This is a genomic window from Pseudoxanthomonas suwonensis J47 (assembly GCF_000513955.1).
GTDB classification, from domain to species: domain Bacteria; phylum Pseudomonadota; class Gammaproteobacteria; order Xanthomonadales; family Xanthomonadaceae; genus Pseudoxanthomonas; species Pseudoxanthomonas suwonensis_C.
In genome coordinates this window covers 1-114120 of sequence record NZ_AZUZ01000012.1, presented here as the reverse complement: position 1 = coordinate 114120, position 114120 = coordinate 1, and the positions used below count along the sequence as shown (strand labels likewise).

The 114120-nt window shown below is 71.5% G+C and carries 95 protein-coding genes, 4 pseudogenes and 1 other annotated feature (1 of these 100 only partly in view); of the genes and pseudogenes, 40 read left to right on the top strand and 59 right to left on the bottom strand.

The features are described from left to right. Together M503_RS0104925 and M503_RS0104920 are read right to left on the bottom strand one after the other, a co-directional pair. Positions 1–2150, bottom strand: partial view of a RelA/SpoT family protein gene (locus M503_RS0104925; protein ID WP_028919162.1) — the 5' portion only. Its footprint begins 22 nt before the window's first position; the window shows 2150 of its 2172 coding nt (coding positions 1–2150); the start codon lies at positions 2148–2150; its stop codon lies beyond the left edge, outside the window. 91 nt (positions 2151–2241) lie between these two features. After that, positions 2242–4407 carry a bifunctional (p)ppGpp synthetase/guanosine-3',5'-bis(diphosphate) 3'-pyrophosphohydrolase gene (locus tag M503_RS0104920; RefSeq protein WP_028919163.1) on the bottom strand — a complete coding sequence of 722 codons (2166 nt, stop codon included), beginning with the start codon at positions 4405–4407 and terminating at the stop codon, positions 2242–2244. 75 nt (positions 4408–4482) lie between these two features. Here M503_RS0104920 and M503_RS0104915 point away from each other — a divergent pair, with 75 nt between their 5' ends. After that, the gene (locus M503_RS0104915) at positions 4483–5070 is read left to right on the top strand and encodes a hypothetical protein (protein WP_428992214.1); all 588 of its coding nucleotides are present in this window, start codon (positions 4483–4485) and stop codon (positions 5068–5070) included. 43 nt (positions 5071–5113) lie between these two features. On the opposite strand, the gene hrpA is transcribed toward M503_RS0104915, so the two are convergent. Further along, positions 5114–9355 (bottom strand): ATP-dependent RNA helicase HrpA, encoded by a 4242-nt coding sequence (hrpA, locus tag M503_RS0104910; protein ID WP_028919165.1) that lies wholly within the window; start codon positions 9353–9355, stop codon positions 5114–5116. A gap of 98 nt (positions 9356–9453) precedes the next feature. Here hrpA and M503_RS0104905 point away from each other — a divergent pair, with 98 nt between their 5' ends. Next, on the top strand, positions 9454–10011 hold the full coding sequence (locus tag M503_RS0104905; protein ID WP_028919166.1) for a Dps family protein: 558 nt from the start codon (positions 9454–9456) through the stop codon (positions 10009–10011). A 402-nt stretch (positions 10012–10413) separates the two neighbouring features. On the opposite strand, the gene clpB is transcribed toward M503_RS0104905, so the two are convergent. Continuing rightward, positions 10414–12999, bottom strand: a complete 2586-nt coding sequence (gene clpB / locus M503_RS0104900) for an ATP-dependent chaperone ClpB (RefSeq protein WP_028919167.1) — start codon at positions 12997–12999, stop codon at positions 10414–10416. A gap of 136 nt (positions 13000–13135) precedes the next feature. Between clpB and M503_RS0104895 the strand changes: the two genes are divergently transcribed. Beyond that, complete coding sequence (locus M503_RS0104895) at positions 13136–13444, top strand: GIY-YIG nuclease family protein (RefSeq protein ID WP_028919168.1); 309 nt, start codon at positions 13136–13138, stop codon at positions 13442–13444. On the opposite strand, the gene M503_RS0104890 is transcribed toward M503_RS0104895, so the two are convergent. From M503_RS0104890 to M503_RS0104870, 5 genes and pseudogenes are all read right to left on the bottom strand, one after another. After that, on the bottom strand, positions 13417–13986 hold the full coding sequence (locus M503_RS0104890; protein WP_051414255.1) for a DUF4166 domain-containing protein: 570 nt from the start codon (positions 13984–13986) through the stop codon (positions 13417–13419). The two genes, M503_RS0104895 and M503_RS0104890, sit on opposite strands and share 28 nt — an antisense overlap. A gap of 60 nt (positions 13987–14046) precedes the next feature. Beyond that, positions 14047–14868, bottom strand: coding sequence for a DUF3014 domain-containing protein (locus M503_RS0104885; protein ID WP_028919170.1), 822 nt, complete (start codon positions 14866–14868; stop codon positions 14047–14049). A gap of 71 nt (positions 14869–14939) precedes the next feature. After that, positions 14940–16576, bottom strand: a pseudogene (locus M503_RS15690) (hypothetical protein). A 128-nt stretch (positions 16577–16704) separates the two neighbouring features. Continuing rightward, positions 16705–18969, bottom strand: coding sequence for a TonB-dependent receptor (locus M503_RS0104875; protein WP_028919172.1), 2265 nt, complete (start codon positions 18967–18969; stop codon positions 16705–16707). Between the two features lie 66 nt (positions 18970–19035). Beyond that, positions 19036–19500 (bottom strand): DUF3574 domain-containing protein, encoded by a 465-nt coding sequence (locus M503_RS0104870; RefSeq protein WP_028919173.1) that lies wholly within the window; start codon positions 19498–19500, stop codon positions 19036–19038. 225 nt (positions 19501–19725) lie between these two features. On the opposite strand from M503_RS0104870, the gene otsB reads away from it, so the two are divergent. From otsB to M503_RS0104850, 4 genes are all read left to right on the top strand, one after another. Further along, positions 19726–20499 carry a trehalose-phosphatase gene (gene otsB / locus M503_RS0104865; protein WP_028919174.1) on the top strand — a complete coding sequence of 258 codons (774 nt, stop codon included), beginning with the start codon at positions 19726–19728 and terminating at the stop codon, positions 20497–20499. Positions 20500–20531: 32 nt separating this feature from the next. Continuing rightward, positions 20532–22322 carry a glycoside hydrolase family 15 protein gene (locus M503_RS0104860; RefSeq protein WP_028919175.1) on the top strand — a complete coding sequence of 597 codons (1791 nt, stop codon included), beginning with the start codon at positions 20532–20534 and terminating at the stop codon, positions 22320–22322. Next, positions 22319–23686, top strand: coding sequence for an alpha,alpha-trehalose-phosphate synthase (UDP-forming) (gene otsA, locus M503_RS0104855; protein WP_028919176.1), 1368 nt, complete (start codon positions 22319–22321; stop codon positions 23684–23686). Before M503_RS0104860 ends, otsA begins: the two co-directional genes overlap by 4 nt. A gap of 111 nt (positions 23687–23797) precedes the next feature. Next, positions 23798–24568 carry a DUF481 domain-containing protein gene (locus M503_RS0104850; protein WP_028919177.1) on the top strand — a complete coding sequence of 257 codons (771 nt, stop codon included), beginning with the start codon at positions 23798–23800 and terminating at the stop codon, positions 24566–24568. Between the two features lie 39 nt (positions 24569–24607). On the opposite strand, the gene pgeF is transcribed toward M503_RS0104850, so the two are convergent. Both pgeF and rluD read right to left on the bottom strand, forming a co-directional pair. After that, positions 24608–25399, bottom strand: coding sequence for a peptidoglycan editing factor PgeF (gene pgeF / locus M503_RS0104845; protein ID WP_028919178.1), 792 nt, complete (start codon positions 25397–25399; stop codon positions 24608–24610). A 35-nt stretch (positions 25400–25434) separates the two neighbouring features. Next, positions 25435–26415 carry a 23S rRNA pseudouridine(1911/1915/1917) synthase RluD gene (gene rluD / locus M503_RS0104840; RefSeq protein ID WP_028919179.1) on the bottom strand — a complete coding sequence of 327 codons (981 nt, stop codon included), beginning with the start codon at positions 26413–26415 and terminating at the stop codon, positions 25435–25437. 101 nt (positions 26416–26516) lie between these two features. On the opposite strand from rluD, the gene M503_RS0104835 reads away from it, so the two are divergent. Further along, a complete protein-coding gene (locus M503_RS0104835) occupies positions 26517–27392 on the top strand; it encodes an outer membrane protein assembly factor BamD (RefSeq protein ID WP_028919180.1) in 876 nt (291 codons plus the stop codon). 104 nt (positions 27393–27496) lie between these two features. Here the strand turns inward: M503_RS0104835 and M503_RS0104830 are convergent, their stop codons facing one another. From M503_RS0104830 to sucC, 5 genes are all read right to left on the bottom strand, one after another. Continuing rightward, the gene (locus M503_RS0104830; protein WP_028919181.1) at positions 27497–29134 is read right to left on the bottom strand and encodes an NAD+ synthase; all 1638 of its coding nucleotides are present in this window, start codon (positions 29132–29134) and stop codon (positions 27497–27499) included. 71 nt (positions 29135–29205) lie between these two features. Further along, positions 29206–29865, bottom strand: a complete 660-nt coding sequence (locus M503_RS0104825) for a hypothetical protein (protein WP_028919182.1) — start codon at positions 29863–29865, stop codon at positions 29206–29208. Between the two features lie 14 nt (positions 29866–29879). Next, complete coding sequence (locus tag M503_RS0104820; RefSeq protein WP_081720935.1) at positions 29880–30410, bottom strand: RNA polymerase sigma factor; 531 nt, start codon at positions 30408–30410, stop codon at positions 29880–29882. 223 nt (positions 30411–30633) lie between these two features. Beyond that, the gene (gene sucD, locus M503_RS0104815) at positions 30634–31509 is read right to left on the bottom strand and encodes a succinate--CoA ligase subunit alpha (protein ID WP_028919184.1); all 876 of its coding nucleotides are present in this window, start codon (positions 31507–31509) and stop codon (positions 30634–30636) included. Positions 31510–31689: 180 nt separating this feature from the next. Beyond that, a complete protein-coding gene (sucC, locus tag M503_RS0104810; RefSeq protein WP_028919185.1) occupies positions 31690–32850 on the bottom strand; it encodes an ADP-forming succinate--CoA ligase subunit beta in 1161 nt (386 codons plus the stop codon). Positions 32851–33042: 192 nt separating this feature from the next. Between sucC and M503_RS0104805 the strand changes: the two genes are divergently transcribed. The 5 genes from M503_RS0104805 to M503_RS0104785 all read left to right on the top strand — a co-directional run bounded on the left by M503_RS0104805 (position 33043) and on the right by M503_RS0104785 (position 38278). Then, positions 33043–34644, top strand: a complete 1602-nt coding sequence (locus M503_RS0104805) for a sensor histidine kinase (protein ID WP_028919186.1) — start codon at positions 33043–33045, stop codon at positions 34642–34644. 52 nt (positions 34645–34696) lie between these two features. After that, positions 34697–36097 (top strand): sigma-54-dependent transcriptional regulator, encoded by a 1401-nt coding sequence (locus tag M503_RS0104800; protein ID WP_024867784.1) that lies wholly within the window; start codon positions 34697–34699, stop codon positions 36095–36097. 76 nt (positions 36098–36173) lie between these two features. Further along, positions 36174–36953: a 16S rRNA (adenine(1518)-N(6)/adenine(1519)-N(6))-dimethyltransferase RsmA gene (gene rsmA, locus M503_RS0104795; RefSeq protein WP_028919187.1), complete on the top strand. Its 780-nt coding sequence runs from the start codon at positions 36174–36176 to the stop codon at positions 36951–36953. Between the two features lie 71 nt (positions 36954–37024). Then, positions 37025–37411, top strand: a complete 387-nt coding sequence (gene apaG, locus M503_RS0104790) for a Co2+/Mg2+ efflux protein ApaG (RefSeq protein ID WP_028919188.1) — start codon at positions 37025–37027, stop codon at positions 37409–37411. A gap of 9 nt (positions 37412–37420) precedes the next feature. Further along, positions 37421–38278 carry a symmetrical bis(5'-nucleosyl)-tetraphosphatase gene (locus M503_RS0104785; protein ID WP_028919189.1) on the top strand — a complete coding sequence of 286 codons (858 nt, stop codon included), beginning with the start codon at positions 37421–37423 and terminating at the stop codon, positions 38276–38278. Between the two features lie 7 nt (positions 38279–38285). Here the strand turns inward: M503_RS0104785 and M503_RS0104780 are convergent, their stop codons facing one another. The 15 genes and pseudogenes from M503_RS0104780 to mrcB form a co-directional block, all read right to left on the bottom strand. Continuing rightward, on the bottom strand, positions 38286–38795 hold the full coding sequence (locus M503_RS0104780) for a dihydrofolate reductase (RefSeq protein WP_028919190.1): 510 nt from the start codon (positions 38793–38795) through the stop codon (positions 38286–38288). A gap of 5 nt (positions 38796–38800) precedes the next feature. Continuing rightward, positions 38801–39595, bottom strand: a complete 795-nt coding sequence (locus M503_RS0104775; protein WP_028919191.1) for a thymidylate synthase — start codon at positions 39593–39595, stop codon at positions 38801–38803. Next, a complete protein-coding gene (lgt, locus tag M503_RS0104770) occupies positions 39592–40476 on the bottom strand; it encodes a prolipoprotein diacylglyceryl transferase (RefSeq protein ID WP_024867778.1) in 885 nt (294 codons plus the stop codon). Before lgt ends, M503_RS0104775 begins: the two co-directional genes overlap by 4 nt. Positions 40477–40539: 63 nt before the next feature. Further along, positions 40540–41025, bottom strand: a complete 486-nt coding sequence (locus tag M503_RS0104765; RefSeq protein ID WP_037060511.1) for a TPM domain-containing protein — start codon at positions 41023–41025, stop codon at positions 40540–40542. Then, entirely contained in the window at positions 41022–41981 is a 960-nt protein-coding gene (locus tag M503_RS0104760) for a TPM domain-containing protein (protein WP_028919192.1), read from the bottom strand. The genes M503_RS0104765 and M503_RS0104760 overlap by 4 nt, the downstream gene beginning before the upstream one ends. A gap of 14 nt (positions 41982–41995) precedes the next feature. Further along, positions 41996–42646 (bottom strand): LemA family protein, encoded by a 651-nt coding sequence (locus tag M503_RS0104755; protein ID WP_028919193.1) that lies wholly within the window; start codon positions 42644–42646, stop codon positions 41996–41998. 108 nt (positions 42647–42754) lie between these two features. Further along, positions 42755–43504, bottom strand: a complete 750-nt coding sequence (locus tag M503_RS0104750; RefSeq protein ID WP_028919194.1) for a TerC family protein — start codon at positions 43502–43504, stop codon at positions 42755–42757. A gap of 26 nt (positions 43505–43530) precedes the next feature. After that, positions 43531–43911 (bottom strand): diacylglycerol kinase, encoded by a 381-nt coding sequence (locus M503_RS0104745; protein ID WP_028919195.1) that lies wholly within the window; start codon positions 43909–43911, stop codon positions 43531–43533. A gap of 161 nt (positions 43912–44072) precedes the next feature. Continuing rightward, complete coding sequence (locus tag M503_RS0104740) at positions 44073–44447, bottom strand: VOC family protein (RefSeq protein ID WP_028919196.1); 375 nt, start codon at positions 44445–44447, stop codon at positions 44073–44075. An 86-nt stretch (positions 44448–44533) separates the two neighbouring features. Then, the gene (locus tag M503_RS0104735; RefSeq protein ID WP_028919197.1) at positions 44534–44920 is read right to left on the bottom strand and encodes a hypothetical protein; all 387 of its coding nucleotides are present in this window, start codon (positions 44918–44920) and stop codon (positions 44534–44536) included. A 65-nt stretch (positions 44921–44985) separates the two neighbouring features. Beyond that, positions 44986–45174: pseudogene (locus M503_RS17965) on the bottom strand (sigma factor); the annotation flags it as partial. Positions 45175–45183: 9 nt separating this feature from the next. After that, positions 45184–45891, bottom strand: coding sequence for a tRNA (adenosine(37)-N6)-threonylcarbamoyltransferase complex dimerization subunit type 1 TsaB (tsaB, locus tag M503_RS0104730; RefSeq protein ID WP_024867771.1), 708 nt, complete (start codon positions 45889–45891; stop codon positions 45184–45186). A 56-nt stretch (positions 45892–45947) separates the two neighbouring features. Next, positions 45948–47984, bottom strand: coding sequence for an ATP-dependent DNA helicase (locus tag M503_RS0104725; protein WP_028919198.1), 2037 nt, complete (start codon positions 47982–47984; stop codon positions 45948–45950). A gap of 62 nt (positions 47985–48046) precedes the next feature. Beyond that, on the bottom strand, positions 48047–48565 hold the full coding sequence (locus M503_RS0104720; RefSeq protein WP_028919199.1) for a hypothetical protein: 519 nt from the start codon (positions 48563–48565) through the stop codon (positions 48047–48049). A 7-nt stretch (positions 48566–48572) separates the two neighbouring features. Further along, positions 48573–51026, bottom strand: a complete 2454-nt coding sequence (gene mrcB / locus M503_RS0104715) for a penicillin-binding protein 1B (protein WP_028919200.1) — start codon at positions 51024–51026, stop codon at positions 48573–48575. Positions 51027–51125: 99 nt separating this feature from the next. Here mrcB and M503_RS0104710 point away from each other — a divergent pair, with 99 nt between their 5' ends. After that, on the top strand, positions 51126–53249 hold the full coding sequence (locus tag M503_RS0104710) for a glycosyltransferase (RefSeq protein ID WP_037060509.1): 2124 nt from the start codon (positions 51126–51128) through the stop codon (positions 53247–53249). 11 nt (positions 53250–53260) lie between these two features. Here the strand turns inward: M503_RS0104710 and M503_RS0104705 are convergent, their stop codons facing one another. The 4 genes from M503_RS0104705 to M503_RS0104690 all read right to left on the bottom strand — a co-directional run bounded on the left by M503_RS0104705 (position 53261) and on the right by M503_RS0104690 (position 57010). After that, positions 53261–54790 carry a hypothetical protein gene (locus M503_RS0104705; RefSeq protein WP_155951961.1) on the bottom strand — a complete coding sequence of 510 codons (1530 nt, stop codon included), beginning with the start codon at positions 54788–54790 and terminating at the stop codon, positions 53261–53263. A 114-nt stretch (positions 54791–54904) separates the two neighbouring features. After that, on the bottom strand, positions 54905–55204 hold the full coding sequence (gene rpoZ / locus M503_RS0104700) for a DNA-directed RNA polymerase subunit omega (protein ID WP_028917175.1): 300 nt from the start codon (positions 55202–55204) through the stop codon (positions 54905–54907). A gap of 160 nt (positions 55205–55364) precedes the next feature. Then, positions 55365–55985 (bottom strand): guanylate kinase, encoded by a 621-nt coding sequence (gmk, locus tag M503_RS0104695; RefSeq protein ID WP_028919203.1) that lies wholly within the window; start codon positions 55983–55985, stop codon positions 55365–55367. 164 nt (positions 55986–56149) lie between these two features. Beyond that, positions 56150–57010, bottom strand: coding sequence for a YicC/YloC family endoribonuclease (locus M503_RS0104690; protein ID WP_028919204.1), 861 nt, complete (start codon positions 57008–57010; stop codon positions 56150–56152). 154 nt (positions 57011–57164) lie between these two features. Between M503_RS0104690 and rph the strand changes: the two genes are divergently transcribed. The 6 genes from rph (at position 57165) to pepQ (ending at position 63932) form a co-directional block, all read left to right on the top strand. Further along, the gene (gene rph, locus M503_RS0104685; RefSeq protein ID WP_028919205.1) at positions 57165–57890 is read left to right on the top strand and encodes a ribonuclease PH; all 726 of its coding nucleotides are present in this window, start codon (positions 57165–57167) and stop codon (positions 57888–57890) included. Positions 57891–57904: 14 nt separating this feature from the next. Beyond that, the gene (rdgB, locus tag M503_RS0104680) at positions 57905–58501 is read left to right on the top strand and encodes an RdgB/HAM1 family non-canonical purine NTP pyrophosphatase (RefSeq protein ID WP_028919206.1); all 597 of its coding nucleotides are present in this window, start codon (positions 57905–57907) and stop codon (positions 58499–58501) included. A 20-nt stretch (positions 58502–58521) separates the two neighbouring features. After that, positions 58522–59676 (top strand): radical SAM family heme chaperone HemW, encoded by a 1155-nt coding sequence (gene hemW, locus M503_RS0104675; protein ID WP_028919207.1) that lies wholly within the window; start codon positions 58522–58524, stop codon positions 59674–59676. Between the two features lie 78 nt (positions 59677–59754). Beyond that, positions 59755–62145, top strand: coding sequence for a DUF1631 domain-containing protein (locus M503_RS15685; protein ID WP_051414251.1), 2391 nt, complete (start codon positions 59755–59757; stop codon positions 62143–62145). Continuing rightward, positions 62142–62486: a PilZ domain-containing protein gene (locus tag M503_RS0104665; RefSeq protein ID WP_028919208.1), complete on the top strand. Its 345-nt coding sequence runs from the start codon at positions 62142–62144 to the stop codon at positions 62484–62486. Before M503_RS15685 ends, M503_RS0104665 begins: the two co-directional genes overlap by 4 nt. Positions 62487–62615: 129 nt before the next feature. Then, positions 62616–63932, top strand: coding sequence for a Xaa-Pro dipeptidase (gene pepQ / locus M503_RS0104660; RefSeq protein ID WP_028919209.1), 1317 nt, complete (start codon positions 62616–62618; stop codon positions 63930–63932). A 76-nt stretch (positions 63933–64008) separates the two neighbouring features. Here pepQ and M503_RS0104655 read toward each other — a convergent pair whose 3' ends face one another. Beyond that, the gene (locus M503_RS0104655) at positions 64009–64602 is read right to left on the bottom strand and encodes a TetR/AcrR family transcriptional regulator (RefSeq protein ID WP_024867756.1); all 594 of its coding nucleotides are present in this window, start codon (positions 64600–64602) and stop codon (positions 64009–64011) included. A 143-nt stretch (positions 64603–64745) separates the two neighbouring features. Here M503_RS0104655 and M503_RS15680 point away from each other — a divergent pair, with 143 nt between their 5' ends. The 3 genes from M503_RS15680 (at position 64746) to M503_RS0104640 (ending at position 68741) form a co-directional block, all read left to right on the top strand. Further along, entirely contained in the window at positions 64746–65687 is a 942-nt protein-coding gene (locus M503_RS15680; protein WP_037060507.1) for an alpha/beta fold hydrolase, read from the top strand. Next, on the top strand, positions 65684–68155 hold the full coding sequence (locus M503_RS0104645; protein WP_028928127.1) for an acyl-CoA dehydrogenase: 2472 nt from the start codon (positions 65684–65686) through the stop codon (positions 68153–68155). The genes M503_RS15680 and M503_RS0104645 overlap by 4 nt, the downstream gene beginning before the upstream one ends. 91 nt (positions 68156–68246) lie before the next feature. Continuing rightward, entirely contained in the window at positions 68247–68741 is a 495-nt protein-coding gene (locus M503_RS0104640) for a hotdog fold domain-containing protein (protein WP_028919211.1), read from the top strand. A 31-nt stretch (positions 68742–68772) separates the two neighbouring features. On the opposite strand, the gene M503_RS0104635 is transcribed toward M503_RS0104640, so the two are convergent. Further along, positions 68773–70137: an NTP/NDP exchange transporter gene (locus M503_RS0104635; protein ID WP_028928126.1), complete on the bottom strand. Its 1365-nt coding sequence runs from the start codon at positions 70135–70137 to the stop codon at positions 68773–68775. Between the two features lie 177 nt (positions 70138–70314). Between M503_RS0104635 and M503_RS15675 the strand changes: the two genes are divergently transcribed. Continuing rightward, positions 70315–71955 (top strand): GMC family oxidoreductase, encoded by a 1641-nt coding sequence (locus tag M503_RS15675; protein WP_051414249.1) that lies wholly within the window; start codon positions 70315–70317, stop codon positions 71953–71955. Between the two features lie 65 nt (positions 71956–72020). Here M503_RS15675 and M503_RS0104625 read toward each other — a convergent pair whose 3' ends face one another. Together M503_RS0104625 and M503_RS0104620 are read right to left on the bottom strand one after the other, a co-directional pair. After that, positions 72021–73922 (bottom strand): M48 family metallopeptidase, encoded by a 1902-nt coding sequence (locus M503_RS0104625; protein ID WP_028919212.1) that lies wholly within the window; start codon positions 73920–73922, stop codon positions 72021–72023. A 43-nt stretch (positions 73923–73965) separates the two neighbouring features. Next, positions 73966–74568 carry a LemA family protein gene (locus tag M503_RS0104620; protein WP_024867749.1) on the bottom strand — a complete coding sequence of 201 codons (603 nt, stop codon included), beginning with the start codon at positions 74566–74568 and terminating at the stop codon, positions 73966–73968. Positions 74569–74647: 79 nt separating this feature from the next. On the opposite strand from M503_RS0104620, the gene M503_RS0104615 reads away from it, so the two are divergent. Continuing rightward, positions 74648–76030, top strand: a complete 1383-nt coding sequence (locus M503_RS0104615) for a serine hydrolase domain-containing protein (RefSeq protein WP_037060505.1) — start codon at positions 74648–74650, stop codon at positions 76028–76030. Between the two features lie 376 nt (positions 76031–76406). Here the strand turns inward: M503_RS0104615 and M503_RS17710 are convergent. The 6 genes and pseudogenes from M503_RS17710 to M503_RS0104585 all read right to left on the bottom strand — a co-directional run. After that, positions 76407–76481 (bottom strand): annotated as a pseudogene (locus M503_RS17710) (histone-like protein 2); the annotation flags it as partial. Positions 76482–77657: 1176 nt separating this feature from the next. Further along, positions 77658–78053 carry a glycine cleavage system protein GcvH gene (gene gcvH / locus M503_RS0104605; RefSeq protein ID WP_028919215.1) on the bottom strand — a complete coding sequence of 132 codons (396 nt, stop codon included), beginning with the start codon at positions 78051–78053 and terminating at the stop codon, positions 77658–77660. Between the two features lie 75 nt (positions 78054–78128). Continuing rightward, complete coding sequence (gene gcvT / locus M503_RS0104600; RefSeq protein WP_028919216.1) at positions 78129–79235, bottom strand: glycine cleavage system aminomethyltransferase GcvT; 1107 nt, start codon at positions 79233–79235, stop codon at positions 78129–78131. A 68-nt stretch (positions 79236–79303) separates the two neighbouring features. Beyond that, the gene (locus M503_RS0104595; RefSeq protein ID WP_028919217.1) at positions 79304–79939 is read right to left on the bottom strand and encodes a cation transporter; all 636 of its coding nucleotides are present in this window, start codon (positions 79937–79939) and stop codon (positions 79304–79306) included. Positions 79940–79981: 42 nt separating this feature from the next. After that, entirely contained in the window at positions 79982–80413 is a 432-nt protein-coding gene (locus M503_RS0104590) for an NfeD family protein (RefSeq protein ID WP_028919218.1), read from the bottom strand. A 4-nt stretch (positions 80414–80417) separates the two neighbouring features. Further along, complete coding sequence (locus tag M503_RS0104585; RefSeq protein WP_028917937.1) at positions 80418–81380, bottom strand: SPFH domain-containing protein; 963 nt, start codon at positions 81378–81380, stop codon at positions 80418–80420. A 148-nt stretch (positions 81381–81528) separates the two neighbouring features. Here M503_RS0104585 and M503_RS0104580 point away from each other — a divergent pair, with 148 nt between their 5' ends. The 3 genes from M503_RS0104580 to M503_RS0104570 are packed head-to-tail and all read left to right on the top strand — an operon-like array spanning position 81529 to position 83995. Beyond that, positions 81529–82194, top strand: a complete 666-nt coding sequence (locus tag M503_RS0104580) for an RNA polymerase sigma factor (RefSeq protein WP_081720934.1) — start codon at positions 81529–81531, stop codon at positions 82192–82194. After that, positions 82187–82903, top strand: a complete 717-nt coding sequence (locus M503_RS0104575; RefSeq protein WP_028919220.1) for a hypothetical protein — start codon at positions 82187–82189, stop codon at positions 82901–82903. The genes M503_RS0104580 and M503_RS0104575 overlap by 8 nt, the downstream gene beginning before the upstream one ends. Before the next feature lie 33 nt (positions 82904–82936). Next, on the top strand, positions 82937–83995 hold the full coding sequence (locus M503_RS0104570; protein ID WP_028919221.1) for a PDZ domain-containing protein: 1059 nt from the start codon (positions 82937–82939) through the stop codon (positions 83993–83995). Positions 83996–84124: 129 nt separating this feature from the next. On the opposite strand, the gene hemP is transcribed toward M503_RS0104570, so the two are convergent. Both hemP and M503_RS0104560 read right to left on the bottom strand, forming a co-directional pair. Beyond that, positions 84125–84367, bottom strand: coding sequence for a hemin uptake protein HemP (hemP, locus tag M503_RS0104565; RefSeq protein WP_028919222.1), 243 nt, complete (start codon positions 84365–84367; stop codon positions 84125–84127). A gap of 15 nt (positions 84368–84382) precedes the next feature. Further along, the gene (locus M503_RS0104560; protein ID WP_028919223.1) at positions 84383–85357 is read right to left on the bottom strand and encodes an aldo/keto reductase; all 975 of its coding nucleotides are present in this window, start codon (positions 85355–85357) and stop codon (positions 84383–84385) included. Between the two features lie 255 nt (positions 85358–85612). Between M503_RS0104560 and M503_RS0104555 the strand changes: the two genes are divergently transcribed. The 4 genes from M503_RS0104555 to M503_RS0104540 all read left to right on the top strand — a co-directional run bounded on the left by M503_RS0104555 (position 85613) and on the right by M503_RS0104540 (position 89546). Further along, entirely contained in the window at positions 85613–86911 is a 1299-nt protein-coding gene (locus tag M503_RS0104555; RefSeq protein ID WP_028919224.1) for a NupC/NupG family nucleoside CNT transporter, read from the top strand. An 84-nt stretch (positions 86912–86995) separates the two neighbouring features. Beyond that, positions 86996–87961: a ribokinase gene (locus M503_RS0104550; RefSeq protein ID WP_028919225.1), complete on the top strand. Its 966-nt coding sequence runs from the start codon at positions 86996–86998 to the stop codon at positions 87959–87961. Positions 87962–88034: 73 nt separating this feature from the next. Further along, on the top strand, positions 88035–89033 hold the full coding sequence (dusB, locus tag M503_RS0104545) for a tRNA dihydrouridine synthase DusB (protein WP_028919226.1): 999 nt from the start codon (positions 88035–88037) through the stop codon (positions 89031–89033). Between the two features lie 180 nt (positions 89034–89213). Beyond that, on the top strand, positions 89214–89546 hold the full coding sequence (locus tag M503_RS0104540; RefSeq protein ID WP_028919227.1) for a hypothetical protein: 333 nt from the start codon (positions 89214–89216) through the stop codon (positions 89544–89546). A 4-nt stretch (positions 89547–89550) separates the two neighbouring features. Here the strand turns inward: M503_RS0104540 and M503_RS0104535 are convergent, their stop codons facing one another. Then, positions 89551–90615 carry a metal-dependent hydrolase gene (locus M503_RS0104535; RefSeq protein WP_028919228.1) on the bottom strand — a complete coding sequence of 355 codons (1065 nt, stop codon included), beginning with the start codon at positions 90613–90615 and terminating at the stop codon, positions 89551–89553. Positions 90616–90801: 186 nt separating this feature from the next. Between M503_RS0104535 and metK the strand changes: the two genes are divergently transcribed. After that, the gene (gene metK / locus M503_RS0104530; RefSeq protein ID WP_028919229.1) at positions 90802–92022 is read left to right on the top strand and encodes a methionine adenosyltransferase; all 1221 of its coding nucleotides are present in this window, start codon (positions 90802–90804) and stop codon (positions 92020–92022) included. Positions 92023–92105: 83 nt separating this feature from the next. Here metK and M503_RS0104525 read toward each other — a convergent pair whose 3' ends face one another. The 4 genes from M503_RS0104525 to M503_RS0104510 all read right to left on the bottom strand — a co-directional run bounded on the left by M503_RS0104525 (position 92106) and on the right by M503_RS0104510 (position 101053). Continuing rightward, positions 92106–94220 (bottom strand): amylo-alpha-1,6-glucosidase, encoded by a 2115-nt coding sequence (locus M503_RS0104525; RefSeq protein WP_231472319.1) that lies wholly within the window; start codon positions 94218–94220, stop codon positions 92106–92108. Between the two features lie 11 nt (positions 94221–94231). Then, on the bottom strand, positions 94232–95326 hold the full coding sequence (locus tag M503_RS0104520) for a glycosyltransferase family 4 protein (protein WP_028919231.1): 1095 nt from the start codon (positions 95324–95326) through the stop codon (positions 94232–94234). Between the two features lie 352 nt (positions 95327–95678). Further along, positions 95679–98390, bottom strand: a complete 2712-nt coding sequence (gene ppc / locus M503_RS0104515) for a phosphoenolpyruvate carboxylase (protein ID WP_028919232.1) — start codon at positions 98388–98390, stop codon at positions 95679–95681. 122 nt (positions 98391–98512) lie between these two features. Then, the gene (locus M503_RS0104510; RefSeq protein WP_028928125.1) at positions 98513–101053 is read right to left on the bottom strand and encodes a prolyl oligopeptidase family serine peptidase; all 2541 of its coding nucleotides are present in this window, start codon (positions 101051–101053) and stop codon (positions 98513–98515) included. Positions 101054–101336: 283 nt separating this feature from the next. On the opposite strand from M503_RS0104510, the gene ahcY reads away from it, so the two are divergent. Together ahcY and M503_RS17020 are read left to right on the top strand one after the other, a co-directional pair. Beyond that, positions 101337–102782, top strand: a complete 1446-nt coding sequence (ahcY, locus tag M503_RS0104505; protein ID WP_028919233.1) for an adenosylhomocysteinase — start codon at positions 101337–101339, stop codon at positions 102780–102782. A 179-nt stretch (positions 102783–102961) separates the two neighbouring features. After that, a complete protein-coding gene (locus tag M503_RS17020; RefSeq protein WP_028919234.1) occupies positions 102962–104038 on the top strand; it encodes an alpha/beta hydrolase in 1077 nt (358 codons plus the stop codon). Here M503_RS17020 and M503_RS15670 read toward each other — a convergent pair. Next, positions 103932–104336 (bottom strand): hypothetical protein, encoded by a 405-nt coding sequence (locus tag M503_RS15670; RefSeq protein ID WP_081720937.1) that lies wholly within the window; start codon positions 104334–104336, stop codon positions 103932–103934. The genes M503_RS17020 and M503_RS15670 overlap by 107 nt on opposite strands. A gap of 26 nt (positions 104337–104362) precedes the next feature. Continuing rightward, positions 104363–105523, bottom strand: coding sequence for a zinc-dependent alcohol dehydrogenase (locus M503_RS0104490; RefSeq protein ID WP_028919236.1), 1161 nt, complete (start codon positions 105521–105523; stop codon positions 104363–104365). A 216-nt stretch (positions 105524–105739) separates the two neighbouring features. Here M503_RS0104490 and M503_RS0104485 point away from each other — a divergent pair, with 216 nt between their 5' ends. Further along, positions 105740–106369 (top strand): hypothetical protein, encoded by a 630-nt coding sequence (locus tag M503_RS0104485; protein ID WP_155951960.1) that lies wholly within the window; start codon positions 105740–105742, stop codon positions 106367–106369. Positions 106370–106441: 72 nt separating this feature from the next. Here the strand turns inward: M503_RS0104485 and M503_RS0104480 are convergent, their stop codons facing one another. Next, entirely contained in the window at positions 106442–106996 is a 555-nt protein-coding gene (locus M503_RS0104480) for a DUF3228 family protein (RefSeq protein WP_028919238.1), read from the bottom strand. A 122-nt stretch (positions 106997–107118) separates the two neighbouring features. On the opposite strand from M503_RS0104480, the gene metF reads away from it, so the two are divergent. From metF to M503_RS0104465, 3 genes are read left to right on the top strand one after another with little or no spacing between them, the layout of a single operon-like run. Continuing rightward, complete coding sequence (metF, locus tag M503_RS0104475; RefSeq protein WP_028919239.1) at positions 107119–107943, top strand: methylenetetrahydrofolate reductase [NAD(P)H]; 825 nt, start codon at positions 107119–107121, stop codon at positions 107941–107943. A 57-nt stretch (positions 107944–108000) separates the two neighbouring features. After that, positions 108001–108729, top strand: coding sequence for a DUF4124 domain-containing protein (locus M503_RS15665; protein ID WP_051414247.1), 729 nt, complete (start codon positions 108001–108003; stop codon positions 108727–108729). Between the two features lie 55 nt (positions 108730–108784). Continuing rightward, on the top strand, positions 108785–109696 hold the full coding sequence (locus M503_RS0104465; RefSeq protein ID WP_028919240.1) for a branched-chain amino acid transaminase: 912 nt from the start codon (positions 108785–108787) through the stop codon (positions 109694–109696). A gap of 33 nt (positions 109697–109729) precedes the next feature. Here the strand turns inward: M503_RS0104465 and M503_RS0104460 are convergent, their stop codons facing one another. The 4 genes from M503_RS0104460 to rimK form a co-directional block, all read right to left on the bottom strand. Then, positions 109730–111085, bottom strand: coding sequence for a sensor histidine kinase (locus tag M503_RS0104460; RefSeq protein WP_028919241.1), 1356 nt, complete (start codon positions 111083–111085; stop codon positions 109730–109732). Next, on the bottom strand, positions 111072–111755 hold the full coding sequence (locus M503_RS0104455) for a response regulator transcription factor (RefSeq protein ID WP_024867715.1): 684 nt from the start codon (positions 111753–111755) through the stop codon (positions 111072–111074). The genes M503_RS0104460 and M503_RS0104455 overlap by 14 nt, the downstream gene beginning before the upstream one ends. Before the next feature lie 7 nt (positions 111756–111762). Then, on the bottom strand, positions 111763–112251 hold the full coding sequence (locus M503_RS0104450) for a hypothetical protein (protein WP_028919242.1): 489 nt from the start codon (positions 112249–112251) through the stop codon (positions 111763–111765). A 253-nt stretch (positions 112252–112504) separates the two neighbouring features. After that, a complete protein-coding gene (rimK, locus tag M503_RS15660) occupies positions 112505–113443 on the bottom strand; it encodes a 30S ribosomal protein S6--L-glutamate ligase (protein ID WP_051414245.1) in 939 nt (312 codons plus the stop codon). Positions 113444–113831: 388 nt separating this feature from the next. On the opposite strand from rimK, the pseudogene M503_RS17015 reads away from it, so the two are divergent. Further along, positions 113832–114120: pseudogene (locus tag M503_RS17015) on the top strand (transposase); the annotation flags it as partial. Beyond that, positions 114026–114120 (top strand) — a sequence feature (AL1L pseudoknot). This feature is flagged as partial in the annotation. Its footprint overlaps the pseudogene before it by 95 nt.

The window sequence follows — 114120 nt, the reverse complement described above, 5'->3', positions numbered from 1 at the left end:
ACCACGTTGAGCCGGCGCAGGCGGCGGATGACTTCGGCGAGGTGGTTGCGGTCGCGGACCTGGATCGCGAAGCGCAGCTGCGCCGCATTCATGTCGCGGTCCAGGTAGTCCACCCGCTCGATGTTCGACTGGCTCTGCGCCACCGCCGCCGCCAGCTGCGCCAGCACGCCGGTGTGGTTCTCCACGTCGACGATCAGCGACGTATCGTAGTCGCCGCTCACGTTCGGATCCCAGTCGATCGGCACCCAGCGCTCCGGCGACTTGCGGAACTCCGCCAGGTTCGGGCAGTCCAGCCGGTGCACCACCACGCCCTTGCCCGAGGTGTGGTAACCCATGATCTCGTCGCCCGGGATCGGCTGGCAGCAGTTGGCGAAGCTGACCACCCCGCCCTCGGTGCCGTTGATCAGGATCTTTTCCTGCGAATGCTTCGAATGCCCGCCGCCGCGCAGTTCCGCGTAGGCCATCAGCGCCTGCGCCGCCTGGCTCGGCATCCAGTTGCCCAGCGCCACCTCGGCCAGGAAGGCCTCCAGCCGCGGGAAACGGTGCTCCACCAGGAACGACTCCAGCCGCTTGGCCGGCAGCCGCTCCAGCGAACTGCCCATCGCCTCCAGCGCGCGGTCGAGCATGCGGTGGCCCAGCTGCACCGCGTCCTCGTGCTCCAGCTGCTTGAGCTGGTGGCGGATCGAAGTACGCGCCTTGCTGGTGACCACGAACTCCAGCCACTGCGGCTTCGGCGCCGCCGACTTGGCGGTGATGATCTCCACCGTCTGCCCGCTGGAGAGCTTGGTCTTCAGCGGCACCAGCTTCTTGTCCACGCGCGCCGCCACCGCCTGGTTGCCCACGTCGGTGTGCACCGCATAGGCGAAATCCAGCGCCGTGGAATTGCGCGGCAACGCCAGGATCCGGCCCTTCGGCGTGAACAGGTAGACCTCGTCCGGGAACAGGTCGACCTTGACGTTCTCCAGGAACTCCAGCGACGAACCGGCCGCGCGCTGCGACTCGATCAGCTCCACGATCCAGGCGTGGGCCCGGCTCTGCGCGCTGTTCGGGCTGTCGCCGCCGTGCTTGTAGGTCCAGTGCGCGGCGATGCCGCGCTCGGCGATCAGGTCCATCTCCTCGGTGCGGATCTGCACCTCGATCGGCGAGCCGTAGGGCCCGAACAGCACCGTGTGCAGCGACTGGTAGCCGTTGGCCTTGGGGATGGCGATGAAATCGCGGAAGCGCCCGTCCAGCGGCTTGAACTGCGCATGGACCACGCCCAGCGCGCGGTAGCAGTCGGCCACCGACCGCACCACCACGCGGAAGCCGAACACGTCCATCACCTGGTCGAAGCTCTTACCCTCGCCCTGCATCTTGTTGTAGATGCTCCAGGGCGTCTTGATCCGGCTGACCAGGCGGTGCTCGAGGCCGTCGCGGGCCAGGCCCTGCGACAGCTTCACCTCCACCTGCGCCATCGCCTCGCGGCGGACCACCGGCTGGCTGCGGATGTGCTTCTCGATGATCGCGTGGCGCCACGGATGCAACGCGCGGAAGCCGAGGTTCTGCAGCTCCGACTTGACCAGGCTCATGCCCAGCCGCTGCGCGATCGGCGCGTAGATCTCCAGCGTCTCGCGGGCGATGCGGGTGCGGGCCTCGGCGCTCTGCGCGCCGAGCGTGCGCATGTTGTGCAGGCGGTCGGCCAGCTTGATCATGATCACGCGCAGGTCGCGCGACATGGCCAGCAGCATCTTGCGGAAGCTCTCGGCGGCCGCCTCCTGGCGGTCGCGGAACTTCAGCTTGTCCAGCTTGGTGACGCCATCGACCAGCTCGGCCACGTCCTCGCCGAACTGCGCCGCCAGCTCCTCGCGGGTGAGCGGCGTGTCCTCGATGGTGTCGTGCAGGATCGCCGCGATCAGCGTCTCCACGTCCAGGCCCAGCTCGGCCAGCACGCCGGCCACCGCCACCGGGTGGGTGATGTACGGCTCGCCGGACTTGCGGGTCTGCCCGGCGTGGGCGATCGCGCCGACCCGCCAGGCCTCGCGCAGCAGCGGCAGCTGCTCGCGCGGCAGGTACGCGGCCGCCCGTTCCAGCTCCAGGACGTAGTCGGGCAAGGGCTCGCCAGCGGACGGCGGAGCGCTATCGACTGCGTGGGCGGAAAGGCCGGTATTCATGTGCAGAGGTTATGCCAGCTACCGGTGAACGGCAAACCGGAAATACCGTGGTAACGCGCACCCGTCCGCCGCCATTCCGCTGACTCCGCGTTCAGCCGAGCCGGTACGCCCGCTCCACGCCCGGCAGCGCGTCCAGCTTGCCGAGCAGGGTCGAAAGCTGGCCGTAGTCGGTCACCCGCAGGCGCAGGCGCAGGCGTACCCGGCCGCTGTCACGCAATTCGCTGCGGATGTCGGACACGTGCGCGTCCTCCTGGGCGATCAGCGTGGTCACGTCCTTGAGCAGCCACTTGCGGTCGACGCCATCCACCTCCACGTCGACCTCGTAGCCGCCCCCGCCGTGGCCCCACTCCACCGGCAGCACCCGCTGCGGCTGGGCCGCGGCCAGGCGCGCGAACGCGGCGCAGTCGGCGCGGTGCACGGTGACGCCGCGGGTGCGGGTCAGGTAGCCGGCGATCGGCTCGCCCGGCACCGGCTGGCAGCAGCGTCCCAGCTGCACCAGCAGGTTGCCGACACCCTGCACGGTGAAGCCGGCCTCGGCCTTCTTCCGCCGGACCTGGCGCGGCACCCGCGGCGGCGGCAGCACCGCCGGCGCCGGCTCGGCCGGACGCGAGAGCTCGTGCAGGGCGCGGCCGATCTGGTGCGGTCCGACGTCGCCCAGCGCCACCTGGATGTACAGGTCGTCCACGGTCTCGGCGTGGAACTTCTTCGCCACCGGCGCCAGGTCGGCCTGGTGCAGGCCCAGGCGCTTGATCTCGCGCTCGAGCATTTCCCTGCCGGCGGCCACGTTGCGCGAACGGTCCAGCTTGTGGAACCAGGCGCGGACCTTGTCGCGCGAGCGGCCACTGGCCAGGTAGCCGTTGGCCGGCAGCAGCCAGTCGCGCTTGGGATCCGGCTCCTTGCCGGTGAGGATCTCGACCCGGTCGCCGCTGCGCAGGCGGTGGCCCAGCGGCACGATGCGGCCGTTGACCTTGGCCCCGCGGTAGCGATGCCCGACCATCGTGTGCACGTGGTAGGCGAAGTCCAGCGGCGTGGCGCCCTGCGGCAGGTCCACCACCTCGCCCTTCGGGGTCAACGCGTAGACGCGCTCCTCGACCAGCTCGGCGTCGAGCGCCCCGGCCAGGCCCTCGTCGCGGCCGTCGCCGGACTGCTCCAGCAGCTGCCGCATCCACGCGATCTTGCGCTCGAACGCGCGGCCGGCGCCCTTGCCCGCGGCGCTGCCGCCGGTCTCCTTGTAGCGCCAGTGCGCGGCCACGCCCAGCTCGGCCTGCTCGTGCATCTCGCGGGTGCGGATCTGCACTTCCAGGGTGCGCCCTTCCGGGCCGACCACCGCGGTATGCAGCGAGCTGTAGCCGTTGGGCTTGGGCCGGGCGATGTAGTCGTCGAACTCGCCCGGCACCGGCGCCCACAGCGCGTGGACCACGCCCAGCGCGGCGTAGCAGGCGGCGACGTCGTCGACCATCACCCGTACCGCGCGCAGGTCGTAGAGGCGGTCCAGCGGCAGGTTCTTCTTCTGCATCTTCCGCCAGATGCTGTAGATGTGCTTCGGCCGGCCGCTGATGTCGGCGCGGATGCCGTGTCCGGCCAGGGTGCGGCCGAGCTCCTTCTTCACCGCCTCGATGTAGCGCTCGCGCGCGGTGCGGCTCTCGTCCAGCTCGCGCGCCAGGTGGCGGTAGGTGTCCGGCTCGAGGAAGCGGAACGCCAGGTCCTCCAGCTCCCACTTCAGCTGCCAGATGCCCAGGCGGTTGGCCAGCGGCGCGTGGATGTCGCGGGTCAGCTGCGCCAGCGCGCGGCGCTCGGCCTCGGCCAGGCGGTCGGCGACACGCATCTTCGCCAGCTGCCGCGACAGCAGGATCGGCACCACGCGCAGGTCCTGGACGATCGCCAGCAGCAGCCGGCGCAGGCCTTCGCCATTGCGCCCGGCCTCGCGGCCGGCATGCAGCGCCCAGACCTGGTCGGCCGCGTCCTGGCCGTCGAGCAGGCCCGGCACCGCCGGATGGCTGGCGGCGACGCGCGTGGCCACCGCCGCGCGCAGCCCCGGCAGCTCGAACAGCAGCCCGGCCAGCAGCGCGGATTCGTCGGCGTCGAGGCGCGCGAGCGTCTGCAGGGTGTCGGCGATCACCGGCCACGACGAGCGCTGCGTGCGGTCCGCGACGGCTTCCCAGGCTTCCAGCAACAGCGCGCGCAGCGCAGCGGACAGCGGGTCCGCAAGCGGACCCCGCAGCAGGGCAGGCAGACCGTCGATGGCAGGGCGAGACAAGGCCGTTCCGGCGCGTGGGGTTGCGACTACACTAGCGGCCAACGTACCGGAGGAACAAGCATGAAACCTCGTCCGCTGCCGCTGTGGTCCACCCTGCCGCTCGCGTTCGCGCTGGCCGTCTGCGCGCCCGCCGCGCTGGCCCAGTCCGACGCTGCCACCACGCTGGAACAGCAGATGACCGCGGAGGAATTCCGGGCCGCCGGCCTGCACAAGCTGAGCGCCGCGGAACTGGCCGCGCTGCAGGACTGGATCCGCCGCCAGCAGGCCGGCGTCACCACGCAGGGACAGCAGGCCCCGGCCGCGACCACCGCGGCGCCCGCGGTCGCCGGTACCACCGCACTCGACGCGGCGGAGATCGAACGCATCCGCGAGCAGGCCCGCGAGGAAGGCCGCCGCGAGGTGAAGGAGGAGAGCCGCGGCTTCTTCGACTTCGGCTCCGACGAACCGATCCGCAGCACCCTGGTCGGCGAGTTCCGTGGCTTCGCCAAGGGCCGCACCTACGCCCTCGCCAACGGCCAGGTGTGGGAACAGATCGAGCCGGCGCGCCTGGACGGCGTCAAGCGCACCGATCCGGCGGTGACGATCAAGCCGGGCCTGTTCAACGTCTGGTACCTGCGCATCGACGGCTACAACACCCCCGCCAAGGTGCGCCGGATCAAGTAAGGCGTCGCACGGGCGGCGGAACGCACCGCCGCCCGGTGCGTCGTCAGCCCAGCGTCGCCAGGCGCTGGGCCAGCTTCTTCGGCGAGATCCCGCCGCGCGAGCCCAGCTCCTGCGCGAACAGCGAGATCCGCAGCTCCTCCAGGTCCCAGCGCAGCGCCTGCCATTCCGGCGAATCGCCGTTGCCGGCGGCACGGGCGCGTTCGAGTGCATCGGTGAACGGCTTGATCTCGAGCATCCGCGCCTGGTCGCGCGCCGGGTCGCGCAGCGCGCGTTCGGCGCGCAGGGCCATGCCCTTGAGCCAGCGCGGGAACTGCGCCAGCGCAGCGGCCGGCGTGTGGCGCAGGAAGCCCGGATGGACCAGGCCTTCGAGCTGCGCGCGCAGGTCGTCGAGGTTGGCACCCGCCCAGCCCATCAGCGGCGCCTCGAGCTTCGGCTTCAGTTCCGCCACCGCGGCGAGGATCTGCTCGGCCAGCTGCAGCCGCGCCATCGCCTCGCCAAACAGGGCGCGACCGGCGGCCCCGGCGCGCTTCTGGAACGCGGCGCGGTCGCGGATCCCGTCCAGGCCTTCGGCCAGCACCGCGTTGAGCGCGGCCTCGACCAGGTCGGCGCGCAGCTGTTCCTTCTCTTTCGCCTTCGCCTCCGGGCCCTGGCCGAACTGGTCGATCGCCGCGTACAGAAGGCCCAGCCGCGGCGACACCGGCAGCTGCTTCCGCGCCTGCCGGGCCTTGTCGGCCAGGGCGATGCGCAGCAGGCGCTCGACCCCGCGCGGATGCGCGGCCGCCGCCTCGGCGCGGTCGGCGAACACGCGCATCACCGCGTGCTCGCCCTCGTCGACCAGCGCCGGGTAACCGGGGACGCCGGCGTCGCCGGTGACCTGCAGCGGCAGCGGCTCGTCGGGGAACTCGCGCAGCTCGCGCGGACCGCTGGCCAGAGCCCGTGCGGCGCGCGCGGCGAAGGCGCGGCTGGCGCGTTCGCCGAAGCGGGCGCGCAGCTCCTCCAGGTCGCGCGACTCGGCCAGCACCTTGCCGTTGCGCCCTTCCTCGCGCAGGCGCAGGTTCATGCGCAGGTGCGGCTCCAGCGCGGCCTCGTCGAAATCAAGCGCGCTTACCTGCACGCCTGTCGTTCTGCTGAGGAAGCGCGCCAGCTCGCCGGTGATGGCGTCGGCGGACGGCTGCGCGAAGGCCTCGTAGAAGGCGCGGCCGAAATCCGGCGCCGGCACGTAGTTGCGGCGCATCGCCTTGGGCAGGCTGCGGATCAGGCCGGCAGCCTTGTCGGCGACGAAACCCGGCGCCAGCCATGACAGGCGCGCCGGATCCAGCGCGTTGAGCAGCGGCAGCGGGACTTCCAGGGTGACGCCGTCGTCCGGCGCGCCCGGCTCGAACCGGTAGTGCAGCGGCAGGCGCGCGTCGCCCAGCGGGAAATACTTCGGGTACAGGTCCTGCTGGCTGCCTTCGCCGGGCAGCAGGTCGACGGTCGACCAGCGCAGGCCCTGCTGCTTCTCCCGCGGCAGCTTCTGGTACCAGGCATCCAGGCCGGTGGCCGAGTGGATCTCGCCTGACACGCGGTCCAGGTACCAGCGCGCCTGCCAGTCCTCGTCGGCGACCAGGCCGGCGCGGCGCAGCTTGGCTTCCTCCTCGCGCGCCTGTTCGAGGGTCTTGAGGTTGGCGGCGAGGAAGGCGGCCTTCGTGTCGATCTCGCCGGTGACCAGCGCCTGGCGCACGAAGACGTCATGCGCGCCGACCGGGTCGATGCGGCCGTAGTGCACCGGGCGCTTCGGCGCCAGCACCAGGCCGAACAGGCTGATCTGCTCGGAGGCCAGCACGTTGCCCTGGGCGCGCGACCAGCGCGGGTCGTAGTGCTTGCGCGCCAGCAGGTGCGGCAGTTCGGCGATGGCCCAGTCCGGCTCGATCGCCGCGGCGGTCAGGCCCCAGACCTTCTGCGTGTCCAGCAGGGTCGCGACCAGCACCCACGGCGGCGGCTTCTTCGCCAGCGGCGAAGCCGGGAACAGCTGGAAGCGGCGTTGCCGCGGTGCCTGGAAGTCGCCCTTCTCGGTGCGATGGCCAAGCTGGGTCGGCAGGCCGGCAATCAGCGCACGGTGCAGCGCCTGGTAGGCCGAGGCGCGCTCGCGGGCGCCGATGCGGGGGCTGCGCAGAACGGGGTCAGAGCCACTGCCCCCCCTGTCCTGTTGCCGATCTCCGTGTGCTTGGGGGGAAAGTGACCCGGACCGCGTATTGCCCGCGGCCTTGCCCTCGCGCGCCAGGCGCGCGGCGCGGTGCAGCTCGCCGCGGGTCGGGCGCTCGCCGGAAGCACCGCGCCCCTCTTCCGCCGCCGGCGCACCGGCCAGCAGCGGCGCCAGCGCCTGTTCCTGCGGCTCCTCGCGCCAGCCCAGCTCCCCGCACAGCAGCTTGAGCTGGCGGTGCAGCTCGCGCCATTCGCGCATGCGCAGGAAACCGAGGAAGCGCTTGCCGCACCAGTCGCGCAACTTCGACTGGGTCAGCTCGCCATGGGCGTCGTCGTAGGCCTGCCACAGGCGCAGGATGCCGACGAACTCCGAGCGCGGATCGGCGAACTGCGCGTGCGCGTTGTCCGCCGCCTCGCGCGCCTCAGGCGGGCGCTCGCGCGGGTCCTGCACGCCGAGGAAGGCGGCGATCGGCAGCATCGCGCGCAGCACGCCGTGCGCCTGCGCGGCCACCAGCATCCGCGACAGCTTCACGTCCACCGGCAGGCGTGCCATCTGCCGGCCGATCGCGGTCAGGCGGCGCTGGCCGTCGGCGCCCTCCTCCACCGCGCCCAGTTCGACCAGCTGCTGCCAGCCGTCGGCGATGGCGCGCTCGTCCGGCGGCTCGAGGAACGGGAAGTCCTCGATCCGGCCCAGGCCGAGGTGGAGCATGCGCAGGATCACGCCGGCCAGGCTGGAGCGACGGATCTCCGGGTCGGTGAACTCCGGGCGCGAAAGGAAGTCGGCTTCCGAATACAGCCGGTAGCACACGCCTTCGGAGACGCGGCCGCAGCGGCCCTTGCGCTGGTTGGCGCTGGCCTGGCTGATCGGCTCCACGTGCAGGCGGTCGATCTTCGAACGCGGGCTGTAGCGCTTGATCCGCGCCTCTCCCGGATCGACCACGTAGCGGATCCGCGGCACGGTCAGCGAAGTCTCGGCGACGTTCGTCGCCAGCACGATGCGTCGCTGCGGACCGGGATTGAACACCCGGTCCTGGTCCTTCGCCGACAGCCGCGCATACAGCGGCAGCACTTCGGTGGAGCGGTACTGGCGCTTCTCCAGCGTGCGGTGCAGGTCGCGGATCTCGCGCTCGCCGGGCAGGAACACCAGCACGTCGCCGCGCGGGTCCTCGGCGGTGATCTCGTCGACCGCGGCGGTGATCGCGGCCAGCGGGTCGAGCTCGCGTCCGGGATCCGGTTCGCGGCGCGGACGGCCGCCGCGGGCACCGCGGCCGGGCGCGGCCGGCGCCGGCTCTGGCGCTTCGCCGCCCTCGCCGCCCGGCGGCCGGTAGCGGACCTCGACCGGATAGGTGCGTCCGGCCACCTCGACCACCGGCGCGTCGCCGAAGTGTTTGGCGAAACGGGCGGTGTCGATGGTCGCCGAGGTCACGATGACCTTGAGGTCGCGGCGCTTGCGCAGCAGCTGCCTGAGATAGCCGAGCAGGAAGTCGATGTTGAGGCTGCGCTCGTGGGCTTCGTCGACGATGATCGTGTCGTAGGCCGACAGCCAGCGGTCCGAGGCGATCTCGGCCAGCAGGATGCCGTCGGTCATGAACTTGATCCGGGTGTCGTCGCCGGTGTTCTCGGTGAAGCGCACCTGGTAGCCGACCTGGCCGCCCAGCGGGGTCTTCAGTTCCTCGGCCACGCGCGCGGCCACCGCGCGGGCGGCGATCCGGCGCGGCTGGGTGCAGCCGATGGTGCCGGCCACGCCGCGGCCGGCGGCCAGGCACAGCTTGGGCAGCTGGGTGGTCTTGCCCGAGCCGGTCTCGCCGGCCACGACCACCACCGGGTGCTCGCGGATCAGCGCGACGATGCGCTCGGCCTCGGCGGCGATGGGCAGGGCGGTGTCCACCTGCACCGCCGGGATGCTGTCGGCGCGCGCCTGGCGGGCCGCCACCGAACCGGCCAGCGCCTGTTCGAAGCGTTCGCGCAGGGCGGCGTCGGCCGGACGGCCGCGCCAGCGCGACCAGGCGCCGTGCAGGCGCCCGCGGTCGCGGCTCAGGGCCTGGTCGATGCCTCGCCGGCCGGCTTCCAGGGCTGCTCGAAATTCGGCGGGGATCGCTTCCATCTATTGGGCCGTGTGAAACTTTGCATAACGCTGCGGGGTTTAACATCTATTGTGACAGCCCCATCTGCACCCTGTAGACCCCAGCCAAGGAGCCGTTCATGGCCAAGACCAAGACCACCACCAAGGACAAGGCCGCCCCGAAGGGCAAGGGCAAGGTCCTGGACCAGGTCGCCTCGCCTTCGCGCATCAACATCGGCATCGCCAACGAGGACCGCAAGGAAATCGCCGAGGGCCTCGCCCACTACCTGTCCGATGCCTTCACCCTGTACCTGAAGACCCACAACTTCCACTGGAACGTGACCGGTTCGATGTTCAATTCGCTGCATGCGATGTTCATGGACCAGTACACGGAGCAGTGGAACGCGCTGGACGACGTCGCCGAACGCATCCGCGCGCTGGGCTACAACGCGCCGGGTTCGTACGCCGAGTTCATCCGCCTGACCTCGATCCGCGAGGAGGAAGGCGCGGACGGCGTGCCGGACTGGAAGGGCATGGTCCAGCAGCTGGTCGCCGGCAACGAGGCGGTGTGCCGCACGGCGCGCAGCGTGCTGAAGACCGCCGACGACGCCGGCGACGACCCGACCGTCGACCTGCTGACCCAGCGCCTGCAGACCCACGAGAAGTACGCGTGGATGCTGCGTTCGCTGCTTGAGTGACGGCGCCTCTTCCGTGAGACCGCAACGGCCGCCCATGGGCGGCCGTTGTTTTTCTCCACCTTGCTCCGCAGGTCGGGGCCTGCAAGCAACCGCACTGGCGTTGCGAACTTCGGACGGAGCCGCGGCAGCACGGGGGTATGGCGCATCGCGCGGTTCCGCCTTCCATGGCTCCAGCGGCGAGCGCAGGCCATCCATGGCCTGCTTGCGCCGCGCCGGGAATGAACGCGGGCGGTGGGACGTCTGGCGCGTCGCCACGCGCCAGCCTCCTTGCCGCGTCAGCCGGCAGCCTGCTGGTGTCACCCCCGCGCTACCGCGTCTTCCGGCGCTTTGAGGTCGTGGCTTCCATGTTCCCCTCTCCCGGTGGAGAGGGGCCAGGGACTCAGGGTGCCGGCCTCGCCACGCTCACTCGTGGGCGAACACCAGCTGCCCGCCGGAGGCGTCGACCTTCACCGTATCGCCGTTGGCGAACTCTCCGGCGAGGATCTTCTGCGCCAGCGGGTTCTCGACCTGGGCCTGGATCGCGCGCTTGAGCGGGCGGGCGCCGTAGACCGGGTCGAAGCCGACGTTGGCCAGCAGCTCCAGCGCCGCGTCGGACAGCTCCAGCTTCAGGCCGCGCTCGGCCAGGCGCTTCTCCAGGCCGCGCAGCTGGATCCGCGCGATCGACTTGATCTGCGCCTTGTCCAGCGGGTGGAACACGACGATGTCGTCGAGGCGGTTGATGAACTCCGGGCGGAAGTGCGCCTGGACCACGCCCATCACCGCGGCCTTCATCTGCACGTAGGCTTCCGGCGAGTCGTCGCCCGACAGCTCCTGGATCTGGTGCGAGCCCAGGTTGGAGGTCATCACGATGACGGTGTTGCGGAAGTCGACCGTGCGGCCCTGGCCGTCGGTCAGGCGGCCGTCGTCCAGCACCTGCAGCAGGATGTTGAACACGTCCGGGTGCGCCTTCTCCACCTCGTCCAGCAGGATCAGCGAATACGGCCGGCGGCGCACCGCTTCGGTCAGGTAGCCGCCCTCCTCGTAGCCGACGTAGCCCGGGGGCGCGCCGATCAGGCGGGCCACGGAGTGCTTCTCCATGAACTCGCTCATGTCGATGCGCACCATCGCGTCGGTCGAGTCGAACAGGAACCCGGCCAGCGACTTGCACAGCTCGGTCTTGCCGACGCCGGTCGGGCCGAGGAACAGGAACGAGCCGATCGGGCGGTTCGGGTCCGACAGGCCGGCGCGCGAGCGGCGCACCGCGTCGGAGACCACGCGGATCGCTTCTTCCTGCCCGACCACGCGCTGGCCCAGCTCACTCTCCATGCGCAGCAGCTTCTCGCGCTCGCCTTCGAGCATCTTGCTGACCGGGATGCCGGTCCAGCGGCTGACCACCTCGGCGATCTCCTCGGCGGTGACCTTGTCCTGGACCAGCCTGAATTCCTTCTGCTCGGCTTCCTGCGCGGCGGCCAGCTGCTTCTCCAGCGCCGGGATGCGGCCGTACTGGATCTCGCTCATCCTGGCGAAGTCCTGGGCGCGCTGGGCGGCCTCCAGCTCCAGCCTGGCCTGCTCGATCTGCTCCTTGATCTTCGTCGCGCCCTGCAGCGCGGCCTTCTCCGACTTCCACACCTCGTTGAGGTCGGAGAACTCGCGCTCGAGCTTGTCGATGTCGCTTTCCAGGTCGGCCAGGCGCTGCTTCGAGGCGTCGTCCTTCTCCTTCTTCAACATCTCGCGCTGGATCTTCAGCTGGATCAGGCGGCGCTCGAGGCGGTCCAGCTCCTCCGGCTTGGAGTCGATCTCCATGCGGATGCGCGAGGCGGCCTCGTCCATCAGGTCGATGGCCTTGTCCGGCAGCTGGCGGTCGGTGATGTAGCGGTTGGACAGGGTCGCCGCGGCGACGATCGCCGGGTCGGTGATCTCCACGCCGTGGTGCACCGCGTAGCGCTCCTTGAGGCCGCGCAGGATGGCGATGGTGTCCTCGACGCTCGGCTCGCCCACGAACACCTTCTGGAAGCGGCGCTCCAGCGCGGCGTCCTTCTCGATGTACTGGCGGTACTCGTCCAGGGTGGTCGCGCCGATGCAGTGCAGCTCGCCGCGCGCCAGCGCCGGCTTGAGCATGTTGCCCGCGTCCATGGCGCCGTCGGCCTTGCCGGCGCCGACCATGGTGTGCAGTTCGTCGATGAACAGGATGATCTGGCCTTCGTTCTTGGCCAGGTCGTTCAGCACGCCCTTCAGGCGCTCCTCGAACTCGCCGCGGAACTTGGCGCCGGCAATCAGCGCGCCCATGTCCAGGCTCAGCACGCGCTTGCCCTTGAGCTGCTCGGGGACCTCGCCCTTGACGATGCGCTGGGCCAGGCCCTCGACGATCGCGGTCTTGCCCACGCCCGGCTCGCCGATCAGCACCGGGTTGTTCTTGGTGCGGCGCTGCAGGACCTGGATGGTGCGGCGGATCTCCTCGTCGCGGCCGATCACCGGGTCGAGCTTGCCGGACTCGGCGCGCGCGGTCAGGTCGATGGTGTACTTCTCCAGCGCCTGGCGCTGGTCTTCCGCATTCTCCGACTGCACGGTCTCGCCTCCACGGATCTTCGCGATCGCCGCCTCCAGCTTCGCCTTGTCGGCGCCGGCGGCCTTCAGTGCCTGGGCGGTCTCGCCGCCGCCTTCCAGCGCGGCCAGCACGAACCACTCGCTGGCGATGAACTGGTCGCCATGCTGCTGGGCCAGCTTGTCGGTGAGGTTGAGCAGGCGGGTCAGGTCGTTGCCGACCGAGAGGTTGCCGGCCTGGCCGGACACCTTCGGCAGCTTTTCCAGGGCTTCGCCCAGGCGCTCGCGCAGCAGCGGCACGTTGACCCCGGCCTGGGCCAGCAGCGGCCGGGTACTGCCGCCGGACTGGTCCAGCAGGGCCACGAGCACGTGCACCGGCTCGAGCAGGTTGTGGTCGCGGCCCACGGCCAGCGACTGCGCGTCGGCCAGCGCCTGCTGGAAACGCGAGGTGAGCTTGTCCATCCGCATCGATTGGTCCCCCGAAGGTGGTGGCCGGCCACGCGCCGGCGATGTCCTCCAGATGCGGTTGCCGGCGGGGGTTTCAAGCCCGGCTGCGACGGACGTTCAAGCGCGGGATGGCTCCGGGGCGGCGGATAATGCCGGCATGACCGCCCCGCGCCCCTGGTTCCTGTACCTGCTCGAATGCCGCAACGGCGCCTGGTACGCCGGGATCAGCACCGACGTGGAGGCCCGCTTCCAGGCCCACCTGGCCGGCAAGGGCGCGCGCTATACCCGCGCCAACCCGCCGCTGCGCCTGCTCGGCAGCCGCGCCTTCCCGGACCGGGCCGCGGCCTCGCGGGCCGAGTGGGAGATCAAGCGCCTGCCGCGCGAACGCAAGCTGGCGTTCCTACTGGAAGCCTCGCCGGACGGGGCGGGGGCGGCCTCTCAGGCCGGTTCCAGCCAGCCCTCGTAGCGGACCAGGCAGCCGACCAGCGGCAGCCGGGCTTCGACCCGGAATTCGTAGCGTCCGGCCTGTTCGCGCTCGCGGCACTGCACGCCGGCGAACAGCCGCGCCGGCAGCGGCAGCACGCCCAGCACGCGCACGCCGACCGCGTTCCAGTAGATCGCGCCGCCGGCGGTATGCAGGGCGAAGCGGAACTGCAGCGGCCCCATCCGTTCCCGCAGCAGGCCCTTGCGGCAACGCAGGCGCGAGACCAGGCGGTGCCCGCCGAAATCGCGGCGCCAGGTCTCCATGCGCGGGCCGGCTTCGAACTCCACCCGCAGCGGGGCATCGCGCATCGACGGCGGCAGGCCGGCGATGGCGCCGCACAGCCGCGCCAGCAGGCCGGTACCGCGCTCGATCTCCACCCGCCCCGCGAACGCCCCGTGCCCGCGGATCGAATGCAGCGCGCGCAGGCTGTCGGGCAGCTTGAAGAACGGCGCGCCCAGCACCTGCTGGAACACGGTGGGCTCGGCGGCGGTGGTCAGGGGCAGCGGGCGCGGGTCGCCGGTCATCGGGTCGAGCAGGCACGGGAGGGCGCGCAGGATACTCCCGCCGCGCCCTCCATGGACCCCTCAGGGCCGGGCCAGGGCCCGGCGCAGCGCGCGCAGCTGCTGTTTGACCGCGGCCTGCTGTTCGGCCGAAAGCCGCATCAGCGCCTTGTGCCCCACCGAGGCCGATTCCAGCGCCGGATCGACGTAGCGCCAGCGCCCGCGCTCGTCGCGCACCAGGGCGGCGGCGGACGGCGGAGGCGGCGCCTGCAGGAGGTGGTCGATCACCTGCACCAGGCGGTCGTTGAAGTAGGCATCCGGACCGCCGATCTCGGCATAGGCCTGCTGGAACAGCGGATACAGCCGGCGGTAGGTATTGGCCAGGCGCTGCGGCTCGGCACCGGTGAACGCGGCCACGTACGGCGCATAGCGCGCCGTGTTGGCCTGCATGTCGGCCACGGCCGCCCCCTCGCCTTCGACCACCGCGTACTGCCCCGGCGGACTGCGCAGGGCCATCACCGAGGTTTGCACGCGCGGTTCGGTGAGGTTGTCGACCATCACCACCAGCCGCTGCACCAGGTGCTCGCGGATCAGCAGGCCCAGCAGCGAAGGATCGCCGGACAGGGCTTCCAGCTCCCCGAACACGAGCGCATCGCTGTCGGCCAGCGCGGGGATCGCTTCGTCGGCGGCGTCCGGCAGCGGCTCCGGCGGATGCTGGATGCGGGGGGCATCGCTGCCCGTCGCGACCGGCGGCGGCGGCGCGCCCCCGGGCGCGGCTGTTTCCGCCGACGCCGGCGCCTGGTGCACCGGCATCGCCGGCCGCAACAGCCACCAGCCGGCCGCCCCTGCCACCACGGCAACCACCAGCCAGGGCCATCGTGCCGGCGGCTTGCGTACCTGCTGCATGTCGTCTCCTTCTGCTTCGGACATGCAGCTGTGACAGCCATGCGCGCCGGGGGTTCCTCCGGCCATCGTTCTCAACGCGGATCGTGCGCCTCCGCTTCGTCCGCGACGGGCCGCTGCAGCGAGAGCAGGCCCAGCAGCAGCGCCAGCACCGCATAACCGGCGGCGAACTGCCAGGCGATGGTCGCGCGCACGCCCTCCAGCATCCACGGCAGGTAGATGCCGCCACGAGGATCGACCGAGTGGATCACGCCGAAGAGGGTGAGCACGCCCGCCAGCAGCAGGACCGCCGCGGCCCGGCGCGGGTGCCGGTCGATGATCGCCACCAGCGCGGTGCCCCACAGCATCGCGGTGATGATGAAGCCGTTGCCCAGGCTCACGATCGCGGCCAGGTCGGACAGGCCGTGCGCATCGATACCCGCGTACAGTGCGGCGAAGCTGTCCGGCGCGATCCACGCCGGGTTGCCCAGCTTGATCACCAGCAGGTAGGCCAGCGCCGGCAGGAACGCCAGCGCCACCGCCGGCGCGTGCTGGCGGGGACTGGCCTGGAAGGCCTGTACGGTGATGCCCAGGCCGACGTAGACGATGATCGGCGCCAGCACCGGCACCGGCAGCCACTGCACCAGCAGCGAGACGTAGCCGAGCATGCCGCCCAGGCCGATGAACAGTCCCGTCAGCAGCGTATAGCCGTGGCGCGCGCCCATGTGCTTGTACGCCGGCTGGCCGATGTACGGCGTGGTCTGCGCCACGCCTCCGCAGATCCCGGCCAGCAACGTCGCCACCGCCTCCACCAGCAGCACGTCACGGGTGCGGTAGTCGTCGCCGGCCGCACGCGCGCTTTCGGCCACACTGATCCCGCCGATCACCATCAGCAGCCCGAACGGCAGCAGCAGCGGCAGGTAGGGCACGGTGTAGGGCAGCCCGGTGATGAAGCCGGCGTCCGGCAACGGCAGCACCGCCTGCAGCGGCTGCGGCTGCGGCACGGCGAAGCCGGGCAGGCCCAGGCCGGCCAGGCCCAGGCCGTAGTACAGCGCGGTGCCGACGACGAACGCGGCGAGCACGCCGGGTACCCGCCAGGGCAGCCGGCCCCGGCCGAGCAGCACGTACAGCAGCACGCCGAAGCTGGCCATGCCGACCACCGGGTTGCGCAAGGTCTCCAGCAGCGGCAGGAAGCCCAGCAGCGCCAGCGCCGCGCCGCCGATCGAGCCCAGCAGGGCCGCCCGTGGCAGCATCCGGGTGATCCAGTCGCCAGCATCCGGGTGATCCAGTCGCCGGCGAAGGACAGCGCCAGCTTCAGCAGCCCCATCACCACCAGCGAGGCCATGCCCAGCTGCCAGGTCGCCAACGCCGCGGCCTGTTCGTCCATGCCCTGCTGGCGGAAGCCGGCGAAAGCCGGGCCCAGCACCAGCAGGGCCATGCCGATGCTGGTCGGCGCGTCCAGGCCCAGCGGCATCGCGGTCACGTCGTCGCGACCGCTGCGCATGGCCAGGCGCCGCGCCATCACCGTGTACATCAGGTTGCCCAGCAGCACGCCCAGCGCGGTGCCGGGGAACATGCGCAGGAACACCACCTCCGCCGGGAACCCGAAGATCCCGACCAGCGCCGCGGCAATGAAGCCGAGGATGGACAGGTTGTCGACCACCAGGCCGAAGAAGCCGTTGAGGTCGCCGGCGACGAACCAGGGCAGGCGGCGGGAAGACTGCGTGGATATCGGCATGTCAGGTCCTGGTAACGGGCTTCGGGCAGGCGCTGGCCGGCCCGCGCATGGGCCGGCACGAAGCGGGCAATTGTGGACGAACGCGACGGCGGGGCGCCCCGGTGGCGCCCCGCCTCGCCCCATCAGAACCCGTAGCGGAACTCCACGCCCCAGGTGCGCGGCTCGTTGATGAAGCCGGTGAGGTTGTTGAAGTCGATGCCGCCGACGATCCGGGTCTGGTCGGTGATGTTGCGCCCGAACACCGCCAGGTCGTAGGCGCCATCGCCCCAGCCGTAACCCACGCGCAGGCCGCCTTCCAGCGAGGAGCGGCCGCGGAACTCCGGCGACTCGTACAGGAAGAAGTTGACCGCGCTGCGGTAGGCCCAGTCGGTGAAGGCGTAGAACTCGCCGTCGCCCACCGGCACGCCGTAGCGCAGGGTCAGGTTGTGGATCCACTCCGGCGCCTGCGGCAGCGGGTTGCCGTCGATCAGCGCATAGGTCGCACCGGCGATCACCGTGGTCGGGTCGGTAATGGTGCAGCCGCCGCCGCAGATCGCCACCGCCAGGCCCGGGTCGTCGATGCGGGTGTCGTTGTAGCTGGTGCCCCAGGTGAGCAGCAGGCCTTCGGCCAGCCACGCCTGCAGGTCCAGCTCCACCCCCTGGCCGCGGGTCTTGTCGGCGTTGAGCAGGGTGGCGATGTTGGAGCCGCCGCCGACCGCGATCAGCTGCTGGTCGCTGACCTCGTAGCGGAACACGTTGAACCCCACCCGCGCGCGGCGGTCCCACAGGTCCGCCTTCACGCCGATCTCGTACGAGATCACCTTCTCCGAATCGGCGGTGGACACGCCTCCATTGGGCGCGCCCGGCGCGGCGAACAGCAACCGCCCCTGGATCGACGGGGCGCGGAAGCCCTTCGCGACGCGCGCATAGAGGTTGACATCGTCGTTGGCCGAATAGACCGCGCTGGCATCCCAGCTGACGTCGTCGACGCTGGTGTCCACCGTGTACGGGCCGCCGGCCGGCGCGCCGAACGGCGCCGGCTCCAGCACGCTGGCCGAGAAGTCCTTCTCGTCCTTGGTGTAGCGCACACCGGCGCGCAACTTCAACTGCTCGGTGGCCGCGTACTCGCCGGAAGCGAACACCGCCCAAGCGGTGTTCTCCTGCTCCTGCACGGCGTGGCCGGCCAGCGGATTGCCCGGAGCCAGCGAGTCGTAGTTGAAGCTGTCGATGGTCAGCTCCTCGCGGTACCAGAACAGGCCGGCCTGCCAGTCGAAGCGGCCGCCGTAGTCGGACTCGAGGCGGAACTCCTGGCTCACCTGCCTGTGGTCGGGGATGCCGTCGGCGGACTCGGAGGCGAACGGGATCAGGCCCGGGCCGGAATCGGGCAGGAACACCGCGCCGTAACCGCCGTCGATGTCGCCGCGGTTGAGCGATTCCAGGGTCTCGTAGCCGGTGATCGAATGCAGGCTCAGGTCGCCGAAGTCCCAGCGCAGGCGTGCGCTGCCGCCCCAGGTCTCCAGGTCGGAGAAGTTGACGCCGTCCAGCGCGACCTTGTCGCGGTCGAAGCCGGGGACGAAGCGGTTGCTGCCCGGCTGGATGATGTTTGCGCGGAACAGCCGCGCGGTGCCATTGAGGTTGCGCCGGTGCAGGTTGAACAGCGCCTCGAACCCGTCGCCTTCGTACAGCATCTGCACGCGTGCGGCGGACTCGTCGTAACCCTCGAATCCGTCGTTCGGGCCGGGATAGGTATTGCTGACCCAGTCGTCGCGACGCTGGTACAGCGCCGACACGCGCCCGGACCAGCCTGCGCCCAGCGGCCCGCCCACCGCGCCCTCGAAGTTGACCATGGCATCGTTGCCGACGGCCAGCTGCGCGTAGCCGCCGAACTCCTGCGACGGCCGCACCGAGTCGAACTTGACCACGCCGGCCGGGGTGTTGCGGCCGAACAGCGTCCCCTGAGGCCCGCGCAGCACTTCCACCCGTTCGATGTCGAACAGCGGGAAGCCCTTGAGCAGCGGGTTCTCCTGGACCACGTCGTCGTATACCAGCGACACCGGCTGCGAGGCGTTGAGGTCGAAGTCGGTATTGCCGAGGCCGCGGATGTAGAAGCGCGGGAAGGCGCGGCCGTACGAGGATTCGATGTTGAGGCTGGGCACGCGCCCGGACAGGAAGCGGATGTCGTTGCCGCCGGAGCCGAGCACGTGGAGCTTTTCCGGGTCGATGCTGGTGATCGACACCGGCACGTCCTGGATGTTCTCGACCTTGCGCTGGGCGGTGACCTGCACCGCGTCGAGGGTGGTGGGACTGTCCTGCGCCGCGGCGGCCAGCGGCAGGAGGGCGGCGAGCGTGGTGGCCAGCGCACGGCGGCGTGGCAAGGGGCGGTGGAATACGGTAGACCTCGGGTTCATCGGCATGTCCTCGGGGTGGGGAGCGGACGGCACAACGATGGTGCAAAGCTGCCCGACAGCGCCGGGTCAGAAGGAAACCTCCACGGGGTGCCTCGACCACAGCACCGATTCGTGCCCGGTGGCGCGCCGCCAGGCCTGGCGGATGGCCTCGATGTCGGCCAGGCGCGGCGCGCTGTCTTCGTGCAGGATCACCAGCACGCGCGTGCGCAGCCGCTCCGGCGCCTCGCCATCGCGGAAGCGCCACTGGCCGTAGGCATCGAACACGGTCAGGCCGTCGGGGAAACGCGGCGTCACCTCGCGGTCGAGGAACTCGCGCCAGCCGGCCTCGTCGATCCGCGCGGTGCGCGCGTCGGCGGCCCCGCCCTCTTCGCTGCCGAGCCCGAAATACAGCTCGCTGCGCACCCATCCGGACGCGGATGCGGCGACCGGCGCCGCGCCCTGCCCCGTGGCATGGCCGCCGGCGACGACAGGCGGTCCACCCGCGCAGGCGGCGAGCACCAGTACGGACAGCAGGGCGGATCGGATGCACATGGCGCGGTTCCAGGGGCTCCGCAGGGTGTCGGTCCGGGTTGCATGGCGGCAAACAACGCCGCGTAATGAGCATATGCCACGGCGCGGTCGCGCCGGACGCAGGCGGATGATAGCCTGCCACGGAGCTGCCGCCGCACCGGCCATCGCCGATCCCTGCTCATCGCCCGCCGCGGCGCACGCACCCGTATAACCCGGACATCATGGCACGCCATGCACAATCCCCCCATGGTCGACGCGACCCCCCGGCGCATGCCGCCGCCCCCCATCGACGACGCCTGCGCCCTGTTCCTCGACGTCGACGGCACCCTGGTCGGCTTCACCACCGATCCGGCCGCCGTACGCGTGCCCCCGACAGTGCTCGAGGCCATCGGCGCGGTCAGCGACCGCCTGCATGGCGCGGTTGCGCTGGTCAGCGGCCGCCCGCTGGAACAGCTCGACGCGCTGTTCGCGCCGCTGCGGCTGCCCGCCGCCGGCCTGCATGGCCACCAGATCCGTGGCGATGCGGAGGCCGCGGCGGCGATCCCCGACGACACCTCCGCTTTCCTGCACGAGCTGCATCGCGCCGCCGCGCACCTGGCCGCCGCCCATCCAGGCGTGCTGGTGGAGGACAAGGGCAGCAGCCTGGCCCTGCACTGGCGGGCAGCACCGCATGCGGCCGAGGTCGTGACCGGTTTTGCCCGCGAGCGCATCGACAGCCTGCCCGGCTACCGCCTGCAGCCGGGCGACCATGTGGTCGAGTTCGTCCCGGAAGGCAGCGACAAGGGCCGCGCGGTCGAGCGGCTGATGGCGCGCCCGCCCTTCGCCGGCCGCGTGCCGGTGTTCGTCGGCGACGACCTGACCGACGAATTCGGCTTCGCCGCGGCCCATCGCGCCGGCGGCTGGAGCGTGCTGGTCGGCGGGCGCGCCGCCAGCGTTGCCCGCCACGCGCTGCCGGACATTCACGCGGTGCACGCCTGGCTGCGCGCCAGCGCGGCGCTGCCGCTCGCCGGCGCCGGATAGCCGCGCACCTGCACCAGGGACGAGGAGCACGCATGCAAGTACCCGTACACGATTCCAACCTCCAGCTCGGCGTGATCGGCAACGGCAGCTTCGGCGCACTGGTCGACGAACGCGGATGCGTGGTGTGGTCGTGCCTGCCGGCCTTCGACGGCGACCCGGCCTTCTGCAGACTGCTGACGCCGGTGCAGGAGGGCGGCGACTACGGCATCGAGCTGGAGGATTTTTCCCGTTCCGAACAGGCCTACGTGCCCAACACCGCGATCCTGCGTACGGTGCTGCACGACAGCCATGGCGGCTCGGTGGAGATCCTCGATTTCGCCCCGCGCTGGCGCCAGAACAGCCGCTTCTACCGGCCGGTCTCGATCATCCGCCGGCTCACCCCGCTGTCCGGCAACCCGCGCATCCGCGTGCGGGTGCGGCCGCTGGCCGACTGGGGCGCGCGCGTGCCCGAACGGACCTGGGGCAGCAACCACATCCGCTGGCTGCTGCCGGAATTCACCCTGCGCCTGACCACCGACATGCCGGTGCGCTTCGTGCGCGACGGCCTGCCGTTCGTGCTCACCCACCCCGTGCACCTGGTGATGGGTCCGGACGAGCCGCTGGCTCGCTCGATCTCCGGCTACGTCACCGAGGCGCTGGCCCAGACCACCGAGTACTGGCGCGAATGGGTGCGCTACCTGTCCATCCCGCTGGACTGGCAGGAAGCGGTGATCCGCAGCGCCATCACCCTCAAGCTGTGCCAGTACGAGGACAGCGGCGCGATCATCGCGGCGATGACCACCTCCATCCCGGAGGCGCCGGGTTCCTCGCGCAACTGGGACTACCGCTACTGCTGGCTGCGCGACGCGGCCTTCGTGGTGCGCGCGCTCAACCGCCTGGGCGCGACGCGGACCATGGAGGAGTTCCTGCGCTACATCTTCAACATCGCCACCCACGACGGCCACCTGCAACCGCTGTACGGCATCGGCTTCGAGGAACACCTGGAGGAGCACGAGGTGCCCTCGCTGCTCGGCTACCGCGGCATGGGCCCGGTGCGGCGCGGCAACCTGGCGTGGATGCAGAAGCAGCACGACGTCTACGGCAGCGTGGTGCTGGCCTCGACCCAGCTGTTCTTCGACCAGCGCCTGGCCGACCCGGGCAATGCCAACACCTTCGCCCGCCTGGAACCGCTGGGCGAGCGCGCCTTCGCCCTGTACGACGTGCCCGATTCGGGCCTGTGGGAGTTCCGCAACCGCGCCGAGGTCCATACCTACACCGCGGCGATGTGCTGGGTCGCCTGCGACCGCCTGGCCAAGATCGCGCTGCGGCTGGGTCTGGAGGACCGCGCGGCATACTGGCGGGAACGCGCCGACATCATCCACGCCGCCACCGTGGAGCGCGCCTGGCGCCCGCAGAGCAACCACTTCAGCGCCTCGTTCCAGAGCGACTACCTGGACGCCTCGCTGCTGCTGCTGGCCAAGTTCGGCTTCCTCGAGGCGAAGGACCCGCGCTACGTAGCCACGGTCGAGGCGATCGGCCGCGAGCTGCGCCACGGCGACGGCATGTTCCGCTACGTCGCACCGGACGACTTCGGCACGCCGGAGACCAGCTTCACCATCTGCACCTTCTGGTACATCGACGCGCTGGCGGCGATCGGCCGCAAGGACGAGGCCCGCGAGCTGTTCGAGCGCGTGCTGGACCGGCGCAACCACCTGGGCCTGCTCTCGGAGGACATGGCCTTCGAGGACGGCGAGGGCTGGGGCAACTTCCCGCAGACCTACTCGCACGTGGGCCTGATCATCGCCGCGATGCGCCTGTCGCGTTCCTGGCAGGAGGCTTCATGAGCCGGCTGGTGGTGGTATCCAACCGCGTCGCCCTGCCCGGCCAGAGCATGGCCGGCGGCCTGGCGGTGGCGCTGCAGGCGGCGCTGCGCGAGCGCGGCGGCCTGTGGTTCGGCTGGAACGGCAAGTCCGTTCGAGGCCCCGGCGGCAACCTCGAGCAGCAGGACGAAGGCAACATCCGCTACGCCACCGTCGACCTCAGCCGCGCCGACCTGGACGCCTACTACAACGGCTTCTCCAACCGCACGCTGTGGCCGCTGCTGCACTTCCGCCTGGACCTGGTCGACTACGACCGCGCCACCCGCGAGGGCTACCGGCGGGTCAACGCGATGTTCGCCGACCGGCTGGCCCCGATGCTGCGCGAGGACGACACGGTCTGGGTGCACGACTACCACCTGATCCCGCTGGCGGCGCTGCTGCGCGAGCGCGGGATCGGCTGCCGGATCGGCTTCTTCCTGCACGTGCCGATGCCCTCGGCCGACCTGCTGATGGCCATGCCCGACCACCAGCGGCTGTTCTCCGGGCTTTACGCCTACGACCTGCTCGGCTTCCAGACCCGCCGCGACAACGACCGTTTCCAGTCCTACGTGCGCCTGTACGGCGGCGGCGAGGTGGTCGGCAAGGACCTGCTGCAGGCGCCGGGCGGACGCCGCTTCCGCACCGGCGTGTTCCCGATCAGCATCGACACCGCGCACATCGCCTCGCAGGCCGCCGCCGCGGTCAACAAGCCGGCCGTGCGCGGCCTGCGCACCAGCCTGGAGGACCGCCTGCTGGCGATCGGCGTGGACCGGCTGGACTACTCCAAGGGCCTGCCGGAGCGCTTCCACGGCTTCGAGCGCTACCTGCAACGCCATCCCGACCAGAAGGGCAGCCTGACCTACCTGCAGCTGGCGCCGGTCTCGCGTGGCGAGGTCAACGAATACCAGATGCTGCGCAACCACCTCGAGCAGATCGCCGGGCACATCAACGGCGCCCACGCCGAGCCGAACTGGACCCCGCTGCGCTACGTCAACCGCAACTTCCCGCACGCCACCCTCACCGGTTTCTACCGCAGCGCGCGGGTGGGCCTGGTCACGCCGCTGCGCGACGGCATGAACCTGGTGGCGAAGGAGTATGTGGCCTCGCAGGATCCGGAGAATCCCGGCGTGCTGGTGCTGTCGCTGCTGGCCGGCGCCGCCGACGAACTGCGCGAGGCATTGCTGGTCAACCCGCACGACCTGGATGGCGTGGCCGACGCGATCGCCTCGGCGGCGGCCATGCCGCTGGCGCGGCGCAAGGAGCGCTGGCACGCGATGATGGAGCACCTGCGGAAGCACGATATCAACGCCTGGCGCAAGGACTATCTGTCAGCGCTGGAATCGGCCTGACAGGTTTCCCTCAGGCGGAATGTGGATGATGGGCGTTCGCGCGCACCGGACGGTGCAACGCCCACTGCGGCACGCCGGTACGCGCCTCCATCCGCAAAGAGGCTCCCCCGCATGCAACGCCGCTCCACCCTGCTCCTCCTCGCCGCCCTCGTCCCGCTGGGCACCCACGCCCAGGAACTGGCCGGATCACCCAACGGCTGGACCGGCACCGGCGAGCTGGGCCTGGCCATGGCGCGCGGCAATTCGCGCTCGGAAAGCCTCAACACCCGCCTGCGCTTCGCCCGCGAGGACGCGCAGTGGAAGAACAGCTTCGGCCTGTCGGCGCTGCGGTCGCGCGCCGAGGTCAGCGGCGACTTCGACGGCGACGGCGTCGAGGAACGCCGCTACGAGACCAGCGCCAACCGCTACGACGTCGCCGGTTCGACCGCCTACCGCTTCAACGAACGCAACCACCTCTCCGGCACTGCCCGCTACGAGCACGACGACTTCTCGTCCTTCGACTACCAGGGCACGGTCGCGCTCGGCTACGGCCGGCGCTTCATCGACAGCGAGCGCACGAAGTTCAGCGGCGAAATCGGCCCCGGTTACCGCCGCGCGCGCACCACGGTCGACGGCGAGGTGCAGAGCAACCTGATCGGCCGCGCCCTGGTCGAATTCCGCCACCAGCTCACCGACAACACCGAACTGTCCAACACCCTGCTGGTCGAGTCGGGCAAGGACAACACCTTCGCCCAGAACGACCTGGGCGTGTCGGTGGCGATGAACGAGCGCTTCGCGCTGAAGGCCGGCCTGCAGGCGCGGCACAACACCGAGGTCGAGGACGCGGAGACGCGCCGCACCGACACCCTGACCACGGTGAACCTGGTCTACACCTTCCGCTGACACCGATGGCGGCGCTGCGATGGCGCCGCCGTGGCCGCCTCAGCCCGCGGCGGGCGCGATGAACACCAGCGTGGCCATGCGCCCGGTGCGCTGGTCGCGGCGGTGCGAATAGAAGCGCGCCGGATCGGAGATCGTGCACAGGCCGCCGCCGTGGATCGCTTCCGGCGCCAGGCCCGCGGCCTGCAGCCGCCGCCGCGCCAGCGCGTACAGGTCGACCTTCCAGTGCCCGGGCCGGGTGGTGGCGAAAGCCGCCGCCGCGCCTTCGTCGCTGCCGACGAAGGCGTCGCGCACCTCGGCGCCGATCTCGTAGGCCTGCGGTCCCGCGGCCGGGCCCAGCCAGGCGTGCAGCCGCGCCGGCGGCGTGCGCATCGCCGCCACCGTCGCCTCCAGCACGCCCCCGGCCAGCCCGCGCCAGCCGGCATGGGCAGCACCGACCTCACTGCCGTCGACGGCGGCGAACACCACCGGCAGGCAGTCGGCAGTGAGGATGGCCAGCACCACGCCGGCGGTGGACGTCACCGACGCATCGGCCTCCGCTTCCCCGGCATCGCCGGCTTCGGACCGCGCCGGCGCCTCGAAGCGCAGCACGCCGGTGCCATGCACCTGGCGCAGCCAGTGCGGCACCGACGGCAGGCCGGCGCGGCGCACCAGTTCGGCGCGGTTGGCCGCCGCCGCGGGCGGATCGTCGCCGCTGCGCGTGCCCAGGTTGAACGTGTCGAACGGCGCCGCCGACACCCCCGCGCCGTGGCGCAGGGTGGTGAAGGCGACCACGCCCGGCGGCGCCGGCCAGCTGGCCGGCAGCAAGGCCGGATCGGCGGCGATGTCGGGCATGGAAGCGGATCCGGCCATGGCCTCGCCCGGGGCGCTCAGCGCCGCTGGCTCTCTTCCCAGGCGCGGGTGTCCTCGCGCAGCACCTGCAGCAGCTGGACCATGTCCGCCGGCAGCGGCGCCGACACCCGCACCGGCTCGCCGGTCAGCGGATGGGCGAACTCGAGGACCTCGGCGTGCAGCGCCTGGCGCTTGAAGCCACGCAGCCCGGCGGCCAGCTCCTCGGTAGCGCCGCGCGGCAGCTTCAGCGGGCCGCCGTACAGCGGGTCGCCGACGATCGGGTGGCGCAGGTGCTGCATGTGTACGCGGATCTGGTGGGTGCGCCCGGTCTCCAGGCGGCATTCCAGCGCGGTGTGGGCGCGGAAGCGCTCGCGCAGGCGGAAATGGGTCACCGCCTCGCGGCCGTCCTCGCGCACGGCCATGCGCAGGCGGTCGCGCGGATGCCGATCGATCGGCGCGTCGGCGGTGCCGCCGGACACCAGCGAGCCGACCACCACGGCCACGTACTGGCGGTGCACCTCGCGCGCGGCCAGCTGCGCGGCCAGACCGGTGTGCGCCTCCAGGGTGCGGGCCACGACCATGACCCCGCTGGTGTCCTTGTCCAGGCGATGGACGATGCCGGCGCGCGGCAGCACCGCCAGCCCCGGATCCCGGTGCAGCAGGGCGTTGACCAGGGTCCCGGCCGGGTTGCCGGCGCCGGGGTGGACGACCAGCCCGGCCGGCTTGTCCAGCACGAACAGGTGCCGGTCCTCGTACAGGACGTCCAGCGGGATGTCCTCGGCCACCGCCTCGGTCTGGATTTCGGCCACCGCGGCCAGGCGGACGGTCTCGCCGCCCTTGACCGGGTCGCGCGGGCGCGCCGCCGCCCCGTCCAGCAGGGCATCGCCGGACTTGATCCAGGCCGCCAGGCGCGAGCGCGAGTATTCGGGGAACAGTTCGGCCAGGACCGCGTCGAAGCGGCGGCCGGCGGCCTCGTCCGGGACGATGGCCTGGCGGGGTTCAGGGGTTTGCTGGGGCATGTGAAAGTCGCTGCGGGGGACGGCCCGACGGCGGAAGTCAGTCGCCGGACAGGCCACTAGGCTATCATCGGCCCTTCCGTTTATACGTGCCGCAGCCTCCGATGGCCCACCGCTCCCGTTCCATCTTCCCCGCCCCGCTGCGCCTGGCCGCCCTGCTGCTGGCCGTGCTCATCGTCGCCACCGGCTGCGGCCGCAACAGCAAGAAGGACGCCGACGAGGGCCTGCCGGTCACCGAGTTGTACGACAAGGGCCACACCCAGATGCAGCGCGGCGACTGGGCCGGCGCGGAGAAGACCTTCAAGCGACTGGTCGCGCAGTACCCGTACGGGCCGCACACCGAGCAGGCGCTGATGGAAACCGCCTACGCCCAGTTCAAGGCCGGCAAGCACGAGGACGCGGTCTCGACCATCGACCGCTTCATCCGCACCTACCCGACCCACCGCAACATCGCCTACTTCTATTACCTGCGCGGCCTGTCCAACTCCAACCGCGACGCGGTGTTCCTGCAGCGCGTCTGGTCGCTGGACCCGTCCCGCCGCGACCTGGCCTCGCCGCAGCAGGCCTACGACGACTTCTCGCGCGTGGTCCAGCGCTATCCGAACAGCCGCTACGCCGCCGACGCGCGCCAGCGCATGGTCCAGCTGCGCAACATGTTCGCCCGCCACGAGCTGGACACGGCGCTGTACTACATGCGCCGCGGCGCCTGGCTGTCGGCGATCGCCCGCGCCCAGTACATCCTCGAGACCTACCCGCAGAGCGAGTTCCAGAACGACGCCGTCGCCGTGCTGGCCGTGTCCTACCGCGAGCTGGACAACGCCACCCTGGCCGCCGACGCCGAGCGCGTGCTGCGCCTGAACGACCCCTCGCACCCGGCCCTGCAGGGCAAGTGGCCGGACTACCCGTGGGCGATCCGCCGGCTCAACCCGTTCGCCGGCGAGAAGTCGCCAACCGGCCAGCGCAACGCGCAGCGCCAGTAAGCGCTACGCCGCAGCAGGCACGAAGGGCGCGCTGGAAGGCGCGCCCTTTTCGTTTCCGGGTCTGTGAAGTGGTACCGCTGGCCGACACGCGACCGGCCGGGCCTTCAGTGGCGGAAGCCGTTGCTGATCGGATAGCGGCGCTCGCGGCCGAACGCGCGCCGCGAGACCTTCGGCCCCGGCGCGGCCTGATGCCGCTTCCACTCGCTGGTCCGCACCAGCCGCAGCACCCGGTCGACCACCTCCGCCGCGTAGCCGGCGGCGACGATCTCCTCGCGAGACTGTTCCTGGTCCACGTAGCGGTAGAGGATCCCGTCGAGCACGTCGTAGGCCGGCAGCGAATCCTGGTCGACCTGGTTGGCGCGCAGCTCGGCCGAGGGCGGCCGCGAGATCACCGCCGGCGGGATCACCGGCGCCCCGCCGACCGTGTTGCGCCACTTCGCCAGGCCGAACACCTCGGTCTTGTACAGGTCCTTCAGCGGCGCGTAGCCGCCGCACATGTCGCCGTAGATGGTGGCGTAACCGACCGCGTACTCGCTCTTGTTGCCGGTAGTCAGCAGCAGCCCGCCGAACTTGTTCGACAGCGCCATCAGGAGCGCGCCGCGGCTGCGCGACTGCAGGTTCTCCTCGGTGGTGTCGACCTCGTGGCCGGCGAACAGCGGCTCCAGCGCCTGCAGGAACCCCTGGAACGCCGGCTCGATCGCCACGGTCTCCAGCTTCACGCCCAGCGCCGCGCACTGCTCGGCGGCCAGGTCGTTGGACAGGCCGGCGGTGTAGCGCGAGGGCAGGCGCACCGCGGTGACGTTCTCCGCGCCCAGCGCGTCAACCGCCAGCGCCAGCACCAGCGCCGAATCGATGCCGCCGGACAGGCCCAGCCAGGCGCGCGAGAACCCGTTCTTGCGGAAGTAGTCCTGGATGCCGCGGACGATCGCGCGCCAGGCCAGTGCGTCCATGCTCTCGTCGCCGTCGTCCATCCACTGCACCGGGGTGAAACGGCGTCCGGCGGTGTCGTAGTCGACCAGCAGCCACTGGTCGGTGAAGGCGGCCGCGGCCGGATGCACGGTGCCGTCGCCGTCGGCGACCACCGAGGCGCCATCGAACACCACCGAGTCCTGGCCGCCGACCAGGTTGAGATAGGCCAGCGCCGCGCCGGTTTCGCGGGTGCGTTCGGCCAGCAGGGCGTCGCGCTGGGCGTGCTTGCCGCGCTCGAACGGCGAGGCGTTGGGCACCAGCACCAGCTGTGCGCCGGCCTCGACCGTGCCGGCCAGCGGCTCGGGGAACCACAGGTCCTCGCACACCACCACGCCGACCGGCACGCCCTCCACGTCGAACACGCAGGGGCCGCCATCCGGATCGACCTCGAAGTAGCGGCGCTCGTCGAACACCGCGTAGTTGGGCAGTTCGCGCTTGCGGTAGGTGGCCTCGATGCGGCCGTCGCGCAGCACGCTGGCGGAGTTGTACAGCACCGCTCCGGCCGATTCCGGCCAGCCCACCACCGCGACGATGCCGTGCACGCCCGCGGCGATGCGTTGCAGCGCCGCCTCGCATTCGGCCAGGAACGACGGCCGCAGCAGCAGGTCCTCCGGCGGATATCCGCTCAGCGCCAGCTCCGGGAACAGGACGATGTCGGCGCCGTATTCGTCGCGCGCGTCGACGATCATCCCGGCGATGCGCTCCGCGTTGCCGGCCACCGCGCCCACCGGGAAGTCGAACTGGGCCAGGGCGATGCGCAGGGAATCCTTCATGGGGGGAAGACCGTTGGTGGACGCTGCGGCCATGATACCGGCGCGGCCGGCGCCGGGCCTGCACCGCCCCGTCACGCCGACCGGTCGCGCTCCATGCCGGCGATCTCGTCGAGGGTCTCCGCGCCCCGGCGCAGCGAAGGGCTTTCGTCGAGCAGGCCGCCGCGGCCGGCGGCGCGGGCACGACGGTGCAGGATCCAGGCGCCGCCCGCGGTGGCGAGCAGGCCCGCCACGCTGATCGCGAGGCTGGCCTGGATCCACGCCGGCGTGCCGGCGGCCGCGTCGTGCGCATCGAGCCCGGCGAAGGCCACGACCACCGGCAGCCACATGATCCACCACGGCAGGCCGCACAGCAGCGCGTTGATCGCGTAGAAACGGCGCAGCAGGGCCATCCGCTTCTGGATCTTCAGCACCGGCGCCGAATAGTCGACGGTGCCCAGCAGGACCAGGGTGATCGCGGCGAAGACCGCGGTGGCCACGCCGAAAGCGTGCACCAGCAGCCCGGACGCGAACAGCCCGGGGACATCGGTGTTGCGCGTCCAGCACGCCACCCCGAGCACGACCATGCCGACGCCGAGCACGAACTGCAGCACCTGGCCCGCGACCAGCGGCCACATTCCGCGCCGCACGCGGTCCAGCCTGCGTTCGCGCAACAGCTGCCACTGGATCGTCTCCTGGCGCTCCATCTGCCGACCCAGCGCCTGCCAGGCCTGCTTGAGTTCGTCGAGTTCCATGGCCGTCTCCACGATCAGTCCTGGTGGGGATGGGTGGCGAAATCGCGGAGGCGCTGCTTGAGCCGCGCGATGCGGGTGGTGACGTTGCTTGCGCCCAGGCCCAGCACCTCGCCGATCTCGCGGCCGCTGCGCTCTTCCAGGTAGAGCAGCAGCAGCGCGCGGTCGAGCGGGCCGAGCGTGGCCATGAAGCGCTGCAGCAGGCGCACGCGTTCGTGCATTTCCGGGTCGAACGCGCCTTCGCCGGGCAGCTCGTGGAGGTGTTCGTCCAGCGACACCGCGTTGCGGCGGGTCGGCGACTGCCCGCGCAGAAACGAGATCGCGGTGTTCAGCGCGATCCGGTACATCCACGTCGAGAAGGAGCGCGCGGGGTCGTACGACGGCCAGGCACGCCACAACTGGATGGCGATCTCCTGGGCGAGGTCGGCACGGTCCTCGGCGCCACGGGCATAGCTGGCGGCCACCTTGTGGACGATGCCGCGGTGCCGCTGCAGCAACGCATCGAAGGCCTGGGCCTGGCTGTCGGTCATGGGGGTGGCGAGTTCCATGCGGGTTCCGTGCATCCGGATTGTGTCCGTTGCAGGAGTGATTCGCAGGACGGGCCGGTTTGTCACACGGCCGGACGTCGGGGCCTGGCCGCCATCGGAAGCCTGGGCCTGACAGCCCCCCCGGCGTGCCGCGGGGCGGGAGGCGTCGCGCCACTCCCGGCGCGAACGGCAAAAGAAAAGGCCGCCCGGAGGCGGCCTTTCCGTGTGACACGGGTCGGCTGGATCAGCCGCCCAGGCGGGCCTTCATCGCCGCGCCCAGGTCGCCCGGCGAACGGACGGTGGTGATGCCCGCCGCTTCCATCGCCGCGAACTTGCCCTCGGCCGTGCCCTGGCCGCCCGATGCGATCGCGCCGGCGTGGCCCATGCGCTTGCCCGGAGGGGCCGAAGCGCCGGCGATGAAGCCGACGACCGGCTTCTTGACGTGGTTCTTGATGTACTCGGCGCCCTCTTCCTCGGCGCTGCCGCCGATCTCGCCGACCATGATGATGCCCTCGGTCTGCGGATCCTCGTTGAACAGCTTGAGGCAGTCGACGAAGTTCAGGCCGTTGATCGGGTCGCCGCCGATGCCGATGCAGGTGGACTGGCCCAGGCCCGCGTCGGTGGTCTGCTTGACCGCTTCATAGGTCAGCGTGCCCGAACGCGAGACGATGCCGATCTTGCCCGGCTTGTGGATGTGGCCCGGCATGATGCCGATCTTGCACTCGCCCGGGGTGATGATGCCGGGGCAGTTCGGGCCGATCAGGACCACGTCGTCGTAGCCCTTCAGCACGTTCTTCACGCGCAGCATGTCCAGCACCGGGATGCCCTCGGTGATGGCGACGATGACCTTGATGCCGGCCGCGGCCGCTTCCAGGATCGCGTCGGCCGCGAACGGCGGCGGGACGTAGATGACCGAAGCGTCGGCGCCGGTCTCGGCGACCGCGTCGGCGACGGTGTTGAAGACCGGAAGGCCGATGTGTTGCTGGCCGCCCTTGCCGGGGGTGACGCCGCCGACGACCTTGGTGCCGTACTCGACCATCTGCTCGGCGTGGAAGGTGCCCTGCTGGCCGGTGAAGCCCTGCACGATCACCTTCGTGTTCTTGTTAACCAGAACGGACATGTTCTTTAGTCCTTAGTAGTTCGTATTTGGACGCCGGCTCCGGATGCCCGGCACCGGCTGCGCCGATGCCCGGCGGCGTGGCTCCAGATCCCCCTGCCCCGCTGCTTCGCGGCGGGCCACCCCCTTGGCTCAAGGGGGATGAGGTCGGGATTCACGCCATCCGGAGCCGTCAGGTCAGGATCAGGCGACCGCGGCGACGGCCTTCTTGGCGCCGTCGTTGATGTCGTCGGCCGGGATGATGGCCAGGCCGCTTTCCTTCAGCAGCTTCTTGCCTTCTTCCACGTTCGTGCCTTCCAGGCGCACGACCACCGGCACCTTCACGCCCACCTCCTTGACCGCGGCGATGATGCCCTCGGCGATCATGTCGCAGCGGACGATGCCGCCGAAGATGTTCACGAAGATCGCCTTCACCTTGTCCGAGGACAGGATCAGCTTGAACGCGGTGGTGACGCGCTCCTTGGTGGCGCCGCCGCCGACGTCGAGGAAGTTCGCCGGCTCGCCGCCGTTGAGCTTGATCACGTCCATGGTCGCCATCGCCAGGCCGGCGCCGTTGACCATGCAGCCGATGTTGCCGTCCATGGTGACGTAGTTGAGGTCGTGCTGGCTGGCCAGGACCTCGGTCTCGTCCTCCTGGCTCTTGTCGCGCATGGCGACCAGGTCCGGATGGCGGAAGCTGGCGTTGTCGTCGGAGTTGACCTTGCCGTCGAGCGCGTACAGGTCGCCGTTGTCGAGGATGGCCAGCGGGTTCAGTTCGACCAGCGACAGGTCCTTCTCGTTGAACAGCTTGTACAGGCCGGTCATGATCTTGACCAGCTGGTTGACCTGCTTGGCGTTCAGGCCCAGGGCGAAGCCGATGTTGCGCGCCTGGTACGGCTGCAGGCCCTCGACGAAGTTGACGTTGAGGGTATGGATCAGGTGCGGGGTCTCGGCGGCGACCTTCTCGATCTCCACGCCGCCCTCGGACGAGGCGATGTAGGTGATCGACTTGCTGCCGCGGTCCACCAGCACCGACAGGTAGAGCTCCTTGGCGATCTCGCCGGCCTCGGTCACCAGCACCTGGTTGACCGGCAGGGCCACGCCGCCGGACTGGTAGGTGGCCATCTTCGTGCCGAGCATGCCGATGGCGGCGTTGAACACGTCGTCGGTGGTCTTGCAGAACTTGACGCCGCCGGCCTTGCCGCGGCCGCCCGCATGGATCTGCGCCTTGACCATCCACGGGCCGCTGCCCAGGGCCTTGGCCGCATCGACCGCTTCAGCCGGGGTGGACGCGACTTGCCCGGCCGGGACCGGAATGCCGTAGCCGGCAAACAGTTGTTTCGCCTGGTACTCGTGGAAATTCATGCTTCACCAGTGGAGGAGAGGGACGCCGCCACGCTGGTCCGGCCAGGGCCTTGCGGCCAGGGGGGCTGGCGGGCGGGGGCGATATTGTCGCCGACAAGGCCTCGGCGGTGCAAAACGCCCCCGGGGAAACCCCGGCTCCCCCGCCCCGCCTGCGCCTATACTGGCCCCGGCCTGGACCGGGGAGATCAGGGCTTGCCGAACGCATCGCTCATAGACCGCATCGAGTCGATTCCGCGGCGCGAACTGTATTTCTTCGGCCTGTACCGGACCCTGGAAGCCGGGATCATCGCCGCCCTCGTATTCAGCCCGATGGCGGAACTCATTGGTGCGCCACGGAACCCGGGGCTGGCCTCGACGGTGGCCGTGGCCTACCTGGTCGTGGCGGTGGTCCTGCTGGTGCTGGGGCGCAACGAGCGCTGGTTCGCCCAGCTGGTGTTCGGCGGGGCCTGCATCGACATCCTCGCCGCCTCCCTGGCCACCCACGCCCTGCCCACCGTGGCCGCCGGCATCGCGATGATGCTGCTGTTCAACGTGGCCGCCGCGTCGATGCTGCTGCCGCTGCGCCAGGGCCTGGTGGTGGCGCTGCTGGCCAGCGCGGCCCTGGTCGGCGAATACATCCTCAGCAGCCTGGCCGACGGCGGCGCGCCGCGCACCCTGGCCGAGCTGAGCATGTTCGTCACCAGCTACCTGGCCCTGGCCTGGCTGGGCTACCGGATCGGCCAGCGCGCGCGCTCCAGCCAGCAGCTGGCCGAGAAGCGCACCGCCGAGGTCGCCAACCTGGTGGAGATCAACGAGCTGGTGATCCGGCGCATGCGCACCGGCGTGCTGGTGGTCGATGCCGACAACCGCATCACCCTGGCCAACGAGGCCGCCGCGCTGCTGCTGGGCGAAGGCAGCCAGGCTGCGAGCATGGACCTCAACCAGATCGCACCGGAACTGGCCCGCCGCCTGCAGCGCTGGCGCAACGGCTGGCAGGTGGACGAGACGCCGATGCAGCTGCAGCCGGACCAGCCGGAAGTGCAGCCGCGCTTCGCCCGGCTGCTGGCCGACAGCGACCTGACCCTGGTGTTCCTGGACGACACCACCGTGGTCTCGCGCCGCGCCGAATCGCTGACCCTGGCCGCGCTGGGCCGCTTTTCGGCCAGCCTCGCCCACGAGATCCGCAACCCGCTGGCGGCGATCAACTACGCCGCCCAGCTGCTGGAGGAGTCGCGCAACATCGACGAGGCCGACCGCCGCCTGCTGCAGATCATCCACCAGCAGTGCCAGCGCACCAACGGCATCGTCGAGAGCGTGCTCGGCCTGGCGCGGCGCGAGCGCGCCAACCCGGAGAACCTGGACCTGTGCGCCTTCGTCCGCCGCTTCGTCGACGACTACCGGCTGACCCTTTCGATCGAGACCGACAGCCTGGAGGCGGTGGTGCCGGCGCAGCCGGTGCCGGCCATGGTCGACCCGCGCCACCTGCAGCAGCTGCTGACCGCGCTGGTGCACAACGCGCTCAAGTACGGGCGGCTGATGGACGAACCGGCGCGGGTGCGCCTGCGGGTGTTCCAGGACGGCCGCAACGCCTTCGTCGACGTGCTCGACCGCGGCCCCGGCATCGCCGAAGGCGTGGCCGCGCAGCTGTTCCGGCCGTTCTTCACCACGTCCGAGCACGGCACCGGCCTTGGCCTGTACATCGCCCGCGAACTCTGCAGGGCCAACCAGGCCACGCTGGAATACGTCCCCGTCCCTGGCGGCGGCGCCTGTTTCCGGGTCGCCATGCAGGGCCCCAATGCCATCCTGCCGCCATGACCTCGCCCGCGCGGGCTTGGCCGCGGCGGCCCTGGTCGGCTATCGTTCAGATATGACGCCCAATCGCAGTGCCCTCATCGTCGATGACGAGCGCGATATCCGCGAACTGCTGGTACTGACGCTCGGGCGGATGGGGCTGCGGGTCGACACCGCGGCCAACCTGACCGAAGCGCGCGAGCTGCTTTCCGGCAACCGCTACGACCTCTGCTTCACCGACATGCGCCTGCCCGACGGCAACGGCATCGAACTGGTCGGCGAGATCGCCCGCCACCACCCGCAGACGCCGGTGGCGATGATCACCGCCTTCGGCAACATGGATCTGGCGGTGGAAGCGCTGAAGGCCGGAGCCTTCGACTTCGTCAGCAAGCCGGTCGACATCAACGTGCTGCGCGGCCTGGTCCGCCACGCGCTGGAACTCAACAACGCCGAGCGGCCCAAGCCGCCGCCGACCCCGCCGGAGCAGGCCAGCCGCCTGCTGGGCGAGTCGCCGGCAATGGCCACCCTGCGTGCGACCATCGCCAAGGTCGCCCGCAGCCAGGCCCCGGTCTACATCCTCGGCGAGTCCGGCGTGGGCAAGGAGCTGGTCGCCCGCACCATCCACGAACAGGGCGCGCGCGCGGCCGGGCCATTCGTGCCGGTCAACTGCGGCGCGATCCCGGCCGAGCTGATGGAAAGCGAGTTCTTCGGCCACAAGAAGGGCAGCTTCACCGGCGCCCACGCCGACAAGCCCGGCCTGTTCCAGGCCGCCAGCGGCGGCACCCTGTTCCTGGACGAGGTGGCCGAGCTGCCGCTGCCGATGCAGGTCAAGCTGCTGCGCGCGATCCAGGAGAAGTCGGTGCGCCCGGTCGGCGCCTCCAGCGAGGTGCCGGTGGACGTGCGCATCCTCTCGGCCACGCACAAGGACCTGTCCGGCCTGGTCGCCGACGGGCGCTTCCGTCACGACCTCTATTACCGGATCAACGTCATCGAGCTGCGCGTGCCGCCGCTGCGCGAGCGCACCGCCGACCTGCCGCAGCTGGCCAACGCGATCCTGCAGCGCCTGTCCGCCGGGCAGGGCCGCCCCAGCCCGGAACTGACCCCGGCCGCGCTGGCCGCGCTGGCCGGCTACGCCTTCCCCGGCAACGTACGCGAGCTGGAGAACATCCTCGAGCGCGCCCTGGCCCTGGCCGAGGGCGACACCATCGATGCGCCGGACCTGCACCTGCCGCAGCCGGCCCCGCGTACCGCGAGCCCGGCGGCGCCCAACGGTGCGGCCGCTGCGGCGCAGGCCGAGGCGGTGATCGACCTGGATCCGGGCACCGGCGCCCTGCCCTCCTATATCGAGCAGCTGGAGCGGGCGGCGATCCAGAAGGCGCTGGAAGAGAACCGCTGGAACAAGACCCGCACCGCCGCGCAGCTGGGCATCACCTTCCGCGCCCTGCGCTACAAGCTCAAGAAGCTGGGCATGGACTGAGGCAGCCGCGCGCCGCCTTTCCGCACCATACGGCCCATCGGCTGCGCCACCGCCCCGCCAGCGGTGATAATGGCGCATGACCGCGAACCACACGCCCAAGAAATCGCTGGGCCAGAACTTCCTGCACGACCGCAGCTACATCGAGCGGATCGTCCAGGCCATCGACCCGCAGCCCGGCGACCGGGTGGTCGAGATCGGCCCCGGCCAGGGCGCCCTGACCCTGCCGCTGCTGCGCCGCCATGGCACGCTGACCGTGATCGAGTTCGACCGCGACCTGGTCGGACCGCTGGCGGCGATGGCCGAAGGCGTCGGCGAGCTGGCCATCGTCCACCGCGACGTGCTGCAGGTGGACCTCACCGCATTGGCCGGCGGCGAACGCATCAAGCTGGCCGGCAACCTCCCCTACAACATCTCCTCGCCGATCCTGTTCCATGCCCTGGAACACGCCGCGGCGATCCGCGACATGGTCTTCATGCTGCAGAAGGAAGTGGTCGACCGCATGGGCGCCGGCCCGGGCAGCAAGGTCTACGGGCGGCTGAGCGTGATGCTGCAGGCCTACTGCACGGTGACGCCGCTGTTCGTGGTCCCGCCGGGCGCGTTCCGCCCGGCGCCGAAGGTGGACTCGGCGGTGGTGCGGCTGGTGCCGCGCGACCCGGCCACGATCGCGATCCGCGACCGCGACCGCTTCGCCAACGTGGTCCGCGCCGCTTTCGGCCAGCGCCGCAAGACCCTGCGCAACGCACTGAACGGCGTCTGCGACGCGGCGCAGTTCGAGGCCGCCGGCGTCGCCGCCGACGCCCGCGCCGAACAGATCGACGTCGCCGCCTTCATCCGCCTGGCCAACGCCGGCGCCTGAAACCACGCCTGCGTCACGCGACCGCGGCCCTCGCCTCGGCCATCACGCGCTTTTTGCTTACACTGTCGGCCATGCAGCAACCGGTGCCGCCCTACTCGATCGACGTGGAAGTGGAGCCGCGCTTCCTCGCGGAGCAGTCCGCGCCAGAAGCCGGCCGCTACGTCTTCGCCTACACGATCCGCATCCACAACCGCGGCCGGGTCGCCGCGCGCCTGCTGGCGCGCCACTGGCAGATCACCGACGGCAACGGCCGCACCGAGGAAGTGCACGGCGACGGCGTGGCCGGCGAACAGCCGTGGCTGGAGCCCGGCGAGGACTACGAATACACCTCCGGCGTGGTGCTGGAGACCGGCGAAGGCGCGATGCAGGGACGCTACGACATGCTCGCCGCAGACGGCACCCGCTTCGACGCGCCCATCGCCCCGTTCCTGCTCACCATCCCGCGCACCCTGCACTGAGGCCACACGATGAGCATCTGGGCCATCGGCGACCTGCAGGGCTGCTACGACGCAACCCAGCGCCTGCTGGAGAAGATCCGGTTCGATCCGGCCGCCGACACGCTGTGGTTCTGCGGCGACCTGGTCAACCGCGGCGGGCAGTCGCTGGAAACCCTGCGCCTGGTCCACTCGCTGCGCGAACGCAGCGTGGTGGTGCTGGGCAACCACGACCTGTCGCTGCTGGCGATCGGCGAGCGCACCCCGGCCGAGCGGCGCAAGGTCAACCCGGACCTGCAGCGCGTGGTCTTCGCCGACGACAGCACCGAGCTGCTGGGCTGGCTGCGCCGGCAGAAGCTGCTGCATGCCGACCGCGAGCTGGGCTGGATGATGATCCACGCCGGCCTGGCCCCGCAGTGGACCACCCAGCAGGCCGAGCAGCACGCCGCCGAGGTCGAGCGCCAGCTGCGCGGCGACGGCTACCGCGGCCTGCTGCGCAACATGTACGGCGACAAGCCCCACTGGTCGCCGGGCCTGCGCGGCCACGACCGCTGGCGTTCGATCATCAACTGGCTGACCCGCGCCCGTTACTGCACGCCGCGCGGTCGCATCGCCATCGACGAGAAGGGGCCGCCGGGCACCCAGGCGGCGGGCCTGTATCCCTGGTACGAGGCCCCGGGCCGCGCCGAGCGCGACCTGAAGATCGTCTGCGGCCACTGGTCGACCCTGGGCCTGACCATCACCCAGGGCGTGCACGCGATCGACACCGGCGCGGTCTGGGGCGGTCGCCTGACCGCGCTGCAGCTGGACAGCGAGGAACTGCGCGTGCTGCAGGTGCCCGGGCGCGACGTGGCCGCGCTGCCGCCGCACCTGCGCAAGGACAAGGACTGAAGCGGGGCTAGCGGTCGCCGCCGGCGACGCGGTGGTACTCGACGAACTCGAACGCGTGCGGATGGCGCGCGTCGGCCGGATGCGCCTGGCGCCACACCGCTCGCCACTGCGCCGGATCCCACTCGGGGAACCAGGTATCGGCACCCTCTACGCGGGTGTCGACGTGGGTCAGCTGCAGCACGTCGGCGCGCGGCAGGGTGAGCGCGTAGACCTTGCCGCCGCCTATTACGCACAGCTCGTCCGCGCCTTCGGCATCCGCCGCGGCGATCGCCTCGTCCAGCGAGGCCACCGCGCGCATCCCTTCGAACGGCACGCCGGCACCAGAGGTCAGCACCAGGTTGGTCCGTCCCGGCAGGGCGCGGCCCAGCGATTCGGCGGTGCGCCGGCCCATCAGCACCGGCCGGCCCAGGGTCAGCGCCTTGAACCGCTTGAGGTCGTCGGGCAACCGCCACGGCAGGTCGTTGCCGCGGCCGATCGCGCGGTCGCGGTCCAGCGCGGCGACCAGGACCAGGCGCATCGCGCTCAGACCGCCACCGGCGCCTTGATCGCCGGCGCCGGGTCGTAGCCTTCGATGGCGATGTCGTCGAAACCGAAGGCGAACAGGTCGGTCACTTCCGGATTGAGCCGCAGCCGCGGCAGCGCGCGCGGCGTGCGCGACAGCTGTTCGCGCGCCTGCTCGTAGTGGTTCGAGTACAGGTGCGCATCGCCCAGGGTGTGGACGAAATCGCCCGGCTGCAACCCGGTCACCTGCGCGACCATGTGGGTCAGCAGCGCGTAGCTGGCGATGTTGAACGGCACGCCCAGGAAGATGTCGCCGCTGCGCTGGTACAGCTGGCAGCTCAGCTTCCCGCCGGCGACGTAGAACTGGAACATGGTGTGGCACGGCATCAGCGCCATCTTCGGCAGGTCGGCCACGTTCCAGGCGCTGACCACCAGCCGGCGCGAATCCGGGTTGCGGCGGATCTCGTCCACGACCCAGCGGATCTGGTCGATCTCGCTGCCGTCGCTGCCGGTCCAGCGCCGCCACTGCTTGCCATAGACCGGGCCCAGCTCGCCGTCCTCGTCGGCCCACTCGTCCCAGATGCTGACCTTGTTGTCCTTGAGGTAGGCGATGTTGGTCTCGCCCTTCAGGAACCACAGCAGCTCGTGGATGATCGAGCGCAGGTGCAGCTTCTTGGTGGTGACCAGCGGGAAGCCTTCGGCCAGGTCGAAGCGCATCTGCCAGCCGAACACGCTGCGCGTGCCGGTGCCGGTGCGGTCGGACTTTTCGGTGCCGTCCTCGAGCACGTGCCCGAGCAGATCCAGGTACTGCCTCATCGTGCCTCCTCCACCACCGGCTGCGGCTGCAGCACCGGCGCGCCGCGCGAACGCCACAGCAGGAACAGGCCCAGCGCGACCAGCGGCAGGCTCAGCACCTGGCCCATGGTCAGCCAGCCGAAGGCCAGGTAGCCCAGCTGCGCGTCCGGCACGCGCACGAACTCCACCGCGAAACGGAACAGCCCGTACAGCAGCGCGAACATCCCCGACACCGCGTAGCGCGGCCGCGGCCTGGCCGAGAACCACCACAGCACGCAGAACATCACCAGCCCCTCCAGCACGGCCTGGTACAGCTGCGAGGGATGGCGCGCGTATGCGTCCAGCGCGCCTGCCTCGAACTGCGCGCGCAGCATCGCCGGATCCATGCCCTGCAGCTCGCGCGGTAGCCCGCTGGGGAACACCACGCCCCAGCCGGCCTCGGTGTACTTGCCCCACAACTCGCCGCCGATGTAGTTGCCGATCCGGCCGAAGCCCAGCCCCGGCGGCACCAGCGGCGCGACGAAATCCATCGTGTCGAAGAAGTGCAGCCGGTGCCTGCGCGACCACAGCCACGAGGCCAGCAGCACGCCGATCAGTCCGCCGTGGAAGCTCATGCCGCCGTCCCACACGCGGATGATCATCAGCGGATCGCGGACCAGTTCGCCAAGCCCGTAGAACAGCACCCAGCCCAGCCGCCCGCCGAGGATCACGCCGAGCATCGAATAGAACAGCAGGTCGGCGAAGGCGTCGCCGTCGACGCCCGGCAGGCGCCCGGCGCGGATCCGCAGCCGGCCCAGCCACCACGCCACCAGGAAGCCTATCGCGTACATCAGCCCGTACCAGTGCACGCGCAGCGGGCCCAGCGAGAACGCGATCGGGTCGATCTGGTGCAGGACGATCATGGTGCCGGGTTCCGGGTCATTGCGGCCTATTGTGCCCGAGCAGGCCGCCGCGGCGCGCCGGCCTCACAACAGCACCGGGCGGTCGGGAAGTTCGTCGCGGTTCTCCGCGCCGGCCGGATAGTGCGCGGCCAGCAGCGTGGAGATGCGGTGGATGCCGTCGATCACCGCCGCTTCGGCGGCGCCGGCGCGCAGCCCGGCTTCCACCGCCTCGCACACCGCCTCCCATTCCTGGGCGACGACGCGGTCGTGCAGGCCGCGGTCGGCGACGATCTCGATGGCGTGGTCGGCCAGCAGCAGGTACAGCAGCACGCCGTTGCTGTCGCGCGTGTCCCAGACCCGCAGCCGGGCGAAGACCTCGTGCGCGCGTTCGCGCGGCGTGCAGCCGCGCCACAGCTCGCCCGGCGGCAACCCGGCCTCGACCGCGAACACCACCTCGCCGTCGTGCCGGCGCTCGCCCTCGGCGATCGCCGCGGCGATGCGCTCCAGGCTGTCGGCCGGGAAGCGCCGCGCCGCCGGGGGCGCGAACAGGTGGCGCAGCCAGCGATTCACCAGCGCCCCGATGCGCCGCCGCCGCCGGAACGGCCACCGCCGCCCGACCAGCCGCCGCCACCACCGAAGCCGCCGGAGCGGCGACCACCGCCCATGCCGCGCCCCGCCCCGCGACCGATGCCGCCCATGCCCCCCATCCCGCCGAAGCCGCCGCCCCAGTCGCCCCAGTCGCTGCCGCCACGACCGACGTAACGGCCGCCGCCGAAGCTGACCATGCCCACCAGTGCGCCGAGCACCGCGCCGGCCAGGCCGGCCAGCACGAGCGACGACACCAGCCAGGCCGCCGCGCCCGCGGCGATGGCGGTGAGCAGGCCGCGCACGCCCAGCGCCAGGCGGCCGAACAGGCCGCGCGCGACCTGGGCGACGACGAAGGCGACGAACAGCGCCGGCAGGAACAGGGCGCCCAGCGCCGTGCCCCGCGAGTCGCGCGGCGTGTTGCGGCTGACCGGCGCCGGCAGCGGTTCGCCATCGACCAGCTTCACCAGCACCGTGGTCGCGTCCTCGATGCCGCCGTCGTAGTCGCCGTTGCGGAACTTCGGCACCAGGTACTCCTGGATCACCCGGTTGGCCACCGCGTCCGGGATCGCGCCCTCCAGGCCGTAGCCGGTCTCGATGCGCACCGCCCGGTCGTCCTTGGCCACCAGCAGCAGCACGCCGTCGTCGACGCCCGCGCGGCCCGGCTTCCAGGCCTCGAACACGCGCACCGCGTACTGCTCGATGCTCTCCGGCCGGGTCGACGCCACGACGAGCACCTGCAGCTGGCTGCCCTTGCGCTGCTGCAGCGCGCGCGCCTGCGCGTCGAGGCGCTGCACGGTGGCGGGGTCCAGGGTGCCGGTGGTGTCGACCACCGGCGCGTCCAGCGGCGGGATCGCCGCGGCCGGCGCCTGGGCGAAGGCTGGCGCGCAGGCCAGCAGCAGCCACAGGCCGCACAGGCGGAACAGCAGCGATGCACGCATCGCGGCGGGCAGGGTCAGTTGCCCGGCGCGGGCGGCGCGGGCGGTTGCGGCCGGGCCGGTGCGGGCGGCGCGGCACCGAAGTCGACCGCGGGCGCGCGCGCGATCTGCGCCTCGTTCTCCACGCTGAAGTTCGGCTTGGCCGCGTAGCCGAACACCTTGGCGGTGACCAGCTGCGGGAACGAGCGGATGTAGGTGTTGTAGTCCTGCACCGCGGCGATGTAGCGGCCGCGGGCGACGGTGATCCGGTTCTCGGTGCCTTCCAGCTGCGCCTGCAGGTCGCGGAAGGACTGGTCGGCCTTCAGCGTCGGGTAGTTCTCGCTGACCACCAGCAGCCGCGACAGCGCCGAGGACAGTTCGCCCTGCGCGGCCTGGAAGCGCTGCAGGGACTCGGGGTCGTCGGCGTTCACCTGGACCTGGCCGACGCGGGCGCGCGCCTCGGTGACCTCGGTCAGTACCTGGCTCTCGTGCGCGGCGTAACCCTTGACCGTGTTGACCAGGTTGGGCACCAGGTCGGCGCGGCGCTGGTACTGGTTGAGCACTTCGGACCAGGCGGCCCGGGTCGCCTCGTCCTTCTGCTGGATGTCGTTGTAGCCGCAGCCGGAGAGCAGCACGGCGGCGGCGAGCATGGCCAGGACGGCCAAGGACCTGCGGACGATTCCCTGCATGGCATTGCTCCTGCGCGGCGGGCCGCCGCTCCGGGGCATTCCAGCACCGGCCCGGAAGCCGCGCAAGCGACCTGCCGGGCCCGTCTCCACGCCGGGTTCAGGCGGCGATCACCACTCGCCCGCGCCCGGCACGCGCTTCTGCGCCGCGCGGCGGCGCATCAGCAGGTTGAGGATCTCCACCATCACCGAGAAGGCCATGGCGAAGTAGATGTACGGCTTGGGCACGTGCACGTCGAAGCCGTCCAGGATCAGCACCACGCCGATCAGCAGGATGAAGGCCAGGGCCAGCATCTTGATGGTCGGGTTGGCGTCGATGAAGCGGCCCAGCGGGTTGGCCGCCAGCAGCATGATCGCCACCGCCGCCAGGATCGCCACGATCATCACCGGGATGTGCTCGGCGATGCCGACCGCGGTGATCACCGAGTCCAGCGAGAACACGATGTCGATCACCGCGATCTGCGCGATCACCACCCAGAACACCTGCGAGCTCTTGGTGGTGCGCGGGTCCTCGTCCTCGCCGCCGTTGATCAGCTCGCGGATCTCCATGGTGCCCTTCACCAGCAGGAACGCGCCGCCGACCACCAGCACCAGGTCGCGCACCGAGATGCCCATGCCGGCGATGGTGAACAGGTCGGTCTGCATCCGCGCCAGGAACGCCAGCGAGACCAGCAGGAAGATGCGGGTGACGCAGGCCACGGCGATGCCGAACTTGCGCGCGAACGCGCGCTGCTCCGGCGGCAGGCGGCCGACCGCGATCGAGATGAACACCAGGTTGTCGATGCCCAGCACGATCTCCAGGGCACTGAGGGTCACCAGGGTCAGCCAGACGTTCGGGTCGGCCAGGAATTCCAGATTCATCAGGGGGTCAATCCTTCACAGCGAAGTCAAAGCAGCCGCGAGCCAAGTACCAGGCCCCACACCAGCAGCACGTTCATCATCAGCACGAACACCGCGGCCGAGCCCATGTCCTTGGCCCGGCCGGCGAGTTCGTGGTGTTCGGCGCCGTAGCGCTCGATCACCGCCTCGATGGCGGAGTTCAGCAGCTCGGCCGACAGCACCAGCAGCATCGAACCGACCAGCAGCACGCGTTCGATCCCGTCGCGGCCCAGCCACAGCGCCAGCGGCGCCAGGACCACGAACAGGTAGACCTCCAGGCGGAACGAGGACTCGTGGCGCCAGGCCGCGGCCAGGCCCTTCAGGGACCACTTCAGCGCCTTGAACATCCTGCCGGGGCCGCGCGGCAGGTGCCCGGTGATGTCAGCCACGGGCCGCGCTCCGCGCGGGCGCCGGGTTACCTTCGGGGAACCGCTGCTGCTGGCTGGGCCAGGCTTCGGGCTGGGACGGCATGCGCGGGTTCGAGGGGATGGAAGCCGCAATTTTGCCACATCCCCCCGTCGCCACCCTGACATCCGCCCGGCGCGCCCCCTCAGCGGGGCGCGCCGGGCGGCTGGTAGAGGCTCAGCACCGTGCCGTCGGGATCCAGGAAGTCCAGGGTGAGCCCGCCATCGGGGGCCTCGCTCACCGGCACGACGATCTCCACGCCCTGCCCGGCCAGGCGCTCGGCGCAGCGGTCGATGCCCCCGTCCAGGCCGAACACCAGCACCGGCGATTCGCCGGCGCGGGCCGGGCGTTCGATGAACACCAGGGTCACCGCGCCGGCCGTGGTCGTGGCGTAGGGACCCTCGTGGCCTTCGGCCGGCGGGGTGACCGCCAGCCCCAGGGTGTCGCGGTAGAAGGCCACGCTGCGGGCGAGGCTGGAAACGAACAGGACCACGGTGTCGAGACGGGACTGCGCGAGCATCGGGACTCTCCTTCGAGGGGAATGCGGGTTCAGGAACCGGCGCGGGCGCCGGGCCGGGCGGCCGCGATGCCGCCCCTGGCCCTGTGTCAGTTGCCGCCGGAGGCGTGGGCGTGACCGCCGCGCAGCACCAGCAGGTGGCCGTCGGGATCGTGCGTGGCCAGCGCACCCCCGCCCAGTGCCTGGCGCAGCACCCGGCGCAGGCGGATGCCGTGGTGGGTCTCCAGCCGGAGCGGCGTCGCCGTGGCAAGCGCTTGCGCCTCCTCGCGCAGGTCCGGCTCCAGCGCGGCCAGGGCCCGGCGCAGCCGCGCGATCCGCTGGCGCAGCGCCGCCGCGTCGAGGCCGAGGATCCAGCGGATCTCGACCGGTTGCAGCCCATGCAGGGCCAGCACCGCCAGCAGCCGCGACGCCGGCGACAGCTTGCGCAGGAAGGTGGCGCGGCCCGGCAGCGGCGGCGTGCCCGCTGCGGCGGCCATGACATCGGCCTCCGCGGCCAGCGCGCCTCCGCGGCCAGCGCCTCGCGGCGGCGCCGGCGCCGGTCGCGGCGGAATCGCAGCGCGGCCTGCCGGCGCAGCACCCCGGCCAGCCAGGCCGCGTCGCCGCGCAGGCCCAGGCGGCCGTGCTCCACCGCCACCAGCAGGGTGTCCTGGACCAGGTCGCGGGCGTCCTCGGGATTGCCGGTGAGGCGCCGGGCGTGGGCCAGCAGCGCGCTGTAGGCCTGCCGGTCCACGGGGCGGGCCTAGCGCCTGGCGCGCAGCGCCTGCTGCTCGGCCAGGGTCAGGGCGACGTTGTCGCGCAGGTAGGCCGGTTCGATCCGCTCCGGGGCCACCGCCTCGCCGCGTTCGAACGCGGCCGCGGCCTGCCGGGCCAGGTCGGCGGCATGGGGAAGCACGGCGGCATCGATCGGGCGCACGGCGTCGCCCAGGCGCTGGGCCAGCACGCCGCCGCCGGCGGCGAAGCCAGTGCCCACGCCCTGCCACGGGCCGGCCAGGCCGGCCGGCAGCTCGACGGCATCGGGCGGTAGCACCCGCTCGGCATCCAGCGCGTGCAGCGCCGCGCCTTCGCGCAGGAACGCGGCGGCGTAGACCTCGCCCATGCGCGCGTCGATCGCGGCCAGGATGTGCTCCGGGCCGTCCAGGGGCGCGCCGGCGGCGAGCACCTGCAGGGTCGACAGCGCCACCACCGGCCGCTCCAGCGCCAGGGCCACGCCTTGCGCCAGGGCGATGGCCAGGCGCACGCCGGTGAAGGCGCCGGGACCGCGGCCCACGGCGATGGCGTCCAGCTGCGCGCGCGCCACCCCGGCCTCGGCCAGCAGCGCGTCGGCCCACGGCAGGGCCAGTTCGGCGTGGCGGCGCGGGGCGATGTCGAAGCGCTCGCGCACCTCCCCGTCCAGGTACAGGGCGACCGAACAGGCTTCGGTGGAGGTTTCGAAGGCGAGCAGCTTCATGGGCGGGTACGCGGCTTTGAGCGGAAGGGTAAACGATGCGGTGCGGACGACGCGGATCACTCGCGCGCGAAGAAGGCCTGCACGTCCTCGATGCGGCGGGTCACCGCGAACTTCGGCAGCGACTGCATGAACACCCGGCCGTACGGCTTGCCGGTAATCCGCGGGTCGCACAGCACCAGCACGCCGCGGTCCGATTCGGTGCGGATCAGGCGTCCGACGCCCTGCTTGAGCGCGATCACCGCCTGCGGCAGCTGTTCGTCGCGGAACGGGTTGCCGCCGCGGCGGCGCACCGCTTCCAGGCGCGCCTCGAACACCGGGTCGTCAGGCGCGGCGAACGGCAGCTTGTCGATCACCACCACGCTCAGCGCGTCGCCGGCCACGTCCACGCCCTCGCGGAAGGTGGCCGAGCCCAGCAGCACGCCGTTGCCGGACTCGCGGAAACGGCGCAGCAGCTCGGCCTTCGGCGACTCGCCCTGCACGAACAGCGGCCACGGCCCTCCGCGCAGCGCCTCGGCCGCCTCGCGCAGCGCGCGGTGCGAGGCGAACAGCAGGAAGGCGCGGCCGCCGGAAGCTTCCAGCACCGGCCGCACCGCAGCCATCATCGCCGCGCCGAACTCGCGGCTGTTCGGCTCCGGCAGGTTGCGCGGCAGGTAGCACAGTGCCTGGCGCTGCCAGTCGAACGGGCTGGGCTCCAGCAGCGTGTCCGGGTCGAACAGGCCGAGCTTGCGCGAGACGTGGGTGAAACCGCCGCCCACCGCCAGCGTGGCCGAGGTGAAGATCCATGCCGCCTGCGAACGCTCGCGGTGCGCGCGCAGCGGCGCGGACACGTCCAGCGGCGTGCGCTGGCAGCGGAAGCCGCGCGCGCTCAGCTCGTACCAGTAGACCTCGCCGCCGCGCGCGGTGACGCGCGCCAGCGCGCTGGCGTCCAGCGGATTGCCGTCGTCGCCGAGCGCGGCCAGCGTGGCTTCCTCGTCCTCCGCCGCTTCCCCGTCGTCGAAGGCGTCGGAAGCGTCGCCGCCGTCGCGCCAGCGGCCCAGGCGTTCGCCGAGGTCGCGCGCGCGCGCCACGCAGGCATCGAAGCCGGGCGAGGTCTGCGCCAGCGGCTCCATCGCATGCTCCAGCGCAGCCAGTGCGTCGGCCAGCACGTCGAAGGCATCGACCACCGCCGGCAGGGTCAGCGCGCGATAGCGGGTGCCGCGCGGCGGCAGCGCTTCCATCGCCGCGCGCAGGCTGCGCAGCGCCTGCTCCAGCTCGCGCACCGGCGCCTGCACCACGGCCAGCGCGCCGGTGGTCTGCTTGCATTCGGCCAGGCAGTCGCGACCCAGTTCCTGGAGCTGGCGCATGCCAAAGCCTTCGCCGAAGAAGCTGGCGGCCAGCTCCGGCAGCTGGTGCGCTTCGTCGATCACGAAGGCCTGCGCCCCGGGCAGGATCTCGCCGAAGCCCTCCTGCTTGAGCGCCAGGTCGGCCAGCAGCAGGTGGTGGTTGACCACCACCAGGTCGGCCGCCTGCGCGCGCTGGCGCGCGGCGACCACGAAGCAGTCCTCGTAGAACGGGCATTCGCTGCCGAGGCAGTTGTCGACCGTGGAGGTGACCAGCGGCAGCAGCGGCGAATCGTCCGGCAGGCTTTCCAGCTCGGCCATGTCGCCGGCACGGGTGCGCCCGGACCAGGCGACGATGCGCTGGAACTGGCTGGCCTGCTCGGGCGTGGCGAAGCGCGCGTCGCCCTTGGCCTGGTTGAGCCGGTAGTGGCACAGGTAGTTGGCGCGGCCCTTGAGCAGGGCGCTGCGCAGGCCCACGCCCAGCGCCTCGCGCACGCGCGGCAGGTCGCGGTGGTAGAGCTGGTCCTGCAGCGCGCGGGTGCCGGTGCTGACGATGGTCTTCAGCCCCGACAGCAGCGCCGGGACCAGATACGCGTAGGTCTTGCCGGTGCCGGTGCCGGCTTCGGCCAGCAGCACTTCGCGCTGCTCGATCGCCTCGGCGACCGCGGCGGTCAGGCGCTGCTGCGCGGGACGGGCGACAAAACCGTCGAGGCGCGAGGCGAGCGCGCCGCCTTCGCTGAGCGCTTCGCGGCTGGCATGGGCAAGGCGTGACATCGGTGCACGCGCGATGGAGGAACCGGGACCGTGACGCGCGCCCCGCGGACCGCCGCTGCGTCCTACATCCGCTTGATGCCCGGCACCGTGCAGGTGCCGATCTGGACGCGCGCGGAAGCGGCGTTCTCGGCCTGCCCGCGCGCCAGCGCGGCCTGCTCGATCGTGGCCCAGTGGCGGCGGCATAGCGGGCCGACCCTGGAGCCGCCCGCATAGGCGCGGCGCGCCAGCTGCTCGGCGGTGGCGTAGTCGGCCTGCAGCAGGGCGATCTCGGCGCGTTCCTGCAGCACCGCCGGATCGTCGGGCACCAGCTGCAGCGCATGGTCCAGCGCCTTCGCCGCGGCGGCGGCATCGCCGGCGGCGCGCGCACGGGCGGCGTGCTCGCGCAGGTCGCCGACCTGCGGATCGCCCAGCGGCTGCACGTCCACCTCGGTGTCGTCGACGCCACCGGCGGCCTCGACCGCGGCCAGGCGTTCCAGGGGGGTGGGCCCGGCCGGCAGCGGCGGCGCGGTCGACACCGGCGCGCATGCGGACAGCCACAGGCCCATCGCGGCGATCGCCGCGCAACGGAAGCGGAAGTTCATGCCGGCATTATGGCGCAGGCGGCGTGGCCGGTTGCGAAGGCGGCGGCTCGGCGGGGCGGTCGCGCCCGAACAGGCGCCGCCAGAAACCGCCTTCGCGCTGCCCCTGCCCCTGCTCCTGGCCGGGCTGCGCCTGGCCTTCGCCGCCGCCCGCGGGGTCGTAGTATGCCGGCGCGCAGGGCAGGTACCCCGGCGCGGTGCCGGCCACGAACGGCAGGCGCCGCGCGCCGGGGCAGTCGGCGTCAGTGATCGCGCTGCCCTGCGGATGCACCCACTGCCAGTCCAGGCCCTTGCCCGCCACGCGCAGCGGCGAACTCGGCAGGCGCGAGAACAGCCCCGACCACACCCGCATCGCGCCGGTGGCGCCGTACAGGCCGGTCTGCGCATTCTGGTCGTTGCCCATCCACACCACGGCCAGGTGGTCGCCGGTGTAGCCGGCGAACCAGCTGTCGCGACCATCGTTGCTGGTGCCGGTCTTGCCGGCCGGCTGCAGGCGACCGAGGCCGTCGGACAGCAGGCGCCGGCCGGTGCCTTCGCTGACCGCGTGCTGCAGGGCCACGGTGACCAGGTTGGCGGCGATCGAATCGCCTTCCTGCGCCGGTGCCGGCGCGGTGTCGTAGCGCTTGAGCAGCCTGCCTTCGGGATCGAGCACGCCGCGCACCGCGCGCAGCGGCTGGACCTGCCCGCCGGAGGCCAGGAACTGGTACAGCTGCGCCATGCCGTACGGGCTCTGGTCGGTGGAGCCGAGGATCAGCGCCGGGTTCGGCTCGGCCTTGAGCCCGGCCAGCACGCGGATCAGCTGGGCGACGCGCTCCGGGCCGACCTGCATGCCGATCCGCACCGTGGCCTGGTTGTAGGAATGGGCCAGCGCGTCGACCACGCGCACGGTGCCGTGGCTGGTTCGGTCGGAGTTGTCCGGCGACCAGGTGCGGCCGCGCGACAGCTGCACGGTCACCGGGGTGTCCTCGACCCAGCTGGCCAGCGACCAGCGCTGCGGCTGCGCCAGCGCCAGCAGGTAGACGTAGGGCTTGAGCAGCGAACCGACCGGGCGCCTGGCCTCGACCGCGCGGTTGAAACCGTGGTCGGCCACGTCGCGGCCGCCGACCACCGCCAGCACGTCGCCACCGTGCACGTCGGTGACCACCACGCCGGCCTGCAGCGGCGGACGCTTGCCGGTCTGCAGCGCCTCGATGGCGCGCACGACGGCGCCTTCGGCATAGGCCTGCGCGGACGGCGACATCCCGGTGAGCACGGTCAGGCCGGCGCCCTGCAGCGCGCTTTCCGGGTAGTCGTTGGCCAGCTGGCGGCGGACCAGGTCGATGTAGGCCGGGAAGCGGTTGGCCGCGGCCACGCCGGGATTCGCGGTCACCCCCAGGGGGGCCTTGCGCGCGCGTTCGTACTCGGCGTCGTCGATCAGGCCGGTGGCGTGGACCATCGACAGGGCGACGTTGCGCCGTTCCAGCGCGCGCTCCGGGTGCTTGCGCGGGTCGTAGTAGGACGGGCCCTTGACCAGGCCCAGCAGCAGCGCCACCTGCTCGGTGCTCAGCTCGCCCAGGTCGCGTCCGAACCAGAACTCGGCGCCGGAGGCGACGCCGTGGATGGCCTGGTTGCCGCGCTGGCCCAGGTAGACCTGGTTGAGGTAGGTCTCCAGGATCGTACGCTTGTCGTAGCGCGCCTCCAGGATCAGCGCGTACAGGATCTCGTTGAACTTGCGGGTCCAGGTCTGTTCCTTGCCGATGCCCAGCAGGCCGCTGCGGGCCAGCTGCTGGGTCAGGGTGCTGGCGCCCTGGCGCTTCTCGCCTGCGAGCAGGTTGACCCAGGCCGCGCGCGCCATGCCCGACAGGTCCACGCCATGGTGGTGGGCGAAGTCGCGGTCCTCGACCGCCTGCAGGCCGGTCACCAGCAGTTCCGGCACCTCCTCGATGCGGACCAGGCGCCGCTCTTCCTGGCGCTGGCCGTAAAGGGTGGCGATGCGCGCCGGGTCGAGCCGGGCCGCCTTCAGCGACTTGCGGGTAGCCGCGTCGCGCAGCGCGCTGACCCGCCCGCCGGACAGGGTGACCTCGATCCGCCGCGCCGGCACCACGCCGTCGACGTCGGTGTAGCCGCGGCTGGCGATGGTGAAGCGGCCGCCGTCGGCGTGGTAGCTGCCGGGACGCTCGCCGGCCTCGTCCTCCTGGTAGCCCGCCGCGGCCAGCTCGGTCTTCAGCGTGCCCGCGTCCATCGCCAGCTGCGGCTTGAGCTCGAGCGGGCGGGCATAGACGCGCGTGGGAATCTGCCACTGCAGGGCGGCGAAGCGCTCGCTGACCTGGTGGTTCAGGTACAGGACGTAGGGGATCAGGAAGCCGGCGGCCAGCGCCGCAGCGGCGAGGACCGCGGTCAGCAGGTGGCGACGCCAGGCCGGCGCGGGCGCGTCGGGGGAGTCCTCGAAATCGTCGATGTCTTCCGGCTCGTGGCGTCGGGGCACGGGGATGCGAGAATGCTGCAGTCGGCCGAGTCTAGCGCACGCACCCGTCCGTGCCGCGCCTCCGCCGCCCCCCCCCTTCAGTCGGAGTTGCGAAGCGGAATGCCGTCCACGCCACGGTCCCCCGACCGGCTCGCCGTCCCCCGTTACTGGCTGGCCCACCTGCGCGGCCTGCTGCGCCGCGGCCTGTCGAGCCTGCGCAGCCGCGGCTGGCGCGCCACCTGGCAGCGCCTGCTGGTCCACCTGCGCCCGCCCCCGCCGCCGCCGCGAACCCCGCTGTACCTGCCGGAACCGGCGCCGTTCGCCCCGTTCGCGGTGCCGGCCCCGGCCGCCGGCACGACGCCGCGGGCCAGCATCGTCATCCCTGTCTACAACCACTGCGAGGCCACCCTCGCCTGCCTGCGCGCCCTCGCCGCGCATCCGCCGGCCGCCGCCTGCGAGGTGATCGTGGTCGACGACGGCAGCAGCGACGACACCGCCACGTGGATGTCCCAGGTCGAAGGCCTGCGCTACCACCCGCGCGCATCGAATGGCGGTTTCATCGCCGCCTGCAATGACGGTGCCTCGCTGGCGCGCGGCGAATACCTGGTGTTCCTCAACAACGACACCCTCCCGCAGCCGGGCTGGCTGGACGCGCTGCTGGCGACCTTCGCGCATCCGCGCACCGGCATGGCGGTGGCGCAGCTGCTGTACCCGGACGGGCGCCTGCAGGAAGCCGGCGGCGTGGTGTTCGCCGACGGCAGCGCGTGGAGCTACGGCCGCTTCGAATCGGCCGACGACCCGCGCTACGCCTACCTGCGCGACTGCGACTACGGCTCCGGCGCGGCGCTGGCGCTGCCGCGGGCGCTGTTCGTGCGCGCCGGCGGCTTCGACACGCGATACGCGCCGGCCTATTACGAGGACACCGACCTGGCCTTCGCCGTGCGCGCGCTCGGGCATGCGGTGCGCTACCAGCCGGCCGCGCGCGTGGTCCACGACGAAGGCACCACCGCCGGCACCGACACCGGCAGCGGGGTGAAGGCCTACCAGGTGCGCAACCGCGGCGTGTTCGCCGCCAGGTGGGCCGAGGCGCTGCAGGCGCATCCGCCGCCGGGCAGCGTGCCCGGCCCGGCCCTGCTGCACGCGCGGCAGCGGCGCGTGCTGGTGGTCGACGAGGGCGTGCCGCATCCGGACCGCGACTCGGCTTCGCTGCGCCAGTTCAACCTGCTGCGCATGCTGCGCGACGCCGGCGCGCACGTCGCCTTCCTCCCCACCGGCCTGGCCCACGAAGGCGCGGCCACCGTCGCGTTGCAGCAGCTAGGCGTGGAGACCTGGTACGCGCCATTCGCCGGCAGCGCGGCGAGCTGGCTGCGCGCCAACGCTTCGCGCTTCGACGTCATCGTGGTGACCCGCCACCACCTCGCCTCGGCCCTGCTGCCATTGCTGCGCAGGCACGCGCCAGGCGCGCGGCTGGTGTTCGACACCATCGACCTGCATTACGTGCGCGAACGCCGCGGCGCGCAGCTGGCCGGCGACGCGACGGCGCTGCGCACGGCCGATGCCACGCGCGCGTCGGAACTGGCGGCGATGGCGATGGCGGACCTCACCCTGGTGGTCAGCGACGAGGAGCGCACGCAGCTGGCGGTCGACGCGCCGGGCGTGCGCGTGGAAGTGCTGTCCAACCTGCACGAGGTCGCCGGCCCCGGTGCGCCCTTCGAGTCGCGCCGCGACCTGGTTTTCGTCGGCGGCTTCCGCCATCCGCCGAACGTGGACGCGGTGCTGTGGTTCGGGCGCGAGGTGTTCCCCCGCATCCGCCTGCGCCTGCCGGACGTGCGCTTCCACTGCATCGGCGCGGGCCCGACCGCGGAAATCCGCGCCCTGGCGGACATCCCGGGGATCGAGGTGCACGGCCACGTGCCGGACCTCGATCCGTACATGGACCAGGTGCGGATCGCGGTGGCGCCGCTGCGCTTCGGCGCCGGGGTGAAGGGCAAGGTCAACCTGAGCATGGCGCACGGGCAGCCCGTCGTCGCCACCTCGTGCGCGGTGGAAGGCATGCACCTGCACGACGGCGTGGACGTGGCCGTCGCCGATACGCCGGAAGACTTCGCCGAGGCGGTGGTGTCGCTGTACGGCGACCGCGAGCGCTGGGAACGCCAGGCCGCCGCGGGCCTGGACAACGTGGCCCGGCACTTCTCGCTGGACGCGGCGCGGGCCACGGTGCAGCGGGTGTTCTTCGCAGGTTGAGGCCGCGCAGGCTACAGCGGCGTCGCCTGCTGCGCCTGGTCCATCCGCGCGTCGAATTCGGCCAGCCCCGGCGTGGCCGGGTCCAGCCCGCGCGCCGAGGACAGCGCGCGCGCGGCCACGTCGACCTCGCCTGCACGCAGGCGCTCCTCGCCCACCGCCAGCCAGCGCTGGGCCAGGCGCTGGCGTTCCGTGGCCAGGGCCGGATCCGACGGCGCCAGCGCCTGCCAGGCATCCAGGCAGCGCTGCCCCAGGCGCAGGCGGTTGTCGCGCAACGCGGCATCGACGCATTGCGCCGCCGCCCGGCGCATCCGCTTCGCCGCGGCGCGCACGTCCGGATCGGCCGGCGCCAGCGCCTGCGCGGCATGCAGGTGGTCGTAGGCGCTGGCGCCGGGCGGATCGGTCCAGTCGCCGCGCTCCAGCGCCGCATCGAAGGCCCCAGCGAACGGCGCACCGCGCCGCGCGTGGCGGGCGCCGAGCCCTGCCCCGGCGGCATCCGCGAACGTGCCTGCCGCGCCTGTTCGACCGCGCGCGGCGGCCTCGACCGCGGCGTTCTCCGGGGCCAGCGCGCGGGCCTGGCCGAGCAGGCTGGCGGCCGCCTCGAAGCGGAACCCGGCCGCCTCGCGCCGGGCCTGCGCCGCCAGCGCCACCGCGGTATCGCGCGCGCCGTCCTGCACCACCGGGTTCTCGGGCGCCAGCGGCTGCAACCGCAGGAAGACACCCGCGGCCTGTTCCAGGCGTCCGCGGCGCAGCGCCTCGCCGGCGGCGCGGACCTGCGCGGCCAGCGCCTGGGCATAGGCGTCCTGCAGGTCCGGCAAGGCGATGTAGCCGGGGTCGTAACGCCGCGCCAGCGCCAGCCGTTGCGCGGCGCCGGCCAGGTCGCCGTCGCGCAGCGCCGCGCGCACCGGCTGCAGCAGCAGGGCCAGGGCATCCTCGCGGCCTTCCAGGGCCATGCCGTCGTCGGGCTGCAGCTCCAGCCAGCGCGCGTACAGCGGCAACGCCGCTTCGACGTCGCCGGCGGCCAGCGCGGCGCCGGCGCGCTGGCGCAGCGCGTCCAGGTCGGTGGCGGCGGCCTCGGCCCGGTGCAGCCAGGCGGCCACCGGCTCGACCTGGTTGCGCGGCAGCTGCAGCTCGCGGGCCAGTGCGACCCAGCGCCGCGCCTCGTCCAGATTCCCGGCACGGATCGCGGCGTTGGCGCGCAGCAGGGCGGCACCCCCGACCCGCAGCAGGCCGTCGCGGGCCTCGCCGCGGTCGTTGTCCAGGGCCAGCGCGGCCTCGAACTTCTGCCGCGCGCCGGGACGCTCCTCGGGGCCGTCCAGCCAGCCGGCGGCGAGCGCCGCGTCGGCTTCGGCCAGCAGCCGGTCCAGCCGCGCCTGCGGCCAGAGGCGTTCGGCCAGGGGCTGTCGCACGACGAACAGCAGCGCCGCGCACACCACCAGCGCGCCGAGCAGGCCCTGCCAGTGCCGCCGCCAGGCGGCAGCCATCGCCGGGAATCCGCGCGGGCCTTCGCGTAACCGCATGTGCGCCATCGGGAGGCTGGCCATGGGCGGAGCCTGCTCCCGGCCCTGTGCAGGCGCCGTCAGCCGGCGGTCACGGAAACGCGAACGGCCCGCGCGAGGCGGGCCGTCCGGGGAAGCAGGCAGCGCGGTGGCGCGGCGTCAGTCGTCGCCCTTGGACATGTCCTCGTCGGCGACCACCTCGGCGGCGGCCCACTCCAGCGCCTCGCGCTCGGCACGCTCGCGCTCGGCCTTCTCGACCTCGTCGATCAGGGCGTTGTCGATGGTGCGGGCAGCGATCTCGCGCAGCGCCAGCACGGTCGGCTTGTCGTCGCTCTCGCTGTTGTCCAGGGTGGCCGGCACGCCATTGGCCAGCTGGCGGGCGCGCTTGGCGGCCATCATGACCAGTTCGAAGCGGTTGTTGACCACTTCCAGGCAATCTTCGACGGTGATACGGGCCATAGGGGTTCCAGGCGACTGCGGTCGCCGCTCGTGAAAGGGGGATCGGGCGCGGAGTGTACGCCCTGGCCGGCCGTCCGGGCAAGCCTTCCGGCTGAACGGGCCTTTGCAATCAAACGCTTAGGCCGCAGGCAGGGGCCGAGTCCGCCCTTGCACGGCGGGCTCAGGCCTCCGGCGCCAGCAGCGCCTCGATCAGCGCGGCATGGCGCTGCTGCTGCTGGGCGCAGCGCAGGCGACTGGCGGTGAACACCGCGCAGGCCTCGTCCACCGCGGTTTCGAAGACCTCGTTGACGATCACGTAGTCGAAGTCGCTGTAATGCGACATCTCCTCGCGGGCGGCGGCCAGGCGGCGGGCGATGACTTCCTCGGTGTCCTGGCCGCGGGCGCGCATGCGCTGCTCCAGCGCCTGGCGCGAGGGCGGCAGGATGAACAGGCTGACCGCATCGGGCACCTTCTCCCGCACCTGCAGCGCGCCCTGCCAGTCGATCTCCAGCAGCACGTCGTGGCCGGCGGCCAGCTGCGGCTCCACCGACTGCCGCGCCGTGCCCTTCCAGTCGCCGTGCACGCGGGCGTACTCGAAGAAGTCGCCGGCGTCGATCATGCGCTGGAACTCCTCCTCGGACACGAAGTGGTAGTGCTGCGCATGGCGCTCGCCCGGGCGCGGCCCGCGCGAGGTGAACGAGATCGACAGGCGGATCTGCGGGTCGCGGGCCAGCACCGCGTTGACGATGCTCGACTTGCCGGCCCCGGAGGGCGCGGCCACGACGAAGAGGGTGCCGCGCATGGGCGCGGGATCCGGGATCCGGGATTCGGGATTGGTCATCGCAACACTCCCATCCATGCCTGCCCCGGCCGCTGCCTTTGCTCTATCGAATCACGAATCACAAATCACCAATCCCGGCTCTTCCATCCCGGCTCTTCCACGAATCACGAATCACCACCCGGCTCTTACTCGATGTTCTGTACCTGTTCGCGGACCTGGTCGATCAGCACCTTCAGCTCGACCGCGGCGGCCGAGGTGCGCGCGTCCACCGACTTGGAGCCCAGGGTGTTGGCCTCGCGGTTGAATTCCTGCAGCAGGAAGTCGAGGCGGCGGCCGACCGGCTCGCGCTGGGCGAGGATGCGGCGGATCTCGGCGATGTGGCTGCCGAGGCGGTCCAGCTCCTCGTCCACGTCCAGCTTCTGCAGCCACAGCACCAGTTCCTGCTCGGCGCGGCCGGGGTCGACCGGGTGCGGCAGGTCGGCCAGGCGGGCGGCGAGCTTGGCGCGCTGGCCGTCGCGGATCGCCGGGATCAGCTCGCGCACCTGCGCGGCGATGCGCTCGATGCCGTCGACGCGTTCGACGATGGCGGCGGCCAGCTTGGCGCCCTCGCGCTCGCGCGCGGCAACGAAGCCGTCGAGCACCTCGTCCAGCAGCGACAGCGCTTCGGCCTGCAGGGCTTCGCTGTCGGCGGCCTGCACCTGCATCACCCCGGGCACCTGCAGCAGCTGGGTGAATTCGACCCGCAGGCCGGGGAACTGGCCGTCGAGCTTCGTCGCCAGCTCGCCGAGCTGGCCGAGCAGCGCTTCGTTCACCACCAGCGAGGCGGTCGACTCCGGCGCGCGCAGGCGCAGGGCCAGGTCGAGCTTGCCGCGCTGGACGCGTGCGGCGACCCGCTCGCGCAGCAGCGGTTCCAGCGCGCGCAGCTCGTCGGACAGGCGCAGGCCGGTCTCGAGGAAGCGGTGGTTGACCGAGCGCAGCTCGCAGGCCAGCACGCCCCAGGGAGTAGCGCGTTCGCCGCTGGCGAAGGCGGTCATGCTGCGGATCATGCGGGGTCCTTGTGTCACGGGGCGCAGGCGCGCGGGCGCTGCGGCAAGGCGCGAATGGTAATCTAGCCGGCCCGCCACGGCACCCCGGGCCGCCTGCCCGCGACCGCCCGCGCGCCCGTTGCGCCCCCCCGTACTTCCCGACCGGAACCCCCGAATGACCGTAGTCCGTCCCAGTGGCCGCGCGCCCGACCAGCTGCGCGAAGTGCGCATCCAGCGCGGCTTCACCCGCCACGCCGAAGGCTCGGTGCTGGTGAGCTTCGGCGATACCCGCGTGCTGTGCACCGCCAGCGTCGACAACAAGGTGCCGGCGTTCCTGCGTGGCAAGGGCGAGGGCTGGGTGACCGCCGAGTACGGCATGCTGCCGCGCTCCACCCATACCCGCTCCGACCGCGAGGCCTCGCGCGGCAAGCAGGGCGGCCGCACCTTGGAGATCCAGCGCCTGATCGGCCGCACCCTGCGCGCCTGCGTCGACCGCGGCGCCCTCGGCGAGCGCACCATCACCCTCGACTGCGACGTGCTTCAGGCCGACGGCGGCACCCGCACCGCGGCGATCACCGGCGCCTACGTGGCCCTGGTCGACGCGGTGCGCTGGCTGCAGGGCCGTGGCGAGATCAAGCGCGACCCGGTGTTCGGCGCGGTCGCCGCGGTCTCGGTCGGCGTGTACAAGGGCGTGCCGGTGCTGGACCTGGACTACGCCGAGGACAGCGACTGCGACACCGACATGAACGTGGTGATGAACGACGGCGGCGGCTTCATCGAGCTGCAGGGCACGGCCGAGGGCCATGCCTTCCGCCGCGACGAACTGGATGCGCTGCTGGCCCTGGCCGAAACCGGCATCGGCCAGCTGCTGGAGCTGCAGCGCCAGGCGCTGGCCGGCTGAGGCGGGAACAGGCAATGAAACTGGTATTGGCCTCCTCCAATCGCGGCAAGCTCGACGAACTGCGCCACCTGCTGGCCGGCAGCGGCATCGAGCTGGTCGCGCAGCCGGAGCTGGGCGTCGAGGACGCCGAGGAAACCGGGCTGACCTTCATCGAGAACGCGCTGATCAAGGCCCGCCACGCCAGCCGCGTCACCGGCCTGCCGGCGCTGGCTGACGATTCCGGCCTGTGCGTGGACGCGCTCGGCGGCGCGCCGGGCCTGTACTCGGCGCGCTACGCCGGCGAACCGGTCGATCCGCAGCGCAACATCGACAAGCTGCTGGCCGAACTCGACGGCGTGGAAGACGACCATCGCGGCGCCCACTTCCAGTGCGTGCTGGTGGTGCTGCGCCATGCCGAAGACCCGCAGCCGCTGCTGGTGGAAGGCCAGTGGCGCGGCCGCATCACCCGTGAGCGCCGCGGCGAAGGCGGCCATGGCTACGATCCGGTGTTCCTCGACCCGGAGCACGGGCAGACCGCGGCGGAAATGCCGATGGCGCTGAAGAACCGCATCAGCCACCGCGGCAAGGCGCTGGAACAGCTGCGCGCGCGCCTGCCCGAAGTACTCGGCTGAGCGCCCGGCGCGACCCAACCATGCCCGACCTGATCCCGCCGCCGCTGTCGCTGTACGTGCACCTGCCCTGGTGCGTGCGCAAATGCCCGTACTGCGACTTCAACTCGCACGGCGCCAAGGGCGAACTGCCGTTCGACGACTACGTCGCCGCGCTGGTGCGCGACCTCGAGCACGACCTGCCGCTGGTCTGGGGCCGCACCGTGCACAGCGTGTTCTTCGGCGGCGGCACGCCCAGCCTGTTCCCCGCCTCCGCGATCGAAGCCATCCTCTCGGCCGCCTCGGCGCGGCTGCGCTTCGCGCCCGATGCGGAGATCACCCTCGAGGCCAACCCCGGCACCGCCGAACACGACCGCTTCGAGGGCTACCGCGCCGCCGGCGTGAACCGGATCAGCTTCGGCATCCAGAGCTTCGACGACGGCTGCCTGCAGCGCCTGGGCCGGATCCACGACAGCGCCGAGGCCGATGCGGCGGTGAAGCTGGCCCAGGACGCCGGCTTCGACAACCTCAACCTGGACCTGATGTACGCCCTGCCCGGCCAGGACCTGGCCATGGCCGAGCGCGACCTGGAACGCGCCTTCGCCCTGCAGCCGGCGCACATCAGCCACTACCAGCTGACTCTGGAACCGAACACGGTGTTCTACGCCCGGCCGCCGCAGGGCATCCCGGACGACGACCTCGCCTGGGACATCCAGGAACGTTGCCAGGCCCTGCTGGCCGACGCCGGCTACGGCCACTACGAGACCAGCGCCTACGCCCGCCCGGGCCGGCAGTGCGCGCACAACCTCAACTACTGGCGTTACGGCGACTATCTGGGGATCGGCGCCGGCGCCCACGGCAAGATTACCCTGGGCGCCGAACAGGCGATCCTGCGCCGCTGGAAGCACAAGCACCCGGCCACCTGGATGGCCGCCGCCGGCAGCGACCAGGCGATCGGTGGCGACGACCGCATCGCCCCGGAGCAGCGCCCGTTCGAATACATGCTCAACGCCCTGCGCCTGCACGAGGGCTTCGACCTGGCCGATTTCGAGGTACGGACCGGGCTGTCCCGGGACAGCATCGCGCCGGCGCTGGAAACGGCCCGGCAACGGGAATGGCTGTCGGTTTCGGCCACGCGGGTCGCGCCGACCGTCCTGGGGCGCCGCTTCGCCAACGACGTCATCGGCCTGTTCCTCTGACCCGTCGCCCCGCTTGCTCCGTTCGGTGGCCGCACCGGGGCAAACGTGCTAAATACCGCGCCACAGGGGGTACCACGGATGCCTGCGACTGATCGGCCTGTTTCCAACGCCGGGGCGCGCCTGCGAACGCTCGCGGGTGCACCGCTGCCGCCGCGCGTCCGCCACGTCCTGGAGGCGGTGAACACCCACGCCGGGCAGGCGCTGACCACCTCGCTCAACCTGGCCCTCGCCGAGTTCGAACGGCAGCTGTTCAAGCAGGCCGACCGCGCGCGCAGCAGCCAGGACCAGTCCGAGCACTTCGCCGAACTGCAGCACCTGCGCAAGCACCGCGCCGACCTGGTGCCGCGCTTCCTCGCCGGCCTGGAGGCGGAACTGGCCTGCCTGCGCGATCCGCAGGAACCGGCCGCCCCGCCGGCAACCGCGCCGCCGCTGCAGTTCCAGCACCTGACCCTGGTCGAGGACACCGACCTCGACCGCGACATCGTCCTCAACGAGATCGCGCGCCGCGAGGCGCAGCGCGGCGGCACCCCGCTGCTGCTGCTCGGCCAGCGCTTCGCCGTGCTCGCGGCGCGCCCGGCCTACGATCCGGAAACCCTGCCGATCGGTCCGCATGCGCTGTGCCGGATCCTGCGCGAGTCCGGCGAGGCGCTGGAACTGAGCCTGGATTCGCAGCTGCTGCTGTACCGGGTGTTCGAACGCCAGGTGATGGAGCGCTACGGCGAACTGGTCGAGCGGCTCAACGTGCTGCTGGCCCACGAGGACATCCTCCCCGGGCTGGCCTACATGCCCTACCGCCCGCGCACCCCGGGCGCCAGCCGCGTGCCGCCACCCGGCACCGGCACGCCGGGCCAGCGCCCGCTGACCGGCTGGCACGGGCAGGCGGCGCCTTCGGCCTGGAGCGGCGCGCTGATGGCCGGGCTGGGCGCGCGCCACGGCGCCGATGCCGGCGAAGCCGGAACCGGCGGGGGCGCGGGNGCGGGAGCCGCTGGGGCGGCCGCCGCCGGCGCAGCGCAGGGCGCAGCGGGCGCCCACGACGGCGCCACGGTCACGGCCGAACTGCCCGAGACGCTGTTCGCCGCGCTGCAGGAGCTGCTCAACGAGCGCCGCGCCGCCAGCGGCCAGGCGCCCGTGGCGCCGGCCGGCAACATCCTGCCGGTGGACGCGGTGGTCAACACCCTCGGCGCGATGCAGGCGGCGCCGCCGCCGAAGCGCGCGCCGGGCCGGCCGCGCCGCACGCTCGACGACCTGCGCCAGGCGATGCTGGCGCGGGCCCGCGAACAGCACGGCCCGCAGGCCGGGCTGTCGCAGGAGCACAACGACACCTTCGACCTGCTGGGCATGCTGTACCGCGAGATCGGCCGCGAGGTGCACGAGGATGCGCCGGCGCAGGACCTGCTCGAACGCCTGCAGGTCCCGGTGATGCGCGCGGCGGTGCAGGACCGCAGCTTCTTCGTCCGCGACCAGCACCCGGCGCGCGAACTGCTCAACTCGGTGGCCGAATCCGGCGCCACCTGGCTGGCGGACGACGACAACGACCCGCAACTGGTCCTGCAGCTGGAGCAGGCGGTCGACCGCGTGGTCGAGGAATACGACGGCGACGAGGCCGTATTCGAGCGCGCCAACCGCGAGGTGCAGGAGCACTACCGCTCGCAGGCGCGCAAGGCCGAGATCGCCGAGCGCCGCCAGGTCGAGGCCGCGCGCGGCCGCGACCGCCTGGAGACGGCCAAGCGCGCCGCCTCGGTGGCGATCGCCACCCGCCTGGAAGGGCGCAATCCGCCGCAGTTCGTGCGCGCCCTGATCAACCAGGCCTGGGCCGACGTGCTGACCCTGACCGCGCTGCGCCACGGCGAGGACTCGCCGGAGTGGCGCGAGCGCGACGCGGCGACCGAGCGCATCCTGGAGGTGACCTGCACGCCCGACGCGCCGCTGGATCCGGAGCTGGCGGGCCAGATCGATACCGCGCTGCGCCAGGTCGGCTACCACGAGGACGAGGCCAGCGCGATCGCGCGCCGCCTTGCCCGCAGCGACGAGGACGAGAGCACCTCGCGCACCGAACTGACCGCCCGGCTCAAGGCGCGCGCGCGCCTGGGCGAAGGCGCGGCCGGCGAGGCGAAGAAGCCGAAGCTGCCGCCGCGCACCACCGAGGAGCAGTCCTGCTACGAGTACCTGCGCACGCTGCCGTTCGGCACCTGGTTCGAGTTCGTGCACAACCAGCAGGGCCACGTACACCGCGAACGCCTGTCCTGGTACAGCCCGGTCAGCGACAACGCGCTGTTCGTGAACGCGCGCGGCCACAGGGTCGGCGAGCACTCGATGGACTCGCTGGCGCGGCTGATGGCCCGCGGCCAGGCGCGGGTGGTCACCGAGGACCGCGGGCGCCTGATCGACCGCGCCTGGCAGGCCACCCTGCGCGCGCTGCGCGGCCTGGCCGGGATCGGCAACGACACCACCGTGGGGGCCCGCGCATGATCCACGACACCCGCCGCGCGCCGCGCCGCCACGTCACCACGGTGGTGCCGGTGATCGACACCATGACCGACCAGGTCGTCGGCCAGCTGGGCAACCTCTCCGAAACCGGCATGCTGCTGATCGCCTCGGCGCCGCTGGTCGAGGACGCGCTGTACCAGCTGCGCTTCCACCTAGGCGGCCGGCCGCAGCCGCTCAACGTCGGCGTGCACCTGCTGTGGAAGGTCGACGCCAACACCCCGGGGCAGAGCTGGTGCGGCTTCCGCTTCCTGACCATCGCCGACGAGCAGCGCCGCCACATCCGCGAGTGGGTGCGCGCCGGCGACGAGGCCACGGTGCGCTGAACCGGCACGCGGGGCGCGATGTGCCCCGCCCCGCCTGCGCCGCAGACCGGCGCGACGCCATGACCGCCGGCCCGTCCCGGTACAGGCCGGATGGGGCACACTTGCCCCTTTCCGCACCTGCATGCCGCCATGGACGCCGCCAATCCCGCCCAGCTCTACCCCCAACACCTGGCCGTGCTGAAGGCCCGCGCCGACGAGGCGCTGGCGCGCAGCGGCCATGACCACCTGCTGGTTCCCAGCGGCCGCCGCCACTACCAGCTGTTCGACGACCGCGACTATCCGTTCGCGGTGAACCCGCACTTCAAGCACTGGCTGCCGCTGACCACGGTCACCGACAGCTGGCTGTTGTACACGCCCGGCCAGCGGCCGAAGGTGATCTACCTGCAGCCGTTCGACTACTGGCACGTGGTGCCGGAGGCGCCGGGCGGCTGGTGGGTCGAGCATTGCGAGGTGCACGTGATCCGCACGCCGGAGGAGGCGCTGCCGCTGCTGCCGCCGGCGGCGCGCTGCGCGATCCTCGGCGAGGCCAACAGCACCCTGGGCGACTACGCGCCGAACAACCCGGCCGCGGCGCTGGACTACCTGCATTACCAGCGCTCGTACAAGACCCCGTACGAGCTGGCGCTGATGCGCCTGGCCCAGCGCCGCGCCGCGCACGCGCACCGTGCCGCCGAGCGCGCCTTCCGCGCCGGCGCCAGCGAGTTCGAGATCCACATGGCCTATTGCGCCGCCGCGCAGCAGGACGCGACCGAGGTCCCGTACCAGAACATCGTCGCGCTCAACACGCACGGCGCGGTGCTGCACTACACCGAGCTGGACCGCGACCCGCCGGCCGAATCGCTCGGCTTCCTGATCGACGCCGGCGCCAGCCATTGCGGCTACGCGGCCGACATCACCCGCACCTACGCGGCCGACCGCGGCAGCGAGTTCCAGGCGATGATCGACGCGGTCGACGCCGCCCAGCAGGGCATGTGCGCGGCGGTGCGCGCCGGCGCCGACTACCGCCAGCTGCACGTGGACGCGCACCTGGCGCTGATGGGCATCCTGCGCGACTTCGGCGTGCTGAAGGTGTCGCCGGAAGCGGCGCTGGCCACCGGCGTCAGCGCGGCGTTCTTCCCGCACGGCCTGGGCCACCCGATCGGCCTGCAGGTGCACGACGTGGCCGGCTTCGCCGCCAGCGACCGCGGCGGCACCATCCCGCGCCCGGAAGGCCATCCCTACCTGCGCATGACCCGCGTGCTGGAGCCGGGCATGGTCGTCACCATCGAGCCGGGCATCTACTTCATCGACATGCTGCTGGACGAGGTGAAGAAGAACGGCCACGGCGACAGCGTCGACTGGGCGCGCGTCGACCACTTCCGCCCGTACGGCGGCATCCGCATCGAGGACGACGTGGCGTGCACCGATGGCGCGCCGGAGAACCTGACCCGGCCGGCCTTCGCCTGAGCTTCGACGCCGGAACGCCCCCGCGCCAGCGGGGGCGAGGCGTCCCGGCGCGCAGAGCGCCGCGGCCGATCCGGTGTCAGACCGGGATCAGCGTATTGATCACGTGCTCGAGGTACTCCTCGAACTCCTCGTGGGTCATCTTCGGCTGGTGCGGGCGCAGCTGCAGGAAGCCGACGTACGCCGCGTAGGTCAGGCGCGCGCGGTTCACCGATTCGGTGCGGCCGAGCCCGGCCTGGCGGAACGAGGCGGTGAGGTAGTCCAGGCGGCGCTGCGACACGCGCTGGATCACCGGGCCCACCGCCGGGTGTTCCAGCGCCTTGAGCAGTTCGCTGTAGATCGCGTGCGGCTTGGTCTCGTGGCCGACCAGCTGGAACAGGCGGCGCAGCCGTTCACGCGGATCGGGCACCTCTTCCAGGCTGCCGAAGACCTGCTCCTGCTCGACTTCTTCCCAGCGCTCCAGCGCAGCCTGCAGCAGCGCGTCGCGCGACGGGAAGTGCCAATAGAAGCTGCCCTTGGTGACGCCGAGTCGGCGGGCAAGCGGTTCGACCGCCACGGCGGCGACGCCCTGCTCGGCGATCACGTCGAGGGCGACCTGGGCCCAGTCGGCAGCACTGAGACGACTGCTGCGCGCGGGAGCGGAAGGCATCGGGGCGGCGGGGCTCGTGTTCATGCCCCGATTTAACCATACGCAGTAGTGCGTTGCAGTACGCCGTTTCTCGGGAAACTGCAGTGGATCACGAACCATACGGCCGATGCTGCACCGCCATACGCCTTCGTATTGACTTTCCCTCGAGGCGGTCCATACCATCAGGTATGGATCTGGCTGCCACTACCGTCCCGACGGTCGTCGACCTGCGCCTCGAAGGCGCGGGACTGGCGCTGGCTGCCACCCGCTGCCACGCCGCCGGGCAGGCCCACGAGGCGCCCGCCGTCGTCTACGCGCACGGCTTCGGCCAGACCCGCGGCGCCTGGTCGGCTACCGCCGCGACCCTCGCCGCGCATGGCCATCCCGGCCTGGCCTACGACGCCCGCGGCCATGGCGGCTCGGACCGCAATGCGGCCGACGAGCCCTACACCGGGCACCAGTTCACCGACGACCTGATCGTGCTGGCCGGCGAGCTGCCGCAGCCGCCGGTGCTGGTCGCCGCCTCGATGGGCGGGCTGTTCGGCCTCCTCGCCGAGGCGCGCTGGCCCGGCCTGTTCCGGGCGATGGTGCTGGTCGACATCACTCCGCGCTGGGAAGCGGCCGGGGTCGAGCGCGTGCTCGGCTTCATGACTGCCTTCCCGCAGGGCTTCGCCTCGCTCGACGAGGCCGCCGACGCGATTGCCGCCTACCTGCCGCACCGCCGCGGCCGCAAGTCGCCCGGAACCCTGCGCGAACTGCTGCGCCAGGGCGAAGACGGCCGCTGGCGCTGGCACTGGGACCCGCGCCTGGTCGACGAGCTGGCACGCGACGCCGAACGCCACCAGGACGACATCGCCGAGGCCACCCGCGCGGTGCGCTGCCCGCTGCTGCTGGTCAGCGGCGGCCGCAGCGACCTGGTGTCCGCCGACACCATCGGACATTTCCTCGAACTGGCGCCGCACGCGCGCCATGTGCAGCTCGCCGATGCCACGCATATGCTGGCCGGCGACGACAACGACCGTTTTACCGCCACCGTGCTGGAATACCTGGCGGAACTGGACCGGAGCGAAAACTCCGGCATTTCCACCGCGCACCGGGCTCCAGCGCCCGTCACCGGAGCAGACCCATGAGCATCGCCGCGCCAATCCTGGCATTCATACTGATCAGCGCATTCGCCGCATACCACCGCTGGCGCCTCGCCGCCTGGGCAGCCCTGCTTGCCACGGCGCTGGTCGGCTGCTGGCTGCTCGGCGCCCACCAGACCGCCACCGTCGTCGTGGCCATCGTCGCGGCGGTCATCGCCGTGCCGCTGCTGCTGCCGTTCATCCGCAAGCCGCTGCTGGTGGCGCCGCTGCTGGACGTGTTCCGCAGGATCCTGCCGCCGCTGTCGCAGACCGAGCGCATCGCCCTGGAGACCGGTTCGGTCGGCTTCGAAGGCGAGCTGTTCACCGGCGACCCGGACTGGCAGAAGCTGCTCGACTACCCGAAGCCGCAGCTCAGCGCCGAAGAGCAGGCCTTCCTCGACGGCCCGGTCGAGGAGCTGTGCAGGATGATCAACGACTGGGAGATCACCCACGTCCACGCGGACCTGCCGCCGGAGCTGTGGGACTTCATCAAGAAGAACCGGTTCTTCGGCATGATCATCCCGAAGGAATACGGCGGCCTGGGCTTCTCCGCGCTGGCCCACCACAAGGTGATCCAGAAGATCGCCTCGGTCTCCTCGGTGGTCAGCTCCACCGTCGGCGTGCCGAACTCGCTGGGCCCGGGCGAGCTGCTCAACCACTACGGCACCAGGGAGCAGAAGGAGTACTACCTGCCGCGCCTGGCCGTCGGCCAGGAAGTGCCCTGCTTCGGCCTGACCGGCCCGTTCGCCGGTTCCGACGCGACCTCGATCCCGGACTACGGCATCGTCTGCAAGGGCGAGTGGAACGGCGCCAACGTGCTCGGCGTGCGCCTGACGTTCGACAAGCGCTACATCACCCTGGCCCCGGTCGCCACGCTGATCGGCCTGGCCTTCCGCATGTACGACCCGGATGGCCTGATCGGCGACACCAAGGACATCGGCATCACCCTGGCCCTGCTGCCGCGTGACACCGCCGGCGTCGAGATCGGCCGCCGCCACTTCCCGCTGAACTCGCCGTTCCAGAACGGCCCGATCCGCGGCAAGGACGTGTTCATCCCGCTCAGCCAGCTGATCGGCGGCGCCGAGATGGCCGGCAAGGGCTGGAACATGCTCAACGAGTGCCTGGCCGTGGGCCGCTCGATCACCCTGCCGTCGACCGCGTCCGGCGGCGCCAAGGCCGGTGCCCGCGTGACCGGCGCCTACGCCCGCATCCGCAAGCAGTTCGGCCTGTCGGTCGGCCGCTTCGAGGGCGTCGAGGAAGCGCTGGCCCGCATCGGCGGCAAGGCCTACACCGCCAGCGCGCTGGCCCAGGCCACCGCTGCCGCCGTCGACCGCGGCGATGTGCCGTCGGTGCCGTCGGCGATCGCCAAGTACCACTGCACCACCATGGGCCGCGAAGTGATCACCGACGTCATGGACGTGATCGGCGGCAAGGGCATCATCCTCGGCCCGCGCAACTTCGCCGGCCGCGGCTGGCAGGCCGCGCCGATCGGCGTGACCGTGGAAGGCGCCAACATCATGACCCGCAGCCTGCTGATCTTCGGCCAGGGCGCGATCCTGTGCCATCCGTGGGTGATGAAGGAAATGAAGGCGGCGCAGGACAAGGACCGCAAGGCCGCGGTCGAGTCCTTCGACGAGAGCCTGGCCGGCCACGTCCGCTACGGCATCTCCAACGCCGTGCGTTCGTTCTGGATGGGCCTGACCGGCTCCAAGTTCGGCAGCGTCCCGGGCAACGACTACACCCGTCCGTTCTTCCGCAAGCTCGACCGGTACTCGGCCAACCTGGCGCTGATGACCGACCTGTCGATGCTGCTGCTGGGCGGCAAGCTGAAGTTCAAGGAGTCGCTGTCCGGCCGCCTGGGCGACGTGCTGAGCCACCTGTACATGGCCGGCGCCGTGCTCAAGCGCTACCACGACGAGGGCACCCCGGAAGCGGACAAGCCGCTGCTGGCGTGGAGCATGTACAACAGCTTCTACGTGATCGAGAAGGCGCTGTCCGATGCGCTGCGCAACTTCCCGATCCGCCCGGTGGGCTGGCTGCTGTGGGCACTGGTGTTCCCGCTCGGCCGTCGCGCCGAGGCCCCCGGCGACCGCCTGAACCACCGCGTGGCCTCGCTGCTGATGTCGCCGAACGAGGCGCGCGACCGCCTGGGCCAGGGCGTGTTCCTGACCCCGTGCGAGAACAACCCGGGCGGCCGCATCGACAGCTACCTGGCCAAGGCCGTGGCCGCCGAGCCGGTCGAGCGCAAGTTCCTCAAGGCGCTCAAGACCAAGGGCATCGAGGCGCTGGACTTCCCGGCGCAGCTGGACGAGGCCGTGGCCGAGGGCGTGATCACCGCCGAGGAGCGCAAGCAGCTGGAAGAGCTGCGCCAGATCACCCTCGAGGCGATCACCGTGGACGACTTCGACGCCCACGAGCTGCGCGCGGCCAGCTACTACGACCAGCCCCGCCCGGGCAATCGCGAAGCGGCCTGATCCGCCCGCGACACCGGCAGAGCGACACCAGGACGGCGGGCCCCAGGGCCCGCCGTCCGCGTATCCGGACCCACGCCCCAGGAGCGAACCGATGTCCAACCGCCTGCTCGACACCTGGCACCGCATGCAGCGCTGGCCGGCCGGAGGCTGGCTGTTCTCGCGCGCGGTCTGTTTCAAGGCGCCCTACTTCGCCACCATCGCCCCGCGCATCACCGTGCTCGAACCGGGCCGCTGCGAGGCCACGATCCGGCACCGCCGCAAGGTCACCAACCACCTCGGCACGGTCCACGCCATCGCCCTGTGCAACCTCGCCGAACTGGTCGCCGGGGTGATGACCGACGCCAGCGTGCCGGCGTCGATGCGCTGGATCCCGCGCGGGATGACGGTCGAGTACCTGAAGAAGGCGGTCGGCACCATCCATGCCACCGCCACGCCGGAAGGCGCGCTGGTCGAGGCCGGCGAGGCCTACGAGCTGCCGGTGGCGGTGGAGGCGCGCAACCCGGCCGGCGAGGTGGTGTTCCGCGCCCGGGTGATGATGTGGATCTCGCCGAAGCCGGCCCGCACGCCGGCTACGGAACGCCGGTAACCCCCGGACTCCGGCGCAGCTGCCGCCGGGCTCAGGCGGCGCCGTCCGCCGCGGCCACCCCGGCGCCGCGTTCGTCGGGGAGCTGCTTCTCCTGGCGCAGCAGCCTGAGCACCGAGAAGGTCATCGCCGCGGCGACCAGCGCACCGGCGCCGAACACCGCGCTGGAGCCGATCAGCGACAGCGGCTTGTGCAGCCAGACGAAGCTCAGGTCGGCGCCGCGGTAGATCACCGTGTCGATGGCCGCGCCGGCCTTGTAGCGCCATTCGCGGCCGACCCGGGTATAGATCGTCTCGCGCGCCGGCTTGGCCAGGGAGAACTCGCTGGCGCGGGTCACCACCTGCACCACCGCCACGATCAGCGGCAGCGGCGAGGCGGCCAGCACCGAGAAGCCAACGATGATCGCGCAGCCGGGGATCAGCAGCGCCGGGGCGATGCCGAAGCGCGACAGCAGGCCGCGGGTGACCAGCAGCTGCACCACCAGGGTCAGCGCGTTCACCGCCAGGTCCAGGGTCGCGTAGAAGGCGGTGGCCGCGGCCGGGTCGGTGTAGGCGCGGCGCACGATCGCCGCCTGCTCGTTGTACAGCAGGGTGCCCACGCCGACCCCGCCGATCACCATCAGCGCCATCCAGCGCAGCAGCGGTTCGCGCAGGACCAGCTTGAGCCCGGCCAGCACCTCGCCGCCCATCGCCACCTCGCCGGTCACCACGCCGCGCGCCTGCTCGCGGGCCACCGCCCACAGGCGCAGCCGCAGCAGGCAGACCACGCACATCGCCAGGAACCCGGCCGAGACCAGCATCAGGTTGGCGATGCCGATCCGCTCGACGAGGCTGCGGGTGAGGATCGGCCCGAGGAACGCGCCGAGGGTGCCGGCCGCGCCGATGTAGCCGTAGAAGGCGCGCGCCTCGGCGTTGCTGAACACATCGGCCATGAAGCTCCAGAACACGGCCACCGCGAACAGGTTGAACACCGTGATCCAGAGGAAGAAGGCCATGCCCCGCCCCGGCACGCCGCTGTCGAACAGCACGTAGAAACCCAGCAGGGTGGCGATGAAGAAGCCGTACACCACCGGCAGGAACACCCGCCGCGGGAAGCGGCTGACCAGCCAGCCATACACCGGCTGCAGCGCCAGCATGATCAGGAAGGTGCAGGTGAACAGCACCTGCAGGGTGAAGTCGCGCAGCGGCACGCCGCGCTCGGCGAAGAAGCCGATCATCGCCGGCGGGAAGATCGCCTCCACGTCGGCCGAGGCGCCCATCGCCTCGCGCACCGGGCGCAGCACGTAGTAGCCGCTGAGCAGGCAGAAGAAGTACACGAACGCCCACAGCAGCGGCGGCGATTCGGTCATCGCCGAGCGGAGACGGCCGATGCGGCTGGAAGCCGTGTCTGCAGGGGTCATGGGCGAGGCGTTCCTGGGGGGTCGAACCGGCCGGCCCACACGGTCCGTCCTTGCCGCGAAGTATACGATGCAGCGCAACATGGCCAGAGCGGCGCCGTACGCCCCGGGGCCTTGCGCGCATGCGCCGCCTGCCCACAGCATCCCCGTGCCGCACTCGCGGCGGATGACGGGAGATCCATGTACGACTTCATCGTGATCGGGGCCGGATCGGCCGGCTGCGTGCTGGCCGCGCGGCTGAGCAAGGACCCGGCCTGCCGGGTGCTGCTGCTGGAGGCCGGCCCGCGCGACTGGAACCCGCTGATCCACATGCCCGCCGGCCTCGGCCGCCTGGCCAGCAACCGCACGGTGAACTGGAACTACAGCACCGAGCCGGAGCCGCAGCTGCACGGGCGCCGGCTGTGGTGGCCGCGCGGCAAGGTGCTTGGCGGCTGCAGCTCGATCAACGCGATGTGCTACACCCGCGGCGTCCCCGGCGACTACGACGAATGGGACCAGACCGGCGCGGCCGGCTGGAGCTGGAGCGCGCTGCTGCCGTATTTCCTGCGCGCCGAGGACAACGCGCGCGGCGCCTCGGGACTGCACGGCGCCGGCGGCCCGCTGCGGGTCTCCGACCTGCGCCACCGCAACCCGCTCTCGGAAGCCTTCATCGAGGCCGGCGTGCAGGCCGGCTGGGGCGGCAACGACGATTTCAACGGCCCGCGCCAGGACGGCTTCGGCTTCTACCAGGTGACCCAGCGCGACGGCGCACGCTGCTCCGCCGCGGCCGCCTACCTGGCCCCGGCGCGCGCGCGGCCCAACCTCCACGTCGTCACCGGCGCGCTGGTACGACGGATCGTGGTCGAACGCGGCCGCGCCACCGCTGTCGAATACGCGACCGGCCGCCGCCTGCACCGCGCCGGGGCCGCCGGCGAGATCCTGCTCAGCGCCGGCGCGGTCAACTCGCCGCAGCTGCTGATGCTCTCCGGCATCGGTCCGGCGGCGCAGCTGCGCCGCCACGGCCTCGAGGTGCACGCCGACCTGCCCGGCGTCGGCGGCAACCTGCAGGACCACCTCGACATCTGCACCCTCTACCACTGCCCGCCCGGGCTCAGCTACGACCGCGCCAGCGAGCTGAAGATCGCCTTCGACTACTTCCTGCGCGGCCGCCGCGGCGCCGGCAGCAGCAACATCGCCGAGGCCGGCGGCTTCGTCCGCTCCGCGCTGGCCGCCGACGACCGTCCCGACGTGCAGTTCCACTTCGTCCCGGCCATGCTCGACGACCACGGCCGCAACCGCCTGGAAGGCGACGGCATGACCGTGCACGCCTGCTTCCTGCGCCCGCGCAGCCGCGGCCGGATCTCCCTGCGCGACGCCGATCCGCGCAGCGCGCCGCGGATCGAAGCCGGCTACCTGTCGGATCCGCAGGGTTTCGACCTGCGGATGATGGTCGAGTGCGCGAAGCTGTCGCGCGAGCTGCTGGCGCAGCCGGCCTTCGACCGCTACCGCGGCGCGCCGATCCACCCGTCACGCGACGACCTCGACGACGCCGGGCTGGAGGAATTCGTCCGCGCCAAGGCGGAGACCATCTACCACCCGGTCGGCACCTGCCGCATGGGCAGCGACGGCGAGGCCGTGGTCGATCCGCAGCTGCGCGTGCGCGGCGTCGACGGCCTGCGCGTGGTCGACGCCTCGGTGATGCCCACCCTGGTCGGCGGCAACACCAACGCGCCGGTGATCGCCATGGCCGAACGCGCCGCGGACATCGTCCGTGGACGCGTGGCTGCCGCCACGCCTGGCATGGCCGCGCGCGCCGACGCGCTCGCCGCCCCCGCGGTGTAGCGGAAAGCCTGTCCGGTCCATGGACGTCCACCCCCTGCGTGGTGGACGTCGTCCAGCCGCGGGACCTACGCCCGCTCCAGCATCGCCGGCAGCGGGCAGTGCAGCAGCGCGCACACCGTGCGCAGCAGCTCCGCTTCGGCCACGCTGACCCGGCGGTCGTGCGAGACCGCGTCGACCAGCGCCTCCACCAGCACCTGCTTGGCTGGCGGCGCCAGCGCGTCGAGCGGCTCCCACACCGCGTCCAGCGCGCGCACGCCTTCGGCCGGCGGCGCGTACGGCAGGTGGTCGCGCGGCAGCACCCGCTGCAGGCCGGCCAGGTAGGCGCGCTGCGCCTCCATCGGCTCGCCCGGGTGCCCAGCCTCGGCGATCACCGCCAGCAGGGTGGCGAACTCCTGGCGCACGCCCGGCGCCTTGCGGTGGCCGAAGCGGGCGTGGCGCGACGGGTCCAGCGCCTCGCGCACCTGCACCTGCAGCAGCTTGGACAGGCAGTACTCGAACAACGACACGCGACCGTCGGCGTGGACCATCGCCTCGATCGCGTCGAGGAAGGCATCCAGCTCCGGTCGCGGGCGCTGGCGCAGCACCGGGAAGGCCAGCGCGGCCAGCGGCAGGCGCAGCGAAGGATGCAGGCCGCGCAGGTGCCGGTCGCGCAGGTCGAAGGCCTGCTGCGCCAGTTCGGCGCCGCAGCGCGCGGCGATCTCGGTGCGCTGGCGCGCGGCCACCGCCGGGTCGGCGTCCAGCAGCATGCCCAGCAGCAGCGGCATCGCCGCGGTGCGCTGGCGCGCCAGCTCGCGCAGGTCGTCCGGCAGGCTGGCCACCAGGTCATGGGCGCGCTGGTAGTCGTCCTCGGCCGGCGTGGCGACCTGTCCGGCGACCATCGGCGGGGTGACGACCAGCTGCGCGTCGGCCGGCGGCAGCGGCGGCGGACCGCCGGCGTACCCGTCGCGCGCGGCCAGGCCCAGGGCCACGTCCTCGGCCAGGCCGTCCGGCGGCGCCATCTTCCAGCGCGCCTGCAGCTGCTGCAGCTGGCTGGCGTCGAAGGTCGGCTCGAGGCGGCGGATGCGCTCGACCAGCGGCGGATGGGTGGCGAACAGCCCGGACAGCGCCGCGCCCGGGCCGAACAGCATGTGGCTGACCTCCTCGGCATCGGCGCGGTCCTGCAGCGCCGAACCCGACTGCAGCCCGCCGATCTTCTTCAGCGCACCGGCCAGGCCGCGGGTCTGGCGGGTGAACTGCACCGCCGAAGCATCGGCCAGGTATTCGCGCTGGCGGCTGACGCCGGCCTTGATCATGCGCCCGAAGAACACGCCGATGCTGCCGACCACCATCGCCACCAGCGCGGCGACCAGCAGCGGGGTGGTGTCGCGCGAGCGGCCCAGGCGCCCGTAGACCAGGATGCGCTGGCCGATCAGGCTCAGCATGAGGATGCCGAACAGCAGGCCGATCAGGCGGATGTTCAGGCGCATGTCGCCGTTGAGCACGTGGCTGAACTCGTGCGCGATCACGCCCTGCAGCTCGTCGCGGTTGAGCCGGTCCAGCGCGCCGCGGGTCACCGCGATGGCCGCGTCGGAGGGGCCGTAGCCGGCGGCGAAGGCATTGATGCCGGACTCGTTCTCCAGCACGAACAGCGCCGGCACCGGCACGCCGGAGGCGATCGCGATCTCCTCCACCACGTTGCGCAGGCGCCGCAGCGACGGGTCGCGGGTGTCCTCCGGCACGAAGGTGCCGCCCATCTGCGCCGCGACCACCGCGCCGCCGCCGCGCAGCGAGGCGATCCGGTACAGCGATCCCAGGCCGATCACCGCCAGCGTGGCGAAGGTCGCCGCCACGGTCGCGCCGATGCTGCCGGTCAGCACCAGCGTGACCAGGTCCACCGCCAGCACGATCGCCACCACCGCCGCCACGAACAGCAGCACCAGCCGCCCCGAGCCGCGGCGTGCCGCGGCCTGATGCTCGAAGAAGTTCATCGCCCCCGCCCCACGTCCTGGTTGGTCGCGCCGGCTGCGCCGGTCAGAACTGGACCTTCGGTGCCTCGCGCACCTGCGCCTTGTCCGCGGGGATGTCCAGCAGCGCCGCCGGGGCGAAGTTGAACATGCCGGCGACCACGCTCGACGGGAAGATCTCGCGCTTGTTGTTGTAGGCCATCACCGCGTCGTTGTAGGCCTGGCGCGCGAACGCCACCCGGTTCTCGGTCGAGGACAGTTCCTCGGTGAGCTGCATCATGTTCTGGTTGGCCTTCAGGTCCGGGTAGGCCTCGGCCACCGCCAGCAGGCGGCCGAGCACGCCGTTGAGCTGGCCCTGGCCGGCGGCCAGCTGCGCCATCGCCGACTCGTCGCCCGGATGGGCCTTGGCCGCGGCCAGGCCGGCCTGCGCGGCGGAACGCGCGGCGATCACCGCCTCGAGGGTTTCACGCTCGTGCGACATGTAGGCGCGTGCGGTTTCGACCAGGTTCGGGATCAGGTCGAAGCGTCGCTGCAGCTGCACGTCGATCTGGGCGAAGGCGTTCTTCCACGCGTTGCGGCTGGTGACCAGGCCGTTGTAGACGCCCACCGCCCACAGCGCGAGGACCACGACGGCACCCAAAAACACCAACAGGATCAACATTGTGCCCATTCATCTTCTCCTGGTTTGTACATTCCCCGGAAACCGGCGCTAGAATCGGTTGCAGCGGTAGCTTACAGGCATCAAATACATGAAAGACGGGCGCGTGGGGCCGGACCGGCCGCGGGGAATCCGACCGCTGACGCTGGGTGCGCTCGCCCTGATGCTGGCCATGGCGCTGCCGTCGACCGCGCAGACGCCCACCCTGTCGCCGGCGGTGCTGCCGCCGCCGACCCAGCCGCTCCCCTACCGTACCTACGACACCGCCGCGCGCAAGCCGCTGTCCGAGGAGTTCGACGTCGCCCTGTTCGAGGCGATGGCCGAGCAACTGGTCCAGGGCCAGCGCGTGCCGGGCCTGGCGATGGCGATCGTGCACGAGGGCCGCATCCTCAGCGCGCGCGGCTACGGCGTCACCGACGTGGTCCGCCCGCAGCCGGTCGACTCGCACACCGTGTTCCGCCTGGCCTCGCTGTCCAAGGCCTTCGCCGGAACCATGGCCGGCCTGCTGGTCAGCGACGGCAGCCTGCGCTGGGACAGCCGCGTGGCCGACTACGTGCCCGGCTTCCAGCTGCAGGATCCGCAGCTCACCCGCCAGGTGACCGTCGCCGACCTGCTCAGCCACCGCGTCGGTCTGAAGGCGCACAACGCCTTCGACCGCGACATCGAGGGCAACGCCGAGTACTACACGGTCTCGCAGAAGCTCGGCAGCGCCGAACTGGCCTGCGCCCCGGGCGAGTGCTACGCCTACCAGAACGTCGCCTTCAGCCTGATCGGCGACGTGGTCTTCGCCGCCTCCGGCAACTTCTACGAACAGGAAGTCCAGCGCCGCGTGTTCAAGCCGCTGGGCATGAACGACGCCAGCCTCGGCCTGGCCGGGATCGAATCCAGCCCGCGCTGGGCGCGCCCGCACGTGCGCAGCCGCAATGGCTGGGTCTCGCTGAGGCCCAAACCCACCTACTACCGCCTGCCGCCGGCGGCCGGCGTCAACGCCAGCATCAGCGACATGGCGCAGTGGCTGCTTGCGCACACCGGCCACCGCCCGGACGTGCTGCCGGCGCCGCTGCTGGCCACGCTGCACGCGCCGGTGGTGTCGACCCCGGGCGAGCTGCGTTCGGGCTGGCGCCGCGACCGCGTGCAGGCGGCCAGCTATGCGCTGGGCTGGCGCGTGTTCGACTACGCCGGCGAGGAACTGGTGTTCCATGCCGGCGCGGTGCAGGGCTACCGCGGCATGACCGCGATGCTGCCGGGCCGCGACCTGGGCATCGCCATCCTCTGGAACAGCGAGAGCTCGCTGCCCAGCGGCCTGCTGCCGACCATCCTCGACCGCGCCCTCGGCCTGCCGCCGGAGCGCTGGCTGGACGTGGACGTCGAATTCGGCGCCGACAACCTGATGGTCGAGCGCAGCAACGAGCAGCCGGAAGCGCCGGCCCAGCGCGGCAGCTCGGGCACCACGGCGACCGCTTCGCCGCGCTGATCGCGGGAGCCGCGGGCCCCGCCCGCGGACCTTCGCGATTCCTTCCGGACGCACCTGGCGAGCCCCCGTTCCGGGGCGGCCTGCATACGCCCCTGTCGAAGCCGCATCCCGGGGAAGCACGCCTGCGGCGCGACGCCCTGCCCTGCGCGCGCCGATCGGCGACGGATCATCGCCAGCCGGGGTAATGCCGGCGACCCGGGCCGCGGCAACGCCGCGAAGCGGACCGGACCGGAGCACCACGCGCGCCGGTCACGCCGGCGGACTCGCAATAAAAAAGCCCCCTCCCCGCTGGGCTTCGGGGAGGGGGCCATTTTTTTCTACGGCTATCGGGGCTTGATCAGATCAGCGGAGCCGGGGTGGCCGGCAGCGCGACCGGGGCGGCCTTCTTCTTGGCAGCCTTCTTCCTGGCCGGCTTCTTGGCGGCGGCCTTCTTCGCGGCAGGCTTCTTGGCGGCCTTCTTCGCAGTCTTCTTGGCAGCCTTCTTCGCGGTCTTCTTCACCGCCTTCTTGGCGGTCTTCTTCGCGGTCTTCTTGGTCGCCTTCTTCGCGGTCTTCTTGGCGGCGGCCTTCTTGGCGGTCTTCTTCGCGGCCTTCTTCACCGTCTTCTTGGCGGCAGCCTTCTTCACGGTCTTCTTGGCGGCGGCCTTCTTGGCGGTCTTCTTGACGGCCTTCTTGGCAGCAGCCTTCTTGGCGACCTTCTTCACCGCCTTCTTGGCGGCGGGCTTCTTCTTCGCAGCTTTCTTCGTTGCCATGGGTGGCTCCTCGTCAGTGAACTACGGATGGGTAACGCCCAGTCTCGAAAACCCGCGGCGGTGTCCGCCGGGGGGGAGAGTCCGTCGGCGCGATGGGCACGTCGATACGGATACGGTAACGCCCGCGCGGGACGTCGGCGCGGGCGGTCAATCGGGTGGTCGCTGCTTTTTTTTTGAGGGAAGCGGGCCGTATCCACCGTCTGAAGGTTCCTGGCGGATGCCCGAGTTTTGCTTCGCGTTGTGGTGTTGATTCGACTCACTCGCTTCGGCAGGCAGCGTCTGCTGGGCGAAACCTAATCACGGTTTTTTTCACTGTCAACACCCCGCCGGGATTTTTTCCGGCGCCGTCCAGGCCATGCCGGCGCGGCTTATCGCCGGCTGGACGGCGCGACACCGGAGCGATGCGCGCGCGCATTCCAGGCGCCTGCAATTCGGATGCTGAAAACAAGCGGTTTTCTTCGCACGCGATTCGCGCGGTGTTTTTTTCCGCCGGTCGCGCGCGCGCGCGCCGACCGTGCCGCCGACCTTCCGACGACCTTTCCGGGACGCGAAAAAATTTCTCCGGCGACGATTCCTTTTCGCGTCGCACAAGCCGATTTGCGCAAGAACTGCGCAAGCCTCGGAGGGGGTTCGACGACGCCATCGCGCGCCGATGCATCCCGGCGACGATCGAAAACGCATCGCGTCCGGACTGCCCCACACCCATCCGCGCGCATGGCGCGCGGCGGTCGACGCACCCCGCGTCCAACGCGCCGTCGACGCGTCGTGCACGCCGCCTTCATGCACCCATGCCGAAACCGCGCCGTCCTCCTTCGGCGGAAAAGAAAAACGCCCGCTCGGGGGCGGGCGTTTTTCCTGGAAGCGGGCGGCGACCGGTCAGTCGTCGTCGCTTTCGATCAGCTCGGCGTAGTCGTCCGGGGACAGCAGCTCGGCGAGCTGGTCCGGGTCGCTGGCTTCCACGACGAACAGCCAGCCCTCGCCGTAGGCGTCCTCGTTGATGGTCTCCGGCTTGTCGGACAGGTCGGAGTTGACCTCGACGATCTTGCCGCTGACCGGGCTGTAGACGTCCGAGGCGGCCTTGACCGACTCCACCACCGCCACCGCGGCGCCGGCTTCGACCGGGTCGCCGACGTTCGGCAGCTCGACGTAGACCAGGTCGCCAAGCAGGCCCTGGGCGTGGTCGGAAATACCCACGGTCACGCGGCCGTTGCCTTCGACGCGGGCCCACTCGTGGGACTTGAGGAACTTGAGGTCGCCGGGGATCTCGCTCATGGGGGCTGCTCCGGTCACGCGTTTGGTCTGGATGGGATGGCTAGTTTAGCGGGGACCCTGCCGGGCGGGAACGGCTCAGCCGAGCACGCCCGGCTGCGCCTGGCCGTCGCGCACGAACGGGAACTTCACCACCCGCACCGGCACTTCGCGCCCACGGATGTCGACACGCACGTTACCGGTCTCGCCGGCCGGCACCCGGGCGAAGGCGATCGCCTTGCCCAGCGTCGGCGAGAACGTGCCCGACAGGATCTCGCCTTCGCCGCTGGCGGTCAGCACCTTCTGCCCGTGGCGCAGCACGCCCTTGTCGTCCATCACCAGGCCGACCATCACCCGCGGCACGCCAGCGGCCTTCTGCGCCTCCAGGGCGGCGCGGCCGATGAAGTCGCGGCCTTCGTCGAGGGCGACGGTCCAGCCCAGCGCGGCTTCCCACGGCGTGGTCGACTCGTCCATGTCCTGGCCGTAGAGGTTCATGCCCGCCTCCAGGCGCAGGGTGTCGCGCGCACCGAGGCCGGCCGGCTTCACCCCGGCTTCCAGCAGCGCGTTCCAGAACGCCACCGCATCGCCTTCCGGCAGCACGACCTCGAAGCCGTCCTCGCCGGTGTAGCCGGTGCGCGCCAGGAACAGCGGCACGCCGGCGGCCGACTGCACTTCCACTGCGGCGAAGCGGCCCAGGCGGGTGGCGGCGTCGCGGTCGGATTCGCGCAGCAGGCCGATCACCTTGTCGCGGGCCTGCGGGCCCTGCACGGCGACGAGGGCGAAGTCCGGGCGCTCGCGCACCTCGACGCCGAAGGCGGCAGCCTGGGCTTCGATCCACGCCAGGTCCTTGTCGCGGGTCGCGGCGTTGACCACCAGGCGGAAGAACGCCTCGCCCATGTAATAGGCGATCAGGTCGTCGATCACCCCGCCCTGCTCGTCGAGCATGCACGAGTACAGCGCCTTGCCCGGCACCTTCAGCTTGTCGACCGAATTGGCCAGCAGGTGGCGCAGGAATTCGCGCACGCGCTCGCCGCGCAGGTCGACCACGGTCATGTGGCTGACGTCGAACATGCCCGCCTCGCGGCGGACCAGGTGGTGCTCGTCGATCTGGGAACCGTAGTGGATCGGCATGTCCCAGCCGCCGAAGTCGACCATCTTGGCGCCGAGCGCGCGATGGGTATCGTTGAGGATGGTCTTGCGGGTCATGGCATCTCGCCCGGAGGGAAAACGCCATTATCCCAGATGAAACCGTCCGCCCGGTGATGCGCCCGCCATCAACCGGCCTGGACGGGGCTCCCGGCACGGGCCAGCGCCTTCCGCGCGGCGGCGGAAACGCGCCAGGCCGAGCGCAGGAACACGCCCAGCAGCAGCCCCGCGACCAGCAGGTCGGGCCAGGCCGCGCCCGTCCACCACACCGCCGCGCCGGCGGCCAGCACCGCCAGGCCGTCGGCGATGTCGTTGCGCGCGCACTCCCAGGCCGACGCAAGGTTGACGTCGCCATGGCGGTGCGGGTGCAGCAGGACCAGGCACAGCAGGTTGGCCGTCAGGTTCACTGCGCCGGCCCAGCCCATCGTCCCGAACAGCGGCAGGGCCGGATCGACGAACAGCCGCCAGGCGATGGACGCGGCCACCGCCAGCGCCGCGCCCAGGATCATCGCCGCCTTGAACATCGCCACCCGGGCCTTGGCCCGCAGCGAGGAGGCGACCACCGCCAGGCTCAGCGCATAGGTCAGCGCGTCGCCGAGATTGTCCAGGGCACCGGACAGCAGCGCGGTGGAACGCGCGGACAAGGCGGCGGCGACCATCAGCACGAAGGTCGCCGCGTTGAGCAGCAGCACGATCCACAGCACGCGGCGCTGCCGCGCCTGCAGCCGACGCGCCTCGACCTCGCAGCCACAGCGGCCGGCCACCTCAGCCTTCCCCTGGCGCCCCGCGCATGGAGGCCATGGCGATCAGGCCTCCTGCACCTTCAGCACCATGCCGTCGACCGCGACCACCCGCACCGGCGTGCCGGCCGGCAGCTCCGGACCTTCGACCACCCAGAACGCGTCGCCGATCCTGATCCGGCCGCGGCCGCCGGCGATGGGCTGGTCCAGCGGCGCGACCACGCCGATGTTCTGCTCGGCGCGGCGGTTGAGCAGCGGGCGGTCGCTCTGCCGGCCGGCGTTGCGGAACCACTTCCGGTAGACCTGGATCGAGACGAAACTCAGCACCACGAAGGCCGCCACCTGCGCCAGCACCGGCACATCGGGCAGCAGCAGCACCAGCAGGAACACCGCCGCGGCGGCGAAACCCATCCACAGCATGAAGGCCCCGGGGGCCAGCGTCTCGGCGGCGATCAGCAGCAGGGCCGCCGCCGCCCAGGTCACCACGTCCCAGCGCATGGCCTCACTCCCCCAGCCGCGGCGGCTGCGCGCGCCGCGACGACGTCGAGGCCTGCTGGCCGGAAAGCGCTTCCTTCGCCAGTTCGGCGATGCCGGCGATGGAACCGATCACGCCACTGGCCTCCATCGGCATCAGCACGAACTTCTGGTTCGGCGCGGTGGCGAGCTCCTTGAACGCCTCCACGTACTTCTGCGCGACGAAGTAGTTGATCGCCTGCACGTCGCCCTTGGCGATGGCTTCGGACACCATCGAGGTGGCCCTGGCCTCGGCCTCGGCCAGGCGTTCGCGCGCCTCGGCGTCGCGGAACGCGGCCTCCTTGCGGCCCTCGGCCTCCAGCACCGCCGCCTGCTTCTCGCCGTCAGCGCGCAGGATCTCGGCCTGGCGCAGGCCCTCGGCCTCGAGGATCTGCGCGCGCTTCTCGCGCTCGGCCTTCATCTGCCGCGCCATTGCGTCGACCAGGTCGCGCGGCGGCTGGATGTCGCGGATCTCGATGCGGGTCACCTTCACGCCCCACGGACTGGTCGCGTGGTCGACCACACCCAGCAGCTGGGCGTTGATCGCCTCGCGCTGGCTCAGCGATTCGTCCAGGTCCATCGAGCCGATCACGGTACGGATGTTGGTCTGGACCAGGGCGATCATCGCCACCTCCAGGTTGGCCACCTCGTACGCCGCCTTGGCCGCGTCCAGCACCTGGAAGAACACCACCCCGTCCACGCGCACGACCGCGTTGTCCTTGGTGATGACGTCCTGGCTGGGCACGTCCAGCACCTGCTCCATCATGTTCACCTTGCGGCCAATGCCGTAGACGATCGGGACCAGGAAGTGCAGGCCCGGATCAAGCGTGTGCGTGTACCTGCCGAAACGCTCCACCGTCCATTCGTAGCCCTGCGGCACCATGCGCACGGTCTTGAACAGCACGATGGCGCCGGCAACCAGCAGTACCAGCGTCAGGAAACCCGTCGTCATCCTTTCCTCCTCCTGGCCCGTCGGGCCATCCCCGGTCGGTCCCAGTATAGGGTCGGCCGGCGGCGGGAACTGGCGGGCGGCGGGCGCGGTCGCAGGGGAACGGCGACCGGCTGCGACGGTTTGCCCGCCCCGTGCATCCACAGCGCATATGAGCCAACCGTTCCCGCCCGCTTCCGCCAGCCTGGCCGCGCCGGCCAGCTGCCGGGCCTTCGTCCCGGCGATGCCGGCGGCCGACACGCGCGGCGACGCGGCCGCGCCACGCTCGGGTTTCGCCATCGACGTGCCCGAGACCCTGCTGGCTCGCGCGCGACGCGGCGACGCGGCGGCCTTCGAGCAGCTGTACCGCTGGTTCGAGCGCCCGGTGTTCACCCTGGCGCTGCGCCTGTGCGGCGACCACGACGAGGCCTGCGAGGCGCTGCAGGAAACCATGCTCAAGCTGCTGCGCCGGATCGGCGAGTACCGCGGCAGCGGCCCGTTCTGGGGCTGGCTGCGGCAGATCGCGATCAACGAGGCGCTGCTGCGCCTGCGCCGCGGCCGCCGCCTCGACGACACCCTGCCGCTGGACGGCCAGGACTTCGAGGACCAGGCGCCACCCCCGCCGGCCGCCGCCGACGGCGCGCTGCTGCAGCGTGCGCTGCAGTCCCTGCCGGCGGCCACCCGCAGCGTGCTCTGGCTGTACCACGCCGAAGGCTATACCCACGAGGAAATCGCCGAACTGATGCAGCGCACCCCGAGTTTCTCCAAGTCGCAGCTGTCGCGCGGCACCCGCCGCCTGAGGGCGCTGCTGCAGGTCCAGGAGGTGTCCCATGCCTGAGCGCAATCATCCGCCCGCCACGACGCCGCCGACCGACTGGCACGAGGCCTTCGCCGCGCTGCCGCTGGAAGCGCCGCGCCAGGACCGGTGGCCGCACATCGCCGCCGCGCTTCCGGCCACACGTCGTCCCCGCCGCGTCCTGCCCTGGGCGCTGGCCGCGGCCACTGCCTGCGTGGCCGCGCTGCCGGCGCTGCAGCTGCTGCGCCAGCCCGCGTCGCAACCGGAAGCGGATGCGCATGTGCCGGCGCCCACCACTTCGATGCCGGCCACCGCTGGCACGGTCGCCATTCACCAGGATCCCGCACCGGAACCGGCGCCCATCGCGGCCACGACGCCCGATGCGCCCGCCCAGACTGCTCCCACGACGCCCGCGACGGTGGCGGCGACGCAGGAACCGGCCGTCATGCCCGCCGCCGACCTGCGCCCGTTGCAGGAAGAGTCCGCCCGCCTCGAACGCCTGCTCGGCAGCCTCGCCGGCACGCAGGGCGGCGACGCCCTGCAGCTGGCGCTCGCCGCCTCGCTGCAGGCGCAAGTCGCCGGCATCGACGACGCGCTGGCCCGGCCGGCGCTCGACGAGGGCGCGCGCGCCGGGCTGTGGCAGCAGCGCGTCGAGGCGCTGCGCGAACTGGCCAGCCTCGCCGCCGACCAGCGCTGGCAGGCGCTGTACGGCGGCGATTCCAGCGCATACGCGCTCGTCCAGGTCTATTGATCCCCAACCGCTTCCCTACCCGAGAACGACACCATGGATATCCGTTCCATTCCCTTCCGCCGGCTCGCCCCGCTTGCGCTGGCCCTGGCCTGCGCGATCGCCGCCCCGGCCATGGCCGCCGACAAGGACGACGAGGCGCGGCGCAAGGAACTCGACCAGGCGCGCAAGGAGCTGCAGGCCGCCGCCGCCCGCGTCGCCGAACTGAGCCGCGAACTGCAACTCGACGGCGACGCGCTGCGCTTCGTGATCGATGGCGCCGGCGTCTCGGCGAAGCCGCGCCTGGGCGTGCTGCTGGGCGTGGACGAACAGAGCGGCGTGCGCATCGCCGGCGTCACCCCGGGCGGCGGCGCCGACAAGGCCGGCCTGAAGAGCGGCGACCGCCTGCTGCGCATCGGCGGCAAGGCCATCGCCGGCAGCAACGGCGAAGCCCGCGTCGAAGCCGCGCGCGAGGCCCTGGCCGACCTGGCCGAAGGCAAGCCGGTGCGCATCACCTACCAGCGCGACGGCAGGCAGCACGACGTCGACGTCACCCCCGCGCCGACCCGCAGCTTCGCCTTCACCCGCGGCCTCGGCCTGGATGCCACGGAGCTGGCCACGCTGGCCGACAGCCCGGAGCTGGCCAGGCTGAGGGAACTGGCGCCGAAGCTGCGCGGCGAAGTGCTGCAGCTGTCGCGCTCGCTCGACTGCACCGATGGCAAGTGCAGCGCCCCGCTGCTGGCCGAGGCGTTGCGCTGGAACGGCCTCAACCTGCTGGCGCTGGAACCGCAGCTGGGCCGTTACTTCGGCACCGATCGCGGCGTGCTGGTGCTGCAGCAGGGCAACCTGCCGGGGCTGCAGCCGGGCGACGTGATCCAGGAGATCGAGGGCAAGGCGGTCGCCAGCCCGCGCGAGGCGATGCAGGCGATGACCGCGAAGAAGCCTGGCGAGAAAGCCAGGGTCGGCGTCCTGCGCGACCGCAGCCGCCAGGAGGTGATGGTCACCGTGCCGGAGCGGCTGCGCACGCTGGACTTCGTGCCCGCGCCTCCGGCGCCACCAGCCCCGCCCGCGCCGCCGGCCCCGGCGCCGCGGCCGAAGAACACGGCGGTGCTGTAGGCGCGATCCCCGGCGGATGGCATCCGGGGATGTCGTCCGCACTGGAGAAGCGGAACGTGCGACGTGACGGCCGGCCTCGTGCCGGCCGTGTCGCTTCCGGCGGCTGGCGCTACCCGCGCCGGCACCCCGTCACTTGGTCAGGATCAGCTTGTCGTTGCTGGTGTGGCGCAGGCGGTACACCCGGTCGCCGTGGCGGATCAGGATTTCGCGGCGACCCTTGAGCAGCTGGTCGCTGTCCAGCACCAGGTCATCGGCCTGCAGGACCGGCACGGCCTCGCGGGCGGGTTCGGCGTGCGGCAGGGTGAGGCGATGCACGTTCATCGGGAGCTCCAGTGGAGGGCTTGGAACCCACTCAATGATAATAATTCGCATTTCCCTGTCAACCGCTCAGCCGGCGGCGGCCACCTCCAGCCGGCCCCACACCTGCTCGTCGTAGCGTTCCACCAGCTCCAGCGCGCGCACGTTCTCCTCCAGCTGGGCCAGGCCGCTGGCACCGAGGATCACGCTGCTGACGTGCGGGTTGCGCAGGCACCAGGCGATGGCCAGCGGCGCCGGCTTCTCGCCCAGTTCGGCGGCGGCCTGGACGAAGCGCTGTGCGCGCTCCAGGCGGCGCTCGCCGCTCTGCCCCACCACCAGCTTCTGCAGCCAGCCGGCGTCGGGTTGGGCCAGGCGGCCTTCGCGGTGGATGCCGTCGGTGTACTTGCCGGTGAGCAGGCCCGAGGCCAGCGGCGACCAGATCGTGGTGCCCAGCCCCAGCTCCGGGTACAGCGGCGCGTACTCCAGTTCCACCCGCTCGCGGTGCAGCAGGTTGTACTGCGGCTGCTCCATGGTCGGCGGGGTGAGGTGGTTGGCGCGGGCGAACTTCGCCGCCTCGCGGATCAGGTCCACCGGCCACTCCGAGGTGCCCCAGTACAGGACCTTGCCCTGCCGCACCAGCAGGTCCATCGCCGCCACGGTCTCGCCCACCGGCGTGTCCGGATCGGGGCGATGGCAGTAGTAGAGGTCCAGGTGCTCGACACGCAGGCGCTTCAGCGCGGCGTGGCAGGCCTCGACCACGTGCTTGCGCGACAGCCCGCGCTGGGTCGGTCGCGGATCCTCCGCGGCGCCGAAGAACACCTTGCTCGACACGCAGAAGCCGTCGCGCGGCAGGCGCAGGTCGGCGATCACGTCGCCCATCACCCGTTCGGCCTCGCCGTTGGCGTAGGCCTCGGCGTTGTCGAAGAAGTTGATGCCGTGGTCCCAGGCGGCGGCGATGAGCTCGCGGGCCTGGCTGCGCCCGACCTGGCGGCCGAAGGTCATCCAGGCGCCGAAGGACAGCGCGGACAGCTTCAGGCCGGAAGCACCGAGGCGGCGGTATTGCATGGGCGGTCTCCGCGGAAAACCCCGATTGTAGGCCGGGCCTGCGAGGCTGGCCGCGAGGGGCGGGCGCCCGTGCGGCCACCGGCCCCGCGCCGGCCCGCCTGCGCAGCCACGGCGTGGCGCCATGGCCCGCGGCGGCGCCGGCACGGCCGCAACCGCCCGTAGCGCGGCTTCCGGCGGGCTGGACCTTCGTGCACGGGCGCCGGGGGCGCCAAACTGCTACGATTTCGCGATTCTTTAACATCCACAGGGAACCCCATGATCGAGGCACTCGGACGGATCGGCTTCGGCCTGTTCGGATTGGCCGTGCTGGTCGGCATCGTCTGGCTGTGCTCGAACAACCGCCGCGCGGTGGACTGGAAGCTGGTCATCACCGGCGTGGTCCTGCAGATCGCCTTCGCCACCCTGGTCCTGCTGGTGCCGGGCGGCAAGAACGTCTTCGACTGGCTCAGCCACGGCTTCGTGAAGATCCTGAGCTTCGTCGCCGAGGGTTCCAACTTCATCTTCGGCAGCCTGATGGACATCCAGTCCAACGGCTTCATCTTCGCCTTCCAGGTGCTGCCGACCATCATCTTCTTCTCGGCGCTGATGGGCGTGCTCTACCACCTCGGCGCGATGCAGGCGGTGGTGCGGGCGATGGCCTGGGCGATCACCAAGGTCATGCGCGTGTCCGGCGCCGAGACCACCAGCGTCTGCGCCAGCGTGTTCATCGGCCAGACCGAGGCGCCGCTGACCGTGCGCCCGTACATCGCCAAGATGACCCAGTCCGAGCTGCTGACCATGATGATCGGCGGCATGGCCCACATCGCCGGCGGCGTGCTGGCCGCCTACGTGGGCATGCTTGGCGGCGGCGACCCGGCGCAGCAGGCGTTCTTCGCCAAGCACCTGCTGGCGGCCAGCATCATGGCCGCGCCGGCCACCCTGGTGATCGCCAAGATCCTGGTGCCGGAGACCGGCGAGCCGCTGACCCGCGGCACGGTGAAGATGGAGGTCGAGAAGACCACCGCCAACGTCATCGACGCGGCCGCGGCCGGCGCCGGCGACGGCCTGCGACTGGCGCTGAACATCGGCGCGATGCTGCTGGCCTTCATCGCCCTGATCGCCCTGGTCGATGCCCCGCTGAAGTGGTTCGGCGAGGTCACCGGCATTGCCGCGGCGCTCGGCCAGCCGACCAGCCTGTCGACCATCCTCGGCTACGTGCTGGCCCCGATCGCCTGGGTGATCGGCACGCCGTGGGCGGACGCGACCACGGTCGGCTCGCTGATCGGCCAGAAGATCGTGATCAACGAGTTCGTCGCCTACACCCAGCTGGCCAGCGTGGTGAACGGCCAGGTGCCGAACGTCTCGCTGAGCCCCGAAGGCGCCCTGATCGCCACCTATGCCCTGTGCGGCTTCGCCAACTTCAGCTCGATCGCGATCCAGATCGGCGGCATCGGCGGCCTGGCCCCGGAGCGTCGCCAGGACCTGGCCCGCTTCGGCCTGCGCGCCGTGCTCGGCGGCTCCATCGCCACCTTCATGACCGCGACGATCGCCGGCGTCCTCACGCACTTCGGCTGAGCCGTCCGCCAGACTCCAGCAAGAGGCGGGCCCGCGTGGCCCGCCGTTTCCGCTTCCCGTTCCAGAGCTTGTGCAGGTAATCCCATGAATCCGGTCATCGTCGTCGGTTCGTTCAATGTCGACCACGTCTGGCGCTGTGCCGAGCTGCCGGCCGTCGGCGCGACCATCGCCGGCCAGTACTCCACCGGACCGGGCGGCAAGGGCTTCAACCAGGCCGTGGCCGCGGCGCGCGCCGGCGCCCGCACCGCCTTCGTGTGCGCGCTGGGCGACGACGCCGGCGGCGCCCTCGCCCGCCAGCTGGCTGCCGCCGACGGCATCGACCTGCGCGCCGAGGCCAGCGAACAGCCCACCGGCACCGCCGGCATCTACGTCGACGCGCGCGGCCGCAACAGCATCGTGATCGGCCCGGGCGCCAACGGCACCCTGTCGGCCGCCCATGTCGGCAGCGACCCGGCCCTGCTGGCCGGCGCGCGCGTGCTGCTGGCCCAGCTCGAATCGCCGGTGGAAACGATCGAGGCGGCACTGGCCCTGGCCCGCCAGGCCGGCGCCACCACCGTGCTCAACCCGGCCCCGGCCAACGCGTCCACCAGCATCAGCCTGCTGCGCCTGGCGGACGTGCTGACCCCGAACGAGACCGAGTTCGCCGCCCTGCTCTCGCGCCACGTCGGCGAGCGCATGGATGCCGAGGCGGTGGCCGCGCTCGACGGCGCCAGCCTGCACGGCCTGTGCCGCAAGCTGCTGCCGCACGGCAGCGTGGTCGTCACCCTCGGATCGGTCGGCGCCTTCGTCTCGCATCCGGACGAGGCCACCCGCGGCGACGCGCAGGCCTATTACCGCGTCGGCGCCGAGAGCGTATCGGCCAGCGACACCACCGGCGCCGGCGACGCCTTCAACGGCGCCCTGGTCGCTTCGCTGGCGAACAACGGCGGCGCGCCCTTCGCCAGCCACGTGCGCTTCGCCAACCGCTACGCCGCGCTGTCCACCGAGCGCCCGGGCGCGGCGGTGGCGATGCCGCGGCTGGCCGAGGTGCAGGAGCGCTTCCCCGGCTGAGCCGGCGGGACCGCGGCGGCCTCAGGGCCCGCCGCGCCGCTGCGGCCACGGGACGCCACGTAGAATCCGCGCCATGCGCATCGGCCCCTACAGCATCGAACCGCGCGTGGTCCTGGCCCCGATGGCCGGGGTCACCGACAAGCCGTTCCGGCTGCTGTGCAAGCGCCTGGGCGCGGGCCTGGCGGTGTCGGAGATGACGATCAGCGACCCGCGCTTCTGGGGCACGCGCAAGTCGCTGCACCGCATGGACCACGCCGGCGAGCCGGACCCGGTCAGCGTGCAGATCGCCGGCACCGAGCCGGCGCAGCTGGCCGAGGCGGCGCGCTACAACGTCGACCACGGCGCGCAGATCATCGACATCAACATGGGCTGCCCGGCCAAGAAGGTGTGCAACGCCTGGGCCGGTTCGGCGCTGATGCGCGACGAGGCGCTGGTCGCGCGCATCCTCGAGGCGGTGGTCGCCGCGGTCGACGTGCCGGTGACGCTGAAGATCCGCACCGGCTGGTGCGCCGAGGTGCGCAACGCCCCGACCATCGCGCGCATCGCCGAGGACGCCGGCATCGCCGCGCTGGCGATCCACGGCCGCACCCGCAACCAGCACTACACCGGGCAGGCCGAGTACGACACCATCGCCGAGGTGAAATCGCGCCTGCGCATCCCGGTGGTCGCCAACGGCGACATCGATTCGCCGCGCAAGGCCGCCTTCGTGCTGCGCCACACCGGCGTGGACGCGGTGATGGTCGGCCGCGCCGCGCAGGGCCGTCCGTGGATCTTCGGCCGGATCGCCCACTACCTGGCCACCGGCGAGGAGCTGCCGGAGCCGGACGTGGCGGAAGTGCGCGACATCCTGCTCGGACACCTCGCCGCGCTGCACGCGTTCTACGGCGAGGAACACGGCGTGCGCATCGCCCGCAAGCACCTGGGCTGGTACGCGAAAGACCGACCGGAAAACGCCGCGTTCCGCGCGGTGGTCAATCGCGCGCAGAGTGCGGAGGAACAGCTGCGGCTCACCGCGGACTACTTCGACGCGCTCGCCGCCGGCGTGCCGCCACCGATGCTTTCCGCCGCATAGAACCGCGGTTCCGAAGGTTGCTTCATGTAACCATCCTTCGAGTAAACATGACCATAGACACGTGTATTCCGGCACTGGGGAATCGCGTGCCACGGGAGGATTCTGGGCGCGCCGGACTTCCGGGCCGAGGCATCCCCTCCCGGCCCTTCAACGTGGGCTCCCCCGCCCCAGGAGGTTGTCATGTTTGCACGCATCGCCGTTGTTGCGGCCGCGCTGGCCGTCGCTCCTTCCGCCTTCGCCGCCGATGTCACCCTCGCCGACCTGTCGCGGGAAACCGGCGTCAGCGAGCGCCACCTGCGAATGGTCGCCGGCGCACGCACGCCTTATCCGGAATACCGGATCGTGTTCGACCGCGTCGAGCGCCAGCTGAAGAACACGCTCGGCGACGAGGGCTACCACTACCTGCTGAAGGGCGAAGTCGCCGCGGCCAGCGAGGCCTATCGCGAGCGCGCGGCCGCCACCGCCGCCCGCGAGAAGGAAGCCGAAGCCGCCAAGGCGCGCAACCAGGGTTGAGCGGTCAGCGCCCGCCGACCGCGTCCTGCACCGGGGTGCCGGCTTCCGGCATCCCGGCCGGCGGCGGCGCGTTCCAGATCCGCTCCCACATCGACGCCAGGCGGCGCGGCGCTTCCCACGGGAGGCGCAGCTGCTCGGGCGGCATCGCATGCCAGGCATCGCCGTCGCGCGCGGCGACCGCGAACACGAAGGTGTAGTCGGGCTCGGCGCCCATGCGCAGGTCGCTCAGCTCGAGGCGGCCGTCGCGCACGCGCGCCTTCATGAAGCCGTGGTTGAACCAGGCCAGGCGCACCACCGCAGGAATCTCCGCGGCTTCGGCCAGCGCCTGCGTGTCCGAATCGTAGGCGCGGAACTGCATCGGCCCGCGGTCGGCGACCAGCGAACGCTCGCCCTCGACGAATCCGTCCGGGGTCATCGCCACCACCCGCCACAGCAGGGTGTTGAACGGCATCGGCACCGAGAAACGCGGTGCTTCGCCCAGGCCCATCGCCGCCAGGCTGCGCTGCGCCTCGCGCTCGACCATCGCCTTGGCCAGCAGCGACCAGCCCAGGTAGGCGCTGCTCAGCGCCAGGCCGGCCACCAGCGCGTGGCTGGCGAGCCTGCGCTCGCGCGCGAACCAGGCCACCACGCAGGCCAGCAGCAGCCACAGCGTGTACGCCGGATCGATGATGAACACGCTCGACCACATCACCGGCCGCAGCGGCAGCGGCCACAGCAGCTGCGTGCCGTAGACGGTGAACGCGTCCAGCAGCGGATGCGTCAGCAGCGCCAGCTGGATCGCCCAGAACCAGCGCCGCGGCGACTCCGCCACCCGTCCCTTGCCGTAGCGCCGGAACAGCCACCAGATCGCCCAGCCCACCAACGGCAGCACCAGCAGGGAATGGCTGAGGCCACGGTGCAAAGTCATCCGCGCCACCGGGTCGTCGGTGAACAAGGCCAGGGGCAGCGAATCGAGGTCCGGCAGGGTGCCAAGCGCGGCGCCGGCGAGCAGCGCGGCGCGGCGGTGCCCGGCCGGCGCGATGGCGGCGGCGACCGCGCCGCCGAGGACGATCTGGGTCAGGGAATCCATGCGCGGATGCTAGCAGCAGGCCAGCGCGCGCCGCCGCCGGCGCCGTGCCGGAGCGGCCCGCCACGCGCCGCCGCGTGCATGAATCCTTAACCCGGAGGCGCACCCGCGGCGGGCAGAATGCACCCACGCCCCCGGCCGTGTATCATGCGCGGCCATCTTTTCATCCGAATACAGGGATATAGCCCGATGTCCAGCTATCTCTTCACCTCCGAATCGGTCTCCGAGGGCCATCCGGACAAGATCGCCGACCAGATCTCCGATGCGGTCCTCGACGCCATCCTGGCGCAGGACAAGCGCGCCCGCGTGGCCTGCGAGACCCTGGTGAAGACCGGCGCCGCCATCGTCGCCGGCGAAGTCACCACCAGCGCGTGGGTCGACATCGAGGGCCTGGCCCGCCAGGTCATCAACAGCATCGGCTACAACAATTCGGACGTCGGCTTCGACGGCCACACCTGCGCCATCATCAACATGCTCGGCAAGCAGTCCCCGGACATCGCCGCCGGCGTGGACCGCAAGAAGCCGGAGGAACAGGGCGCGGGCGACCAGGGCCTGATGTTCGGCTACGCCTGCAACGAGGCGCCGGAATTCATGCCGGCCCCGATCTACTACTCGCACCGCCTGGTCGAGCAGCAGGCCAAGGTCCGCAAGAAGAAGAACTCGCCGCTGCCGTGGCTGCGCCCGGACGCCAAGTCGCAGGTCACCCTGCGCTACGACGACCAGCACAAGGTGGTCGGGCTCGACGCCGTGGTGCTGTCGACCCAGCACGACCCGGGCGTGAAGCAGAAGGAGCTGGTCGAGGGCGTGTACGAGCACATCCTCAAGCCGGTGCTGCCGAAGAAGTGGCTGGAATCGCTGCCGAAGAAGAAGGTCCACATCAACCCGACCGGCATCTTCGTGATCGGCGGCCCGGTGGGCGACTGCGGCCTGACCGGCCGCAAGATCATCGTCGACAGCTACGGCGGCATGGCCCGCCACGGCGGTGGCGCGTTCTCGGGCAAGGATCCGTCGAAGGTCGACCGCTCGGCCGCCTACGCCGCCCGCTACGTGGCCAAGAACGTGGTCGCCGCCGGCCTGGCCGACAAGTGCGAGGTGCAGGTCTCCTACGCCATCGGCGTGGCCGAGCCGACCTCGATCTCGGTCACCACCTTCGGCACCGGCCGCATCCCGGACGCGCAGATCGAGAAGCTGATCCGCAAGCACTTCGACCTGCGTCCGTATGGCATCGTCAAGATGCTCGACCTGATCCACCCGGTCTACCAGCCGACCGCCGCCTACGGCCACTTCGGCCGCAAGCCGTTCGAGCTGGCCTACATCGATGGCGCCGGCAAGAAGCAGGTCGCCACCGCGTTCTCGTGGGAGAAGACCGACAGGGCCGAGGCGCTGCGCGCCGACGCCAGGCTGAAGTAAGCGCGCCGCGCGAGCGGCGATGCAGCTGGACGACGGGCCGCGCAAGCGGCCCGTCTTCTTTTCCGGCGGCGGAACGGAGCCGGTCAGGTCCGCACCGTCACCCGCACGTCCTCCGGCCCGCCCGCGCGGGTGGCGACCACGCGCTCGCCCAGGCGGGTGAACAGCAGGTCCACGCGCACGCCACCCACGTCCAGCCGTTCCACGCGCAGGCGGTCCACGCCCGGCGGCAGCTGCGGGTGGGCGATCGCCACCTCGCCATTGCGCGCGTCCACCTCCAGGCCGAGGCAGGCCTGCAGCAGCATGAACACCGAGCCGGCCGACCAGGCCTGCGGCAGGCAGGCCACCGGGTAGGCGATCGGCGGCTGGCCGGCGCTGCGCGGGAAACCGCAGAACAGTTCCGGCAGGCGCATGCCGAAGTGGGTGGCTGCCTCGAACACCTCACCGAGCAGGCGCGCGGCCTGGCGACGCGCGCCGTAGCGGGCCATGCCCGCCGCGCACAGGGCCACGTCGTGCGGCCACACCGAGCCGTTGTGGTACGACATCGGGTTGTAGCGCGGCTGGTCGGCGGCCAGCGTGCGCACGCCCCAGCCGTTGTCGAAGCGCGGCGAAGCCAGCTGCGCGACCACCCGCAATGCCCGTTCGGGTGCGGGCAGGCCGACGTAGAGCAGGTGCCCCGGATTGGACGCCAGCACCCGGCACATCTGCCCGGTGCCGTCGCGGGCCAGCGCGTAGAAGTCCAGCGCGGCATCCCAGTAGCGCGCCTCGACCGTGTCGCGCAGCGCCTGGGCGCGCGCGCGCCAGGCAGCCGCCGCTTCCACCTCGCCGCGCTCCAGGGCCAGCAGCGCCATCGACTGCAGCGCCTCCCAGGCATAGCCCTGCACTTCCACCAGCGCGAGCGGGCCTTCCGCCAGGCGGCCATCCTCGTGGAAGACCGAGTCGCCGCTGTCCTTCCAGCCCTGGTTGGACAGGCCACTGGCCTCTCCGCGCGCGTAGGCGAGCAGGCCGTCGGGATCGGCATCGCAGCTGCGCTCGATCCAGCCGGTGGCGCGCCGCAGCGCCGGCCACAGCCGCTCGATGAAGGCGATGTCGCCAGTGCGGCGGAAGTAGCGTCCGGCGAGCATCACGAACAACGGCGTGGTGTCGACGCCGCCGTAGTACAGGCCGAACGGCACCTCGCCCAGCGCCGCCATCTCGCCCTTGCGCGCCTCGTGCATGATCTTGCCCGGCGCCGAGTCGCGGAAGCTGGAATCCTCCGCGGCCTGGCGTTCGGCCAGGTAGGCCAGCACGCCGCGCGCCAGCTCCGGATCCAGCCACAGCGTCTGCAGCGCGGTGATGATCGCGTCGCGCCCGAACGGGGTGGAGAACCACGGAATGCCGGCGTACGGGTAGCGCCCCGACGGCAGGTCGCTGGCCAGCAGGGCGATGTCAGTGCGCGAGCGCTCCACCCAGGCGTCGAACAGCAGGCCGCTGCCGCGCAGGCGCGCGCCCGAGCGGCGGCGTGCGCGCAGCGCGCCACGCGCGTGGACCATGGCCCGGCGGTGCCGCGCCGCGTCCGGACGCTGCGCGTCGCTGCCCACCTCGAGGTACAGCTCGAAGCACTCGCGCGGCGCCAGCCGGCACTCGAAGCGCGCCCTGCCCTCCTCAAGCCGGGTAGGCGCCACCGAGAACGCGATCACGGTGCGCCGCGCCACCCCGTCCAGGCCCTCGTAGTGCAGCACCACCCGGTCGCCGTCGACCTGCGCCTGCGGATAGCTGCCGCGGCGCACCCGCTCCATCCCGCGCACCTCGAACATGTCGCGGAAGTCGGCGGCGAACTCGAGGGTCAGCGGCACGGACACCGGCGCCCGGTCATGGTTCGAGCAGGCGATGCGCTCGTGCAGCCGCCCTTCCCAGAGGAAGCGCGAGCGTTCGATGTGGATCACGCCCTTCGCGCCGCTGCCGCCGATCGGCGGCAGCGGGCGGTTGGTGAGGTGTGCGCTGAACACCACCCGGTCCTGGCCGAGCGCGGCGCTGAGCAGGGTCGGCGTGGTGCCGTCCAGGCCCAGCTGCAGGCGCGAGAGGATGCGCGTGCCGTCATGGAACAGCCCATCGGCGACCTCCCCTCCATGGAAGTCGCCGAGCGCGTCGCAGACCAGGAAGCTGTCGCCGTCCTTGAGCGAATAGCTCGCCTGGTGGGTCACAGGCAGGGTCGGCGCCATGCGCATGAGCTTCAGGCCAGCCGGGCCAGCCCCGCCGCATCGTTGGCGGCCTCGCCTGCATCGGCCACGCGGGCGCCGCCGCCGAGCAGCCGCCGGTACAGCTCCAGGTAGCCGCGCGCCATTACCGTGGCCGAGAAGCGGCGCTCGAACACGCGGCGGATCGTGGCGCGGTCCAGTTCATGCAGGCGCTCCACCGCCGCCACCGCCTCGTCCATCGAGGACACGATGAAGCCGGTCACGCCGTGCTCGACCACCTCGCGCACCGAACCGCAGTCCCAGGCGATCACCGGCGTGCCGCAGGCCATCGCCTCGATCATCACCAGCCCGAACGGCTCCGGCCAGTCGATCGGGAACAGCAGCGCGGCGGCATGGCCGAGGAAGCCCGGCTTGCGCGCGTCGTCGATCTCGCCGACGAAGTCGACCCCGGCCTCGTCCAGCAGCGGCTCGATGGCGTCGTGGAAGTAGACCGCGTCGGCGGCGTCGACCTTGGCCGCCATCCGCAGGCGCATGCCGGCGCGGCTGGCGATCCCGATCGCGCGGTCCGGGCGCTTCTCCGGCGAGATGCGGCCGAGGAAGGCCAGGTAGTCACCGCGCGGCGATTCCGGCGGCTGCAGCAAGTCGGCGGGCAGGCCGTGCGGCACGGTGCCGATCCAGTTGGCGAAACGCAGCGGCTGGCGCTGCTGTGCCGAAATCGAGACCAGCGGGAAATGCGGCCAGCGCCGGTAGGCGTCGGGCAGGTCCGCCAGGTCGAGGCGGCCGTGCAGGGTGGTCAGCGTGCGCCCGGCCATGTCCGCGAACAGCGGGAAATGCAGCAGGTCGACGTGGAAGTGCAGCAGGTCGAACTCGCCGGCGCGACGGCGCACCTCGTGCAGCATCGCCAGGTGCGCGGCGAGGTCGGATTTCAGCGGCTGCGGATCCAGGCGCAGCGCCTGCTCGCGGCAGGCCACCAGGCGCGCGCGGGTGCGGCTGTCGCCGCTGGCGAACACGGTGACGTCATGGCCGAGGTCGACCTGCGCATCGGCCAGCCAGGCGACGATACGCTCGGTGCCGCCGTACAGGCGCGGCGGGACGGCTTCGTACAACGGGGCGACGTGGGCGATACGCATGCGCCCACCTCAGCAGGACCGCGCCGGGCCTTGGCCACGCATGGGCGGCCTGCGCGCGTGGTGGTACAGGATCAACGGCCTTGCGTCGTTCATCGTGCTCCTCCTCGTTGCGGTACGCCGGCGGCGGACCACGATCCGTGGCTGCGGCCAGGCAGGCCCGCCGCAGCAGGTGGAAGGACTCACGGCCAGCATCGTCAATCCGTCCCGGAAGAAGCCCGGTGGACGATGGGAGCGGTGTTTCCCGCGGCCGGCCGTGGCGCCGCCGCGGCGCTGCAGATAGGCGCCGCCGCACGGTCTTCAAGACCGGTCGCCGCCCTGCATTGAACATCCTTTCAGCTACGTGGAAGAACCGTTAACCGGTGTTCTGCACGCCCTGGGAAACGCCATTGACCGCGGCTACCAGCGCGCGCAGCAGCACGTCGTCCTCGCGGCCGCTGGCGCGCCAGCGTGCCAGCAGGTCGGCCTGCAGCACGCTGATCGGATCCACGTACGGATTGCGCAGGCGGATCGACAGGGCCAGGCGCTGGTCGTGCTGCAGCAGCCACTCGTTGCCGTTGAGGCGCAGCACCCACTCCTTCGTCAGCGCGTGCTCGGCCTCGATCCGCGGGAAGAACTCCCCGTGCAGCTCCTCGCCTGCCAGCTTCGAGAACATGCCGGCGATGCCCATGTCGCCCTTGGCCAGCACCATCGACACGTCGTCCAGCATCGTCTTGAAGAACGGCCAGTCGCGGCCCATCTCGCGCAGCGCATCCTCGCCGTGGCGGTCCACCGCCGCCTTCAGGCCGGTACCCAGGCCGTACCAGCCCGGGATCACCGCGCGCGCCTGGCTCCAGGCGAACACCCACGGGATCGCGCGCAGGTTGGACAGCGCCGCGTCCTCGCCGAGCCGGCGCGAGGGCCGCGAGCCCAGGGTCATCCGTTCGATCACGTCGATCGGGGTGGCGCCGCGGAAGTAGTCCATGAAGCGCGGCGCGCCGACGAAGGTGCGGTAAGCCGCGCTGCTGGCCTCGGCGACGGTGGCCATGATCTCGCGCCAGCGCGCCTCGCGCGGCTCCGGGTCGCGCGGGCGGATGCTCGACGCCAGTACCGCGCCGGTGGCCTGTTCCAGCGAACGCAGGGCCAAAGCGCGGATGCCGTACTTGCGGTGGATCGCCTCGCCCTGCTCGGTCACGCGCAGGCGGCCGTCGACGCTGCCGCGCGGCGAGGCGTCCACCGCGCGCGTGGTCTTGCTGCCGCCGCGGCTGAGCGAGCCGCCACGGCCGTGGAAGAAGGTCAGGCGCACGCCCTGCTCGTCGGCCACCTGCAGCAGCTCGACCTGGGCGCGCTGCAGGCCCCAGCGCGAGGCGGCGATGCCGCCGTCCTTGCCGCTGTCCGAATAGCCGAGCATCACCATCTGCACGTCGCCGCGCGCGGCCAGGTGTGCGCGGTAGACCGGGTCGGCGAGCAGGTCGCGCAGCGTGTCCGGACCGTGGCGCAGGTCGTCGACGGTCTCGAACAGCGGGGCGATGTCCAGCGGCACGTGGCCGTCGGCGTCGACCAGGCCGCCGCGGCGGGCCAGCGCCAGCACGGTCAGCACGTCGGCGCGGCTGCGCGCCATCGAGATGATGTAGGCGCCCAGCGCGTCGGCGCCGTGGCGGCGGCGCGCGTCGCCCAGCGCAGCGAACACCGCGTCCAGGCGCTGGTTGGTGGCCTCGTCGCTGGACGGCAGGACGCGCTCGCCACCGGCGTAGGGCCCGAGCACGCCGGCCTGTTCCACCGGCTCGCGCGCCTCCCACTGCGCGTCGTCCAGCGCGGCGGCCACCGCGCGCGCGTGCACGCTCGACTCCTGGCGCACGTCCAGCCGCGCCAGGTGGAAGCCGAAGGTGCGCAGGCGCCAGACCAGGCGCCGCACCTGGAACCAGCCGGCGTGGATGCCGCGGTTGTGTTCCAGGCTCTGCCGGATCATGTCGATGTCGTCGGCGAACCCGCGCGGCGAGGCGTAGCCCTCGGCCCGGTCCTCCAGGGTCGCCTGCAGGCGCGCGCGCACCAGGTCGATCAGCAGCCGGTACGGCATGTCGGCGTGGCGCGGCCGCGCCGCCGCGGCCGCTTCCGGCAGCAGCGCGCGGTAGCGTTCCACCTGCTCCAGCACCGCCGCGTCCACCCCGACCACGCCGGCGGACTGGGTCAGCAGCCGCGCCAGCTGCTGCAGTTCGACCAGGTACTTGCCGAGGATGGCGCGGCGCTGCGCGTCCAGGGTCTCGCGAATGGTGTTGGCGTCGACGTTGGGGTTGCCGTCCATGTCGCCGCCGACCCAGGTGCCGAAGCGCAGCAGCCGCGGCAGTTCGGTGGCGATGCCGAAGTACTCGCCGATCGCGTGTTCCAGGGTCTCGTAGAACACCGGCATGACCCGGTACAGCACTTCGGTGAGGTAGAAGCCGACGTGCTCGCGCTCGTCCTCCACGCCCGGGCGCACCGGCGAGGAATCGGCGGTCTGCCAGGCCGAGGTCAGCGCCATGCGGAAGCGGGCCAGGTCGGCGGCGCGCTCGCCCGGAGTGCGCCCGCCGTCGAGGTCGTCGACCAGCGCGGCGACCATGATCTGTTCCTTCTCCAGCAGCGCGCGCCGCACCGCCTCGGTCGGGTGCGCGGTGAACACCGGCTCGATGTCGATGCGCTCGAGCCAGTCGCGCAGCTCCTCCGCGGCCACGCCCTTGTCCTTCAGCCGGCGCAGCGCGTCGTGCAGGCTCTCCGGCTGCGGACCGGTGCCGGTTCGCTGGTAGTCGCGGCGGCGGCGGATGCGGTGCACGCGTTCGGCGATGTTCACCACCTGGAAATAGGTACTGAACGCGCGCACCAGCGCCTCGGCGTGCGCCGGCTCCAGCCCGTCCAGCAGCGCCGACAGCGCTTCGATCGGGCTGCCGTTCTGGCGCCGGGCAATCGCGGTGGTGCGCACCTTCTCGACCTCGTCGAGGAAGGCCGGCGAGACCTGCTCGGCGAGCACGTCGCCGACCAGGGCGCCGAGGCGGCGCACGTCGTCGCGCAGGGGCAGGTCCGGCGGGGCGAATTCCAGCTGGCGGGGTGCGTTCATCGATGCACGGCGGGTCGGGGGAATCCCGAGCTTAGCCGCGCCTTGTGCAATGCCGCAAAAGTTTCAGCAGTACCGGTTCCGCATGGAAAGCGGCCCGCTCCAGGGGAGCGGGCCGCGTCCATTCAGTTCGCCGCCGTGTGGTCGGCCGGCGCCTGGCGCACGTGGTGCTGCAGCCAGTCGTCGGTCTCGGCGAGCATGTGCAGGATCGACTCGCGCGCGCGATAGCCGTGCGATTCGCGCGGCAGCATCACCAGCCGCGCGTTGCCGCCCAGGCCCTTCACCGCGGCGAACATGCGCTCGCTCTGCATCGGGAAGGTACCCGGGTTGTTGTCCTCCTCGCCGTGGATCAGCAGCAGCGCGTCCTTGATCCGGTCGGCGTAGTTGAACGGCGACATCGCCAGGTAGGTTTCCTGCGCCTGCCAGTAGTTGCGCTCCTCGGATTGGAAACCGAACGGCGTCAGCGTGCGGTTGTACGCGCCGCTGCGGGCGATGCCGGCCTTGAACAGGCGGCTGTGCGCAAGCAGGTTGGCGGTCATGAACGCGCCATACGAGTGGCCGCCCACCGCCACGCGCTGCGGGTCGCCCACGCCGCGCCGGGCCAGCTCGTCCACCGCCGCCTGCGCGCTGGCGACCAGCTGCCTGATGTAGGTGTCGTTGGGCTCGGCATCGCCCTCGCCCACGATCGGCATCGACGGATCGTCGAGCACGGCGAAGCCGCGGGCCAGGAACGGCAGCGGGCCCCAGTAGCTGACCCGGTTGAAGCGGTACGGCGAGTCGGTCACCTGGCTGGCCGCAGCGGCCGACTTGAACTCCTGCGGATAGGCCCACATCAGCACCGGCAGCGGGCCGTCGCGGCTGGCGTCGTAGCCGGCCGGCAGGTACAGCGTGGCGGTCAGCTCCACACCGTCGTCGCGGCGGTAGCGGATCTGCTCCTTGCTGATGTCGCGCAGCTGCGGCGTCGGATGTTCGAAGCGGGTCAGCGCGCGCAGCGGTTGCGGACGGTCGGCGTCGTGCACGTACACGTTCATCGGCTCGGTCGGCGATTCGCGGCTGACCAGCAGGCGCTTGCCGGTGTTGTCGAGCATCACCGCCGGCACCTCGTAGTACGGCGCCTGCGAGTGGAACAGGCGCTCGGTCCTGCCGGTGGCCAGGTCGTAGCGGTCCAGGAACGGACGGTCGCCCTCGGGCGAGGCGCCGTCGCCGGACAGGAACAGGCTGTTGCCGTCGGCGCTGGTGAGCAGGCGCTGGTGGCCGGCATCGTCCGGCGCGGTCATCGGCGAGCCCGGATCGGCGTAGCGGTCCTCGAAGGACACGTCGAACAGCAGCTGCGGCGCGCGCCCCGGCTCGTCCGGATGGATCCGCCAGGTACGGCTGCGACGGGTCTTCCACCAGTACTCGCCGAGCACGGCCAGGTCGCCGCGACCCCAGTAGATGCCGCCGTAGCGGTAGCCGAGTTCGGCCAGGCGCACCGGCGCGCCCTTGAACGGCGCCGCGTGCGCGAACACCGCGTCGCGCACTTCCGCCTCGCGCGCCGGGTCGCCGCCATCCTGCGCTTCGGCCCACACCAGGGTTGCCGGGGCGTCGCTGCGCCAGTCGATCGAACGCACGCCGGTGGCCACCGCGTCGTTGCCGGTCGGCAGGCCTTCCACCAGCGGCAGGCGCGCGACGGTGTGCACCGGCTTGCCGGTGGCCGCGTCCAGCACCTCGATCACGCGCGGGAAGCGCGACAGCGGCACCAGGTAGGAGAACGGACGCTCGACCCGCTGCGCCAGCACGTAGCGGCCATCGGGCGAAGGCGAGGTGTCGATGTACAGGCCGGTCGCACCCAGCGGGGTGACCTTGCCGTCGATGCCGACGCGCGCCGGCTGCGAGGTGAGGTAGTGCTCCAGCACCTGCGCGTCGTTCTCGCTGCGCAGCAGGTCCTGGTAGGTGCGCACCGAACGCACGCCGGCACCGGCATCGGTCTGCTGGATCGACGGACCGGTCGGCACCGCGTCGGCCGGCGGCAGCGGCCGCGCCTGCGGGGTCTGCAGGCGGACCAGCAGGCCACGGCTGTCCGGCAGCCAGCTGTAGGCGCCGCCGGCGACGGTGTTGAGCCCGGTGGCCAGGCGGCGCGCCTTGCGCGCGGCCACGTCGACCAGCCACAGCTCGTTGGCGCCGCTGGCGCTGTCGATGCGGTTGAAGGCCAGCCAGCGCTGGTCGGGCGACCAGGCCATGCTGGCCAGGCCCAGCGGCTGCGGCAGGCCGGCGATGCGCTGCTCGGCACCGCTTTCGACCTCCATCAGCCACAGGTCGCTGGAGAAGGAGAACTGGCTGGCGGCGTGCACGCGCGGGTGCAGGCGCAGGCCGGCCAGCTTCAGCTCCGGCTGGGCGACCACGTCGATGCCCGGCAGGTCCGGCACCTGGCGCATCGCGATCAGGTCGCGGCGCGGCGACAGGCTCATCTGCGGCGGACGCGGCGCGTCGACGATCGCGCGCAGCTCCGGCACGGGTTCACGGTAGGTGCTGGCGGTGCTGGCCTGCGGCTGGGCGCCAGCCGGCTGCGGCCAGCCGCCGGCGAGGACGGTGCAGGCCAGCAGCGGCAGCGCCGCCCACGCGGCGAGCGGGCGCGGCGCGCGCCGCTGGCGGCCCGCCCGGACGGGCTTGGGTGCGGTTTCGGACATCGATGGGTTCCCCAGGGGTATGACGACCCTTCTGGATACCATGCGCAGGCCCACCGGGACCCATGACGAAAGTCCCGGGCGGGTTCATCCGTCGATCCCGATGGGCCGATATAATGCGCGCGCCCGTCGAGGGGCGCTGCGACCCAGGATCCGCGGTTCACGACCGCCGGAGCGCGTCCCGCGAGGACGCCACCGCATCCGGGGCCAGGCTCGACGCGCATTCCCACGCGACAACGGCGCCCGGACGAAGCGAGCATACGCCCGCCTTAACCGGAGCACCCGCATGAATGCCGTAGCCAAGACCTTCTCCACCGGCGGCGACTACAAGGTCGCCGACATCTCGCTGGCCGACTGGGGCCGCAAGGAAATCGACATCGCCGAGCACGAGATGCCGGGCCTGATGTCGATCCGCCGCAAGTACGCCGCCGCGCAGCCGCTCAGGGGCGTGCGCGTGACCGGCTCGCTGCACATGACCATCCAGACCGCGGTGCTGATCGAGACGCTCAAGGACATCGGCGCCGACGTGCGCTGGGCCTCGTGCAACATCTTCTCGACCCAGGACCATGCCGCCGCGGCGATCGCCGCCACCGGCACCCCGGTGTTCGCCTGGAAGGGCGAGACCCTGGAGGAGTACTGGGACTGCACCCTCGACGCGCTGACCTTCACCCTGCCCGACGGCACCCTCGCCGGCCCGGAGCTGGTGGTGGACGACGGCGGCGACGTCACCCTGCTGATCCACAAGGGCTACGAGCTCGAGCAGGGCGACGACAGCTGGGTCAACTCGCCGTCCGGCTCCCACGAGGAGCAGGTGATCAAGAACCTGCTCAAGCGCGTGGCGCAGGAGCGCCCGGGCTACTGGACCCGCGTGGTCGCCGACTGGAAGGGCGTCTCCGAGGAGACCACCACCGGCGTGCACCGCCTCTACCAGCTGGCCGAGGCCGGCAAGCTGCTGGTGCCGGCGATCAACGTCAACGACTCGGTCACCAAGTCCAAGTTCGACAACCTCTACGGCTGCCGCGAGTCGCTGGCCGACGGCCTGAAGCGCGCGATGGACGTGATGCTGGCCGGCAAGGTCGCCGTGGTCTGCGGCTATGGCGACGTCGGCAAGGGCTCGGCGCACTCGCTGCGCGCCTATGGCGCCCGCGTGATCGTCACCGAGATCGACCCGATCTGCGCCCTGCAGGCGGCGATGGAAGGCTTCGAGGTCGCCACCGTCGAGGACACCCTCGGCAAGGCCGACATCTACGTCACCACCACCGGCAACCGCGACATCATCACCCTCGAGCACATGCAGGCGATGAAGGACCAGGCCATCGTCTGCAACATCGGCCACTTCGACAACGAGATCCAGGTCGACCGGCTGTACGCCTCCGGCGCGGTGAAGACCAACATCAAGCCGCAGGTGGACAAGTTCACCTTCCCGTCGGGCAACAGCATCTTCCTGCTGGCCGAAGGCCGCCTGGTGAACCTGGGTTGCGCCACCGGCCACCCGAGCTTCGTGATGTCCAATTCGTTCTCCAACCAGACCCTGGCCCAGATCGACCTGTGGGCCAACAAGGAGACCTACGAGAAGACGGTCTACCGCCTGCCCAAGAAGCTGGACGAGGAAGTGGCGCGCCTGCACCTGGAGAAGATCGGGGTGAAGCTGACGAAGCTGACCCAGGGCCAGGCCGACTACCTGGGCGTGCCGGTCGACGGCCCGTTCAAGCCGGAGCACTACCGCTACTGAGCGGAGCGCCGCGATGGACATGGAACGGGCGCCGCGAGGCGCCCGTTTCCGTATGCGGCCAGCTTCCCTGCGGCCCCGGTCGTCGGCTCTCCCGGCTCCGCGGCGCGCGCTCCGGTTTGTCTCCCGGCCAGCGTCATGCCAGCATCCGCGCCTGACCTCGGACAGCCGGGAGTGCCTGCGTGCGACGCCGACTCATCGCCCTGCTCCTGGCGGGCGTGCAAGGCCTGGCCCTGTCCACCATCGCCCATGCGCGGGACGCGGCGACGGTACCGCTCGACCACCTCCCGGCCCTGAGCGGCGACTACTTCGCCATCCGTTCGCAGGCCACCGGGCGCGAGTACCACGTCTACGTGCGCCTGCCCGAGGGCCATGCCCAGCACCCCGACAGGCGCTGGCCCGTGGTCTACCTGCTCGATGGCGACAGCCTGTTCCCGCTGCTGGCGCCCACCCACCTGTTCCTGCACTACGACGAGCAGCTGCCCGAGGCGATCCTCGTCGGCATCGCCTACGGCAGCTTCGACCCTGCGGTCAACGCGCGCCACATCGACTTCTCCGACGCCGCACCGGACACCCCGCAGGGCGAAGCCGGCGCCGCGGCGTTCCTCGCCTTCCTGCGCGACGAACTGCTGCCGGAAGCCGAACGCCGCCACCGCGTCGACCGGCGGCGGCGGGTGCTGGTCGGGCAGTCGCGCGGCGGCTACTTCGTGCTGTGGTCGGCACTGCGCGAACCGGACCTGTTCTGGGGCCGGATCGCCAGCAATCCGGCGCTGAGCCGCGGCCGCGATGCACTGTTCGCGCCACCCGCCGCCGCGACGACGGAAACGCGGCTGGTGGTCACCAGCGGCGCAGGCGACCTCGACTACCGGGTGCGCAACGCCCACGACTGGCATGGCTACTGGAGCCGTCGCGACCGCCCATGGGAACTCGACCTGATGGTGTTGCCCGAAGGCACGCATGCGGCCAGCATTGGCGAGGCCTACCGGCGGGCGATGCTGCACCTGTTCCGCGAGGAAGTCGCCATGGCCCGCAGCCCACGACGGGGATTGAGCTCGCGCGATCGCAGCAGCGGGCGAACTGCCGTCGAGTCCCCCGCGGCGCGGATAGCTCCTGGGCCTGGCGCAAGCAGGCCATGGATGGCGTGCGCTTCCTTCAGTCCCGCAACCACCACCAGGCCAGCAGCGCCACGCCCATGCCGGCGAGCGCGGCCTTGCCCGGCGAACGGCGCACGTCCTCGCACAGGCCTTCGACCACATTGACCCGATCGGCGGCGACCAGCATCAGCCAGTGGCCGACGTCGTTCTCGCTCCGGCGGAAGGCGGCGCGGCGGATCGCGCCGCTGAGTCCCTTCGGCGGCAGGCGCGTGCCGAAGGTGCGCGAATGCACCGGGCGCTCGACCGACTTCAGCACTTCCACCGTCATCGGCTGCTGCGGCGGCGGATCGCTCCACGGCACGTCCAGCCGCGGCGGCGTGCGCTCCATTGGCACCGCGGGGCGGTTCTCGCGCGGCAGGTCCGAACCCCAGCCGGGGATGTGTGCGTAGCGTTGCGCAGCCATGGCGTCCTCCCGTGCGTCGCCGGCCATCACGCCTCTCCCTGCGCGGAGGGCGGGATCAGCACCGGCTTGATGCAGTTGTCGCGCTTGTTGACGAAGATGTCGTAGGCATCCGCCACCTCTTCCAGCGGGATGCGGTGGGTGATGATCTCGCGCGGCGAGATGTGACCGGCGCGGATGTGCTCGATCAGCCGCGGCAGGTGCCGCTTCACGCTGGCCTGGTTCATGCGCAGGGTCAGGCCCTTGTTCACCGCGTTGCCGATCGGAACCATGTTGAAGGTCGGCCCGTACACGCCGACGATCGAGATGCGCCCGCCCGTGCGCGCGCTGTTGATCGCCCAGTGCAGGGCGATCGCCGAACCGGCCTGCAGCATCATCACCTTGCCGGTGAGGCTGTGGAACGCGCTGCCACTGGCGTCGCAGCCGACCGCGTCGATGCACACGTCCGCGCCCAGCCAGTCGGTGATCTTCTTCAGGTACGTGGCGACGTCGTCGACCTCGCGGAAGTTCACCGTCTCGGCGTGGGCGAAGGTCCGGGCGAACTCGAGGCGGTAGTCCTCGCAATCCACCACGATCACCCGCCCGGCGCCGAAGAACCAGGCGCTCTTCGCCGCGAACAGGCCGACCGGGCCGGCGCCGAACACCACGACGGTGTCGCCCTCTCGGATGCTGCCCATCTCGGCGGCCTGGTAGCCGGTGGGGAAGGCATCGGTCAGCAGCACCGCGTCCTCGACGTGGATGTCGTCGGGGATGATGGTTGGGCCTACGTCTGCGAACGGGACGCGCACGTACTCGGCCTGCCCGCCGTCATAACCGCCGGCGGTGTGGGTGTAGCCGTAGAAGCCGCCCATCGCGCTGGCCTGCGAATTGACGTTGTGGCAGTTGCCGTACAGCTCCTTCTGGCAGAAGAAGCAGCTGCCGCAGAAGATGTTGAACGGCACCAGCACCCGGTCGCCCACCTTCAGGTTCTGCACCGACGGCCCCACTTCCTCTACCACGCCGCAGAACTCGTGGCCGATGATCGAGCCGACCCGCGTGTCCGGCACCAGGCCGTTGTAGATGTGGATGTCCGAGCCGCAGATGCAGGTGCGGGTGACGCGGACGATGGCGTCGTTGGGATGCTCGATCACCGGTTCGGCGACATGGGCGATGCGCATCCTGCGCGGGCGGCGGTAGGTGGTGGCCAGCATCGGGGCGGTTCTCCGGTGGGGTGGCGCCGGTTGCGACCGGCCCTTGCGACGACCTTCGCGCCACCGCCGTGAACAGCGCGCGTCGGCGACGTGGCGGAAACGTGGAGCCGCAACTGAACGCCGCCGCAAGGCGCGAAGCGATTCAGCCGGCATTCGCCGCTTCCGGACGCGGCCTCCACGAATGCGAACGGATCATCCGCGCATGCCGTCCAAGGCATGCCACGCCCCACCGCCATGCGCCCGTTCCTGTCTTCCATGCTCGCCTGCGCCATTGCCAGCTGCACGCTGGCCATGCCGGGCCACGCCGAAGCCGCGACCGGCATCGCCCGCTGCGCGATGCCCGACGGCACCTACGCCTACACCAACGTCGCCTGCAGCCGCCTGGGTGGACGCCACGTGGCCCTGTCGGCCGAGGTCCAGAACCGCATCCGTCACGAGCAGCGCCGCGAGGCCGAGCTGACCGGCATGCCGCTGCCGGCGGCCGGACTGCTGGCGGAATCCCGCCCGCGCCAGTCGCGGCGACCGAAAGGCCAGGGATGCGCGACGAGCCCGCGCGAGCTGGCAGTGGACCTGCGCGCTTCCATGGCGCAGGGCGACGTGAACCGCATCGCGGAGAGCTTCGACTGGGCCGGCATGCGGCACCGCCAGGCGATGCGGGTGATGGCGCAGCTCACGCGGCTCGGTCGCGCGGCCCTGGTCGACGCGGAGTTCTTCGGCTCGACGCCCAGCGCCGGCGACGGCACCTTGCAGGTCCTGCTGGAGGAAGCGGGGAGGCAGAAGGTCGCGGACTTCGACGTGCGTCGCCACCGCGGCTGCTATTTCCTGCAGCACCGCTGGTCGGCCTGATACGGCGCGCTGCGCCGCGCCCTGCGCAGCAGCCAGGTGGCCGGCCGCGCCATGCAGGCTGCGGCGCGCGGCTCAACGCCAGTTGGCGTTGTTCTCCCAGAACTCGACGCTGCGCAGGTAGGCTTCGCGGTCCAGCGGCACCCCGGAACCGCCCTCCTCCACGCCCAGCGCGTTGCGCATCATCGTGATCGGCGCCATCGGGATCTCTGCCGGCTCCATCGTGTACAGGCAGCCGACCACGCCCCAGTCGGCCTCGATCGGCGTGCCTTCCTTCGCCAGCTGCTCGCGGCTGTACAGGATCACCACCAGGTATTCGGCTACCGGCGGCTGCACGCCCTCGAACCAGCGCACCAGCACCGGCAGCTCCGAACGGGTGCGCGCCTCGTAGGCCGAGCGCAGCAGGTGGCGGTTGGCGTCGGTGATCGGCACGGTCAGGCAGCGGGTGCTGGTCCAGTTGCGGTGCACGTGCAGCTTGCAGAACGGGGCGTAGCCGTCGAGCACCGCCAGCGGCTCGTGCTCGTTGAGATGGCGCTCGAACCCGGCCGGGGTGCAGTCCTGGATGGTGTTGGCGCGCGGCATGCGCGGGAACAGGCGGTTGCGGGCGAACGGGGTCATGACGATGCTCATGGCGGGATTGTCCCAGAAGCCGGGATGCGGGATTGGGATTCGATCCCGAATCCCGAATCCCACCCATGCTTCCATCGCGATAAAGAGATATTATCCGGCCAACGCCCCAGCCGCCGGCCGCGATGACCACCCCCATCAGCTTCGAGTTCTACCCGCCCAAGACCGACGAGCAGCGCCAGCAGCTGGACCGCGCCGCCGCCCGGCTGCGCGCCTACGCGCCCGAATACGTGTCCTGTACCTTCGGCGCGGGCGGCTCCACGCTCAGCTACACCTCCGAAACCGTGCGCCACCTCAACCAGCACCACGGCTTCGAGGCGGCCCCGCACCTGTCCTGCGTCGGCGGCGACCGCGAGGAGATCCGCGAACTGCTCAAGCTGTACCGCGCGATCGGCTGCCGCCGCATCGTCGCCCTGCGCGGCGACCTGCCCTCGGGCATGGGCCATCCGGGCGACCTGCGCTACGCCTCCGAGCTGGTGCAGCTGATCCGCGCCGAGCATGGCGACCGCTTCCGCATCGAGGTCGCCGCCTATCCGGAGACCCATCCGCAGGCCGAGGACGCGCTCACCGACCTGCGCCACTTCAAGGCCAAGGTCGAGGCCGGCGCCGACGCAGCGATCACCCAGTACTTCTACAACGCCGACGCCTACTTCCGTTTCGTCGACGACGTGCGCCGGCTGGGCGTGGACATCCCGGTGGTGCCGGGGATCATGCCGATCTCCAACTTCACCCAGCTGCGCCGCTTCTCCGAGGCCTGCGGCGCGGAGATCCCGCGCTGGATCGGCAGGCGCATGCAGGCCTTCGGCGACGACGTGGCGGCGGTGCGCGAGTTCGGCGCCGACGTGGTCGCCGACCTGTGCCGCAGGCTCGTCGCCGGCGGCGCGCCGGGCCTGCACTTCTACACGCTCAACCTGGCCCGGCCAACCGAGGCGGTGCTGGCCCGGCTGTGAACGTCGCCGCGGCGTCGTGATTCCGCCGCGCGCGGCGGCGGATTAGGCTGGCAGGCCATGCGCCATGCCGCCCTCCTGCTGCTGTCCACCTGCCTGCTGCTGGCCGCGCCCGACGCGGCCCGGGCGCAGCAGGTGCAGCGCTGCGTGACTCCCGACGGCCAGGCGATCTACACCGACCAGCCCTGCAGCGCGCTCGGCGCAAGCGAACGCCCGCCGCCGCCGGCGGCCACCGGCGGGGCGGTGCCGGAGGCGACGCAGCGGATGTTCCGCGACGGCTGCCCGCGCCGGCTCAGCCAGCTGGTGTCGGAGATCCAGGGCGCGATCCAGGCGCGCGACGTCAACCGCCTGGCCAGCATCTACGACTGGCAGGGCGTCCCGCGCAGCGCCGCCTCGCGCATCCTCGACCGCCTGGAAGCGATGGTGCAGGACCCGCTGGTCGACATCGGCCCGGTCTACCCGGCCGATCCGTACATGCCGTCCGCACCGCCGCCGGTGGCGGCCGCCCTCCCCCCTTTGCCGGCGCCGCCCCCGGAAAGCGCGTCGCCACCGGAGGCCTCCGGCCCGCCCGCCTGGATACCCAGCTGGCCGACCAGCGCGCCGGAACCCACGCAACGCCCGTCCATCGACCTCTCCACCCTGCCCGCGCCGCCGCCGCTTGCGCGGACCTACTCGCGGCCGCGGCCGGTCGGGCTGCGGGTGGAACAGGTCCGCGGCGGCACCGCCACCCCACTCACCACCCGCTTGAGCCTGCGCCGCAGCCACGGCTGCTTCTGGATCGGGCTCTAGCGCCGGACGGCGCGTGCTGCGGCAGAATGGGCCACCCGTCCGGTGGAGCAGGCCCATGCAGTTCCCCGAGAAGATCTGGCACAACGGCGCCATCAAGCCCTGGGCAGAGGCCACGACCCACGTGATGGCGCATGCCATCCATTACGGCTCCTCGGTCTTCGAAGGCCTGCGCGCCTACGACACGCCCAGGGGCACGGCAATCTTCCGCCTGCGCGACCACACCCGGCGCCTGTTCGGCTCGGCGAAGATCTACGACATCGCCATTCCGTACACGCCCGACGAGATCGACCAGGCCTGCCGCGACATCGTCCGCGCCAACGGCCTGCGCAGCGCCTACCTGCGCCCGGTCGCGTTCCGCGGCGTCGGCAGCGTCGGCATCGCCGCGGAGACGCCGATCGACGTGGCCATCGCCGCGCTGGACTTCGGCCGCTACCTCGGCGCCGAGGCGCTGGAACAGGGCATCGACGCATGCGTGTCGAGCTGGCAGCGGGTCGCGCCGAACACGGTACCGGCGGGCGCCAAGGCCGGCGGCAACTACCTGTCCGGGCAGCTGGTCACGCGCGAGGCGCGCCGCCATGGCTACGGCGAAGGCATCGCCCTGGCGGCCGGCGGCCTGCTCAGCGAGGGCGCCGGCGAGAACCTGTTCCTGGTGTTCGACGGCGCCCTGCACACCACCCCGGCCAGCGCCTCGATCCTCACCGGCATCACCCGCGATTCGATCATCCGCCTGGCGCGCGACGCCGGCATCGAGGTGGTCGAGCGCGACATCCCGCGCGAATACCTGTACCTGTGCGACGAGCTGTTCATGTGCGGCACCGCGGCGGAAATCACCCCGCTGCGCTCGGTAGACGGCAAGCCGGTCGGCGATGGCAGGCCGGGACCGGTCACCCGGCGCATGCAGCAGCTGTTCTTCGGCCTGTTCGACGGCAGCACGCCGGATACGCGGGGCTGGCTCGACTACGTGTAAGCGCGGCGGCGGCGATGCGCCGCCGCGGCTTCTTCAGCCTTCGTCCAGCGGCGCGCCGCCGAAGGACAGCGTCGCCACCACCCCGCTGTGGCCGTCCTGGCGCGGGCGCACCTTCACCTCCCAGCCGTACAGGTCGCACAGCCGGCCCACGATCGACAGGCCGATGCCGGCGCCCTGCGAATGGCCGGCGTGGGTGCCGCGGTAGCCGCGCTGGAACAGCCGAGCCGCGTCCTCCTCGCTCAGGCCCGGGCCGGTGTCGACCACCTGCACGCCATCGGCGAGCAGGCGCACCACCACCTCGCCGGCGGGCGTGTACTTGACCGCGTTGCCGACCAGGTTGCCCAGGGCCACCGCCAGCGCCGCCTCCGGCGCCTCGATGACCAGGCCCGGCTCGCCCTCCAGGCGCAGCTCCAGCGGCTTGCCGCCCAGCTGCGCGCGGTGCGAATCCAGCAGCTGCTCGGCCACACGCGCCACGTCGCTGTGGCCCTGGCCGCGCTCGTTGCGCGACAGCAGCAGCAGCGAGCCGATCAGGTCGCTGCACTGCTGTTCGGCGCGCTGGATGCGCAGCAGGCGCGCGCGGGTGCGTTCGTCCAGGTCCGGGCGCGACAGCAGCAGTTCCACCGCGCCCTTGATCACCGCCAGCGGCGTGCGCAGTTCGTGGCTGACGTCGGCGTTGAACTCGCGGTCGCGCTGGACCACCTCGGTCAGCCGGGTGGCGTAGTCGTCCAGCGCCTCGGCCAGCTGGCCGACCTCGTCCTCGGGGAAGTGCGGCGCCAGGCGTCGCGGCTGGCTGCTGCCACGGTAGGCGCGCAGGCGCGAGGCCAGTTCGGTGACCGGCCGCATCACCCGCGACGCCGACCACCAGCCGATCAGCAGCGACAGGCCGCTGAACAGCAGGATCGACACGTACAGCGCGCGCTTGAGCTGGACCTCGCCGCGCAGCGTCTGGGTCATGTCGTAGGCGAGGAAGAACCACTCGTTCGGCGTCTTGCGCACCGCCAGCTTGTAGGCGAACGGGTTGCCGTCTTCGTCCTGGCCGCTGATGTTGTGGATGCCGTCGGGCAGCTCGTACCAGTCAGGCTCCTCGCGGCGCAGCTGCTCGAAGCCCTCGCGGGTGACCACGCGCCCGTACATCTGCTGCACCGGCAGCTCCGGGCGCGCGTTGCCGGGGTTGAGGTAGAACCGCCGCGCGTACTCGTTGATGTTGCGGTTCATCACGTCCTCGACCAGCTGGCTCTCCACGCGCTGGCGCGCGTAGTCGGTCAGGAACGCGAACAGGGCCGTCAGGCCCGTGCCCAGCAGCAGGAACGAGAGGATGATGCGGGTGCGCAGCCGGCGCCGGAACCTCCGGTGCCGGCGGGGATGCGTCGCGGACTCAGCTTCCGCCATCGGGCGCGGCGATGCGGTAGCCGATGCCATGCCGGGTCTGGATGTAGGGCACCGGGAAAGGCTTGTCGACCACCGCACGCAGGCCGTGGATGTGCACGCGCAGGGAATCGGAATCCGGCAGTTCCTCGCCCCACACGCGGGTCTCCAGCTCCTGGCGGGTGACCACGGCGGGCGAGGCCTCCATCAGCGCCTGCAGGATCTTCAGCGCGGTGGGATTGAGCTGCAGCAGGCGGCCTTCGCGGCGGACCTCGAGGGTGTCGAGGTTGTACTCGAGGTCGCCGACGTTGAGCACCCGCGTCTGCACGCCCTTGCCGCGCCGCGACAGCGCGTTCAGCCGCACCTCGACTTCCTGCAGCGCGAACGGCTTGATCAGGTAGTCGTCGGCGCCGGAGTCGAAGCCGGCCAGCTTGTTCTCCAGGCTGTCGCGGGCTGTGAGCATCAGCACCGGGGTCTGCTTGCGCGCCTCGTTGCGAAGCTTGCGACAGACCTCGATGCCGTCCATCCCCGGCAGGTTCAGGTCCAGCACGATCGCGTCGAAATCGTGGACCACCGCCAGGTGCAGGCCGGTGACCCCGTCGGCGGCGAAATCGACGGTATGGCCGCGGTCCTCGAGATAGTCCCCGAGGTTGGCCGCGATGTCGCTGTTGTCTTCGATGACGAGGATGCGCATGGGCGCCTCAGTTGGCCTGTGGCAGGCGGATACCGCGATTGTTCATCAGCGCGTTCTGGGTCTGCTCGTGGGCGCGGCGGCGCTCGGCCACGGTCTGGCAGTTGTTGGTGGCGCGGTGCGAGCCGACCTTCTTCTCGCGCACGCACACCAGGCGGCTGTCCTCGCGGGCCTTGGTCAGCAGCGTGTTGATCCGCTCCTGCTCGTTGAAGACCTCGACCTTGTCGCGCTCCGAAAGCTGGTTCACGTCCTGCACGCCGCCCAGCAGCGCGTCGATGCGGTCCAGGGACGCGCGCACCTGGCGGCGCTCCTCGGCGCCGATCTCGGCGTAGGTCTCGCCGTCGGCGAGCGCCTTCAGGATCGCGGTGCGCTGGGCGTCGAACGACCGCGCCAGGTCCAGGCCCTTCTCGGGGGAGAAGGATTCGCCGCTGGCGTTGATGGTGGCGCCGGCGGCCAGCGGGGCCAGGGCGAGGACGGAAAGGATGAGCAGCTTGTACATCGGAACCTCGCAGGGAACGGGTGGGAAAGGGACGGTTCGGCGACAGGGGCGCCGTCCCGATTCTGCCTAGGCGCGCGTGACCGGGCAAACGACATCGCCCGGATGCAAAAAGGCCCAGGCTGGGGAGACCGCCTGGGCCAAGGATTGCCCCGATTACCGTATCTCGTGTGCCGGCCGGGGAGGCTGCGATCCCCCCGGCTGACGAAGGAGCTGCGGTCCGACGGAGCCTAAGCCGGAACCGATTAAAGGTGCGTTAAAGGGGCCGGCGCCGGACCCCGCCGCGGACCGCCGGAACCGATCCACCCCCTTGATTCACAAGGGAAACAGAGGCCGCCACGTAATCCATGATCGCCCCGGCCACGTCGACCCCGCAGGCGGTCTCGACCCCCTCCAGGCCCGGGGTCGAGTTGACCTCCAGGACCAGCGGACCGCGGCTGGAGCGGATCAGGTCCACCCCCGCCACCCCCAGGCCCAGGGCCCGCGCCGAGCGCACCGCCATCGCCTGCTCCTCCTCGCTGGCCTGCGCCGGCGAGGCTTCGCCGCCGCGGTGCAGGTTGGAGCGGAACTCGCCCTCGGCGGCCTGCCGGCGCATCGCCGCGACCACCCGGTCGCCGACCACGAAGCAGCGCAGGTCGGCGCCCTCGGCCTCGGCGACGAACTCCTGCAGCAGGAAGTTGGCGTAAAGCCCGCGCAAGGCCTCCACCACCGCCCGCGAGGCGGAGGGCTTCTCGGTCAGCATCACCCCGGCCCCCTGGGTGCCCTCGCTGAGCTTGACCACGTGCGGCGGCGGGCCCAGCAGCGACAGCAGGTCGTCGGTGTCGTCGGGGTTGTCGCCGAACACCGTGGTCGGCAGGCCGATGCCCTGCGCCGCCAGCAGCTGGTGGGTGCGCAGCTTGTCGCGGGCGCGCAGGATCGCGTCGGAGCCGTTGGGGGTCCAGCTGCCCATCAGCTCGAACTGGCGCAGCACCGCGGTGGCATAGCGGGTGATCGAGGTGCCGATCCGCGGGATCACCGCGTCGTAGCCGCTCACCGGCTTGCCCTTGTAGCGCATGGCAAAGCCGTCCGGGGCGATGCGCATGTAGCAGCGCAGCGGGTCGAGCACGCGCACGCTGTGCCCGCGCACGCGCGCCGCCTCGACCAGGCGGCGGGTGGAATACAGGGAAGCGTTGCGCGAGAGGATCGCCAGTTTCATCGATGCGCCGCCGTGGAGCCTGGCCCCTGGAAACGCAGAACGCCGCGGATGCATCCGCGGCGCCTGGCGTGGTGTCTGGAGCGGGTGATGGGAACAGCACCCGGTCGCTAACTCGTTTATTACGAACGCTTTTTCCGATCCAGGCGTCACGGAATGGACTCGATTGTGGACTCAAGTCTTCGGCCTGGTCAACGCAGGCCGTTGCGGGTGATCCAAAGCGAGCCAAGCACATCCATCAACAGCCAGAGCGTCGGATTTCATTCGGAAGTCTATCTGTCTACTGGCACACCACGCCACAGGTTGAATCGCCCCGGCTTTCCCGGAGGCTCCAAACCTTGAGAGGATGGAGCCATGAGCAACAAATTGACGAGGTACGCACCCGAGGTGCCAGTGGGCGGCGATTACGTCGGTGGCCGGGAAGATCGGCTGCAAGGCGGAGACGCTGCGGACATGGGTTCGGCGGGCCGAGCGCGACAGCGGGCTCCGACCGGGNCTGACGACCGACGAGCAGGCCCGGATCAAGGCCCTGGAGCGCGAAGTGCGCGAGCTGCGCCAGGCAAACGAGATCCTGCGCAAGGCGTCGGCGTATTTTGCCCAGGCGGAGCTGACCGCCGATTCAAATCCTGAAAGGGTTCATCGACGATCATCGCGATGCCTACGGGGTCGAGCCGATCTGC

Excerpts from the sequence above, each read along its gene's own strand:
- tsaB (WP_024867771.1), bottom strand. The coding sequence starts at position 45,891 with ATGAAGCTGCTCGCCTTCGAAACCTCCACCGAAGCCTGTTCGGTCGCC.
- M503_RS15680 (WP_037060507.1), top strand. The coding sequence starts at position 64,746 with ATGGATCTGGCTGCCACTACCGTCCCGACGGTCGTCGACCTGCGCCTC.
- lgt (WP_024867778.1), bottom strand. The coding sequence starts at position 40,476 with ATGATCGTCCTGCACCAGATCGACCCGATCGCGTTCTCGCTGGGCCCG.
- M503_RS0104860 (WP_028919175.1), top strand. The coding sequence starts at position 20,532 with ATGCAAGTACCCGTACACGATTCCAACCTCCAGCTCGGCGTGATCGGC.
- clpB (WP_028919167.1), bottom strand. The coding sequence starts at position 12,999 with ATGCGGATGGACAAGCTCACCTCGCGTTTCCAGCAGGCGCTGGCCGAC.
- metK (WP_028919229.1), top strand. The coding sequence starts at position 90,802 with ATGTCCAGCTATCTCTTCACCTCCGAATCGGTCTCCGAGGGCCATCCG.
- M503_RS0104465 (WP_028919240.1), top strand. The coding sequence starts at position 108,785 with ATGCAGTTCCCCGAGAAGATCTGGCACAACGGCGCCATCAAGCCCTGG.
- rdgB (WP_028919206.1), top strand. The coding sequence starts at position 57,905 with ATGAAACTGGTATTGGCCTCCTCCAATCGCGGCAAGCTCGACGAACTG.
- M503_RS0104570 (WP_028919221.1), top strand. The coding sequence starts at position 82,937 with ATGGATATCCGTTCCATTCCCTTCCGCCGGCTCGCCCCGCTTGCGCTG.
- M503_RS0104540 (WP_028919227.1), top strand. The coding sequence starts at position 89,214 with ATGTTTGCACGCATCGCCGTTGTTGCGGCCGCGCTGGCCGTCGCTCCT.
- M503_RS0104665 (WP_028919208.1), top strand. The coding sequence starts at position 62,142 with ATGATCCACGACACCCGCCGCGCGCCGCGCCGCCACGTCACCACGGTG.
- M503_RS0104635 (WP_028928126.1), bottom strand. The coding sequence starts at position 70,137 with ATGACCCCTGCAGACACGGCTTCCAGCCGCATCGGCCGTCTCCGCTCG.
- M503_RS0104710 (WP_037060509.1), top strand. The coding sequence starts at position 51,126 with ATGCCGTCCACGCCACGGTCCCCCGACCGGCTCGCCGTCCCCCGTTAC.
- rsmA (WP_028919187.1), top strand. The coding sequence starts at position 36,174 with ATGACCGCGAACCACACGCCCAAGAAATCGCTGGGCCAGAACTTCCTG.
- M503_RS0104575 (WP_028919220.1), top strand. The coding sequence starts at position 82,187 with ATGCCTGAGCGCAATCATCCGCCCGCCACGACGCCGCCGACCGACTGG.
- M503_RS0104735 (WP_028919197.1), bottom strand. The coding sequence starts at position 44,920 with ATGGCCGCCGCAGCGGGCACGCCGCCGCTGCCGGGCCGCGCCACCTTC.
- M503_RS0104590 (WP_028919218.1), bottom strand. The coding sequence starts at position 80,413 with ATGCGCTGGGACGTGGTGACCTGGGCGGCGGCGGCCCTGCTGCTGATC.
- M503_RS0104510 (WP_028928125.1), bottom strand. The coding sequence starts at position 101,053 with ATGTCCGAAACCGCACCCAAGCCCGTCCGGGCGGGCCGCCAGCGGCGC.
- M503_RS0104525 (WP_231472319.1), bottom strand. The coding sequence starts at position 94,220 with ATGGCGCCGACCCTGCCTGTGACCCACCAGGCGAGCTATTCGCTCAAG.
- ppc (WP_028919232.1), bottom strand. The coding sequence starts at position 98,390 with ATGAACGCACCCCGCCAGCTGGAATTCGCCCCGCCGGACCTGCCCCTG.
- M503_RS0104455 (WP_024867715.1), bottom strand. The coding sequence starts at position 111,755 with ATGCGCATCCTCGTCATCGAAGACAACAGCGACATCGCGGCCAACCTC.
- M503_RS0104905 (WP_028919166.1), top strand. The coding sequence starts at position 9,454 with ATGGCCAAGACCAAGACCACCACCAAGGACAAGGCCGCCCCGAAGGGC.
- M503_RS0104875 (WP_028919172.1), bottom strand. The coding sequence starts at position 18,969 with ATGAACCCGAGGTCTACCGTATTCCACCGCCCCTTGCCACGCCGCCGT.
- M503_RS0104560 (WP_028919223.1), bottom strand. The coding sequence starts at position 85,357 with ATGCAATACCGCCGCCTCGGTGCTTCCGGCCTGAAGCTGTCCGCGCTG.
- M503_RS0104820 (WP_081720935.1), bottom strand. The coding sequence starts at position 30,410 with ATGGAACTCGCCACCCCCATGACCGACAGCCAGGCCCAGGCCTTCGAT.
- M503_RS0104655 (WP_024867756.1), bottom strand. The coding sequence starts at position 64,602 with ATGAACACGAGCCCCGCCGCCCCGATGCCTTCCGCTCCCGCGCGCAGC.
- M503_RS0104895 (WP_028919168.1), top strand. The coding sequence starts at position 13,136 with ATGACCGCCCCGCGCCCCTGGTTCCTGTACCTGCTCGAATGCCGCAAC.
- M503_RS0104580 (WP_081720934.1), top strand. The coding sequence starts at position 81,529 with ATGAGCCAACCGTTCCCGCCCGCTTCCGCCAGCCTGGCCGCGCCGGCC.
- M503_RS0104830 (WP_028919181.1), bottom strand. The coding sequence starts at position 29,134 with ATGAAGGATTCCCTGCGCATCGCCCTGGCCCAGTTCGACTTCCCGGTG.
- M503_RS0104755 (WP_028919193.1), bottom strand. The coding sequence starts at position 42,646 with ATGCAGGGAATCGTCCGCAGGTCCTTGGCCGTCCTGGCCATGCTCGCC.
- otsB (WP_028919174.1), top strand. The coding sequence starts at position 19,726 with ATGGTCGACGCGACCCCCCGGCGCATGCCGCCGCCCCCCATCGACGAC.
- M503_RS0104760 (WP_028919192.1), bottom strand. The coding sequence starts at position 41,981 with ATGCGTGCATCGCTGCTGTTCCGCCTGTGCGGCCTGTGGCTGCTGCTG.
- gcvT (WP_028919216.1), bottom strand. The coding sequence starts at position 79,235 with ATGACCCGCAAGACCATCCTCAACGATACCCATCGCGCGCTCGGCGCC.
- rimK (WP_051414245.1), bottom strand. The coding sequence starts at position 113,443 with ATGAAACTGGCGATCCTCTCGCGCAACGCTTCCCTGTATTCCACCCGC.
- sucC (WP_028919185.1), bottom strand. The coding sequence starts at position 32,850 with ATGAATTTCCACGAGTACCAGGCGAAACAACTGTTTGCCGGCTACGGC.
- M503_RS15670 (WP_081720937.1), bottom strand. The coding sequence starts at position 104,336 with ATGGCTGCGCAACGCTACGCACACATCCCCGGCTGGGGTTCGGACCTG.
- M503_RS0104780 (WP_028919190.1), bottom strand. The coding sequence starts at position 38,795 with ATGCGCCTGGTCCTGGTCGCCGCGCTGGACCGCGACCGCGCGATCGGC.
- M503_RS0104890 (WP_051414255.1), bottom strand. The coding sequence starts at position 13,986 with ATGACCGGCGACCCGCGCCCGCTGCCCCTGACCACCGCCGCCGAGCCC.
- hemW (WP_028919207.1), top strand. The coding sequence starts at position 58,522 with ATGCCCGACCTGATCCCGCCGCCGCTGTCGCTGTACGTGCACCTGCCC.
- M503_RS0104740 (WP_028919196.1), bottom strand. The coding sequence starts at position 44,447 with ATGCTCGCGCAGTCCCGTCTCGACACCGTGGTCCTGTTCGTTTCCAGC.
- M503_RS0104800 (WP_024867784.1), top strand. The coding sequence starts at position 34,697 with ATGACGCCCAATCGCAGTGCCCTCATCGTCGATGACGAGCGCGATATC.
- gcvH (WP_028919215.1), bottom strand. The coding sequence starts at position 78,053 with ATGAGCGAGATCCCCGGCGACCTCAAGTTCCTCAAGTCCCACGAGTGG.
- M503_RS0104535 (WP_028919228.1), bottom strand. The coding sequence starts at position 90,615 with ATGGATTCCCTGACCCAGATCGTCCTCGGCGGCGCGGTCGCCGCCGCC.
- otsA (WP_028919176.1), top strand. The coding sequence starts at position 22,319 with ATGAGCCGGCTGGTGGTGGTATCCAACCGCGTCGCCCTGCCCGGCCAG.
- M503_RS0104850 (WP_028919177.1), top strand. The coding sequence starts at position 23,798 with ATGCAACGCCGCTCCACCCTGCTCCTCCTCGCCGCCCTCGTCCCGCTG.
- M503_RS0104550 (WP_028919225.1), top strand. The coding sequence starts at position 86,996 with ATGAATCCGGTCATCGTCGTCGGTTCGTTCAATGTCGACCACGTCTGG.
- ahcY (WP_028919233.1), top strand. The coding sequence starts at position 101,337 with ATGAATGCCGTAGCCAAGACCTTCTCCACCGGCGGCGACTACAAGGTC.
- M503_RS0104555 (WP_028919224.1), top strand. The coding sequence starts at position 85,613 with ATGATCGAGGCACTCGGACGGATCGGCTTCGGCCTGTTCGGATTGGCC.
- metF (WP_028919239.1), top strand. The coding sequence starts at position 107,119 with ATGACCACCCCCATCAGCTTCGAGTTCTACCCGCCCAAGACCGACGAG.
- M503_RS0104485 (WP_155951960.1), top strand. The coding sequence starts at position 105,740 with ATGCCACGCCCCACCGCCATGCGCCCGTTCCTGTCTTCCATGCTCGCC.
- M503_RS0104620 (WP_024867749.1), bottom strand. The coding sequence starts at position 74,568 with ATGGGCACAATGTTGATCCTGTTGGTGTTTTTGGGTGCCGTCGTGGTC.
- hrpA (WP_028919165.1), bottom strand. The coding sequence starts at position 9,355 with ATGGAAGCGATCCCCGCCGAATTTCGAGCAGCCCTGGAAGCCGGCCGG.
- M503_RS0104520 (WP_028919231.1), bottom strand. The coding sequence starts at position 95,326 with ATGCGTATCGCCCACGTCGCCCCGTTGTACGAAGCCGTCCCGCCGCGC.
- M503_RS0104775 (WP_028919191.1), bottom strand. The coding sequence starts at position 39,595 with ATGAGGCAGTACCTGGATCTGCTCGGGCACGTGCTCGAGGACGGCACC.
- M503_RS0104725 (WP_028919198.1), bottom strand. The coding sequence starts at position 47,984 with ATGTCACGCCTTGCCCATGCCAGCCGCGAAGCGCTCAGCGAAGGCGGC.
- rph (WP_028919205.1), top strand. The coding sequence starts at position 57,165 with ATGACCGTAGTCCGTCCCAGTGGCCGCGCGCCCGACCAGCTGCGCGAA.
- rluD (WP_028919179.1), bottom strand. The coding sequence starts at position 26,415 with ATGCCCCAGCAAACCCCTGAACCCCGCCAGGCCATCGTCCCGGACGAG.
- M503_RS0104460 (WP_028919241.1), bottom strand. The coding sequence starts at position 111,085 with ATGGCGGAAGCTGAGTCCGCGACGCATCCCCGCCGGCACCGGAGGTTC.
- rpoZ (WP_028917175.1), bottom strand. The coding sequence starts at position 55,204 with ATGGCCCGTATCACCGTCGAAGATTGCCTGGAAGTGGTCAACAACCGC.
- M503_RS0104870 (WP_028919173.1), bottom strand. The coding sequence starts at position 19,500 with ATGTGCATCCGATCCGCCCTGCTGTCCGTACTGGTGCTCGCCGCCTGC.
- M503_RS0104640 (WP_028919211.1), top strand. The coding sequence starts at position 68,247 with ATGTCCAACCGCCTGCTCGACACCTGGCACCGCATGCAGCGCTGGCCG.
- gmk (WP_028919203.1), bottom strand. The coding sequence starts at position 55,985 with ATGCGCGGCACCCTCTTCGTCGTGGCCGCGCCCTCCGGGGCCGGCAAG.
- dusB (WP_028919226.1), top strand. The coding sequence starts at position 88,035 with ATGCGCATCGGCCCCTACAGCATCGAACCGCGCGTGGTCCTGGCCCCG.
- hemP (WP_028919222.1), bottom strand. The coding sequence starts at position 84,367 with ATGCGAATTATTATCATTGAGTGGGTTCCAAGCCCTCCACTGGAGCTC.
- pepQ (WP_028919209.1), top strand. The coding sequence starts at position 62,616 with ATGGACGCCGCCAATCCCGCCCAGCTCTACCCCCAACACCTGGCCGTG.
- M503_RS0104480 (WP_028919238.1), bottom strand. The coding sequence starts at position 106,996 with ATGAGCATCGTCATGACCCCGTTCGCCCGCAACCGCCTGTTCCCGCGC.
- M503_RS0104490 (WP_028919236.1), bottom strand. The coding sequence starts at position 105,523 with ATGCTGGCCACCACCTACCGCCGCCCGCGCAGGATGCGCATCGCCCAT.
- pgeF (WP_028919178.1), bottom strand. The coding sequence starts at position 25,399 with ATGCCCGACATCGCCGCCGATCCGGCCTTGCTGCCGGCCAGCTGGCCG.
- M503_RS0104785 (WP_028919189.1), top strand. The coding sequence starts at position 37,421 with ATGAGCATCTGGGCCATCGGCGACCTGCAGGGCTGCTACGACGCAACC.
- apaG (WP_028919188.1), top strand. The coding sequence starts at position 37,025 with ATGCAGCAACCGGTGCCGCCCTACTCGATCGACGTGGAAGTGGAGCCG.
- M503_RS0104450 (WP_028919242.1), bottom strand. The coding sequence starts at position 112,251 with ATGTACAAGCTGCTCATCCTTTCCGTCCTCGCCCTGGCCCCGCTGGCC.
- M503_RS0104645 (WP_028928127.1), top strand. The coding sequence starts at position 65,684 with ATGAGCATCGCCGCGCCAATCCTGGCATTCATACTGATCAGCGCATTC.
- M503_RS0104705 (WP_155951961.1), bottom strand. The coding sequence starts at position 54,790 with ATGGCCAGCCTCCCGATGGCGCACATGCGGTTACGCGAAGGCCCGCGC.
- M503_RS15665 (WP_051414247.1), top strand. The coding sequence starts at position 108,001 with ATGCGCCATGCCGCCCTCCTGCTGCTGTCCACCTGCCTGCTGCTGGCC.
- M503_RS0104885 (WP_028919170.1), bottom strand. The coding sequence starts at position 14,868 with ATGCAGCAGGTACGCAAGCCGCCGGCACGATGGCCCTGGCTGGTGGTT.
- M503_RS15675 (WP_051414249.1), top strand. The coding sequence starts at position 70,315 with ATGTACGACTTCATCGTGATCGGGGCCGGATCGGCCGGCTGCGTGCTG.
- M503_RS0104835 (WP_028919180.1), top strand. The coding sequence starts at position 26,517 with ATGGCCCACCGCTCCCGTTCCATCTTCCCCGCCCCGCTGCGCCTGGCC.
- M503_RS0104825 (WP_028919182.1), bottom strand. The coding sequence starts at position 29,865 with ATGGAACTCGACGAACTCAAGCAGGCCTGGCAGGCGCTGGGTCGGCAG.
- M503_RS0104750 (WP_028919194.1), bottom strand. The coding sequence starts at position 43,504 with ATGAATCTGGAATTCCTGGCCGACCCGAACGTCTGGCTGACCCTGGTG.
- sucD (WP_028919184.1), bottom strand. The coding sequence starts at position 31,509 with ATGTCCGTTCTGGTTAACAAGAACACGAAGGTGATCGTGCAGGGCTTC.
- M503_RS0104615 (WP_037060505.1), top strand. The coding sequence starts at position 74,648 with ATGAAAGACGGGCGCGTGGGGCCGGACCGGCCGCGGGGAATCCGACCG.
- M503_RS0104585 (WP_028917937.1), bottom strand. The coding sequence starts at position 81,380 with ATGACGACGGGTTTCCTGACGCTGGTACTGCTGGTTGCCGGCGCCATC.
- M503_RS0104690 (WP_028919204.1), bottom strand. The coding sequence starts at position 57,010 with ATGATCCGCAGCATGACCGCCTTCGCCAGCGGCGAACGCGCTACTCCC.
- M503_RS0104625 (WP_028919212.1), bottom strand. The coding sequence starts at position 73,922 with ATGAACTTCTTCGAGCATCAGGCCGCGGCACGCCGCGGCTCGGGGCGG.
- M503_RS0104720 (WP_028919199.1), bottom strand. The coding sequence starts at position 48,565 with ATGAACTTCCGCTTCCGTTGCGCGGCGATCGCCGCGATGGGCCTGTGG.